This is a genomic window from Paenibacillus sp. Soil787, assembly GCF_001429545.1.
In the GTDB taxonomy this organism is placed as follows: Bacteria; Bacillota; Bacilli; order Paenibacillales; family NBRC-103111; genus Paenibacillus_E.
On the sequence record NZ_LMSP01000012.1, the window covers coordinates 1 to 115343 of the forward strand.

115 protein-coding genes and 6 pseudogenes (1 of these 121 running past the window's edge) are annotated in these 115343 nt (G+C 40.1%); 74 read left to right on the forward strand and 47 right to left on the reverse strand.

Going from position 1 to position 115343, the window contains the following annotated elements:
* The first annotated feature begins 458 nt into the window (after positions 1-458).
* From ASG93_RS12435 to ASG93_RS12485, 10 genes are all read left to right on the forward strand, one after another.
* Positions 459-1055, forward strand: a complete 597-nt coding sequence (locus tag ASG93_RS12435) for a hypothetical protein (protein WP_056832343.1) — start codon at positions 459-461, stop codon at positions 1053-1055.
* A 621-nt stretch (positions 1056-1676) separates the two neighbouring features.
* Positions 1677-3176, forward strand: a complete 1500-nt coding sequence (locus tag ASG93_RS12440; RefSeq protein ID WP_056832345.1) for a spore germination protein — start codon at positions 1677-1679, stop codon at positions 3174-3176.
* Position 3177: 1 nt separating this feature from the next.
* Positions 3178-4344: a Ger(x)C family spore germination protein gene (locus ASG93_RS12445; RefSeq protein WP_056832347.1), complete on the forward strand. Its 1167-nt coding sequence runs from the start codon at positions 3178-3180 to the stop codon at positions 4342-4344.
* A 242-nt stretch (positions 4345-4586) separates the two neighbouring features.
* Positions 4587-5681, forward strand: coding sequence for a GerAB/ArcD/ProY family transporter (locus tag ASG93_RS12455; RefSeq protein ID WP_056832352.1), 1095 nt, complete (start codon positions 4587-4589; stop codon positions 5679-5681).
* 184 nt (positions 5682-5865) lie between these two features.
* Complete coding sequence (locus ASG93_RS12460; RefSeq protein WP_056832354.1) at positions 5866-6612, forward strand: SDR family NAD(P)-dependent oxidoreductase; 747 nt, start codon at positions 5866-5868, stop codon at positions 6610-6612.
* A gap of 53 nt (positions 6613-6665) precedes the next feature.
* Positions 6666-7007 (forward strand): putative quinol monooxygenase, encoded by a 342-nt coding sequence (locus ASG93_RS12465; RefSeq protein ID WP_056832355.1) that lies wholly within the window; start codon positions 6666-6668, stop codon positions 7005-7007.
* A gap of 132 nt (positions 7008-7139) precedes the next feature.
* Positions 7140-7781, forward strand: a complete 642-nt coding sequence (locus tag ASG93_RS12470; RefSeq protein ID WP_056832356.1) for a nitroreductase family protein — start codon at positions 7140-7142, stop codon at positions 7779-7781.
* Between the two features lie 25 nt (positions 7782-7806).
* Positions 7807-8406, forward strand: a complete 600-nt coding sequence (locus tag ASG93_RS12475; protein WP_056832357.1) for an NADPH-dependent F420 reductase — start codon at positions 7807-7809, stop codon at positions 8404-8406.
* A gap of 156 nt (positions 8407-8562) precedes the next feature.
* Positions 8563-8784, forward strand: a complete 222-nt coding sequence (locus ASG93_RS35730) for a hypothetical protein (RefSeq protein WP_056832358.1) — start codon at positions 8563-8565, stop codon at positions 8782-8784.
* A 51-nt stretch (positions 8785-8835) separates the two neighbouring features.
* Positions 8836-9204, forward strand: coding sequence for a nuclear transport factor 2 family protein (locus tag ASG93_RS12485; RefSeq protein WP_056832359.1), 369 nt, complete (start codon positions 8836-8838; stop codon positions 9202-9204).
* Between the two features lie 67 nt (positions 9205-9271).
* Here ASG93_RS12485 and ASG93_RS12490 read toward each other — a convergent pair whose 3' ends face one another.
* Complete coding sequence (locus ASG93_RS12490; protein WP_056832360.1) at positions 9272-9970, reverse strand: pirin family protein; 699 nt, start codon at positions 9968-9970, stop codon at positions 9272-9274.
* A gap of 151 nt (positions 9971-10121) precedes the next feature.
* On the opposite strand from ASG93_RS12490, the gene ASG93_RS12495 reads away from it, so the two are divergent.
* Together ASG93_RS12495 and ASG93_RS12500 are read left to right on the forward strand one after the other, a co-directional pair.
* A complete protein-coding gene (locus ASG93_RS12495; RefSeq protein WP_056832361.1) occupies positions 10122-10469 on the forward strand; it encodes a winged helix-turn-helix transcriptional regulator in 348 nt (115 codons plus the stop codon).
* 248 nt (positions 10470-10717) lie between these two features.
* Positions 10718-11086 (forward strand): putative quinol monooxygenase, encoded by a 369-nt coding sequence (locus ASG93_RS12500; RefSeq protein WP_414858861.1) that lies wholly within the window; start codon positions 10718-10720, stop codon positions 11084-11086.
* Between the two features lie 601 nt (positions 11087-11687).
* Here ASG93_RS12500 and ASG93_RS12505 read toward each other — a convergent pair.
* Positions 11688-12086 carry an FMN-dependent NADH-azoreductase gene (locus tag ASG93_RS12505; protein WP_414858867.1) on the reverse strand — a complete coding sequence of 133 codons (399 nt, stop codon included), beginning with the start codon at positions 12084-12086 and terminating at the stop codon, positions 11688-11690.
* Positions 12087-12178: 92 nt separating this feature from the next.
* Here ASG93_RS12505 and ASG93_RS36320 point away from each other — a divergent pair, with 92 nt between their 5' ends.
* From ASG93_RS36320 to ASG93_RS12555, 11 genes and pseudogenes are all read left to right on the forward strand, one after another.
* Positions 12179-12334, forward strand: coding sequence for a hypothetical protein (locus ASG93_RS36320; RefSeq protein WP_235550836.1), 156 nt, complete (start codon positions 12179-12181; stop codon positions 12332-12334).
* A gap of 33 nt (positions 12335-12367) precedes the next feature.
* Positions 12368-12733, forward strand: a complete 366-nt coding sequence (locus tag ASG93_RS12510; RefSeq protein WP_056832363.1) for a DsrE family protein — start codon at positions 12368-12370, stop codon at positions 12731-12733.
* Positions 12734-13253: 520 nt separating this feature from the next.
* Positions 13254-13820 carry a beta-class carbonic anhydrase gene (locus ASG93_RS12515; RefSeq protein ID WP_200984484.1) on the forward strand — a complete coding sequence of 189 codons (567 nt, stop codon included), beginning with the start codon at positions 13254-13256 and terminating at the stop codon, positions 13818-13820.
* Between the two features lie 510 nt (positions 13821-14330).
* Positions 14331-15245, forward strand: coding sequence for a phosphotransferase (locus tag ASG93_RS12520; protein WP_056832366.1), 915 nt, complete (start codon positions 14331-14333; stop codon positions 15243-15245).
* Between the two features lie 876 nt (positions 15246-16121).
* Entirely contained in the window at positions 16122-16394 is a 273-nt protein-coding gene (locus ASG93_RS12530; protein ID WP_056832368.1) for a hypothetical protein, read from the forward strand.
* A 207-nt stretch (positions 16395-16601) separates the two neighbouring features.
* A complete protein-coding gene (locus tag ASG93_RS12535) occupies positions 16602-16931 on the forward strand; it encodes a hypothetical protein (protein WP_056832370.1) in 330 nt (109 codons plus the stop codon).
* A 214-nt stretch (positions 16932-17145) separates the two neighbouring features.
* Positions 17146-17304 carry a hypothetical protein gene (locus tag ASG93_RS35040; RefSeq protein WP_156410882.1) on the forward strand — a complete coding sequence of 53 codons (159 nt, stop codon included), beginning with the start codon at positions 17146-17148 and terminating at the stop codon, positions 17302-17304.
* Positions 17305-18367: 1063 nt separating this feature from the next.
* Complete coding sequence (locus ASG93_RS12540; protein WP_056832372.1) at positions 18368-18931, forward strand: hypothetical protein; 564 nt, start codon at positions 18368-18370, stop codon at positions 18929-18931.
* A gap of 624 nt (positions 18932-19555) precedes the next feature.
* On the forward strand, positions 19556-19777 hold the full coding sequence (locus ASG93_RS12545) for a hypothetical protein (RefSeq protein ID WP_056832374.1): 222 nt from the start codon (positions 19556-19558) through the stop codon (positions 19775-19777).
* Between the two features lie 113 nt (positions 19778-19890).
* Positions 19891-23645, forward strand: a pseudogene (locus tag ASG93_RS12550) (hypothetical protein).
* 303 nt (positions 23646-23948) lie between these two features.
* Positions 23949-24557: a hypothetical protein gene (locus tag ASG93_RS12555; RefSeq protein ID WP_056832377.1), complete on the forward strand. Its 609-nt coding sequence runs from the start codon at positions 23949-23951 to the stop codon at positions 24555-24557.
* Positions 24558-24698: 141 nt separating this feature from the next.
* Here the strand turns inward: ASG93_RS12555 and ASG93_RS12560 are convergent, their stop codons facing one another.
* Positions 24699-25781, reverse strand: coding sequence for a phosphotransferase family protein (locus ASG93_RS12560; protein ID WP_056832379.1), 1083 nt, complete (start codon positions 25779-25781; stop codon positions 24699-24701).
* A gap of 393 nt (positions 25782-26174) precedes the next feature.
* Between ASG93_RS12560 and ASG93_RS12565 the strand changes: the two genes are divergently transcribed.
* Complete coding sequence (locus tag ASG93_RS12565; RefSeq protein WP_056832381.1) at positions 26175-27200, forward strand: NAD-dependent epimerase/dehydratase family protein; 1026 nt, start codon at positions 26175-26177, stop codon at positions 27198-27200.
* A gap of 103 nt (positions 27201-27303) precedes the next feature.
* On the opposite strand, the gene ASG93_RS12570 is transcribed toward ASG93_RS12565, so the two are convergent.
* The gene (locus tag ASG93_RS12570; protein WP_056832383.1) at positions 27304-27810 is read right to left on the reverse strand and encodes a DUF3997 domain-containing protein; all 507 of its coding nucleotides are present in this window, start codon (positions 27808-27810) and stop codon (positions 27304-27306) included.
* Between the two features lie 260 nt (positions 27811-28070).
* Here ASG93_RS12570 and ASG93_RS12575 point away from each other — a divergent pair, with 260 nt between their 5' ends.
* The 12 genes from ASG93_RS12575 to ASG93_RS12625 all read left to right on the forward strand — a co-directional run bounded on the left by ASG93_RS12575 (position 28071) and on the right by ASG93_RS12625 (position 36381).
* A complete protein-coding gene (locus tag ASG93_RS12575) occupies positions 28071-28637 on the forward strand; it encodes a hypothetical protein (protein ID WP_056832384.1) in 567 nt (188 codons plus the stop codon).
* A gap of 147 nt (positions 28638-28784) precedes the next feature.
* A complete protein-coding gene (locus tag ASG93_RS12580) occupies positions 28785-29039 on the forward strand; it encodes a cold-shock protein (RefSeq protein WP_056832387.1) in 255 nt (84 codons plus the stop codon).
* Between the two features lie 590 nt (positions 29040-29629).
* On the forward strand, positions 29630-30031 hold the full coding sequence (locus tag ASG93_RS12585) for an NUDIX hydrolase (RefSeq protein WP_082614885.1): 402 nt from the start codon (positions 29630-29632) through the stop codon (positions 30029-30031).
* Positions 30032-30088: 57 nt separating this feature from the next.
* Positions 30089-30649, forward strand: coding sequence for a YdcF family protein (locus ASG93_RS12590; RefSeq protein WP_056832389.1), 561 nt, complete (start codon positions 30089-30091; stop codon positions 30647-30649).
* Between the two features lie 67 nt (positions 30650-30716).
* On the forward strand, positions 30717-31040 hold the full coding sequence (locus ASG93_RS12595) for a hypothetical protein (RefSeq protein ID WP_056832391.1): 324 nt from the start codon (positions 30717-30719) through the stop codon (positions 31038-31040).
* A gap of 217 nt (positions 31041-31257) precedes the next feature.
* Entirely contained in the window at positions 31258-31806 is a 549-nt protein-coding gene (locus ASG93_RS34135) for a VanZ family protein (RefSeq protein ID WP_268796008.1), read from the forward strand.
* Between the two features lie 148 nt (positions 31807-31954).
* On the forward strand, positions 31955-32406 hold a 452-nt coding region (locus ASG93_RS12605; RefSeq protein ID WP_156410906.1), incomplete at its 3' end, for a DinB family protein.
* A 276-nt stretch (positions 32407-32682) separates the two neighbouring features.
* Positions 32683-33336: a dienelactone hydrolase family protein gene (locus ASG93_RS12610; protein ID WP_056832393.1), complete on the forward strand. Its 654-nt coding sequence runs from the start codon at positions 32683-32685 to the stop codon at positions 33334-33336.
* A gap of 248 nt (positions 33337-33584) precedes the next feature.
* On the forward strand, positions 33585-34574 hold the full coding sequence (locus ASG93_RS12615) for a phosphotransferase enzyme family protein (protein WP_056832395.1): 990 nt from the start codon (positions 33585-33587) through the stop codon (positions 34572-34574).
* 179 nt (positions 34575-34753) lie between these two features.
* Positions 34754-34921: a hypothetical protein gene (locus ASG93_RS35050; protein WP_156410883.1), complete on the forward strand. Its 168-nt coding sequence runs from the start codon at positions 34754-34756 to the stop codon at positions 34919-34921.
* Positions 34922-35131: 210 nt separating this feature from the next.
* Positions 35132-35545 (forward strand): Imm7 family immunity protein, encoded by a 414-nt coding sequence (locus tag ASG93_RS34140; RefSeq protein WP_082614888.1) that lies wholly within the window; start codon positions 35132-35134, stop codon positions 35543-35545.
* Positions 35546-35781: 236 nt separating this feature from the next.
* Positions 35782-36381 carry a hypothetical protein gene (locus ASG93_RS12625; RefSeq protein WP_056832397.1) on the forward strand — a complete coding sequence of 200 codons (600 nt, stop codon included), beginning with the start codon at positions 35782-35784 and terminating at the stop codon, positions 36379-36381.
* 159 nt (positions 36382-36540) lie between these two features.
* Here the strand turns inward: ASG93_RS12625 and ASG93_RS12630 are convergent, their stop codons facing one another.
* Complete coding sequence (locus ASG93_RS12630; RefSeq protein WP_056832399.1) at positions 36541-37545, reverse strand: aminoglycoside phosphotransferase family protein; 1005 nt, start codon at positions 37543-37545, stop codon at positions 36541-36543.
* Between the two features lie 304 nt (positions 37546-37849).
* On the opposite strand from ASG93_RS12630, the gene ASG93_RS12635 reads away from it, so the two are divergent.
* The 3 genes from ASG93_RS12635 (at position 37850) to ASG93_RS12645 (ending at position 39553) form a co-directional block, all read left to right on the forward strand.
* Positions 37850-38686, forward strand: a complete 837-nt coding sequence (locus ASG93_RS12635; protein ID WP_056832401.1) for a class I SAM-dependent methyltransferase — start codon at positions 37850-37852, stop codon at positions 38684-38686.
* 268 nt (positions 38687-38954) lie between these two features.
* On the forward strand, positions 38955-39329 hold the full coding sequence (locus ASG93_RS12640) for a hypothetical protein (RefSeq protein ID WP_056832403.1): 375 nt from the start codon (positions 38955-38957) through the stop codon (positions 39327-39329).
* A 5-nt stretch (positions 39330-39334) separates the two neighbouring features.
* Positions 39335-39553, forward strand: a complete 219-nt coding sequence (locus tag ASG93_RS12645) for a hypothetical protein (protein ID WP_056832406.1) — start codon at positions 39335-39337, stop codon at positions 39551-39553.
* Between the two features lie 145 nt (positions 39554-39698).
* Here the strand turns inward: ASG93_RS12645 and ASG93_RS12650 are convergent, their stop codons facing one another.
* From ASG93_RS12650 to ASG93_RS35055, 3 genes are all read right to left on the reverse strand, one after another.
* Complete coding sequence (locus ASG93_RS12650) at positions 39699-40559, reverse strand: hypothetical protein (protein WP_056832408.1); 861 nt, start codon at positions 40557-40559, stop codon at positions 39699-39701.
* A 58-nt stretch (positions 40560-40617) separates the two neighbouring features.
* Positions 40618-40896, reverse strand: a complete 279-nt coding sequence (locus ASG93_RS12655) for a hypothetical protein (protein ID WP_056832410.1) — start codon at positions 40894-40896, stop codon at positions 40618-40620.
* Between the two features lie 235 nt (positions 40897-41131).
* Complete coding sequence (locus ASG93_RS35055; protein WP_156410884.1) at positions 41132-41305, reverse strand: hypothetical protein; 174 nt, start codon at positions 41303-41305, stop codon at positions 41132-41134.
* Between the two features lie 109 nt (positions 41306-41414).
* On the opposite strand from ASG93_RS35055, the gene ASG93_RS12660 reads away from it, so the two are divergent.
* On the forward strand, positions 41415-42335 hold the full coding sequence (locus ASG93_RS12660; RefSeq protein WP_056832412.1) for a hypothetical protein: 921 nt from the start codon (positions 41415-41417) through the stop codon (positions 42333-42335).
* 567 nt (positions 42336-42902) lie between these two features.
* Here the strand turns inward: ASG93_RS12660 and ASG93_RS12670 are convergent.
* Entirely contained in the window at positions 42903-43964 is a 1062-nt protein-coding gene (locus ASG93_RS12670) for a restriction endonuclease (protein ID WP_056832418.1), read from the reverse strand.
* Between the two features lie 97 nt (positions 43965-44061).
* Positions 44062-44328: a 3'-5' exonuclease gene (locus tag ASG93_RS12675; RefSeq protein WP_268796019.1), complete on the reverse strand. Its 267-nt coding sequence runs from the start codon at positions 44326-44328 to the stop codon at positions 44062-44064.
* Positions 44329-44741: 413 nt separating this feature from the next.
* Here ASG93_RS12675 and ASG93_RS12685 point away from each other — a divergent pair.
* From ASG93_RS12685 to ASG93_RS37165, 17 genes and pseudogenes are all read left to right on the forward strand, one after another.
* Positions 44742-45700: pseudogene (locus tag ASG93_RS12685) on the forward strand (DUF6094 domain-containing protein).
* A 44-nt stretch (positions 45701-45744) separates the two neighbouring features.
* Complete coding sequence (locus ASG93_RS12690; RefSeq protein WP_056832426.1) at positions 45745-46389, forward strand: hypothetical protein; 645 nt, start codon at positions 45745-45747, stop codon at positions 46387-46389.
* Positions 46390-49323 (forward strand): DEAD/DEAH box helicase, encoded by a 2934-nt coding sequence (locus tag ASG93_RS12695; protein ID WP_056832428.1) that lies wholly within the window; start codon positions 46390-46392, stop codon positions 49321-49323.
* Positions 49324-49658: 335 nt separating this feature from the next.
* Positions 49659-50067: pseudogene (locus tag ASG93_RS12700) on the forward strand (NUDIX hydrolase).
* Between the two features lie 22 nt (positions 50068-50089).
* On the forward strand, positions 50090-50469 hold a 380-nt coding region (locus tag ASG93_RS35060), incomplete at its 3' end, for an NUDIX hydrolase (protein WP_156410908.1).
* Positions 50470-50784: 315 nt separating this feature from the next.
* A complete protein-coding gene (locus tag ASG93_RS12710; protein ID WP_056832438.1) occupies positions 50785-51627 on the forward strand; it encodes a tyrosine-type recombinase/integrase in 843 nt (280 codons plus the stop codon).
* A 145-nt stretch (positions 51628-51772) separates the two neighbouring features.
* The gene (locus ASG93_RS12715; protein ID WP_056832440.1) at positions 51773-52255 is read left to right on the forward strand and encodes a 2'-5' RNA ligase family protein; all 483 of its coding nucleotides are present in this window, start codon (positions 51773-51775) and stop codon (positions 52253-52255) included.
* Between the two features lie 195 nt (positions 52256-52450).
* Entirely contained in the window at positions 52451-52774 is a 324-nt protein-coding gene (locus tag ASG93_RS12720; RefSeq protein ID WP_082614890.1) for a hypothetical protein, read from the forward strand.
* 181 nt (positions 52775-52955) lie between these two features.
* A complete protein-coding gene (locus tag ASG93_RS12725; RefSeq protein WP_056832442.1) occupies positions 52956-53360 on the forward strand; it encodes a hypothetical protein in 405 nt (134 codons plus the stop codon).
* A gap of 72 nt (positions 53361-53432) precedes the next feature.
* Positions 53433-53765, forward strand: a pseudogene (locus ASG93_RS12730) (DUF4262 domain-containing protein); the annotation flags it as partial.
* A gap of 197 nt (positions 53766-53962) precedes the next feature.
* Positions 53963-54466, forward strand: a complete 504-nt coding sequence (locus ASG93_RS12735) for a shikimate kinase (RefSeq protein ID WP_056832445.1) — start codon at positions 53963-53965, stop codon at positions 54464-54466.
* Between the two features lie 192 nt (positions 54467-54658).
* The gene (locus tag ASG93_RS12740; protein ID WP_056832447.1) at positions 54659-55234 is read left to right on the forward strand and encodes a GNAT family N-acetyltransferase; all 576 of its coding nucleotides are present in this window, start codon (positions 54659-54661) and stop codon (positions 55232-55234) included.
* 232 nt (positions 55235-55466) lie between these two features.
* Positions 55467-55808: a DUF3139 domain-containing protein gene (locus ASG93_RS12745; RefSeq protein WP_056832449.1), complete on the forward strand. Its 342-nt coding sequence runs from the start codon at positions 55467-55469 to the stop codon at positions 55806-55808.
* A gap of 179 nt (positions 55809-55987) precedes the next feature.
* Entirely contained in the window at positions 55988-56458 is a 471-nt protein-coding gene (locus ASG93_RS12750) for a hypothetical protein (protein WP_056832450.1), read from the forward strand.
* Between the two features lie 638 nt (positions 56459-57096).
* On the forward strand, positions 57097-57657 hold the full coding sequence (locus ASG93_RS12755; protein ID WP_056832453.1) for a hypothetical protein: 561 nt from the start codon (positions 57097-57099) through the stop codon (positions 57655-57657).
* Positions 57658-58632: 975 nt separating this feature from the next.
* Positions 58633-58902 (forward strand): hypothetical protein, encoded by a 270-nt coding sequence (locus tag ASG93_RS12760; RefSeq protein WP_056832455.1) that lies wholly within the window; start codon positions 58633-58635, stop codon positions 58900-58902.
* A gap of 373 nt (positions 58903-59275) precedes the next feature.
* On the forward strand, positions 59276-59743 hold the full coding sequence (locus ASG93_RS37165) for a GNAT family N-acetyltransferase (RefSeq protein ID WP_414858868.1): 468 nt from the start codon (positions 59276-59278) through the stop codon (positions 59741-59743).
* A gap of 318 nt (positions 59744-60061) precedes the next feature.
* Here the strand turns inward: ASG93_RS37165 and ASG93_RS12770 are convergent, their stop codons facing one another.
* Together ASG93_RS12770 and ASG93_RS12775 are read right to left on the reverse strand one after the other, a co-directional pair.
* The gene (locus ASG93_RS12770) at positions 60062-60292 is read right to left on the reverse strand and encodes a hypothetical protein (protein ID WP_056832457.1); all 231 of its coding nucleotides are present in this window, start codon (positions 60290-60292) and stop codon (positions 60062-60064) included.
* 258 nt (positions 60293-60550) lie between these two features.
* Complete coding sequence (locus ASG93_RS12775; RefSeq protein ID WP_056832459.1) at positions 60551-61354, reverse strand: hypothetical protein; 804 nt, start codon at positions 61352-61354, stop codon at positions 60551-60553.
* A 597-nt stretch (positions 61355-61951) separates the two neighbouring features.
* Between ASG93_RS12775 and ASG93_RS12780 the strand changes: the two genes are divergently transcribed.
* Positions 61952-62440 (forward strand): GyrI-like domain-containing protein, encoded by a 489-nt coding sequence (locus ASG93_RS12780; protein ID WP_056832461.1) that lies wholly within the window; start codon positions 61952-61954, stop codon positions 62438-62440.
* A 212-nt stretch (positions 62441-62652) separates the two neighbouring features.
* Here the strand turns inward: ASG93_RS12780 and ASG93_RS12785 are convergent, their stop codons facing one another.
* Positions 62653-63477, reverse strand: coding sequence for an alpha/beta fold hydrolase (locus ASG93_RS12785; RefSeq protein ID WP_056832463.1), 825 nt, complete (start codon positions 63475-63477; stop codon positions 62653-62655).
* A 181-nt stretch (positions 63478-63658) separates the two neighbouring features.
* Between ASG93_RS12785 and ASG93_RS12790 the strand changes: the two genes are divergently transcribed.
* The 5 genes and pseudogenes from ASG93_RS12790 to ASG93_RS35065 all read left to right on the forward strand — a co-directional run.
* A complete protein-coding gene (locus tag ASG93_RS12790) occupies positions 63659-64255 on the forward strand; it encodes a TetR/AcrR family transcriptional regulator (protein WP_056832465.1) in 597 nt (198 codons plus the stop codon).
* Between the two features lie 1548 nt (positions 64256-65803).
* A complete protein-coding gene (locus tag ASG93_RS12800) occupies positions 65804-66538 on the forward strand; it encodes an SDR family oxidoreductase (RefSeq protein WP_056832469.1) in 735 nt (244 codons plus the stop codon).
* A 21-nt stretch (positions 66539-66559) separates the two neighbouring features.
* The gene (locus tag ASG93_RS12805) at positions 66560-66979 is read left to right on the forward strand and encodes a MerR family transcriptional regulator (protein ID WP_056832471.1); all 420 of its coding nucleotides are present in this window, start codon (positions 66560-66562) and stop codon (positions 66977-66979) included.
* A gap of 89 nt (positions 66980-67068) precedes the next feature.
* Positions 67069-67968, forward strand: coding sequence for an alpha/beta hydrolase family protein (locus tag ASG93_RS12810; protein WP_056832473.1), 900 nt, complete (start codon positions 67069-67071; stop codon positions 67966-67968).
* 76 nt (positions 67969-68044) lie between these two features.
* Positions 68045-68161: pseudogene (locus ASG93_RS35065) on the forward strand (tripartite tricarboxylate transporter permease); the annotation flags it as partial.
* An 818-nt stretch (positions 68162-68979) separates the two neighbouring features.
* Here the strand turns inward: ASG93_RS35065 and ASG93_RS12820 are convergent.
* The gene (locus tag ASG93_RS12820; protein ID WP_056832477.1) at positions 68980-69177 is read right to left on the reverse strand and encodes a hypothetical protein; all 198 of its coding nucleotides are present in this window, start codon (positions 69175-69177) and stop codon (positions 68980-68982) included.
* Between the two features lie 231 nt (positions 69178-69408).
* On the opposite strand from ASG93_RS12820, the gene ASG93_RS12825 reads away from it, so the two are divergent.
* Together ASG93_RS12825 and ASG93_RS12830 are read left to right on the forward strand one after the other, a co-directional pair.
* A complete protein-coding gene (locus ASG93_RS12825) occupies positions 69409-70251 on the forward strand; it encodes a tyrosine-type recombinase/integrase (RefSeq protein ID WP_056832479.1) in 843 nt (280 codons plus the stop codon).
* An 845-nt stretch (positions 70252-71096) separates the two neighbouring features.
* Positions 71097-71675: a hypothetical protein gene (locus ASG93_RS12830; RefSeq protein WP_056832482.1), complete on the forward strand. Its 579-nt coding sequence runs from the start codon at positions 71097-71099 to the stop codon at positions 71673-71675.
* Positions 71676-71736: 61 nt separating this feature from the next.
* Here ASG93_RS12830 and ASG93_RS12835 read toward each other — a convergent pair whose 3' ends face one another.
* Positions 71737-72090 carry a helix-turn-helix domain-containing protein gene (locus ASG93_RS12835; RefSeq protein WP_056832484.1) on the reverse strand — a complete coding sequence of 118 codons (354 nt, stop codon included), beginning with the start codon at positions 72088-72090 and terminating at the stop codon, positions 71737-71739.
* A gap of 144 nt (positions 72091-72234) precedes the next feature.
* Here ASG93_RS12835 and ASG93_RS12840 point away from each other — a divergent pair, with 144 nt between their 5' ends.
* Both ASG93_RS12840 and ASG93_RS12845 read left to right on the forward strand, forming a co-directional pair.
* Complete coding sequence (locus ASG93_RS12840; protein ID WP_056832486.1) at positions 72235-72717, forward strand: DUF6042 family protein; 483 nt, start codon at positions 72235-72237, stop codon at positions 72715-72717.
* Positions 72718-72754: 37 nt separating this feature from the next.
* Entirely contained in the window at positions 72755-73750 is a 996-nt protein-coding gene (locus ASG93_RS12845; RefSeq protein ID WP_056832488.1) for a DGQHR domain-containing protein, read from the forward strand.
* Positions 73751-73814: 64 nt separating this feature from the next.
* Here the strand turns inward: ASG93_RS12845 and ASG93_RS12850 are convergent, their stop codons facing one another.
* A complete protein-coding gene (locus ASG93_RS12850; protein ID WP_056832490.1) occupies positions 73815-74042 on the reverse strand; it encodes a helix-turn-helix domain-containing protein in 228 nt (75 codons plus the stop codon).
* Positions 74043-74190: 148 nt separating this feature from the next.
* Here ASG93_RS12850 and ASG93_RS12855 point away from each other — a divergent pair, with 148 nt between their 5' ends.
* From ASG93_RS12855 to ASG93_RS12865, 3 genes are all read left to right on the forward strand, one after another.
* Positions 74191-74862 carry a hypothetical protein gene (locus tag ASG93_RS12855; RefSeq protein ID WP_056832492.1) on the forward strand — a complete coding sequence of 224 codons (672 nt, stop codon included), beginning with the start codon at positions 74191-74193 and terminating at the stop codon, positions 74860-74862.
* On the forward strand, positions 74855-75634 hold the full coding sequence (locus tag ASG93_RS12860) for a hypothetical protein (protein ID WP_056832494.1): 780 nt from the start codon (positions 74855-74857) through the stop codon (positions 75632-75634). Before ASG93_RS12855 ends, ASG93_RS12860 begins: the two co-directional genes overlap by 8 nt.
* 317 nt (positions 75635-75951) lie before the next feature.
* A complete protein-coding gene (locus ASG93_RS12865; protein ID WP_056832496.1) occupies positions 75952-77244 on the forward strand; it encodes a hypothetical protein in 1293 nt (430 codons plus the stop codon).
* A gap of 419 nt (positions 77245-77663) precedes the next feature.
* Here ASG93_RS12865 and ASG93_RS34145 read toward each other — a convergent pair.
* The 5 genes and pseudogenes from ASG93_RS34145 to ASG93_RS12880 form a co-directional block, all read right to left on the reverse strand.
* Positions 77664-77981: pseudogene (locus ASG93_RS34145) on the reverse strand (tyrosine-type recombinase/integrase); the annotation flags it as partial.
* A 499-nt stretch (positions 77982-78480) separates the two neighbouring features.
* A complete protein-coding gene (locus tag ASG93_RS35070) occupies positions 78481-78651 on the reverse strand; it encodes a hypothetical protein (RefSeq protein WP_156410886.1) in 171 nt (56 codons plus the stop codon).
* A gap of 487 nt (positions 78652-79138) precedes the next feature.
* Complete coding sequence (locus ASG93_RS37170) at positions 79139-79333, reverse strand: DUF3973 domain-containing protein (protein WP_162262851.1); 195 nt, start codon at positions 79331-79333, stop codon at positions 79139-79141.
* Between the two features lie 281 nt (positions 79334-79614).
* Entirely contained in the window at positions 79615-80802 is a 1188-nt protein-coding gene (locus ASG93_RS12875; protein ID WP_056832500.1) for a cation:proton antiporter, read from the reverse strand.
* A 372-nt stretch (positions 80803-81174) separates the two neighbouring features.
* A complete protein-coding gene (locus ASG93_RS12880; protein WP_156410887.1) occupies positions 81175-81600 on the reverse strand; it encodes a hypothetical protein in 426 nt (141 codons plus the stop codon).
* Positions 81601-81865: 265 nt separating this feature from the next.
* On the opposite strand from ASG93_RS12880, the gene ASG93_RS12885 reads away from it, so the two are divergent.
* Positions 81866-82204 carry a hypothetical protein gene (locus tag ASG93_RS12885; protein WP_056832503.1) on the forward strand — a complete coding sequence of 113 codons (339 nt, stop codon included), beginning with the start codon at positions 81866-81868 and terminating at the stop codon, positions 82202-82204.
* Between the two features lie 444 nt (positions 82205-82648).
* On the opposite strand, the gene ASG93_RS36335 is transcribed toward ASG93_RS12885, so the two are convergent.
* From ASG93_RS36335 to ASG93_RS12925, 8 genes are all read right to left on the reverse strand, one after another.
* Positions 82649-82819, reverse strand: a complete 171-nt coding sequence (locus tag ASG93_RS36335; RefSeq protein ID WP_235550839.1) for a reverse transcriptase domain-containing protein — start codon at positions 82817-82819, stop codon at positions 82649-82651.
* A gap of 83 nt (positions 82820-82902) precedes the next feature.
* Positions 82903-83256 carry a hypothetical protein gene (locus ASG93_RS12895; protein ID WP_056832507.1) on the reverse strand — a complete coding sequence of 118 codons (354 nt, stop codon included), beginning with the start codon at positions 83254-83256 and terminating at the stop codon, positions 82903-82905.
* A gap of 34 nt (positions 83257-83290) precedes the next feature.
* Positions 83291-84493 carry an enolase C-terminal domain-like protein gene (locus ASG93_RS12900; protein ID WP_056832509.1) on the reverse strand — a complete coding sequence of 401 codons (1203 nt, stop codon included), beginning with the start codon at positions 84491-84493 and terminating at the stop codon, positions 83291-83293.
* Positions 84494-84555: 62 nt separating this feature from the next.
* Positions 84556-85329, reverse strand: a complete 774-nt coding sequence (locus tag ASG93_RS12905; protein ID WP_056832510.1) for an SDR family NAD(P)-dependent oxidoreductase — start codon at positions 85327-85329, stop codon at positions 84556-84558.
* On the reverse strand, positions 85326-86264 hold the full coding sequence (locus ASG93_RS12910; protein WP_156410888.1) for a hypothetical protein: 939 nt from the start codon (positions 86262-86264) through the stop codon (positions 85326-85328). Before ASG93_RS12910 ends, ASG93_RS12905 begins: the two co-directional genes overlap by 4 nt.
* Complete coding sequence (locus ASG93_RS12915; RefSeq protein ID WP_056832514.1) at positions 86213-87700, reverse strand: glycoside hydrolase family 32 protein; 1488 nt, start codon at positions 87698-87700, stop codon at positions 86213-86215. The genes ASG93_RS12910 and ASG93_RS12915 overlap by 52 nt, the downstream gene beginning before the upstream one ends.
* A gap of 227 nt (positions 87701-87927) precedes the next feature.
* Positions 87928-88896, reverse strand: coding sequence for a hypothetical protein (locus ASG93_RS12920; RefSeq protein ID WP_056832515.1), 969 nt, complete (start codon positions 88894-88896; stop codon positions 87928-87930).
* 104 nt (positions 88897-89000) lie between these two features.
* Positions 89001-90269 carry a hypothetical protein gene (locus ASG93_RS12925; protein ID WP_056832517.1) on the reverse strand — a complete coding sequence of 423 codons (1269 nt, stop codon included), beginning with the start codon at positions 90267-90269 and terminating at the stop codon, positions 89001-89003.
* Positions 90270-90387: 118 nt separating this feature from the next.
* On the opposite strand from ASG93_RS12925, the gene ASG93_RS12930 reads away from it, so the two are divergent.
* Positions 90388-91299 carry a helix-turn-helix domain-containing protein gene (locus ASG93_RS12930; RefSeq protein ID WP_162262852.1) on the forward strand — a complete coding sequence of 304 codons (912 nt, stop codon included), beginning with the start codon at positions 90388-90390 and terminating at the stop codon, positions 91297-91299.
* Here the strand turns inward: ASG93_RS12930 and ASG93_RS12935 are convergent.
* The 3 genes from ASG93_RS12935 to ASG93_RS12945 form a co-directional block, all read right to left on the reverse strand.
* Positions 91289-92173 (reverse strand): carbohydrate ABC transporter permease, encoded by an 885-nt coding sequence (locus tag ASG93_RS12935; RefSeq protein ID WP_082614912.1) that lies wholly within the window; start codon positions 92171-92173, stop codon positions 91289-91291. The genes ASG93_RS12930 and ASG93_RS12935 overlap by 11 nt on opposite strands.
* A gap of 18 nt (positions 92174-92191) precedes the next feature.
* The gene (locus tag ASG93_RS12940; RefSeq protein WP_047687703.1) at positions 92192-93070 is read right to left on the reverse strand and encodes a carbohydrate ABC transporter permease; all 879 of its coding nucleotides are present in this window, start codon (positions 93068-93070) and stop codon (positions 92192-92194) included.
* Positions 93071-93168: 98 nt separating this feature from the next.
* The gene (locus ASG93_RS12945; RefSeq protein ID WP_056832521.1) at positions 93169-94527 is read right to left on the reverse strand and encodes an ABC transporter substrate-binding protein; all 1359 of its coding nucleotides are present in this window, start codon (positions 94525-94527) and stop codon (positions 93169-93171) included.
* Positions 94528-95032: 505 nt separating this feature from the next.
* On the opposite strand from ASG93_RS12945, the gene ASG93_RS12950 reads away from it, so the two are divergent.
* Complete coding sequence (locus ASG93_RS12950) at positions 95033-96127, forward strand: hypothetical protein (protein ID WP_321166683.1); 1095 nt, start codon at positions 95033-95035, stop codon at positions 96125-96127.
* Between the two features lie 422 nt (positions 96128-96549).
* On the opposite strand, the gene ASG93_RS12955 is transcribed toward ASG93_RS12950, so the two are convergent.
* The 5 genes from ASG93_RS12955 to ASG93_RS12975 form a co-directional block, all read right to left on the reverse strand.
* Complete coding sequence (locus ASG93_RS12955; protein WP_056832523.1) at positions 96550-97116, reverse strand: hypothetical protein; 567 nt, start codon at positions 97114-97116, stop codon at positions 96550-96552.
* Positions 97117-97217: 101 nt separating this feature from the next.
* Positions 97218-98045, reverse strand: coding sequence for an energy-coupling factor transporter transmembrane component T family protein (locus ASG93_RS12960; protein WP_063891864.1), 828 nt, complete (start codon positions 98043-98045; stop codon positions 97218-97220).
* Positions 98024-98884, reverse strand: coding sequence for an ATP-binding cassette domain-containing protein (locus ASG93_RS12965; protein WP_056832526.1), 861 nt, complete (start codon positions 98882-98884; stop codon positions 98024-98026). The genes ASG93_RS12960 and ASG93_RS12965 overlap by 22 nt, the downstream gene beginning before the upstream one ends.
* Positions 98860-99714, reverse strand: coding sequence for an energy-coupling factor transporter ATPase (locus ASG93_RS12970; protein ID WP_200984481.1), 855 nt, complete (start codon positions 99712-99714; stop codon positions 98860-98862). The genes ASG93_RS12965 and ASG93_RS12970 overlap by 25 nt, the downstream gene beginning before the upstream one ends.
* A 22-nt stretch (positions 99715-99736) precedes the next feature.
* Positions 99737-101161, reverse strand: a complete 1425-nt coding sequence (locus tag ASG93_RS12975) for a PQQ-dependent sugar dehydrogenase (protein ID WP_056832528.1) — start codon at positions 101159-101161, stop codon at positions 99737-99739.
* A gap of 228 nt (positions 101162-101389) precedes the next feature.
* Between ASG93_RS12975 and ASG93_RS12980 the strand changes: the two genes are divergently transcribed.
* The gene (locus tag ASG93_RS12980) at positions 101390-102601 is read left to right on the forward strand and encodes a cytochrome P450 family protein (RefSeq protein ID WP_056832530.1); all 1212 of its coding nucleotides are present in this window, start codon (positions 101390-101392) and stop codon (positions 102599-102601) included.
* 285 nt (positions 102602-102886) lie between these two features.
* Here the strand turns inward: ASG93_RS12980 and ASG93_RS12985 are convergent, their stop codons facing one another.
* From ASG93_RS12985 to ASG93_RS13030, 10 genes are all read right to left on the reverse strand, one after another.
* Entirely contained in the window at positions 102887-103618 is a 732-nt protein-coding gene (locus ASG93_RS12985) for a polysaccharide deacetylase family protein (RefSeq protein WP_056832532.1), read from the reverse strand.
* Positions 103619-103808: 190 nt separating this feature from the next.
* Positions 103809-104369 (reverse strand): DUF1003 domain-containing protein, encoded by a 561-nt coding sequence (locus ASG93_RS12990; RefSeq protein WP_056832534.1) that lies wholly within the window; start codon positions 104367-104369, stop codon positions 103809-103811.
* A 46-nt stretch (positions 104370-104415) separates the two neighbouring features.
* Positions 104416-104748, reverse strand: coding sequence for a hypothetical protein (locus ASG93_RS12995; RefSeq protein WP_056832535.1), 333 nt, complete (start codon positions 104746-104748; stop codon positions 104416-104418).
* Between the two features lie 135 nt (positions 104749-104883).
* Positions 104884-106032 carry an FtsW/RodA/SpoVE family cell cycle protein gene (locus tag ASG93_RS13000; RefSeq protein ID WP_235550840.1) on the reverse strand — a complete coding sequence of 383 codons (1149 nt, stop codon included), beginning with the start codon at positions 106030-106032 and terminating at the stop codon, positions 104884-104886.
* 44 nt (positions 106033-106076) lie between these two features.
* Positions 106077-107321 (reverse strand): D-alanyl-D-alanine carboxypeptidase family protein, encoded by a 1245-nt coding sequence (locus tag ASG93_RS13005; RefSeq protein ID WP_056832537.1) that lies wholly within the window; start codon positions 107319-107321, stop codon positions 106077-106079.
* Between the two features lie 150 nt (positions 107322-107471).
* Complete coding sequence (locus ASG93_RS13010) at positions 107472-108188, reverse strand: type 1 glutamine amidotransferase (protein ID WP_056832540.1); 717 nt, start codon at positions 108186-108188, stop codon at positions 107472-107474.
* Positions 108169-109512, reverse strand: coding sequence for a Mur ligase family protein (locus tag ASG93_RS13015; protein ID WP_235550841.1), 1344 nt, complete (start codon positions 109510-109512; stop codon positions 108169-108171). The genes ASG93_RS13010 and ASG93_RS13015 overlap by 20 nt, the downstream gene beginning before the upstream one ends.
* Positions 109513-109740: 228 nt before the next feature.
* Positions 109741-111216, reverse strand: coding sequence for a protein adenylyltransferase SelO (locus ASG93_RS13020; RefSeq protein ID WP_056832544.1), 1476 nt, complete (start codon positions 111214-111216; stop codon positions 109741-109743).
* 230 nt (positions 111217-111446) lie between these two features.
* Complete coding sequence (locus tag ASG93_RS13025; protein WP_056832546.1) at positions 111447-113813, reverse strand: hypothetical protein; 2367 nt, start codon at positions 113811-113813, stop codon at positions 111447-111449.
* Positions 113814-113915: 102 nt separating this feature from the next.
* A protein-coding gene (locus tag ASG93_RS13030) for an extracellular solute-binding protein (RefSeq protein ID WP_056832548.1) crosses the window boundary here: on the reverse strand, positions 113916-115343 show its 3' portion. 189 nt of this gene lie beyond the right edge of the window; 1428 of the gene's 1617 nt are visible here — the last part of the coding sequence; the start codon falls outside the window, past its right edge — the gene reads right to left on this strand; it ends in the stop codon at positions 113916-113918.

The following is a 115343-nucleotide window of genomic DNA, read 5'->3' on the forward strand; positions in this document are numbered from 1 at the left end:
TTCAAAATAGATGAAAACATAGGACATGAAATAACACAAATATACTTAGTTGATTTCAAAGATAACAACCTATATCAGAAAGAATGTTTTACTGTAGTAAGAAATAATATCAGGGGATAAGATACTGTATCCTAACGGATTAACAGAATTAATGAAAGAAGAGGTATTCCGCTAACGGATATGTCGGATGACAAGAACTTAGTCCGAATCAAGTCCGCGTAAATCGCGGGCTTTTTAATTAATCGGATCAAGTTCTTGTCAATTGGCAATGTCATGAACTTGATCCGATTGCCGATTTGTGACAAGAACATTGTCCGATTGCCGACAAGATTAAAAGGGCGCGCTCAGCTAACTGGCAGGATAGTTCAAACACTTCTCGAATACTTCGAGTATGAACTTGAACTTTGCGAAGTTCGTAAATTAGAGTTAGATGAAATCACTGTAAAGGCGTACAAACCATGGATCTTTTGTCTTTTTCAACTGGATACAAGATAAACAATCGAAATCTGATACTGTTTGATTGGAACGGAAAACATGCAAATGAGTTTGTAGATTCAAATCAACAATATAGAAGAAGTATCATTAAGTTTGTAATTGAGAATGAACAAATATTTTTTCCGGTTGAACTTATTAGAGATTTATTTTTGGAAGAAGCGAAATGGTCAGTTCAAGCCTGGTCAGTAGAATTTGATTTTCATAAATTAGGTGAGAAGTTAATCAGATATGGGAAAGACAAGTTTCTTAATGACTTTTTAGTTGGTGCATTTTCAAGTTTTGATACATATTGTTCGAGTAGAATGATGAATCTTCAACGTTTTGAAATTGAATCAGTAATTGAAGAATTAAAGAAGAGAATTAAAGATCCAGAAAGTAAGGACTATAAAGATAAATACGAATCTGGAATAGAATTATTTGAAAGTTACCTAAAGGGAAATCAAAGGGAAGGTCTTATTCAATTAACAGGAGACGTCAGAGTATCAAATATTAAAGTCATAAAACCAAGTAAAATAAAAACGATATTCAGAACAATATATAAGAAATTAAAGAGATTGTAAGTAAAACTGAGGGACTGTGACTTCATATAACACACTTCGGGCCGAGATAGAGACAAGTAACGAATTTCGTTCAAGTAACGGGAAACGATAGCTCCATAATATTGTATTGTCTTGGCTGCCGGCGATTCACTGGGCAGCTTATTCCGTTAACGGGCGGCATTCTTAAAGAAGGTAGAATGTAAATTTCTCCTAAATCAGTCCTAGGACGAGGATAAAATTTTCTTCTTTTGTGCCTACCGAAACACGAATATGGTGAGGGAGGCTCCAGATTCCTCTGGAACGAACAAATAAAATGATTTCGAGTATAAATGGTCAAATGGAAGAAGAAGATGCAAAGGTCATATTTGAAAGCATTGCAGGTGCTGGAGTAGATTATATACACGTAACTGATTTATAATTCAATAGATCTTTAACGGAGTTAAATTCACGATTTTGCATAGAAACTAAAGCAAGTAGGGGGCAGGCTCGTAGATAAAGCGGGTCTATTTTTTTATGAGCTTTTGAAGGTTTTCGAACTAACGTAAGTCATGCATACTCCTGACCATCAAGGTAAATATTACTTCTATCATAAAAACTTGGGTCTTTATCCATTGAGCAAAAGTACGCAGGGGAATGGGGGAAATGGAATTGGCGCAGGAACCAATAAGTACTTCTGCGGTTTTGAACCTGGAAAGAATTAAAGAACGTTATACCGAGAATGAACTGCTCATTATCAGAGACCTGTGCCATACGGATTCGAACTGTGGTGCCTTCATCGTCTATTTAACGATACTCGTGGATGAAAAAAGATTAAATCAACAAATCATCCGAAAAATTAACGTGGATTTATTGCAGTACAGCGGGCCGGTAGAAAAAACGATATTAACATCGCTGTACTCTCTAGGCGACGTAAAAGTACTGTTGGATATGGACGAAGTCGTAAGCCATATTGCCGATGCAAATTTTGTTATTTTCATAGAAGGAAATGCTGAAGTATATGCAATGAATTTGCCAGGCTACGAGACGAGGGCAGTAGAAGAACCGCAGCTTGAACTTAACGTGCGCGGACCACGCGAAGGGTTCACTGAAGACTTGCAAAAAAACTTGGGCATGGTTTTTCGGCGGATGAAATCATCGAATTTAAAAGCGAAAATGTACAATCTTGGACAAGAAAGTCAAACGAAAGTGATGATTCTATATCTTGCGAACCGTGCTGACACTGAAGTGTTAAAAGAGATCAGTAGAAGAATAGAGTCTATCCATTTAAATGCTCTTGTAGATAGCACACAAATCGAAGAATTGATCCAGGATAGCAATTTTTCGCCATTCCCTCAGATCCTGAATACAGAAAGACCTGATCGTGTTATTACAGCGGTGAATAGAGGGAAAATCGTCATTATGACAGACGGGACGCCAAACGCCTTAATTGCCCCTAGCACATTCTTTGAAATGCTTCATCCCAGTGAAGATCTGTATGAACGGTTTTATTTCGCTAATTTTATGCGTTTTATACGAATAATCACATTGTTTATTTCTTTGTTTGGTCCTTCGTTATATATCGCGTTGACTACGTTTCATCTGGAAATGATTCCCACACCTTTGATGATGACCTTTCTCTCTGCGAAAGCGGGGATACCATTTCCGACCTTCATTGAAGCGCTGATCATGGAGGTGTCTTTCGAGGTGCTGCGAGAAGCGAGCTTGCGTCTACCACGCGTTGTGGGACAATCGGTCAGCATCGTTGGAGCTCTCATCATAGGAGAAGCGGCCGTACAATCAGGTATTGTGTCACGTCCGATGGTCATTGTTGTAGCGATGACAGGAATAGCTTCTTTTACGGTTCCGTCTTTTAGCACAGCTATATCTCTACGCATATTACGATTCCCGTTAATGTTTCTGGCGGCCCTTAGCGGCATGTTTGGACTATCAGTGGGCATGTTTCTGATCATTTTTCACTTGTGTTCCCTAAGATCATGTGGGGTTCTGTTTCTTGATCCACTTGGATCAAAAGAATGGAAGTATATTTTGAAAAAAGTTTTCCTGCTTCCGGTTAAGTACAGAAACGCCTCGCAGCATGCGGTAGTACTGGTGGACTCATCTAAGAGCCAGTCTGATTATTTTCCTAGGAAAGAATGGGATTAGCATGAACAAGGCTGCTCGGTTTCTACTATTGTGTATATTTGCGGCTATGATGGAAGGCTGCTCGCCGGACGTTAATGAAATCAGTGATATTGCTTTAGTCACGGCCGCTGCGATCGATTACGATATGAAAACAAAAAAATATACATTTACTTCCTACTGCGTCATGCCATCAAACACAAGTAAGGAACAATCCGGATCTCTTACTCAATGGGTGTCAAGTGCATCAGGGAATACCCTATTTGAAGCAGGCAGAAAAATGCGATCCCATGCCGGTAAAAATTTAATATTTCAGCATAACAAATTTTTCATTGTTAGCGAAAACGCAGCGCGTCACTCATTGTACGAGGTGGTGGATTTCTTATCCAGGAAACGTGAAATCCGCGTTACTGCCTACCCGATTATTACGAAAGGTCAAGCTTCGGATAAACTAAAACTCGGTGCTGAGTCCGGGGATCTGGTCTCGAATGACTTATTGGGTCAAATCCGAAATAATAAGCTTTTGGGTCAGAGTGCTACTTTAACAATAAAAGATTTTGCAAACTTATATGCGAATCCTGACCGCGGCTTTGTGTCCGGCCAATTGATATTAAAATCATCATTAAAAAACGCCGATAAAGTTCTTCTAATGAACGGAGGCGCTGTGGTATACAAGGAGAAATTTGTGGGTTGGTTGAAGGGAAATGATGTTTTGGTTGTTAACTTATTATCTAACAGAAAAAGTTGGGGAAATCTCCAATTTCCTGAAAGTATTAAATCAAAATCTGACCTAAGATTTTCTGCTATATTTCATGTAACGGGCTCAGAGATCCACAGCGGCTTTAATAACGGAAGTCCCAAGTTAAACATTAACCTAACATTAACTGCCTCCGTGGAAGATGTGAACCATGCAACGGAAGTTACCAATTCGGGAACCATTGTGAAGATGGAGTATGCAGCTGCTAAGCAAATAGAGAAAAAGATAAGGGCTAGCTTAGATCATTTTCAAAAAGTACTGAAAGTAGATATTATTGGGTTTTCGGATTATTTTTTTCAGCATCATCCGAAAGAATGGAAAACCATTCAAAGGGATTGGGAGAATATTTACCCTTCAATTCCAATACAAGTCCATGTCTCAGTCAAAATTGAAAAATCGGGTATGATTACGTCCGTAAAGGAGAAAATCGAATGATAAGTATAGCTATACTGATCAGTTCTCTATGTTATGGAGTCTTGTTTTTTTGTCGCTTACGCAAACAATCCTCGGTATCTGATGCCATTTTGATGTTGTTATTATGCGGATTTATTGCGGGTTATTTCGTGCCTCGTGTCGGAGAGAAGTGGCCCACAGTTGAATCTCTGAACAACTATTTATATACACCGGTATCCGATTACATCTTTCACCTATTGGAATTGAGAACGGGGGAAGGTTAAATGGCAGGGCTAGAAAAAATATCTCATATTCAGCTCGGCTGTTTATTATTTGGATTTATCTCTGGATTCGAAGGTTTATTTTTGACGGAAGCCAAAATATTAAAACAGGATGTTTGGATCGCATATCTCATTAATATCTTATTAGGCCTTGGAATTTTGTGGATCATTTACTACGTTCAACGCCAGTACCCTCAACTAAATATGGCTGATATCTGTGAAAAACTGCTTGGGAAGTGGGTGGGCAAAGCCATGCTCATCGTTTATCTTCTTAATAATCTTGAGTCGACGGCAGGAGGTTTCCGGGCGTTAACTATGTTCTACACGACAATTATTTTGCCAAATACACAATCGGATGTACTGATGTTAATTTGTGCAATTTGTTCTACTTATGCCGTATATGTCGGCTTGGGTGCTTTAGTGCGAACTACGGTAGTTGTTATTCCGTTTTTTTTATTCGCTTTTCTTTTTACTAGTCTTTATATTTTTCCTGAAATTCAAACCAACCCCTTCCTTCCTCAACTTCAAAGTAAATTTCCCGATGTGGTTCTCGCAGTCGCACACTTATTTACCTTTACTTTTAAGCAAATGATTACATTTGGATTTCTAATGTCACGGGTAGAACATACAAAGAAAATATACTCAAGCTGCTCGATAGCTGTAATAATGGCTGGGATTTATATCACCATAAGTTCTTATTTGACTCTTGGCTCACTAGGGCTGAATTATATTGAGACGTCAACATATCCTTTTTTTGCAACGATTCAATTGGTAAAGTTCGGAGAATATTTGGAAAGAATCGAGACCATCCTTATCGGGATATGGACGGTTTTTACCTTGATCTATATCATTGTCATGCAATATGTGTTTACGCTAGTGGTCGGACATGTCTTTAAAATAACAAAGATGAGACCCTTTGTCTTTGCTATCGGTCTTCTATTTTTTGCGCATTCATGTAGAAGCTTTATCCGAACTGCGGATCACTTCACATATGGAACTAGAATTTATCCCATTTCCTCGCTGCTCCCATGCATCGGCTTGCCTATCCTTTTAGCGGTTGTGACAATGATCAAGAAGCGGCGTAAGGCATCCTTATGAAGATTCATAACTTTAACACAATTATTACTTTTTGGTTACTATATAACAAAAAAGTGTGTACTTTTCTTTTTGTTACTTTTGATCCATACTATCATTTATACGATGTTCTTAAATTTATTTGATGATTAATGACAGTTAGAACATCTATACCAAACTAAAATTTACCTTAAGGGGGAATCATAATATGGGGAAGTTTGATGGTAAAGTAGCGGTTGTAACAGGAGGTACTAGCGGTATTGGTCTTGCAACAGCGCAACAGTTTGCAAAAGAAGGCGCGCATGTTTTTATTACAGGACGCAGACAAAGTGAACTGGATGCAGCGGTGAAGCTGATTGGGAAGAATGTAACTGGTATCCAAGGCGATATTTCAAAGTTAGAAGATTTGGACAAACTGTACGAAGCAGTGAAGCAAGAGAAGGGAAAATTGGACATCCTCTACGCAAATGCTGGGCTTGGTACCCTGCTTCCACTAGGTGAAATTACAGAAGAGCATTATTACAAGACATTCGATGTTAACGTAAAGGGAACGATATTCACAGTTCAAAAGGCATTACCCTTGTTTCCGAACAAAGTAGGTTCAATAATACTGACTGGGTCTACGGCCGGTTCGATTGGGGATCCAGCGTTCAGTATCTATGGCGCATCAAAAGCAGCAATAAGGCAGCTAGTTCGCAACTGGATACTTGATCTAAAAGGTACTGAAATTCGTGTAAACGTCGTTAGTCCTGGATTCGTTCATACACCGGCTTATGATGACTTATTTGGAGCTGAGGTCGAAAATGTCCTTGAGCACGCCAAGTCCGTAACTCCACTGGGCAGAGTAGGAACCGTTGAAGAAATCGCAAATGCTGTCATGTTCCTTGCTTCTAATGAAAGCAGCTATGTAAATGGAATTGAATTGTTCGTGGATGGCGGAGTTGCACAAATTTAGTTCGGAAATTTACCACTAGGATTTCATAAAATAAAACTAAGGGGTGTACGACAATGTCGACAAATTCAAATCAAGTTATTCTAAACATCCGTTTCAAAATAAAACCAGGAAAGAAAGAGACTTTCCGCGATAGTCTCTTTGCAATGATTAACAATTTCAGAGACGAGCCTACCTTCGTAACTGCCATTGTCTCTGATGATATCGATAGTCCGAATGATCTTGTCATTTATGAAATCTGGCAAGGTACTAGAGATAGCTGGGTACAGGAAGAGTTTCCAAAGCCTTATCGCAAAGAATATGAGGAGACACTTACAAGCTTAATTGATGACAGAATTGTAAGCTGGCTTGAACCAATCGGAGAATGGGGAAGCCAACTGACGAATGTGCCTCGCTAATTAAATGATGTAGGTAAAAAGCTCGTTAAAAAGTAAAGCCAGCATGATACACCCTCGTATCATGTTGGCTTTATTAATACCGTTCGAGGGGCTCAAAGTTAATTAAAACCGCTTGAAAGAGGTTGATGAAAGATGAGCACGAAAACATTAAAGGAAGCTAATTTTTTCGAAATTGTAAAAGGAAGGCGTTCTGTCCGTGAGTATGATCCCTCCTTTCAATTGACAAAAGAAGAAGTAGAGGAACTCATTCAAGAAGCTGCGTTGGCACCATCTGCGGGAAATCTCCAACCCACACGTTATTTCGTCATACATGACAAAGAATCAAAAAATCAATTATATCCGATTGCAAATAACCAAGCACAAGTCACAACAGCTTCAGTTGTGATTGCTATTCTTGGCGATCTCGAAGGACATAAGAAGGCTGAAGAAATTTATGGTAAAGCCGCAGAGTTAGGGTACATGACACATGCAATTAAAGAGCAGTTTGTTAAAAACTTTGCAGCTCTTTTTCCTCGATTCAGTAATCAGGATATGAGGGAACTTGTAACATTTGATGCGGGGCTCGCCGCAATGCAGTTGATGTTAGCAGCCAAAGCAAAAGGGTATGAGACTAATCCAATGAGCGGGTTTGACAAGGCTAGATTCAGTAAGGAGTTTGGAATCGAAGATCGTTATGTAGTGATGGCGTTAGTCACCATTGGCAAAGGCGTTAAAGAAGGACATCCTACAACTCGTTTACCGGTTGAAAAGGTTACTTTTTGGCACAATAAATAAAGCTAATAAGAAAGGAAGAAGTACATTGACAATCGGAATTATTGGAGCGGGAAGAGTTGGACGTGCATTTGCAACTAAGCTTGTACAAGCAGGCTATGATGTTGTAATTAGTAATAAAAGCGGGCCAGAAGCGTTAGAACCCTTTGTGAATAAATTAGGTAAAGGAATTAAAGCGGGAGCTATTGAAGAGGCTGCAAGGGCCAAAATTGTAATGGTTGCCATTCCGTGGATTAAACTTGAAGAATTGTTATCTAAACTTCCCAACTGGGAAGGACGGATTGTTATAGACGCCAATAATGCCTTTTTAACGTATGAACCAGATTACCAGGTTGCTGATCTTGGAGGAAGAACATCAAGTGAGATCTTCGCGGAGTGGGCACCGGGTGCACGTATCGTAAAAGCGTTTAATACTCTTTTTGCTGACTATATCGAGGAAAATCCAATGGTGGGCCCTGGAAGACGTGTACTCTTTTACTCAGGCAACGATAAAGATGCCAAGCAGGAACTTGGACAACTATTTGAAGAACTAGGTTTTGCTCCAATCGATCTAGGAGATCTTGCAACAGGTGGGAGAATGCAGCAGCTCGGTTCTCCTCTAGCAGGACTTAATTTGCTAAGACTATAATAGGTGTTTGCACCAAAACTAAAGGAGACCAATATGACAACAACTACGGATCAAATTGTAATTTTAGTACGATTTAAATGAAAACCAAATTCAAAAGAAGCTTTTTTTGGAATTTTAAAACCCCTATTTGATACAATGTCTCAAGAGCCTACTTTTGTGAATTCAATTGTGCATGAGGATCTGGACAACCCTGATGATGTTGTGTTTTATGAAATTTGGAACTGCTCAAGAGAGACTTGGTTGGCAGAAGAAGCAACAAAGCCCTACCGCAATGCGCCATTTGAACAAGCGGGGCCGATGGTAATTGAAAGAACGTTGAACTGGCTAGTCTCTGCTGGTGAATGGGGAAGCCGTCTGACCTCAGGCAAGCATCATTAAACTTTATAGATCAGAAAGACTAGTAAGATTTGATATTCGGAGGATTAAAGAATGGGCACAGCTAATGAGCTAATGCAAAAACATTTCAAGATTTGGAGTGAAACTGATTTCGAAAGTAGAAGAAAGGCAATCGATGAGGCTTACTCGGAAAACTGCCGTGTGTATGATCCTTTCTATGCAGATGTATTTGTTGGTCGCGATGCGCTCATGACTTTGATCGATGAAGTACAAGGTAAGTTTCCAGGGTTTGTTTTCACTATTATTCCTGGATCTTTAGATGAGCACCATGGCCATGTAAGGGTTAGTTGGTATTACGGACCGTCTGACAAACTTCAAACGATAACCGGGCAGGATTTCATGCTCATTGAAAATGGTTTGATCCATTCCGTGTCCGTCTTTATTGACACACCTGCAGAATAAAATCGTTCTTTAATAGAAAAAGAAAAAAATTTGGCGCCTGTTTTCACAGAGCGCCAGATTTCAGTTATTAAGGAAGATCAATTAGGATAAATCTTGTATGATCTACTGCGGTAAGTTGAAGCGATGAGATATTTGTTATTCGAGCTGTGTCTCTTTTATTAAGAAGCTCCGCTTCATTAAATTTTAACGAACCTTCTACGATGAATACAAAGATGCGACGGCCTTCCGGTTGTTCAAACTTCAAAGATCTTCCTGCTTCCAGATCGGATAAATAAATCGTGAGATCCTGATGGATATGTGAAACATTAACCGATGAATTTTTTGAAACAACAGGCAATAATGCGTTTTTCATGAGTAGAGGATCATATTGAGTGGTCTGATATGAAGGTTCTAAGTCTTGTTCCTCTGGATCAAACCATAGTTGAAGGAAATTTACTGTATCTTCGCCTGGATTCATCTCAGAATGTACAATTCCAGTTCCAGCTGTCATGCGCTGCACGCCGCCAAATGTGGTCTCCGCAGTATGTCCGGTACTGTCTTTGTGCTGTAATTGACCCTCCAGAACAATAGACACGATTTCCATATTCCGGTGAGGGTGCATACCAAAACCACGTTGACCTAATACAAAGTCATCATTTAAAACCCGCATGGGTCCGAAACTCGTCGTTTTCGGATCATAGTAATCTGCAAAAGAGAAACTCAGGTTACTGACTAACCAGCCAAAATCTGCATGGTGCCGAGATGATGCCGGAAATATTTGAATCATTGTCACACCCACTTCAGTTTATTATTAATGCTTTTACTGTCTGCCATTAAATGATATTATGAATCAAAAGTAACAATAATAAAAGTACACACTTTTTTGTTACATAGTGACCAAAAAGTAACAATTGTAATCGGGAGATGTTATAAACAATATGAAAACTTACTACTGCGACCTAGAAGTTACTATGGAGGTTATCGGAGGGAAATGGAAGGGGCTTATCTTGTACTATTTGATTAAAGGCCCGAAACGGACGAGCGAGTTAAAGCGACTTGTGCATAGTATTACTCAAAAAATGCTTATTCAAACGCTCAGAGAATTGGAAACTGACGGACTAATTAGTAGGAAAATGTACAATCAAGTACCTCCAAAAGTCGAATATTCAACAACAGAACTTGGTCAATCGCTTGAACCTATTTTGAGAGCACTTTGCGGTTGGGGTGTAAATTATGCAGAGAAATCATTCGCTGAGGGTGAAGTTCAAATTTTGCATTTAAATTAAAAATATCATAAAACGATGTACTGATGTCTCCAGCTCTGTCATTCAATGATGACATGCTTGGGGACATTCTTTTTTATTAGAATCAGGAGCAATTTATGAACTCATTCAAAGCTCAATAGGGGATACTTTGTTAGAAACGAGTATGATCTAAAGCTAACAATTATATTCAGAGAAATTGGAGCGGCATTCAATTATCACTTTTGGTTACTATATAACAAAAAAGTGGGTACTTTTTTAATTCAATACATTTGACCCATAATAGCTCTTTTGGGATCTACGGAAGAAAGACAAATCAAGTTATTCTCAACATCCGTTTCAAAATAAAACCAGGTAAGAAAGAGAATTTCCGCGACAGTCTCTTTGCAATGATTAACAATTTCAGAGACGATCCTACCTTCGTAACTGCCATTGTCTCTGATCATATCGATAGTCTGAATGATCTTGTCATTTATGAAATCTGGCAAGGTACTAGAGATAGCTGGGTACAGGAGGAGTTTCCAAAGCCTTATCGCAAAGAATATGAGGAGACACTTACAAACTTAATTGATGACAGAATTGTAAGTTGGCTTGAACCAATCGGAGAATGGGGAAGCCAATTAACGAATGTGCCTCGCTAAAATGTTCTAGCCGATTTTTCTTTTTCCTTGAAGAGAGAATGGAAAATGAACGCACGATAACATCACACAACCCGCCATATTTGTTGGCGGGTATTATTTGTCCCTTGTCGGAGACAAGGACATTGTCCACCGACAAGATAATGTATGTTTGCCCAAATCGGTTTCCTTAATGTAGTTAAATATTATGATTAATTGGGGTCGAACCTACTAAAAATCGGTTTCCTTTCCGAAATATTAACTGTGATGGCGGGTGACAAGAACACAGTAACATTACAACCCATAAAATGCGGTTTTTTTGTGTTATGCTATCAAGTTCTTGTCAAAATGAAATGACAAGAACTGACAAGAACTTTGTAACATTCCCGACAAAGTGCCGAAGTGCGGGAGCTTTGAGATCATGCCACATGAAACAGATGGTTGTCGACAGAAATCGAGAATAGATCTCATTAACGGTAGTAGGCAAAATGATCAGTGGGAGTATTTATTGAACTGTCCGAATACTTGGACGATGACAAACCCTGCATATTTCGATCAATCTATTACTTTGCAACACAAAGACTGCCGAGATTTATATTCGGCAGTCTTCTCTTCGATGCCAACTTTAGAAGTTTTTGGCTAGTTCGAGCGCTTGTTGAATGGCTTTTTCTTTAATAGTAGGTGCTTGATCTGGTGAAGCTCCCATGCCCTCGATATAAATAACTTCAATTGAAGGTATACCTATGAATTTCGATACAACTGTCAAGTACCGGTGGCTGAATTCGAAGCCTGCCGCTGGTCCCTTGGAGAGCACGCTTCCGGAAGCCTGAATATGGAGCAGTTTTTTGTCAGAAGCTAAGCCAATAATGCCTTCTGGAGTATATTTAAATGTTTTTCCGGCTACACATATGGCGTCAATGTAAGCTTTCAATACGGGTGGAAATAAGAAATTCCAAACTGGATTGACGATGACAATTTTATCTGCAGCCACAAATTGATCAACCAGTTCACTCAAACGTACCACTTTGGCCTGGGAACTCAAGCTCAATTGATCGAAAGAACTTCCGCTTCGCAATTGGCCCCAGCCACTTTGGTCATTCGCTGCAGCTGACTGGTTTGGCTGAAATCATTTGGGATGAGGCGGCGATTGCGTCCTTTCCTGGTGCGGGACGAGTAGTGAGATTTGAAATTAGGGACGTCGTTCAATTGAATAATGCCACTGAACTATGGTGGGAAGATTCAGAGATGTCGCCATTTAATCCGAAAGGCTGATTGTATTACTATTATATTTAGGAGGGATTAAACATGAGTATTAATAAATATTTGATCATTGTTCAAGCCAATCAGCAAGATATGGGGAGAGCGATGCACGGACTGCTCTATGGAAAAGAACTGCACGAGGCTGGGATGGAGGTTGAACTCTATTTTGACGGTGCGGGAACGCAGTGGCCAAATGAATTCAGCAAACCAGATCACATGCTTAATCCATTATACAAGCGAGTGATGAAGACTGGTATTATTAAAGGCGGCTGTGGAGCGTGCGCTGGATTCTTTGAAGTCGCTGAAGAAGTGCAACAAGCAGGAGTTAAACTGGTCGGAAACGACTCCAGCGGCGGCCATTTAGCGTTTGCTCAATTTATGAAGGATGGATTTGTGCCTATCGTTTTGTAAATAAATTGCTTCATTTAACCCCGCTTTTAAGGGAGGCCACAGAAAAAGTTCCTTAACTACATCAAAGGGTACAGCCACTCAAAAAAATTGAGGATGCTGTACCTTTTTTTCGGTATGATTATGAGAATTTTTGATAATCCAACAGATGACAATAAAGCACTTAGTAAATAAGTTGATCAATATGTAAGCAGGTTGACTATATAAATTCTAGTTTCTAATAAAAGGCGGTGTGTGTTTTTGATGCTGCGCCTCGGGAATGAGATAAAGTTCTTGTAAGAGCATTATTGTTACGCTAACTGGCAGATTGGACAGGGCTTCAAAACCCTACATTACCAATCATTACGACAGTATCATCAGTTGCGTACTGGTAGCGCTTCTGATGGCTCTTTTGCTTTGCATGGATGTTGTGCAAGACTAGATTCATTTATCGAAACCATCTAATAAGATTTGGCATGTTGAGGGTACTTCGTAGGTTATGATAAGATTATTAGATATCAAGAGAGAAATTGAGGTGAGAAGCTTGGACCGACTTTATGATATGTTACACTTTAACTCGGAGTTTGTAGAGAAGAAGGAATTTGAAAAATATAAAGCATCTAGATTCAAAGATAGAAAGATGGTTGTTGTAACTTGTATGGACTCAAGGCTAACCGACCTTCTTCCCCGAGCGTTAAATATTAAGGATGGAAATTCCAAAATCATTAAAGATGCTGGAGCGATTGTTTTGCATCCATTTGGCAGCGTTATGCGTAGCGTTATTGTTGCTGTATATGAATTAAATGCCGATGAAGTGTTTGTGGTCGGACATCATGATTGCGGGATGAGCTGTATTGACCCTAGCGAAACCATTAATAAAATGAAGGAGAACGGCATATCTTCCGAAACTATCGACACCCTCGAAAGCTCCGGAATTAATTTGCAACAGTGGCTACACGGTTTCGATAGTGTTGAAGATTCCGTCAAAGGAAGCGTGCAAACGGTCAAGAACCATCCCCTCCTGCCAAAACACATTCCAGTTCATGGCCTTGTAATCGACCCGGAAACAGGAAAGTTGGATTTAATAGTTGACGGTTATAAACATAAGTAATCGTAGGGAAATCCGAATTGAATGAAGCCGTCCTAGATCACGAAACGCTATTCTGGGGAATACTGAGCTATCGAGAAACGTTAGTTACATACACTATCAAGATAAGGCTGCCGGCAAAATCGGCAGCCTTTGCTCAACTAACGGGCAGAATAGTTACATAAAAAGGAAAACAATATTTGTTGCCGAAATTGTTACTGGTTATGTATTAATCCCCTTTTGCCATTATAGAACCTATTTTGTGAACAGGAAAAATGGGATGATTGAAGATTGGATTTTTTGGAATAGGCGGATTAACTGTTCTTCACCAAGCATTAAGTTTACTACCTCACGAAGATTACATCTATTATGCTGATGTTTTAATTCAATCAATCGGGGCAGTTACAGTGGGGATGATCATTTACCAAACGGGAAAGTGGCGGAGCTCGGATTACAAATCAACCGGGACACGAAGGAAGGACCGGCCAATCCGAACGTTTCGCCGTTATAACCGTTGAAGGAGGCAGACAATTCATGGGAGGAACGAATGTATGGGATGCGGAGTGGGAGGTTAGCGAAGAGCAGGCGCGGACGCTGATCGGTATCCAATTCCCGCAGCTGTCATCGAAGCAAGTGAAGCGGTTGGGCTGGGGCTGGGACAATACGGTTTTTCTCATCGGTGACGAGTACGTGTTCCGGTTTCCAAGAAGAACGATTGCGGTCGGATCGATTCGTATGGAAGGGAAGCTGCTGCCAAAGCTGGAGGCATATATGACCGTCCCCTACCCGAAACCTTTGTTTTATGGTGAAGCAAGTGACGTATACCCGGCACCATTTCTTGGCTATACTTACGTGCCAGGAGATTTCCCCATCAGCTTGACGGAAGAACGCCGGGCTTTATCGGCTGAGACGCTGGCGAAATTTTTGCGGAGATTGCATGAGTTTCCGGTGCAGGCGGCACTGGAGTGCGGAGTTCAGATAGATCATCGAAACTTGACGGACATCACATCGCGCAAAATGAAATTGGAGAGTTCTCTATCGAAAGTATTTGCACACTTGTCATCGAGAGAGTCCGCTGCGATCGAAGCGTACATAAGCGGGCTGCACACAGACCGTGTCGAGGGTGTGAATGCGCTGCTACATGGCGATCTTCATTTCAAAAATATGCTGGTGAATGAGAACGGGATCGTTTCCGGCATCATTGATTGGGGCGATCTGAACGTCGGCCATCCGGCTTGCGATTTGAGCGTTGCTTACAGCTTTTTGCCTAAGTACGCTCGCGGCGTATTTTTTGAAACGTACGGAGGGACGGACGAGGAAACGAAGCTGCTGGCGCGACTGATCGCGGTGTACATCCCAGTTGGGATCTTGATACAGGCGGTCGATGACGGGAATGAAGCGATTGTGGCAGAGGCGAAATCGAATATCATGCGGGCACTGTCGGAGTAGGCTTATTATTTCGTTGCGGCAATGGGGCTGATGGCTATCGGCTCCATTTTGTCGTTAAAGGCTTCGGTACGATTCGCTCCTGAATAAGTCATTTACGCTAACGGAAACTATAGCTAAATAAAGGACTATATACAAAGGAAGGCAGCCGATTCAGTTTGGACGGCTGCCTTTTCCTGCTCAGGCAGGAGGTCATACTGTAACTAACTAATAATCATCTTCAGTAAAGGGTAGGAATTGGGGGGCACGCGACGACATCAATAATTCTTGGATCAATGCCATAAAACATCCAAAACGCTCCATTCCACCTATAACCTGAAACTTCACCGTACTCTACACGAGTCGGATAAAACCAGAAATTGTCTCCATTCAGAAGCCAAACATATGTGTATTCATATAAACAGTCAACTACATAGGATACCTCAGGTTTTGGCGGGATGAATGCAGGTGGAGGAGATTGCGGTTGTCTCATGTACAACTGCGGTTGTTGGATAAAAAACATTGAAAATTCCACTTCCTTTTAATAGGTTGTAATTTATCGTATTTCATGCTATGTGGGTTAATAACTAATTGACTGTACAGGTGCCTAAGACGATGAAGAAGTCAGTCGATCACATATATGTTGATGGGCAGGATAGTTTAATCACTTCTCGAATACCTTAGGACATGGTAAATTTATGAAGATTTGATGACTTTAATTTTCAAGAAATAAGTTAACATCGTATCAACTCTGCGAGGCATTCGCCCCTCGTCCATTAAACTAACGGAAACGAGAGCTCAATAGCAGTAGGAGAAAGCAGCCGACAAGAGGATCGGCTGCCTTATCCGCGTTATGAGGTATTTTTTTATATACCCTATTTCACAGAAGGAAGCTGAGTTATGAATGGAATTGAAGCATTCATTGTTGGAAGTGTAAAATACTTAGGGAAAGAACGTTGGACTATAAGAGGACGTGCTTGTGAAGATATCAGCTTAGGAGATATTTTAGAGCATGATTTGGAAAGCACTAATGGTAATACTAAATTGGAAGTTTTATCAGTATCATCTTATGGCAGGGAAGTTACTACCTTGTACAAAATGATGACAGGATTAATTGTTGTAAGTGTAAAACAAGAATGTGAATTAGATAATGTTAAGATGTTATTTAAATAGTTTTTTTTTAAATGATTTTGGGAAAGGATTGAACTAACGGAAACGAGAGTTCAATCACAATACAACGGCAGCCGGATACACGATCGGCTGCCGTTGTCCGTTCAAGTAACGGGCAGGATACTTGAATGAGAATGTCGATACAAAGTAGTTTGGTAAATGTTAAAATAAGAAAAAATAACCAATTTATTATTAAAGGTGGGATCTTAGATGAAGTATTTAATTCTCATTTTGTTCTCAATCGCCTTTTTAACAGGTTGCTCGCAAAATGATGGAAAATCATCCAGTAGCTATCCAAGTGCCGTTGTTTGGAATAATATCCTTTATGGACTTTCCGCAGAGGAGGTTCCCATCCAAGACATTGGTAAGGAGATTGGCAAGATTGAACGAAGAACAACTCCGATGCCAAAGAAGAACGGAGAATCTAATGCTAAACCAGTTGGAAGCCAATTATTTGAAATTAAAGGGATAGATTCTAAACAAGCTATAGCGGTTAAAGTAAATGAGAAGTATCAAAGAGCGTCAATACTTACCAACTAAGCCATTTAATTGACAGGTTTATGAATTGGTCATTGAACTAACGGAAACGTTTGTTGAATACTGATATAGCGGCAGCCGGCCACCCGATCGGCTGCCGTTGTCCGTGGAAGTAAAGGGCAGTTTAACGGAGCAATTTAGCACACTTAAATGAAAAAAATGATTTTTTTGGAAACATTTTCATATGAAGAGGCGTAATACTTAAGGAAATAATGTTTTGAAAAATCATATCTATGTAAATTTAATTGGTGAAAAAAACAGGGGAACACAATATGGTATAAGAGTGTCTTTAAGTGTAAAGGAGGATAAAGAACAATACGCCTTGATGGAAAAAGATGTCGAACAGATAAAAGCCAGTTTTGAGATTAAGAAATAATCCTTCAAATTCTTCTTCTGGATGTATTCAATATGTAGGCTGATTCGGCTATCGATGGTAGCACCGTTAAGATAACGGCGAACGATAGTTGGGGGACTTGTTTCAAGTAGGGGGTATAATATGGTTTCAATCATTCAAATGAAACTCGAAGATTCTTTTAAAATACGAGATATCGATCGTTCAGAAACAATAAATATCATCTATAAATGTTTGACACTCGATACATATATAAAAATAGTGTATAGCGACATTAAAATGGGATCATTGCTTTCCTAGATATATCAAGGGTTTTTCAACATTAAGGGAGTAGTTTAATGTCACGATTGAATGACATTAAACTACTCCCTTTCTCCGTATTTGACATTAAAATAGTACCATCAACCGCGGCGGAGTTTTTTTGCTAAGAAGTGAATGATTATTTCACGCTGAAAGCAACACCTAGTTACACTTATTGGCGTCATCGATTCGCAGTTAGAGCATCAGTTATATTCTGCTAGGGCATCGCTATGGTACAATCCGGTGTACTGCCAGGTGGCAGTACGCCAGAATCATTAGTGTTCAAGGGAAATAAAATATTAGACTGAATAAAGTTGTAGCTCAGTTTATAAAGTTTTAGACTGAGGTTTGGCCATTAAGCTAACGGGCAGTTTAGCCTGGCGGACTTCGACAGTAGGTAGGGGGTTACATCAAAATGAAGTTGTTTGAATGGTGATAGGGTCATAGCACTTCCACCGCTCGGAGCTAAATTTGAAGCGATACGACACAAATAAATTCCAGCATATGGTATAATTGAGTGAAAGTTATACATTGATGAGAGAATGATTTTATTGAGGGGATGGTGTTACATTGTTTTGGATTATTGCAACTGTTATTGCATCCATTTTGTTTTTTATAAACTTTGTACCAATTGCAAAGAATCAGGGGACAACATTAAACACAATATTCGGTTCAATTTTGATTGGATTTATTCTTTACAGTATTTTTATGATTTGTGGAATGATAAAGACTAATTTTTAACGGGAAAATAAATGCCAATTCTGTATTTCAAAGGGGAGATTTAAATTTGAAAAAAATTAAGCTTTTATTGTTGGTTTGTATTGTTCTCGTTTCACTATCCGCGTGCACTAAAGATAACGTACTATCCCAATCTTCAAATAACACCCAACAACAGACGCTGAAAACAAATACTCCTGCAACTGAACCTGTCGTTGTCGGTACTTCTACAACACCACCACCAGCAATAACTCAACAACCGACGAAAGATACCGAGAGCATAGTTTATGAAAACACTAAATACAATTTCGTTCTCAAAATCCCCAAAAGTTGGGACGGGAAATACGATGTTGTTGAAAATGCAGATGGTCTTAGATTTGTCTACAAAGCAAATAAAAATGGGACACTATTTTCTATAACATTATGGTCTAAAGAGAAATGGAGTACAGACGGGGCAGAACTTGCGAAAAATATTCATATATCAAAGATAGGTGAAATGGAAGACAAGATTTATACGTTGAGTACCCCAACTGACGTGCAGGTCGACCCAAGTGATAAGAAGATGACGGCTGATTACGCATCTATGTGGGAGGACATTGAAGGCATAAAAGGCACTTTCGAGTTTAAAAAATAAAATGTACGAGATGTTACAAAGTTTTCTTCAAAACTTGCCGCTCCGACAGGGCGGTGACCGTATCACGTGTAAGTGTGTTGGTCATTACGCTAACGGAAACGAGAGCTCAATAAACAATTAGATGAGGCTGCCGTGTAAACGAACGGAAGATTCATTACGTTAACGGGCAGGATAGTTCAAAAGTATGTTGGAAACATGAGGGGGAAATGGTATTTTTATAAGTGGATATATCTGCACATCATATAATTTTGTAGGAACAAGGTGAATAAGATTGTATTCAATTTATAATGCTGTCACAATAGGGTCATTATTCTTGATTCTGTATGTTCTTATTGATTTCATTAGAAATAAAACCAAGAGCATTATTAGTAGAGTAGTTTTTTATAGTTTTATTTTTTACTTACTAAATGTAGTTCAAGTGACAACGGGAGGTATTATATTTCCTCCTCAGAATGATTCCGCACCAGTTTTGATGCAACTAATCCCATTTTATTTTATCGGTGACTGGATAAATATTTATCGAGGGGGATCTTAGTGGAAAATAAAGTGTGTTAGTGGAAAATAAAGTTCGTTAGTGAATGTTTACTTTTGTGAACATTCACTTTTTTATTTCTTGGGAGTTCTTTGATTAGTTTTCTTGAAATCTCAACAGATGAATTTACAGATGATACTTATGAAATTGTTTTGGAGTTGGACGAAGACATCTTACAAATAGTTAGCCAAGATCAACTTCTTGGTTGGTATCCGTCATTCAATCCTAACGGACAGTATAAGGTTAAGTTAGTTGAGTTAGTTGTTGAAGAGAAACAGCCCGAAAAGTGGGACTCATCACTAGTTACAATATAGAGTATAGATATTGAGATCGCATGTTCGTAGAATATGCTATAATAGGATTAATTTGTAATGAGCATGTGTCCAGTTTATGTAATATATAACTGTTTTTCAGAGAGGACATCTAAATGAGTTCAAACAATTATAATTTTCAAAAGCTTACACCAGTAAATAATGCCGAGTTAAAAATTTATAAAGATGCTTTTAATTTTGTATTTCAAGAAGTTGATATAAAGAATGTTGCAATAACTGGGCCATATAGTGCAGGTAAAAGTAGTGTTTTGGAGTCATATAAAGCTACACAATCTGATAAGAAATTCTTAAATATTTCGCTAGCGCAATTTGATACATCAAGTTCGGAATTGAGAGCAAATGATGAGTTAAGTAGAAATAATGCTGGTGCTTCTGGAGGAGACATCAACGATACAATATTAGAGGGGAAAATATTAAATCAACTAATACATCAAGTAAATCCACGAAATATTCCACAAACCCATTTCAAGGTTAAAAAAAAGGTGTCAAAATCTAATTCGCTAGTGCTTTTTTGGCTACAATGGCTATCACACTTGTGTCATATATTCTGGGATTTGCCGGTTGGCGTAAATTTGTAATGAGTTTAACTGACACATGGTTGAAAAAAATATTAATATTTACAACTGAAGATGCTGCTGTAGTAGTTGGCGGAATAATTTGTACTCTAATAATGTCGTATATTCTATACATTATGATCCAGATGATTACTTATAACAAAATATTATTCAAAAAATTAAAGATTCAAGGGAATGAGATTGAGATATTTGAAGAAGCAAATGAGTCTTATTTTGATAAATATCTTAATGAGGTTCTTTATCTCTTTGAAAATGCAAATGCAGAAGTAATTGTGTTTGAGGACATGGATAGATTCAACAGTAATCAAATATTTCAAAAGCTGAGAGAGATTAATTGGCTAATCAATAAAAAGTCGAGAAAGAATATCCGGTTTTTTTACTTACTTCGTGATGATACATTTACCTCCAAAGATAGAACGAAATTCTTCGATTTTATTATCCCTGTTGTTCCAGTTGTTGATGGTTCAAATTCTTATGATCAGTTTATTGGTCACTTTGAGATTGGTGGTATTCTTGAGGAATTTGATAAACAATTTTTACAAGGACTTTCACTATATATCGATGACATGCGTATTTTAAAGAATATTTACAATGAATATGTCATTTATCATAATCGTATACAATTGACAGAATTAGAAAGCAATAAATTGCTTGCAATAATTTCATATAAAAATATCTTCCCAAGAGATTTTAGTGAGTTGCAATTGGGACAGGGATTTATTTGCAATTTATTTTCAAATAAATCAAATTTCATTACATCAGAAATACAAAAGCTTGAGATTGAAATACTGGAGAAGCAGAAACTAATTGAAGCTGCTGAGAATGAATTATGTAATGAAGTTGAAGAATTAGATGCTATTTACTTTACTTCCGCACAGGCAATAGAGGTAAACGGAAAAAGAGAGAATCAATTTACCTCTAGAGCCTCCTTCATTGTTGCGATGAAAAGTGATCCGAGCAATGTATGGTTTTTAAACTATAATGGTTCTAGGATTAATTTTGATTTTCAAAGTGAATACAACAAGCTGTCACAGAATACTGAATACACAACTAGAAAATTGAATATCGAAACCAAATCTTCAGTGAAGATTGAAAAGATTAAAGATGATATCATTAAAATATATGAAAATAAAATTAGAGTTGAAGGCAAAAAACTCCATGAGATAATAACTAAAGAGAACATTAATGAGATATTTAGTTTCAATTACACTAATGAAATAGGAGAAGTCATTACCTATAATGACATTAAATCCAGTACGTATTTTCCATTAATTAAATTCTTAATTAGGAACGGATATATTGATGAAACATATTCAGACTATATGACTTATTTTTACGAGCATAGTTTGAGCAGAATAGATAAAATATTTTTGCGTAGCGTAACTGATGAGGTAGCAAAAGAATTTTCTTACAACTTGAAAGATCCTGCTTTAGTAGTTTCTCGATTGAGGGATATTGATTTTGATCGAGAAGAAACACTTAATTTTGATCTGTTAATTCATCTGCTAGAATCAAAAAGTCAAAATATAATTAGAATTATTAATCAAATTAAGGATAAGGGGAAATTTGAATTTGTATCGCAATTCTTGAAGAGTACTGATGATCGAGAGAAAGCGGAATTCATTAAGTCACTTAATAGTGCTTGGCCGTTAGTATTTCAAGGAATATTAAGCAGCGATTATTTTACTGAGAGTCAGAAGCAACAATATTCTCTTGATACTTTATACTGCTCCCCAAACGAGATAGTAAGTGGACTAAATGTTGGAAATTGTTTGGCCCTATATATTTCATCAAATAGGGAGTTTCTGAATGTAGAAGAGCCAGAAATACCTAAAATAATCTCAAAACTACGATTATTAAATGTGAAATTTATAATGATAGACCATGATAAAGCAAACCCCCAGTTATTCTCGGCTGTTTATGAAGCAAATTGCTACGAAATGAATATGAATATGATTTCACTTATCCTTAGTAAGATTTATATGATCCCTATAAATGAAGAATACAAACACAAGAATTATTCCCTCATTGTATCTAAACCACAAGAGTATCTTGTTAGTTACGTAAGGAGTAATATTAATCAATATTTAGATAATGTATTTGAAAATAGTAACTTCGTAATAACGGATGAGCTTGATGCAGCGCTAGAAATTATTAACAATCCTGATGTTATTGAAGGTCGCAAATTGACTTATATAAAATATCTACAAACATTCATAGATAAAATTGACAGCATTACCGAGAAAGAAATATGGGCAGATATTCTTAAACTCAGGAAAATAATATATTCAGAATATAATGTTACCCAATATTACTTTTTTTCAGGACGGAAATTGGATGAAATGCTAGTAGAATTTATTAATTCAAACAGTCTTAGTTTAAGATTTGAAAAAGAGGAAGTAGCTACTGAGTTTGGGAGAACTGAAGCTGATGAGTTCTTCAAAGATATTATACAATGTAACTCACTAACGGATGAAAAGTATGAGTCACTAGTTAAATTGTTTGATGTTAAATATGAGATTTTTAATTTTGAAGGAATTTCAGATAGTAAGCTTAACAACTTAATTAAATACAATATTATTTTAATGAATGAATCAAATTTACTCTTCCTAAGAGAAAACTACCCAGATCAATTAGAATTCTTCATATCCTCTAACATTGAGGTTTATACGAACGATGTTATCAATGAGGATAACTTCATGTTTAGTGAAATTGTTAGTTTGTTAGAGGATGAAGTAAATGACTTATGCATGATTAAGCTGCTCGCATACACGTCAGATTCGATCTCTATTGTTGGAAAGAGATACTCAGAAGCAGTCAAGTTGCACATTACAAGGTACAATTTAGATATTAATGACCTTTCGTATTTGATTAGTAATTATGATCGTAGTAGTCAGAACTTGAAAACAATAATAATTACTATCTGTATTGAGCATAGTGATCAGATTATTGTAAATGGATATGAGGTTTCATTTAATCTTTTACTAATGCTCCTTGAATCAGAAAATCTGGAGATTGAAAAGAAAAGGGCTTTATTTATTTTGTATCTTCCTAACTTAATTGCTGGGCAAGTACAGAAATGTTTACAGCTATTAATGATGACAGATATTCTAAGCTTGCTTTCTGGTAAAAGACCTAAGCTTAAAAAAACTAATGAGAATCGAAAGATACTAGAAGTGTTCGAGGAGAAAGGGTGGATCTTCGGTTTTGATACAGATAGAAATGAACCCGAATACTTTCGAGCTAGAGGAAGAAGAATTTTAACTGAAAACTAATTTTAAACAGGTGACGAAAATGAAACTACCGCCTGGGTATACAGCGCGTCTGAATAAAGACCCGTAACGATGCACCATCGTGCTGGGGGCTTGTTTTTTACAAAGCTGAAATTTATCCATCTACAGGAATCTAACGGGAAACGATAGCACAATAAACAGGGAGCGGATTACCGCGGCAGCTGCTCCCTGTTTTCATTAAAGTAACGGGCAGGTTAGCTCCAATGACCGGGGGAAAGTACCATTATTTAGTACAATCTTGGGAATTAGATATAATGATAACTAAAGGTATTAAGGAGGCCCACCATGGCTTGGAGTGAGTTGAAATTTGTTCCTAACGAATACAATGATGTGATTAAGGCCATTGATGAAAAGATCATAAGATTACTTATTGAGCGTAAAGGCATCTCGAATGGCAAAAGATTCTTTCCACCAAATGAAATTGTGAGTGCATGGGCAGTTGAGTTTGATATGGATATTCCCCATATTAATGGACTCATTCACAGTCTTGCAGAGAGTAACCCACCCACTTTACCCAACGGACCTGGCAAATTACTTAATGTCCTGCCCATCATGAAAAAGTCCGATATTGATGGTTTTGAATATGAAGTAACACATTCAATGCAGCATGAGAACGGTAGCATTGTGTTTATTGAAATTAACAAATCAAATGATAATGAGAATGTCGGCCACATTCGCCCGAAATTACTTTTAGATGTAAATGGAGAACGAGAATACATCGTACGTAAAAATGGTGCTCATGGTGGCGGTGGACATACGCAACTGAGTTTTATGGTTATGCCGCGTCTGCCCGATAGTATCGAGAAGTTAAAATTCAGATTGATTCCACATGCTCATCCAATGGAGTCTCCGCCTAAAGAGATAATTTTGGATAAAGAGATATCATTTGAATGATTACGCTAACGAGAAACGATAGTTGAATCCAATAAAAGACTGCCAGCATACACGGAACCATTCGTTGTCCTTATAAACTGATTCAACGTGCTACCTGGATCGTGAATTCATCGCCGTGCCTCACTGTACTCGTGATGCGCTTTACAACAGCTCACTGACCTTTAGATCGAAGAAGGCGGTCATCGCTTTTTGAAGCTGAGGGTACCATACCCATCTCATCGGTTCTATCTGCGATGGGTCGGCACACCATTCTACAGCAACATAGAGGCTCTGCACTACGCACAGCCTGTAATCTAGACAAAGCTGCTCCCATGAATAGTTGTTCACTCCATTGCTGCGTAGCACATCAAGATACTGCTGTAAAATCTGAAACTCAAGCGCCCGTCGGCTCTCAGTGTCCCACCAATGAATCATAGCGTAAGCCAGATCGCTTACGCCCAGCCAGCAGGTCAGCGACCAGACAAACGGCTGTCGGTCAATCAAAAACATGGGTACGAGGCCGTTCTGACAAATCAGGATATTGCCAGGATTCAAATCTCCGTGAATGAGCGTGAAACCTTCGTGTGATCGGGTTCTCTCTATCATCCGCTCCGGATGCTTCTCCATAATCAGCGGCAACGCTTCAGTCCAAAGGTCGGGAATATCCTGTCTGCATGCCTTAAGCAAAGGGGCAAGCCCAGGGCGGATCGCTGAAAGATAGCGCTCAATTTCCTCCATCTCCGGAACAGGCCGTCTTCCCGGTCTTTCTGCCCCTTGTTCGTTCGTTACCCAGTGATGGGCATGCAGTTTGGCAACTGCTTCCGCGAGGGCTCTACCGTACTGCGGGGTTGGGGGAGCTTCCCAGCTCGGTTTGTGGGTATCTGTGACATCCTCCAGCAGCAGGTGGTAGCTTTTTTTTGCCGTGTCATGCCCTGCATCGAAGCATCTGAGCAGGGGCGCATTCTGCAGGGTGATGTAGTCACGGGAATAGTAAGCCGGTTCGGAAGCGGCGGCGAATTGTGCTGAATCGCACAATTTGAGGAAAAGGCTCTGCGGAAGCACGCCTTCTGCCTCTTCTGAATAAGAGATCCGTATCCGGTAAACCCTTGAGTTGTCGCTCCGCGCCGGAAAAACTTCAAGACCGGCCACTTCCCCTGCAGTCAGCGCGCCTGTCCTTCGGAGAATCTCCGTCAACCGTGCTCGCGACAGTTCGTATGGATGCCTAATCATTTTACTTCTATTCATAAGAAGACCTCCCATAAATTAAAACCTCAATCATTCAAGTCACATGGCGAGCACGCGCAAAGGCGCAGCAGTAATTTACTCCTGATCGTTCATTTACGATACGGTTTTCTGTATTTCTCGAATGGCTAATTTTATGTTTTCCCTCACATGATATATTCCTGATGAACTCCAGATATAGTTAACTATACCGCTGAGTAGCAAAACTTAAGTCGTATATAGATTTCACTTGTTGATATTGAAATTAACGAAAAACAATAAAAACAGGCTGCCAGTATACTTAGTATAATCGGCAGCCTGTTGAAGTAACGGGCAGATTTGTTTAATTTAATACGTTGTCTCACACATATGAGTTATAATAAGTTTGTAAAAAATGGGAAGGATGGTGAGCAAAATATGAAGATTTTAATTATTGGTGGAACAACATTTATAGGTCCAAACGTAATCAAACAGCTTAATGAATTGGGTCACCATAATATTACCTTATTCCATCGCGGTCAGACAAAATGTAATTTACCACCAAATGTACAACACATCTATGGAGAAAAAATGCAATTGGAACAGTTTAAGCATGACTTCAAGAAATTATCGCCAGATATTGTTGTTGACATGATTGCGTCTACTGAAGATGATACTCAAATCGTTGTAAACACTTTTAAGGGAATAACTGATAGATTAATCACAATTAGTAGTCAAGATGTTTATAGGGCATACGGAATAGTGAGAAAAGCAGATAACGGGTCATTAGAACCTACACCAATTACAGAGAATTCAGCTTTACGATTAAACCGATATCCTTATCAAGACCCTTATAAAGACCCGAATGATTGGTGTAATAAATACGACAAAATACTAGTTGAAAATATTGTAATGAATAACCAAAACTTAAAGGGTACCATTCTACGTCTACCAGCGGTTTACGGACCTAATGACCCACAACATAGACTATTTAAATACCTCAATCTGAAACATATCAGGGATAATCGACCATTCATCTTGATGGATGAAGATTTTTCTAGATGGTGTTGGACTCATGGTTATGTAGAAAATGTAGCCAATGCCATCGCATTAGCTATCACAAATGAACGGTCAACGGGACGTATTTATAATATTGGTGGATCACAACCCTGTTCAATGCTAGACTACGTTACACATATTGGAAGGACCTTAAAATGGGACGGACAAATAATCCTTACTCCAAAAGGAAGTCTCCCTGAAGAAATGACTGTCCCGTTCAATATGGAACAACAATTAGTTGTTAGTTCCAACCTCATTCGCGAGGAACTAGGCTTCGTAGAACCGATTTCATTTACCGATGGATTAGAGATGACCATTGAATGGGAACTTGATAATCAACCACAAGAGGCTTTTAATTATACAAAAGAAGATGAGATTTTACGTGAATTAGGATGGGCGATTTAACTAACGGAAACTGATAGTTCAACATTTGAAGGGCTACCACGCATGGTAGCCCTTCGCTTCACTAACGGGCAGTGAAGTTGGATAAACTGTCTCTATTCAATGACTAATAAGTAACCACTCGAGTTCCTGGGTCTTTCGGATAGGAATTGACATCTTTCAGTACCATGGAATCCGGGATCTGGAATGCTTTCTTCTTCAGTTCAAAAGTTGCTTCATCAAAGGGTCCATAGGCTTTCTTTTGTGGGGCATCCAAGATCCAATAATAAAAAACGTTATCCAGTACTTGATGGTTGTCATTGGGATCGTTCGGAAATTGTCGCTTAAATCCTTGTTGTTCTGCGATAATGTACGTATCGTTCCATGCAATTTTAACGACCTTAGATGGAATCATGTAACCTGGAACGTTAGAATCCGTTTTCACCATGACTTTGATATCATTCGCAGATAAACGGTTCAATTCATAATCTCCCGAAAGATGATACGAATAATCAGCCAAACCGGGTCCAAACCCAAATGGAGCACATCCTGTCATTAACAATAAGGATAACGCGAGTAAAAGAAGTGTATGTATCACTTTACGAAATCGGATGGTAAGTACCCCCTTGAGCATGGATTTACTATCCAAAATATCTTAGGATTGAAAATTAAGATACAGGTAAATTCAGGGACTGTATGAGATGCAGTTAATGGCTGAGGTGATTGTGCTAACGGAAACGATAGCTTAATAACAATGTGAAAAGGCAGCCAGTCCAGTGGATTGGTTGCCTTTTCTCATGTCACGGGCAGGTTAACGCAAACCCTTATTTGGAAGAAAGAGGATAAAATTTACACTCCTCGAATATATATGCATATCGAAGGAGTGGTAAATCAATGAAATTTAAGTTAATCGCTGTTTTGTTTTTTATTATAATCATTTTTTCATCTATATTTTATTTTGCTAAACAATATAATTCTGATCCTTACGATGTATTTAGAAATAAAGAATATTTGGTTAAGGAAATAAGAAATCCAGTACCAATTGAAATTTTTATTAAACCACAATGGATTCCTTTTGATACAACGAAGCCAAAAAATATAAATCTAAATATGATAACCATGAATAATACAACAATCGAATTGCAACAAATATGGAACAGAGGAGAGTTCGCAAAAGACATTTATTTAAGTTTTCATGTGAAATATCGCCCGTTTCTAAAACAAGGGGATTTTCTTAGTAATAAAATTTTTACTTCAGATGGAGCTTTTAGAGATAATATATCATTTGATCATTTTACTATTAATGATATAGATCACAAGGTTATTAATATTGGTCAAATCGGAGAAGGTCCAAATTCAGATTTTTCTTTCGGAATTAATTCAGATCAATTTAAGGAAATTAGAAACGGATTTTATTTAACGTATTCAGGAATGGTTTTGTACGAATATGAAAAGAAGTAAGTCCTTCGTATAACACCATAAGTTTGTTATTCTACCTTCGGTACTCAGAGCATTTTTGGGGGACATGAATTCGGACTTTTATTAAGCTATCGGAAACGATAGCTCAACCTCTGTGATACTTTATAATGTGAAAGAGGAGGTGCCTAAATGGGAGAAAGACGATGGGGTATTGTCAAATGGTTCAAAGAAGAGAAAGGTTACGGGCGGATAATGTTAGACGGTCAGGACGGTAATCATGTATTTGTTCACTTTAGCGAAATTCTACCAGACCCTATTAGGTTACCGAACGGCTTTCGGTTTCTTAAAGAGGGTCAAAAAGTTGCATTCGACCTATTCGAATTCCCGAGCATAGCGGATTCACAGCGAATGACAGCTAAGAATGTGCAAATTTTAGAGGATTAAGGTATCGTGACGTACTTCATTAATGTATGGGCTTTCGGAATTCATCATTAACGGAAACGATAGTTCAATTACGATATGAAGGCAGCCGGCACACGATCGGCTGCCTTTGTCTATTGAAGTAACGGGCAGGATACTTACAATAATTCCCACACGGAAAAGTGCAAGAAAATAGGAAAATAGTAAATTGTAAATCTAAGCTGCTGTCCAATGACACAAAAGTGCCTACATAAACCAATTTGAAAAAGCTTGAGAAATCAAGCTTTTATTTTTTTATGTAGGGAGATTTGTGTCAGCAAAAAATGCACAAAAGTGCCTACATTGTAGTATTGTGACACAAAACTACCTACATTGTAGGATTCCGAATCTTGGCAAGAAACCACAGATGGATCAGAGTCTTGATTAAGTGTGCTGCAGCACCTATTATCATTATCTCATTCACTTCAGCCAACCTTCAAACATGTTGTAAAAAAATCGGAGTTACAAAACAGCAGCGTTAAACTAACGGGCAGGATACTTACAATATGTGGTATTAAAAAACACTGAAACTGAAGTTGACGATGGCTCTGAGATTTGAAATGGAGAGGATATTAGTGGGTTTTGTTACGTTTGGATTTGGTGTTCATGCTATAATAACAAATTCCGAAGGTCAAATACTTCTGTTAAAGCGAACTTATGGAAATAAGGGATGGAGTTTACCAGGTGGTGGTGTAGACGCTGGTGAAACTATTCATCAAGCGGTATTTCGAGAATGTTGTGAAGAACTTGGGATAGAAGTTAAGAATGCTGTATTAACGGGATTTTATTATCATAGTAGTATTAATGCACAAGTTGGAATATTTCGCTGTTCCATACCAGAGGCTGCGGAAATAAAACTTAGTTCCGAACATTCTGAATTTAAATGGGCGGATATTTCTTCATTAAGCGAGGTTCAACGAATAAGGGCTTTAGAAGCATTGGAGTATCATGGTCAAGTAATAAGTCGTGCTTTTTGAAAACTTCAGACAAAAATGAATTAATCTGTCCCGTATGGTTAGAAGGGAGATTTTTATATGTCTTTTCCATTTGACTGTATTAGCGATTTTATGTTTTTCGAAACCGAGTTGGGTCATTCAGATGTAATTTTAATTCCAGGTGCAAGCCATCCTCAGTTAATGGAAAGAGCCGCAATGTTATATCAACAAGGTAATGCTCCGTTGATCCTGCCTTCTGGTGGTGTCACCCCACATGTTGAAACAACTGAATGGGAGTTTTTGCGAAATGTAGGGGTGTCGTTAGGCGTTCCTCCACAAGCAATACTTCAAGAAGATAAAGCAACTAATACCTTTGAAAATGCACGATTCTCTTTAAAAGTATTACAAGATAAAGGGTTAAACCCTAAAAAAGTAGTGCTGGTTTGTAAAAACTACCACGCACGTAGAGCACTTTTAACATATCAAATTATTTTTCCAAGAGAGACAATTTTTTATGTAAGTCCAGTGATTGACAAGACTGGTACTTCCAAGGATAACTGGTTTCTAGATGAAGATAGAATAAGATACGTAATGAATGAGCTTGAGAAGGTAGGGAAATATTTCAGGCCCGCTATATTCCAAATCGGATCAAATGGCTAGTTACGCTAACGCCGCTGAACGAAAGTTGCACAGTACATAGGATGTATTTAAGTGAGGTGAGTCATTTTTGAGGATCGGTGAGGTAACATCAGAGGGTTTTACCTTCTTTAATTTAGATAAGGAAACTTTCGTCGATTTTAGAGAGTGTAATGAAAATTGGGTTATGTATAATAAGAGGAAAAATAATTGGACGGATGATGAAGTTCAAGCTTATCGTACAAAGAGTAAATGTGTCGGAGAACGGGATATCTGTGCAAAACCATGTTGTTTTATATTCTTTACAAAGCCTTTTACTAAGATCGAATTTACTAATTTTAATGCAAAAAAAGAATTCAGGGATCTTCAAATGAAAATACTTGAAGTTGGATGGACCACATTTGACTTGAGCTGATTAAACTAACGGAAACGATAGTTAAACATTTGAAGGGCTGCCGCGTGGCGGCCCTTCAATCCGCTAACTGGCAGGATAGTTCAAAAGTATGTTGGAATCATGAGGGGGAAATGGTATTTTTATAAGTGGATATATCTGCACATCATATAATTTTGTGGGAACAAGGTGAATAAGATTGTATTCAATTTATAATGCTGTCACAATAGGGTCATTATTCTTGATTCTGTATGTTCTTATTGATTTCATAAGAAATAAAACCAACAACATTATTAGGAGAGTAATTTTTTATAGTTTTATTTTTTACTTACTAATTGTAGTTCAAGTGACAACGGGGGGTATTATATTTCCTCCTCAGTATGATTCCGCATCAGTTTTGATGCAACTAATCCCATTTTATTTTATTAGTGACTGGATAAATATTTATAGTAACAATGGATTTGATTGGTTTTTTTGGAATTCCGTAAAGTTATCGTTTTATAATTTTATTATGTTAACACCGCTTGGAGTATATCTACCGTTATTATTCAAACTTAAACGAATTTCGAAGTCTATTCTAGCAGTCTTTATCGTAAGCCTCATCATAGAAAGCTCCCAGCTTATACTCGGATACATAGGCTTTATAAGAGGTCGCGAGTTTGATATTGACGACCTCATCTTAAATACTTTAGGTGGTACTATTGGTTATTTATTCATTGCGTTATCAAGTAGATTTATCCAATCCTTACAAAACAGACACAACGGAAAAGAAATGAACTCGTTGAACTAACTGGATACGTTAGCTCCGCCGCATATCATTAAGAAGGAGTGTGGAAAGTATGTTTCATGTAAAAGATATTTTATCCGATCAGTTATTAGCAAATGCTAATGACCNACGTTAGCTCCGCCGCATATCATTAAGAAGGAGTGTGGAAAGTATGTTTCATGTAAAAGATATTTTATCCGATCAGTTATTAGCAAATGCTAATGACCCTAGTTGGTACCTACCATTTTCAGATGCAGTTGAAAATTTGTCAGAGGAAGTTGCGTTTTGGAAACCTAGTGAAGATAGTAATAGTATCGCTGAAATTGTGCAGCATTTACTTTATTGGAATGAAACTTGGCAAACCAGGTACCAAAAATCTCATGTCAATGCTGTGCCTTCCATAGGAAATAATAATAAAAGTTTTATAATCCCGAAAGATCAAAAATTCACTGACTTAAAAGAACGATTATTAGAGGTGCTTTTACAATGGCAAGATCTACTTACTGAAGAAAAAGTCGAAAGTGATGTAAATGGTTTCCCAGAGACTGCCAAGTGGTGGGAGATACTCGGAAATGTGTCAACTCATAATGCATATCACATTGGTCAAATCTGTTATATTCGGAANGTAAATGGTTTCCCAGAGACTGCCAAGTGGTGGGAGATACTCGGAAATGTGTCAACTCATAATGCATATCACATTGGTCAAATCTGTTATATTCGGAAACTACAAAAGAGCTGGAAAGTAGATACAAACTAAGAAAAATTACCTAGCATAAATAGTGAAGGGGCTTGCAACGCGGCAGTTCCTCTTTTGTTCATTCAAGTAACGGGCAGTAAAAGGAAATGAAACGTTCGTAGAATCATTTTGGTAAAAGGAAAACCGCTGAGAGGAATTTTGAAATGACAATCCAGGCAACTACCTTAAGTGTGGAAATAACAAAAAAAGTCCAGATGGACTATCTTCTTTCATTTCCTGAAGAATACTACGAAGACCAAACACGTGAGTGGGGATTTATTGTTTTTTTACATGGAATGGATATGAGGGGAGAAGAGGTAACCCAATTATCGAATTATGGATTGCTTGAAATTGCTAAAGAAGGACAATTATCATTACCATTCATTGTAGCGGTTCCCCAATGTCCAAGCGAATCATTTTGGAATATGGAACGTGACAGTCTTGCCGCTCTGGTAGCTGAAATTACTTCTAATCATCGAGTAGATTCAAATCGTATTTATGCGATTGGATATAGTATGGGGGGATATGGGGTTTGGGATTTAGCTATCTATAATCCAAATACATTTGCAGCAATTGTACCACTGAGTTCTGGCGGACAAATATCAAAGGCAGCCCTTCTGAATAACACCGCAATATGGGCATTTCATGGAGCGAAAGATAATATTGTCCCATTAGAGCAAATGACGAACATGATAAACGCAGTGAAGACACATCAAAGAGATGTTAAGCTGACTGTTTACCCAGATATGGGGCATGACATCATGAGGAAAACGCTTGGCAACCAAGAACTTTATACTTGGTTATTGGAACAAAAATAGCGGAACTGCGGATGCCAATGCATCCGTTTTTTGTTCGCTGAGGGACGGGCAGGTTAACGTAATGGTTCAATCAATTTTCGTTGACTGTAAAAATATGGATTAGTATGATTGTTATGGAATAAATATTTCCCGAAAGTGAGGCTTTCACATGTCACCAGGCATTTATTTTATTAAATTGAGGTAACAACCGGAGTTTTAGAAAAGTTCATTCGATTGTTCAATCACGACTCAAATACCAAGGAGAACTCATGGACCCAAAAATAAAATCAATGTTCCTGGACGAACATGCCGTAGAAGGCGCTATGAGGTTTGGCGTCAGCCCAAAGGAGTTGACTTTCATTGGAGGCTTTCAAAACTTTATTTATTCCTATAATCGCGATGACTTGAAATATATTCTCCGTTTTACCCCGAGCACTCTTCGCACGTGGGACGGACTTGCAGCTGAAATAGAATGGATTCGTTATCTTTCTGAGAATGGTTTGTCGGTCTCGGATTCGGTATATTCGGTTGATGGAAAGGACTTCGAACGAATCCAAGGAAATATGATTGATTTCTACGTGACCTCCTTCAGACACGCACCCGGTCGTAAAATTGGATACCCAGAATGCCTGGGTAATTCCATACTTTATGAACAATGCGGACGCATGACCGGCCGTCTCCATGATCTTGCTAAGGAGTACAAACCTACGGCCAAAAGACATACGTGGGAGAATAATGAATACCTCTTACGAGCCAAAAAATATATACCGTCAGAGCAGCAATCAATTCTTCTTGCTCTTGATGAACTTAAAACACATTTGGCTAGCCTGCCTGTAACTGCTGATAATTTCGGTTTAATTCACGGGGATATCAATGTAGGAAATTTCACAGTTGATGAATCAGGGGGAATAACGCTCTTCGACTTCGACGAATGCCAGTACAGTTGGTATACCGAAGACATTGCCATCCAGCTCTATTACTTGCTGTATGTATTCGGGGAAGATTCGAAGTCCGAACGGAAGTTGCAGTACGAACTTTTCATTAAACATTTCGAACAAGGTTATACAGAGGATGGCCGTCAAATGCCTGACGGCTGGAAGGAACAGCTTGGGCTCTTCCTTAGATTACGAGAAATTATCGTATTCGTCGGTATGCACCGGAGCTGGGATTTAAGTCAACCAGACGATTGGACACGCGATTTTTTGCAAGATAGTCGCATGCGGATTACAAAAAGAATTTCGTTGATCGACGAGTTTTGAACACCTAAAATGGCAGACAACGGGAAACGCTGCTGCCGGCATGAATCGGAAGCAGCGTTGCGCTAACGGGCAGGTTAACGTGGAAACACGGCAGGAAAAGGAAAAAACCAAACGAATGAATATAATGTATGAGGGATACGAGACTTTATTCGGGGATTAACACTGAAAGGTGGAATGTAATGCAGCACAGAATGCGTAAAGCCGTAAAATTAGGATTGGCTGGTGGGGTTAGTTGGGCATTAGTTAGCTATTATTTAAATAAAAACATAGGTGCTAGTATTGTTGGGGCATCGTCATGGTTAATTGTAACTATTGTTATTACATGGATTTTTCCTAAAAGAAACTAAAAATGATCTCTTCTGGGTTTGAATCCATTAATTTAACTAACAGATACGATAGCACAATCACGACATGACGGCAGTCGACCACACGATCGGCTGCCGTTGTCCGTTGAAGTAACTGGCAGATTTCATTAATGCAGAAGAATCTTCAATTTGATAAGATCGTGATATTACCAAGTGATTTATCATATACAAGTGAAAATAAGGAGTGGTAATATGTATGAGTTTCATGGATGGATTGTTTTAAGATATCACACCCATGATACAAATGAATTACTGGAAGATGAGGCTTATAATAATTTCTTGAAATATTTAGAAGAAGTAGATGGTGAAAAAATCTCTACTTTACGGAGAAGAAACGGGTTGCACTCATGGACCATTTCGGGATTACATAACCATTATTCAAAATATGTTCTTGATATATATAAATGGGTGTCGGAAAATTTACCTGGTTCGTACGGATTGCTATATGTTCATAATGACGAGGATTTCAAAGGAGAAGATGATAACAGTAACAATTTTATAGTCTGGAAATTAGCAAGGGGTAAATTAACTCAAGAGAAAGACAACTACCTTTCACCATATATACCAGTCGTTGAGGATGAATATGATCCAAGCAGGAATGACTAAATAAAATACTTTCACATAAGGTTATTCCTTCAACTGCAGAACGATAGATCAAACAACCACGACGGCAGACATATAAATGATATGCTGCCATTTTCATTGAAGTAACGGGCAGATTAGTTACCAATAAAGGAAATGTACATATGATGGTGAATGTTATGGAAGGACACGCATTGGTATTAGCAAAGTGCATGAATAATACTGTTAGATATATTGTAACAAGTTAGGGGGTCGATGATTTGGCTTATACCAAAGCTGTGATAAGAGAACCGTATTATGACTGTCCAGTTTGGATTGACAATGATATTATTCGTAAAGATCACGTTATTTTGACTGAAAGTAGTTCAACTACAGAAGTTGAATTGTTCTTAGTGCATTTATTTGGATATAACAATATAGATGTTAAGGAATCATTCGAGAAATCATTTAAGCAACTATTTAATGAGGATGAGGTTGTAATTCTAGGTGGAATTGCTTTTTTTGAAGATGAAGATAAATTCATTTATCCAAGTTGCTGCTGCGGCTTAGAAGACTTAGTACTCGTTAATGAATCAATTATCAATAGAGTTAGTCCTTGGTTGGGGCATGATCCTAACCCAGGGATTGAGTATAGTAATAACGGTATTGTTAAGGTATGGTCAGATGATCCGAGCACGACAAAAAAAGAGAACGCTTTTTTTATTGAATTTAAGTATGATGAGTTAATCCAAGCTTTAGAAGATACTAAAAAGGAACTATTAGGCTTCATTGAAAAACCGCTGTATCGGTGGCTAGATCATCGTGACAAATCTATCGCAAACGAAATGGTAACAAAGATGAAGCAGTGGTTTTTAAAGTAAGCAAATTGCCAATAAGGGATTTATTTTTGATGTCGAGGCACATATTGAATCATTGCCCGATCTTTAAGCTAACGCGAAACGTTAGCACCATGCACAAGGCTACCGGCATCGGTAGCCTTTACTTAAGTAACAGGCAAGTGAAATCGCTGTACGGTTACTCTATTTAACACCATATTTGGCTACATATTGCGGATAAGAGTGAAGATGAACGGCCCTTGCCTTACGCTGGGCCTCCTCCCGGTGCTCCGGCACCTGCTCTGCTTCAACATAATCGGCCAGCACGTCAATAACATCGTCGAGCAACTTCGCCCGAAAATATAGTTCCATCCGCTGGGTGGTTAGAGTCCCAGCTACTGCCAGCACCTTCTCCCTCCATACCGGCCATGTTGGATCATGAGTAAATGGCCAAAGCAGTACCGAGTAGTCCATTGCCGAATCGCCCTGGTTGGACATGTCATCCCAGTCGATAATTCGAAAGTCGTCCCAGCCGTACGTTAGTACGTTGTTACCGTTCAGGTCATTATGAACAACATCACATGCGGGGAGAAGAAATGCAGGTGTCTGCCGGACTGTAACCTTCAGCCTCTCGATCTCTTCCCCGAACCACGAAAACGTCTCATCCGATACGAAATCTCTGAGCAGATCGCGCGAGCAGAGGATTCCGTTGAGATCATCCGTAAACCGCGTAATATATTTGTCCTGAAATGCATCTGCATAAGTGAGTGTCTCCGACTTAGGTAGCATTTCCCGAAGTCGATTATCGCGATGGAGCTTCGCGATAGTCTCCAAGACACCCGTCAACACGGCCTCTGTATTTCGCGCATCTACAAGTGGGGTCGCATCTTCGATATATTCGAAAACTAGACCGTACGGATACCCGGGCACGATCTCGCGATCAATTACATGGACCAGCCTGGGCGCGGTGTAGTGCTCGGTAAGATAAACGCTGAGTCCCGCCCACTGCTGCAGCCGCGTGGCTTTGTTTGGTGGAGCCAGCTTAACGTGAAATCGCTTGCGACCGTCGGACAAACGGATAGACAAGTTTCCGAAACCCCCGGGGTTATAAATATATGACGCACGGACCTTATTGAGATCTATGCCGATCGTATCGGCGTTCGCTGATGCCCACTCCTCAATCATTCGTTCTGCCAGTCGTATCTCCATCTCTACACCTTGCCTCCTCGCCATATTTCTATCAATAACGGTATTTTAGCATGGAACCGATCGTTAATGCAGGTAAAGGACAATTATAAATCGAACTGAACTGAAATATTGATTGAATTCTAATGGTGACAAGATTGTAGCAATAGAACTGATCCATCAAATTTTACTGCGTCGCGTGGCTGCTCAACTATCGGGCGGGATAGTTAAACTCTAAAATTATGATTACGTAAAATCTTATTATTGAAATTATCATTACCATTGGATACAATATCCAAATATTATTATCAAAAGGTGGCGGATGTTAATGAGTAATGTAACCAATTATTACGAGATGATTAATGAAGATTCCCGCTTTTCCAGGAGCTCAAGAAGAATCGAGTTTCTAACCACAACTCAAGTCCTCAACTCGGTAATGCCAGAACAGGTAAAAATATTAGACTTAGGTGCTGGGACTGGCGTTTATTCTTTCTACTATGCGGAGCGTCAACATGACGTAGTAGCCGTGGACATCACACCGAAACATATTGAAACGGTAAAACAAAAGTGTGACGAACGCAGCATCAAGATGGAAGCGTATGTCGACAACGCGACCGATTTGAGCCGATTCGAGTCCGAAAGCTTTGATTTTGTCATGTGCCTTGGTCCCATGTACCATCTTACCAATGTGGAGGACAGGTTGAACTGCATTCGAGAATCTTTGAGGGTTCTCAAAAAAGGCGGTCATTTGTCCGTCGCATATATCAATAAATATTCCATCATTCCGATGCTTTCGACGCGGGACAAAAAGTTTATCCGCAGAAGTGTGATTGATAAGGTCATTAATGAAGGTGTTATTTTCGAAGGCGATGAGGATTGCTTTTGGACGGATGCCTATTTTACAAGTCCAGAAGAATTAGAGGCATTCATGAATCAATTCGACGTGTCCTATGTTGACCATGTGGGCACCGACGGTATCAGCCATACCATCCATGAATATGTCGACAAACTCGATGAAACCGAGTTTGAATCGTGGAAAAGCTATCACTTCCAAACATGCAGGGAAAGAAGCATTTTGGGAATGAGTTCCCACGGTTTATACATCTGCAAGAAAAATGAACTCTTATTTTGCGAGACTCGTTCCGCTAACGGATACGATAGTTGAATGAGCATATGTTTTTATTAATTTGTCAGAAGTACTTCAAAACTAATTTGTAATTCAGACAATTTGCCCCTAATCCATTTCAAAACTTTATTTGTCATTGTAATTTTCACGAAAAAGCCAGCAAACCCTTGTGTTTGCTGGCTTTCTTCATTTCAAAACCAATTTGTCTCCCAACACTTTTCTTTTTTTTTTTTTTTTTTTAAAGGGGTCAAACGGGGGGAAGGGCGTCGTCCACGCTCTTTATTCAAGAATGTTGGGGGAATGTAACATGACAAATGCGGCTAACGCAAAAGCGGGTACAAACGAGGTTTTGGAATTTGGTCTATCTTACTCCAAAGAGGAGCTCCAGCAGCTGATTCAATCATTGCCTGGCAGCCACCCGCTTGTAACTGACTTGAGGAAGAAATTAACGAAGGTCTACGAGGATAAGAAGATTGAAGGGTGCCCACAGGCCCTTCCGAATCTCGATAGATTTACATACCTAATCGAGAAGGTCAATGTTTCCGGCATGACTCAACTCTTTTCGAAAGCACTCACGTTAATGAATATTTGCGTGGAACTTGAAGATATGGGTTATGAAATTCAAGCTGTAAGAAACAAATTTTTCTCGAGGGAGGTAAAAAATATTCAATTAAGGGGGTAATACGAATGAAAGAAAAAAGAGAAATACGTATTGATTTAGAGGAGGTTGAGATTGGTTCCGTAAGCGATATTACTCTTACGGAGAAGCCGTCTAAACCTGGGAGAAAGAGTTCACCTGCGAATGGAAGAACGCCATCAATGGTTGCTCCAAAAGGGAAAGGCTCAAACGGAGTTGGTTCAGAGAATGAGCTTGTCAAACATATGCCACATATTCTACGCCGATAGTGACGCTCGTGTTAGGTTACTTTTTCGGTTCAAAAGCTAAGAAATAAAAAACAAGGTCAAACCTCAATGATGGGTTTTGACCTTGTTTTTTTGCTTGAATACTTTGGTATGCGACTACACCCTAACTGCTACAAGAAGGGAGTGGTTAATCCAAAAATGGATCTCTCAATCCCTCAATACAAGGATAAACATAATTCATAATTAACTGAAAATGGCTGAATTCGGTATTCAAGTCTTCCTGTGAAATCACCTTACCTGTCGGATGTCCGGAATCGTTTCGAATCAATCGAATGGGATCAAAGTACATATCAATCTTACGTTCAGGATTCTCCAATCCAAGCGATACAAGTGCATTTTTATGCTGAGGGATGTACTTTAAAAATTCAGTCAACCGGTTAGAGATTTTGGATGCGCCTAGAACTTTAGATTTAAAAGTGCTCAACTCCGTAGCTGAAGCTTGGTGATTCCCCATGTAGACATAAAACGCTTCCGTGAAGCGAATCAATACATGTTCGGCAGCACAACCAAGCATGGTAGCCGCTGCGAGTCGGAGATCACGCTTGGCACACTCACACGCTTCAATGACATACATTTTCTCAATGGGATTAATTGAAGTGAGCTTGTGAATTTTATCAAGAAGATTCTCATACACTTGGCCTTTAGCATAGTGTTGAACATCTTTAGGTTCATCCTCATCAGATTGGAGAGAGGGAATCGCTTTAATTCTAAATTTGACCCCGTAGAGATCATAATCATCCGTCTCATCATAAATTCGAACTGCCATACGATGGAGAAAATCTTTATAAGGTTCCAGGTCTGCAGTTAAGCGAAGGGGATGTCTGATGATAATATATTCCTTCCGTTGGCCCGTTTTTTTTGTGAAATCTCTAGTTTGTTCAAATTCGAGGTCACAAGCAATTAGAAAATCTGCAATATTATCTTGATTTTCGTTCCGGAGAAGTGCAATTAAAGTTAATAAAAACCCCTTTGGATCAATATTCGACACAAAATCATTCCTTTCAAGCAGTTAGCTTGGATGAGAAGCATTAAATGATGTTATGATTTTATGGATTTTTCGGTAATATACCTAATTCAATAACATGACGCCCTTCAACGAGTTCAGTCATAAAATCAGGTTTTGTATATGCAGCCACGGTATATCCTTGATCCTCTAGTTCGATTGACATGTGAAGAAGTGTGAGGGCTTTTGATATTAATTGTTCGTTAGTCTCTAGACCGAGCCTGGTTTTCATCCATTCTATCTTTTTTACGGAGTCTGGAATGCTCTGATCCATGATATCCTGTTCAACTTCGTCTAAACTGCGTACCTCTTTTTTACTCATACTGCCCCCCGCCTTCCAAAAATTTCTTTATATTCACATTATAAAACTCAAAGTCATTTTCTCCAAATCGTTTTTTAAAAAGGCTATGTTATACCTTGATGTTGATATGTGACCATAAATAAACCGCCTTGGTAAAAAGGCGGTTTATTTCTTCGTTTGCGTTTATACCCTGTGGGCATGCTTGTACAAAAGATATGTAAACAGTAAGCCGCTTTTCAGCGACCCCCTGTTTGTTTCAAATATCGCTTTGAGGCACTTCAATGTTTTGCCTTGTTCTTTGTTCGCTTTGAGGCACTTCAATGTTTTGCCATGATCTTTGTTCTTTCCATTCCAACCTGCGTCTGATTCTTTCGCGAATGGGATTCATATCGAGTTCGAACTTCTTTGTAACCGGGCTCTGTTGTGTCAACGAAGGGCTCCTTTCATGTTGCCCTATTCTATTCGCCGAGCCCCTTACATATGACTATATGTTTAAGATTTTTCATTCTGCCGATAATGGGATTCAAGGAGGTGGAACAGTGCCAAATCAAACATACAATTACGATGAACTTTCAACGACGCTATATAAGCGTTTGAAAGATTTTTTTCAACACCCAAATGCAGAAAAAAATAAAAAAAATAAATCGGATTTTGAAATTCATTTGCTAGCACCCTTCCAAACCGGAGAACGCAGCCAAAAACAAACCGAATTTTACAACTCCATCGAGAATGACAATAAATATTTATTTTTAGCCACGCCTACAGGCGTTCGTGCGCCTCACTTTGCCGTGAAGGACGAATACGGATATAGAGACACATTGGAGAGAATTCCGAACTTAGGCGACGTCTGGCTGCCGTTTGATTCGCGCTTGGATAATCCGTCTTTTGAAGCATTTACAGAAGCGATTAAAAATGACGCTTCTAGATGGAACTACATCACGAGAGAGGAATTTAACAAAGACGAAGCCAAATACTTCACGCGATACTTCGAAAAACAGCAGTGTGAAAAAGGAATTGACGTCCTAATCCAATACTTCAACGGCAAATATTCAGGAAGTGACATTTTGGCTAACGATACCCTCCTTCACGAAGCTGTAATGAATGTGCTTTTGGCGCGTATTAAAATGGCGTACGAAGGTTTAAAAAAGGAGCAATACGTGAAGTTGATGCTTCTGACGCATGATAAAGTTTGCAGTGGTGAATGGCACGTATACGAAACAAATTCTGCGGGAGATAAAATCGGGATTGATTTTTTCGTTGTCGACGATACCCAACCAAACCCGTGGAAATCAATTGCGGTTACAAATCCTACGAAAACGAATACGTTATGCGACATCCGCTTAAACGAAAGCAGGGATTGGCGAAAATACAAAGAGAGCTGGATTTACCTGCCCGAAGATTTTGATAGGCAGGTCGCAGATGTAATCGAATCTGCATTTCAAAAAGATGATGCTGCATAAAAAGAACAAGAGTTCTTAGCTGGATTGGCGAACACTCTCCGCACGTCCAATTCTGCCATTCATTAATCCGCAAACAACTAAGCCAGCGTCCCGATTGAGGACGCTGGCTTAGTTGTTTTAATATTCCCTAGTCTGAATAACCCTTCCACTTCTTTTTCCAATAAGGAACAGGGCTCCTCATTGCAAAGTTAAATACGACCATCGCTCCAGCATAAACCCCTTCAGCAATTAGTAACCCATCGTCTGACAATTTTCCGATGAGCATGCCTAGTACAAACGCACCCAAAATGCATTGGCCTAGCAACACTCCAAAAGCATGTCTTCGACTCCCATAGCGCTTAGTCAAAAATATGAAACTGAGAATAATTGGAGAAAAGAACATTAGTGCTATTCCTAATACTCCAGTCAGTGCAATAGCTCCTCCGAGACCCAAGAAAATTACCTATTGCAAATAACGATAATCCGCCCTTCATGTACACCACACCTTGCTAATATTTAATCAATTCACCTACACACATTGAATCTACTTCTAAAAACTGGATTAAATTGCTGTTTCTCATACCGGAATTATTTTGATCGAGAAATTACATCGTTTACCAAACCAGTATAGTGTGACTTATCAGAGGGGTAGAGAGCTTTTCTGTTATGGAGGTTTTTGTTAAAATCCTGAATACTGACATGATTCACATTGCTCATATCATAATACTGTTTTAAGAAATCATCAAAAGAATCCTTCTCTTGAACCTGCGAAAGTTTATCGACAAGTTCATTTCGGTCCCACAATACTACTCCCAATTTTTCAGCCAGTTTTTTTGCCGGGTTTGTAAAATAAGAGTTTGTAACTACCCAAGCCAAGTCACAATTATAAAAACCTTTGCCTGCGAATACCTCTTGAACGGCGGTGACCCCTACATTGACCGAATAACGTTTACATTGAACAGCTATTATAGAGCTGCTGCGAAAGATGAACAAATCAACACCATTGTCTCCCGATGCTTTGGTAAGTTTAACTTTATAACCCATTCTTTCGAAAAAATCTTTCAGGAACGTTTCAAACTCAATACCTGTCATTTGGTCAAGGTCATTTATTTGTGATGAGTGCACCTTATAAAGTTGATATAGTTCCTCTTTAAAAGACTTAACATATTCTTGGTCTCGCAAAGCTTGTCTTTCAACATGTGCTTCCTGCTCTTCTAAAGTTGGCATTGGATAAGAATATAGTGGTACTTGTGTGTCTATTTTGGACCACTCATCACTTAAAATAGCATATACGACTAGAGCCATGAAACAGATGATAAGACCAACTGTTACTAGATAACTTACATGAAACCAAGAATTCAAAATATGGTGAATAACGAATCCCCAAAAACAAGATGCAATTAAACTACCAGCAAATGCAAATAAGTGCCGCCAACAAGCTAAAAGTATGTTAGGTATTAGTCTTAAAATACGACGCATTTTATACGATAGATTCCTGCATTCAACTAGGTATTTTTCGTTTCTTAGATATAGTTCGGTAGCTTCCGTTAACTTACGCTCGGATTTGCATGATAAGCAATAAAATGCCAATTTATTATTAACCACTTTTTCAGTCATCTTTGAATTATGCTTTTTACATTCTACATACAAATAGACCACCCCCATATTGGGGTAATTATAACATTATAATTTTTATCCTGTCCCCATAAGATTGGTGCCAGTTTTAAACCTTCTAAATAACTTCAAATCACTTCAGAGGTATAAAACGTAGGAAAGGGGTAACCGTTGATCGCTTTCCGCGGATCGTTGAAGGTGAGCTGATAAGCAATTCTTTTTTGGCTCTGGTCACCGCAACGTACATAAGCCGGCATTCCTCTGCAATCTCTTCTGTGCTTTTAGCCGTATAATACGGCACGATGTTCTCCGATGCTCCAATGATGTAAACTGTTTGGACTTCCAGTCCTTTCGATTTAAGCATCGACATGAGACTGACGCCTGGCGATTTCTCTAAAATAACGTCACGCCGGTTCGCTTAGCGCGAACCAACAACGAGTTTTAACAGAGCTTTTAAAAAAGTAGGGTTTCGTGTATCGAAGCCGACGTATTCCGTGGTATAATGTACCTATTCCGATTCACAACAAATTTTTCTTTGCTGATCATTCGATTCGGCAGAGAGCGGGTCCCTCGTATGAGGGAATTATGTATAGCTTAAACATTGGAGCCAGGACTATCTTCTATAGGTCTGTCTTTTTTTCGTTTAGGCACAAATAATCAGGGTAATAGGGAGCTGCGCACATTGCGCCGGACTCCCTTTTTTTTATACCCAAATAGGAGGATATACGGATGACGTTCAACATGAAGGGCATGTTTGACAGGGTGATGAGAAATAAAATTAGGATGGGGAATTTCGAGACAACGGACCAGGATATGCTTTGTATCCGAAGTCTGCTGCAGTTCCCAACGACTCCGTTTTCTGTTGTAGATTTTTGCGCGGGAAGCGGGCGGGCGTTAGAGGTGCTGACCATGGAATCCTCTGCGGTGACTTTCGGGATCGAGCCAAATGAAGAAAAGTATTTAGAGCTTCGCGATCGGGTGCCGAATGCGTTATATGGGGGATATGAGGAAGCCCGTATCAGTCGAGATTTTTTAGACTATGTTACCTAAATCCACCTTACGACTCGGATTCTGAAACAGTGGACTCTAAAGTGGAGAGAAAGGAAAAGCGGTTTTTGCGTCATCTCCTGCAGTATGTTTCTGTAGATGGTATTTTAGTCTACAACATACCGCGACGCCGAATGACCAAAGACATTGTGAACATGCTCGTGGCTAACCTCGATGACGTTCAGGTATTTCAATCTCATGATGATACTTTTCATCAAGTTTTTACCATCGGACGGAAACGGGCAGCCAAGTTCATCGATCGGAACGAAGTCGGGCGAATTTTATCGCTCATGGAAGAAGGTAGTACGTTAGAAAGGCTTCCCTTACTGGAAACGCCGATCTATAAAGTGCCCTCTGGCAATGTGTCGCCTAAATTCTTTCGGTCTAGTCGAATGGATGTTGATCAGGTTCGTGAAGTATCCCGCTTATCTGGACTGACCCTTAAAGGAATGGAATGGTCTACTCCCAAACAGCCTTCTGAAAAGTTACAACCACTGCTCCCAGACAAATCGATGCATAAAGTGCTTAGAATGGCTTCAGGCAGGCTAAATGGTAAGGTTGGCAGGGGTGACTTACTTCATGTTTTAAAGGGTATCGTCAAGAAGTCAATAGTGGAGGATGTACAGAAGAATGGAAATGAGACGGTAATCACGGAGCGAGAGGTATTTAAAATTACGTTCAAGACTGTGAACTCCGTAGGAGACATACGAACGATCCAAAGCTAGGAAAACAAAAAAACAAAATAAGCTCGACGCTGGAGGTAATAGGGATGAAATTCATGGATTTTAAACATAAGGATGTATATGTAAAGGTGCACACTCCTCTGATTGTAACAAAGCGTGATGAGGAGAAAAAAGAAACTCAGCTAGTATACGCGAATATCATCGATATTGATTCTCGTGTCCAGGCAATGTTTGCTCAATTCCACCATGCTAAAAAAGCAAATGATGTGGTCCTCTGGATCCGTCATGCTCCACGCATCGGTGAAAAAGAATATGATAAATCCTCCTTCGCAATAAGGCCAAGTGGGAAGTATCGCCATTTATCTCAACGTGAGGATGACACCTTTGTTACCGGCATTGTCGCTAATGAAATGGTGCTGTCTCGGCAAAATGATGTTTATATGATTTTTGCATGGGACGGTGACATCCTCCAGAAGCTCTTTTTTGCCATTGATGCATATTATGAATCACCAATGCTCGAAGAGTGGACGCCCTATCTGTTTAATCAATTACTCAAGGATAAGTACTTAATCCCGCTTACGGTTCATGATTTCGTCGGGGATTATGCTGATTTAGTTGCCTATGAGTTGACTGCAGGAGAGGACGTGTTGGACGGCTATATTTCCTATGGACTTAGAACTGGTGCAATCCAACTAACGGAAGATTGCGACATCACGAAGGAGGCTATATAAATGAGTGTGAATTTGAAGGTTGATACGGTCGATGAGGCTATTGCTGTCGCAATAAGGGAAGCTGCGAATCGTGGTGGGAGTCTTGAGGACACCCTTCCTGCACTAGGCGATACATCGGGAGAAATAGAGACAGTAGTGAATGGACCTCAGACCTTAGCAGATATCGAGAACATTGGAGATTATCTCAATTTGTTTGGTGAGGATCTGATTCGTCGTTTAAATGATGAGTATGTGCCTGTACATCACCCGGGAACGGACGAGCCTCTTGAGGTTTTAAATAATTTTAAGCGGCCGTTGTTTTCTTCTCAAGCGCATGTAGTTACTGCCTTGATCAAAGGTTTCCGTAAGCATCGTAATCTGTTTCTTATTGGAGAGCCAGGAACGGGTAAAACGGCAATGAGCATCGCGACATTCTTTTCTTTGCTTACTGAGAAGCTTGGAGGGAAGGGTAGGGTTGTTTATATGGTACCCAACCATCTCATCAAGAAAACGAAGCGGGAAGTTGGACTTCTTATCGACAAGTCATTGTTTGAAGTCCAGTTTCTTGAGGATTACGTAGATGTCATTCGTTTACGTGATAGCGGTAAGTTTGAATCGAAGCCGACTAAGATTGAGGTCTATATCATCGCACGTGATACCGCAAAGCTTGGTTATATTTATGAGCCAGCAGCGAAGTGGGTATCCCGCTCCTATACAAAACAGAAGCTTCAGCCAGATGGAGAAGTACTGTCGATCAATAAGACAGCTTTCGAAGGTTGGGTTTGCCCTGAATGTGGTGGGCAACTGATGACTGAAGGAGAAGACGGTATGGTGCCGATGGAGCGCAAAGAGTTCTATGATAAACATGGAAAATTCAAGCGTCGCAAAAGCAACCTGTTCTGTACGAACAATGTCCGTCTATATACGAATGCCGATCCTGAGAAAGATGATTACCGTTCGTGCGGTGCTCGTTTGTGGCAAGCTAAAAACCGAGATAAGAGCAGTTTGTCGGGTGCGCCTTCAATTCGGAAGCAACCTGGTGTAGCGCCGAGAAAAGTTTCACCTGCTGACTTGTTCAAGCGTTGGTTCAAGCATAAATTTGACCTCGCTATCGGAGATGAATGTCATGAATTAACGGGCGGGAGTGCGCAAGCACATGCATTTCATGTCATTTCACAATGTGCGAAGAATTCCATCGCAATGACTGGAACATTGATGAATGGTTACGCCTCCAATTTATTTGAGCTCATTTTTCGACTTTTTCCGACAAGGATGAAGAATGCTGGATTCAAATGGGGTGACGTTGGCCGATGGATCGATTTATATGGAGTCAGGGAGAAAGTAACAAAAATACGTGAGAACGACAGTCTGAATAGTTCTAGCAATGGTTCTTCGAAGAAGACTTCCGTTAAGGAAATGCCCGCTGCTGCACCGCAATTGTTTACGGATATGCTAAGTGATGTTTCTTGCTTTATCCAGATGTCGGATATGTTCGAGGTTATGCCTACCTTGCAAGAAGGCCCATTGAATGTACGCATGGAAGGAAATCGATCGTTCATCTCTTGCGTGACAAGGGTCGAACGAAGACCTGGACGAACCAAGAGAAAGCTTACCAAAGCAACAAGGCTTTTGGCTCCTGAATGGTATTTGAAGCGTAACTTGCATGATGTAGAAGATTTGCTTCGTGAAGCGGTGAAACAAGAACTACTTGCAGGTGGACAGTCTGTGCTGCTAGGCAGCCTGCTTAATACATTGCTGTCCTACCCAGACGTTCCCTTCAATTTCAAGGGTGTTTATCATCCGGATACGAATGAAGAGATTGTCTCTCCTGATTATCGGCTTAGTGATAACCTTTTATACCCGAAGGAATTAGAACTTATTAAGTTCGTTAGATCTCAACTGAAACTGAATAGGAAGGTTGGCGTCTATGCCGTTTATACCGGGAAAATGGGAACTCTTCAACGATTGGAGATGTTACTCGAGGAGCGGGGCATCAAGACGGCTGTTCTAGAATCCAGTGTCGAAGGTCCTCAAAGAGAAGAGTGGATCGCTCAGCGAGAGAAAGAAGGGGTACAGGTACTCCTTTGTAATCCAGTATTAGTCTCAACTGGATTGGATCTCCTAAATTTTCCATCACTCTATTTTTATCAAACGGGATACCGGTTATCGATCATTAGGCAGGCTTCACGTAGACACTGGCGTATCGGTCAGAAGAATGTCTGCGTGACCACTTATAGCGCCTATAAAGGTACGATGCAGGAGCTCGCGCTGAATCTCATGGCTATGAAAATGAATGCTGCGCTTGCACTCGAAGGACAGTTCAGCCAGGAAGGTCTTTCTGCACTAACAGAGGGATCAGGAGGAAGTCTTGCAACAGAACTTGCGAAAAGGTTTGTCGGTAACAATATTGAAGGCGTCGAGAGCGCAGAGTCCATTTGGGGCAAAATGTCCATCGATGCTTCACAATTTATCCCTGCAGAGCCTATGGATACTCAGCTTGCTGATTTCGAGGAAGAAGAGCGTCAGAATGTGCTGGATGTGTGGAAGGACCTACAACCAACCGTGGTTGAACCTTCACCGATCCGTACGTTCTATGCGGAATCGTTACGCGATTCTATTTTGGCTTGGGCGTCTGAAGCTGTGCCAGCCGATCTATACTCACGTTTTGAACAACAGATTGCTTATGTTGAACAGAACTTGATGAAGGGGGTTAACGGTCTTGCTGTAAACCAGGTATCCTTATTAGGTGTTGAATTAGTATGGGATACCACCGTTTTGCAGTCAGATCATGCTGATTTCCGTAGGTGGGCATACAGTGTGACGGACATGCCGCAAGTTATCGATCGTGCAGTGGCGAAAGTGAAATTGGAGCTTGTAGCCGAAAGTAAGGTTCCGAAGACGAAAACCAAGAAGGTTTACAATGTATCGGAAGGTCAAGTGGCGTTCAATTTCTAGAAAATAACCTTGGGGATATACATCTCCAAGGTTATTTTTTTGCAAATATTTCGCTGTAATGACAACTGTCATAATTCGTAGTTCACTGCAGTTGGGGTTTCTCTAATGTATCATTTTAGCGACAAAACAACATACGGAATTAAAGCTAAGCGACAAATTATCATACAGAAATAATGCTAAGCGTCAAAACATCATACAGAAGAAATTATTCGGTGAAAATAAAGTGCTTAGACTGAAAAATATAGTTGTAGCAAAATAAACAATTCGGGCAGGATACTTCCAATATGTGTTAAAATGTAGTGTGAAGGTTAGTCTTGTGGCAGGAGGGAATTCTGATGAATCGGTGGGTCGGTGCGGCAGCTATATGTGTCAATTCTGATAGACAATTACTTATGGTCYTACAAGGTAAACCAGAAGAAGAGAAACGATGGTCGGTGCCGTCTGGGGGCAAAGAAGAAGAAGATGAAACACTAGAAGATTGCTGCATTARAGAAGTTTATGAGGAGACAGGTTACCGCTGTAAAGTTAACAGAGAGATAAAGGGTAAGGCAGGGGCATTTGGTCCAGTTGAATTCCATGTTACATATTTTGAGGTTGAAATTTTAGGTGGCCAACCAACAATCCATGACCCTGATGGACTTATATATGAAATTGCTTGGAAGACCACTGAGCAGCTGAATGATTACCTTTCCTGAAGATAAAGAGTTCTTGTTACAGTACATCGAACAAAGAGCATTACGCTAACGAGGAAGCTCATAGAAATATAATGTCAGTAGAGGGGGCATTTTTGAWGTATCCGCGAGCTAATACATTAGGACTAATTATAAAAGATAACCATATTCTTTTAGAGGAGCAAGAAGGTAAACATTCAAAGGGAATAGGTCATTACTACCGCCCAATTGGTGGAACTATTGAACTTGGAGAAAGGTCAAATGAGACATTACTAAGAGAGTTTAACGAGGAATTAGGCGTTGAAGTAGTTATAAAAAAATATATTACCTGTTTAGAAAATATTTTCAAAATAGATGAAAACATAGGACATGAAATAACACAAATATACTTAGTTGATTTCAAAGATAACAACCTATATCAGAAAGAATGTTTTACTGTAGTAAGAAATAATATTAACAACAAGGAATCCGAAATNTTCAAAATAGATGAAAACATAGGACATGAAATAACACAAATATACTTAGTTGATTTCAAAGATAACAACCTATATCAGAAAGAATGTTTTACTGTAGTTGAGGGATATAAAACTACATATGCTAAATGGGTATTAAAAGAAGAAATAATATCAGGGGATAAGATACTGTATCCTAACGGATTAACAGAATTACTGAAAGAAGAGGTATTTCACTAACGGATAACACTAGCACAACTCACAACTTAAGCGTTAAGATTAAACCCTCCCAATTCTAGCAAAGCTAGAGATAACTTATATTTGGGAGGGTCTTTATTATGACATTGAAGGAGTTATGGATGCTGTATGAAGCTGACAAACGTATCCTGGGGTTCAGCTCGCATACAATGAAAGCATACTATCTACAACTCAACATGTTGATTCGCGAACTGGGTAATTTGGAGATTGAAGAAATATCCTTAAATATGCTAAAAGATTATTTTGCAAGGGCATCAGATCGATTAAAACCGAGTAGCTTAGGTCATCGAATTCGATTTGTACGCTCCCTTTTTCGCTTTGCATTTGAAGAAGGTCATATGACAAGGAATCCTTCTCTCAAGCTGAGAGAACCTAAGATGGACAAACGTATTCCGAAATTCCTAGTTGAGGAGGATGTTATTCATCTTAAGATTACCTGTCATTCTCATCGGGAGCATGCTCTGTTGGAGTTTCTGTACTGTACAGGCTGCCGTGTTGGTGAGGTTCAGAAAATAAACGTTGAAGATGTTAATTGGGAGAACTGTTCAGCAATTGTGAATGGCAAGGGTTCTAAACAAAGAGAGGTATATTTCACAACCGAGTGTAAGGTTTGGTTAAAAAGATATTTAGAGAGCCGTGGGGATACTTGTAAAGCATTGTTTGTTACTGAAACGAATCCGACACGACGATTGTCGATTCCAACAATACGTTGGGCATTAAAAAGGCTGGCAAAACGAGGGGGAATTAATTCTAATGTATATCCTCATCGATTTCGTCACACATATGCCTGTCAATTGCTAGATAACGGTGCACCTCTAGAATTTATTCAGGGTATGCTTGGGCATGAAAAAGCATCTACTACACAGATTTATGCTCAGCTGCGCGGCGAGCGTAGGAGAGAATTATATCGTCGATACTTTTAAGGCCATCATTGGTTACTTCTCAGCTAAAGGGCAGTTTAACACTAAAGCAGGATTTGGAAAATATTTGAGGAATACTTTCTAAAAATATAAATGTTCGGAAAGTTAATCCGAGAAAAATACATATTATTTATAAAGGGGTGTAAAAATGCCTTTTTTCATAGGAATCGTTCCACCTGAAGATTATAAAGAACATATTTTGGTGTTTCGTAATAAATGGGCTAAGACATTTCGAAATCGATGGGATAATAACGGATTTAGGGCTCCTGTGGAGCCTCATATTACTGTTAAACTCCCAAATGGACTTACGGAGGATATGAATTGGCTTGAAAAGGTAAGAGAAACTTGTTCTTCATTTCCAATCTTCCAGTTAACTTTGTCTGAACCAGGAACATTTGGAACAGCGGTTACATTCCTTAGTGTTGAATCGAAAGAGATATATAATCTACACAAGAATTTGGTAGATGCGGTTTCCCCACCGCCCGAACTTATTGACAGTAATATAGAGTTGGATAACTTCATTCCACATTTGACTTTGGGTCAAACAAAATGGGGCATGAATGAAGCAGAAATTATAGAAATGAAATTGGCTGCGAGAGAGCATTACCTCTTTTTCCAAGCTTCGATGTAACATTCGTGCGGGTATTTGATATTGAAACAAACGTACCTTTAGAAGATATCAAACTTGCCAAGTTGTTCTAATCAGATCATTGAACTAACGGAAACGATAGTTGAAAAGTTGACTTTTGCCGCGAAGTAGCCGTTGTTACGTTCGTTAACGGGCAGTTTTGCGACAAAAGAAATTACGCCTAAAGGAGGCGTGGAATTGGAAACAAAGACGAAACTCATAGATATCCTCTTGGATGCAATGGCTAGGGAAGATGAACGTGATGATGCTGCAATCAATTTGGGTAATTTCGAGGGAGACGAAGTCATTCAAGCTTTATTCACCATCGCTATGGATGAGTTGTTTCGAAGCGAAATGACTAAAGGTAGTTGTGGTGAGTCCCTTGCTTCGATTTGGATTCGGACAGGGAAAATTGATTTTGAATTACTTTCCCAACTTGAAGGAACGGCATTGAACGAAGCCATAGGGTTAATCAAGGAAAGTCGGATGGATTGGTACCTTGAATTTTTAGAGTTAAGCTAACTGCGTAACGATAGTGCAATAAAACCAGGAGAAGGCTGCCGACAGCAATGGAACGGCAGCCTTCTCAGCTATTGGGCAGGATAGTTAGGCAGTGTGATGAGATTTATCGTATAGGATGATATGTATAGAGCACGGATTACGCTAATGCGGTAGTTAAATATGCTCAAATGGAGGGTTCTTCTTGTTGAATAAAGATTCTGTAATCGTTCCAGACATAAGTAATTTAGAAGAGATTCTTAGCAGTAGAAGCGGATATATTTTGAATAACAATCTAGACCCTAATCTTCGCTTTGAAATATATAATGAGAAAAATAATAGTAGGGTTATATGTTCGATGACAGCAGATCATGCACTCTTCAGTATAGATATTAGAAATGCTGAGGATAAGGAACTTCTCGAAATATTAGAGTTTGTATTAACTAAATATAATCTAGAGACAGATCAACTGGTAGAGGATATTTATAAGTGTTATAAAAGGCGAATTAATGAGTTTCAGACTGATTACGAGCGATTCTGGGTTATTTACAGATATCATAAAGAAATAAATGGAGTTCTTGTCCGGTATAGGGCATTTGTAAATGATTAATTTGGCTAAGCCAATAAAGGGTTACTTGTTAAGCTAATGCAGAACGATAGTGAAAATGAGGTGCAGTAAGTAATGATTGAATCCCAACAAATAATTTGTGTTAAATATGGTGCTGCTTTTCTTGAAAGTGATCTTAATGAAAAGCTGGGAATTGCTCTTAATATGAGAGATAATTTATTCCCGATTAATGGACTAAGGCATAAGCCTGAAAATGGAACATGTGGTTGGTACATCTGGGCTGGCGATGGATTTTCAGAAGATCCTGATTACTTTGTCCCCATACATGTAAGGCATATAGATGAGTGGGATCCAAAATTGAAAAAATATCTTGGATTGGGACCAGGTTGGAGATTTCTTATTGCCGACGATTATGAAGATGTATGGTTTGATCAGTCATTATTGGATTAACGGTGCTACAGCTTTGAGTTATTACGCTAACGGAAACGATAGTTGAACGAATCAAGGGAGTAGATCACCGCGATCTGCTCCTTGTTTTATTGAACTAAATGCCAGTTTAATGATATCTTGTGGAGGATATTTATGGAAAACACCGAATGGTTTAACGAACGGACCAATAACAATCAACAAAAGTGAGGAAGAAGATGAATATTGTTCTTATAGGTATGTCTGGAGCTGGCAAAAGCACTTTAGGTGTGTTGCTTGCAAAAGCTCTAGGAATGGACTACGTGGATACAGATATTGTTATACAACAACATGAAGGTAGGCTGCTACAAGATATAATTAATATTGATGGTATCGAAAAATTTATGGAAATCGAAGAAAAAACTGTGTCTGCATTGCATCTAAAAAATTGCATTATATCTACTGGTGGAAGCGTTATATATTCAGAAAAGGCTATGAATGCACTTAAACAGAGTGGTCAGATTATTTATTTACATGTCCCATATGAAGAAATTAAGAGGAGATTAGTAAACGTAACAACCAGAGGCATTGTTATAAAAGAAGGAAATAGTCTTGAGGACGTTTACGAGGAAAGAGTTCCTATGTACATTAAGTACAGTGATAAAACCCTTGATTGCTCAAATAAGGATATAGAACAATGTGTTAGTGAAATTATAGAGAAAATCCATGAACCAAGAAAGTGATTGTGATCATTCAGCTAACGGAAACGAGAGCTCAATAAACAATTAGATGAGGCTGCCGTGTAAACGAACGGAAGATTCATTACGTTAACGGGCAGAATTGCTCAATAAACTCGAAAATAAATAATTGTATTGATTTAATAGTTCAGGGGGTGTAAAATTTTGTAAACTCAAATATTGTTAGGAGGATTTCACATGAAAGGTAACCCTATTTTGCTATCTTTTCCAGAAACATTTGAGACAGAACGATTAATAATTCGTGCTCCTCAATTCGGGGATGGAACATTAATAAACGAGGCAATATCTGAGAGTGTAAATGAAATGCGTCCATGGTTACCGTTTGTAAAGAATCTTCCTACATTTGATGAGTCAGAAGCGTATGTCCGTAAAGCCAGGCTTAACTTTCTGGAACGGACAGATTTAGTTTTACACTTAATTGATAAGAACACGGGTCAATTTGTTGGAAGCAGTGGGCTCCATCGCTTTGATTGGAATATTCGCAAGTTTGAAATTGGATATTGGATGAGAACCTCACGAACAAGACAGGGGTTAATGACGGAGGCACTTAACGGAATTACGTCTTTTGCAATTAATCATTTAGAGGCGAAACGAATTGAGATTCGTTGTAGTTCTGGTAATGTGGCGAGCATTCGAGTAGCAGAGAGAGCTGGTTTTACCCTTGAGGGAACACTACGAAATGTAAGCCAAGATGACTCAGGAGCTATTACTGATATTAAGGTATTCGCAAAGGCTAAGGGATACGAATACTAAACGCACTTGTCTTGTGATACTACGCTAATGCAGAACAACACTCCAATACTAAAGGCTGCCAAAGGAATGGCAGCCTTCGTTGTGCTAACGGGCAGCATTATTCAATAAATATAGGAAAGCAAAGGTACTATTAAAAAATAGAACTATCTTAGCGAAATTTTATGTATTAGATTAAACTAATAACCAATAAATTAACAGCAGTAAAACAGAGAAATAACGGAGGTGTTAATCAGTGGTTAGAAAAGGAATCAAAATCTTGTTCATTGTTCTTTTTTTATTTTTACTGTACTCATCTGGTTACCTAACTTTCGAAAAATATCGTACTGGGGATATTATAAGTAGGCAAAACATGATTTCAGATACCATTTGGAAATTACAACAAGATGGTTATAAAAAAGAAGATATTTTATCTATTGGAATAAATTACTCATGGATGAAATCCCAAACTTATGAGACAGCTGTTATGTTTAAAGACGAACCTGACGTTACGTATTACTACTTTTGGAATAAAAAGAGTTCATCAATTGAACAAGGTGGCTATTCTGGAAAGGCGACTAAACATAAAACCTTTTGAATAAATCTAGTTGGGTAGTAATCCAGCTTTTTTGACTTTTATCATTGTGCTAACGAAAAACGATAGCACAATTGCAAATAGGCTGCCAGCATCCACGGCAGCCTATTGAAGTAACGTGTAATTCCTAATTATGGTAAAATAAGAGCAAGTAAATATTCTGTCGTTCTGGGGGAGTTGAGATGAGATATTCAAAAAGTAGGTGGTCTTTTGTTCTAGGCAGTATAATAGTTGCCTCTATTGCTTTAGCGATTTTTGCACCTAACTACTTTACAAACAATCCTCCAGAAAATCCTGTTATAAGAACAATCGCATCCAGCAACGCTTTTGATGCAACCGATACACGTAGACTTGTCGGATGGGCAGATAATGTATTTGTCGGGAAAGTGATAAAACAGGATGGAACTAAATCATTAGATAGCACGCCTGAAACTCAGTTTAAGGTGGAAGTGTCTGATAATGTAAAGGGTAAATTTAACGGAACAGTAATCGTAAATCAACAAGGTGGATTCAAAAGAAATGAATTAATTCTATTTGAAAATGACCAATTACTTCACAAAGGACAATTCATATTTATTTGTAACCAAACATTTGAAGGAAGAGAATTGGAATACCTTAGTACCTGTTTACGGCGACATTCTAATTTCCAATGAAGAAGCAAAAATAGAACTAATTGAGAAATACACTATAGCTTATAAAAATGAAATCCCATTTAATATGAGCAAGACATTAAACTAAACTGGGAACGTTTTTTCAATATGAAATCTAGACGAGGCTGCCTGTATTAATCGGCAGCCTCGCTCAACTAACGGGTAGATTTGCTTGGTAGAGGTTGATGATAATTATACATATTTAGGAAAAAAATAACATTAAACGAATATACTTAAGAAGGTTCTTAGGGAACTGGTGTGGTTGGAAAGCATTTGTTTGAATTTAGAGGAGTCAAGATGGTTAGTTTTGGCTTAGTGTGTTTAATCGTTCTAATTCTAATACTTACTGTAGCCTTTCATGCAAGGGTATTATTGGTTTGAAGGTTCTTCTGGATATGGATTTACTATTGGGTTAATTGGGCTTTTTACAGGCATGTTCGGTTCATTTAGAGAACCCCAAAGGGCTCAAAAAGAGAAAGTTGATTGAGCTAACGGATAACGTTAGCTGCATAAAGACAGACAAACAAAGCAGGCGCCGCGGCGACCTGCTTTGTTTGTTGAGGTATCGGGCAGGATTGTGCAACAATTGTCTCCCATTTTCGTCTATATATTTACTTGGAAATAATTGGGGGGTGTTTAAAATGAAACAACTATGCTCATTGTTATTTGTATTACTATTTATAATTACTGCTTGTACTACGGAAACAGATTTGGCGGCAAGCTCTAATATCGAGAATCAGAAAAAGGAAGCTGTTGAGCAACAGAAAAAAATGCCAAAAGTAATGCCCACCGATTTCGATTTCACGGTTCGTTTCGGATATGGTGAGATTACTAAAAATGAAATTAATACTTATCAAGATACGGTTACAAAAGATTTGATAATGAACGGGGATATAACGGCAAAAATCACTTTTACCATAGAAGAGATGCGCAGCATTTATAAGAATATGAGAGAGATAAATATCATGGGAACGAAAGAGTTGGTACCAACTAACAAGAATTGTTCTAGCATCCCCTATAATGAAGATAGTTGGAAAATTAGTGTAGATGGAGAAACAAAAACATTTACTTGGTCAGATAAAAATTGTGACGTAACGAGCGATGCAAAGCAACTACTAGAATTACGTACATTCATCCAACATATAGTTGCGGGTAAGGATTCTTATAAAGAATTACCCAAAGCTAAGGGTGGTTATGAATAAAAAATAGAAATCCAATTGGAAAATGCTATTCAACTAACGGAAACGATAGTTCAATAAAACAGCGGCAGTCCAGGACTTTATTTTCAGTCCATGGTTGCCGCTGTTTTATTTTTTTGTCATTCTAATACTTATTTCACAAAAGGGAACAGATCTGGCTGCTAAGTAGGGTTCGATATCGGCATCAATAGGAAGCCTGCTTAAGCTTGGGGAATTGCTCTACTAGCGTTTCGATCGCCGATTCCGGAATCTTTGAGCACCTAAACATTCCATGCAATCTGACAAACATATTTCTTTTTCTCTTTGTGGAAATTGATTACACATACGAATGCAAAATCGGTTACAGGCTATTGGAGCACGTATTGTTCTACCTTGATCGCGAGTTCTCGCTGAGGTTTTCTTTTTCATTTCCCGCCTCATCTTGTTACACTTTCCTCCACAACCACATGAACATGCCATATCCATATACCCCTTTCAATTATTCGTAATTTATTTATCGAGTTTGAACTCTATTACATTTCTATTCCGAGAGTGAGAGATTTGATAGAGTCAATCAGCGGAGGCTATTCGTCCAATTTTATAGCGGGAAGCGGCTCGGAAGGTTGCAAAAGGGCATTTAAGACAACCAGATTCAATTAACATAGACGATAGTTCAAAAGCCGGCCATCGCAGCCGGCTTAGAATTCGCATAAACGCATATATTTGTGTCGAGAAAGAGTATATATTTTTGTCGTCCGACAACAGAAGTGTAGGAGGACAAGAACATATATTCTTTGCCATAGTGGAGTTCAACGGATAATATTTAACATGGCAGGTCGATAGTCAGTTGAGCTAACGGGCAGATTTGCTTGGTAGAGGTTGATGATAATTGAAAAATACATATTTAGGAAAAAAAATAACATTAAACGAATATACTTAAGAAAGTTCTTAGGAACTAGTGTAGTTGAAAGCAATTGTTTGAATTTAGAGGAGGTCAAGATGGTTAGTTTTGGCTTAGTGTGCTTAATCGTTCTAATTCTAATAGTTACTGTAGCCTTTCATGCAGGGGTATTATTGGACTTTTTCAATCCAAGTGCTCTTCAAGTTCAACTTTTAGGTGTTCATATTACACTGTTCGGAGTAATTCTTTTATTAGCTTTTGAAGGTTCTTCTGGATATGGATTTACTATTGGGTTAATTGGGCTTTTTACAGGCATGTTCGGTTCATTTAGAGAACCCCAAAGGGCTCAAAAAGATAAAGTTGATTGAGCTAACGGAAACTTTAGTTCAATAACATCAAGATAAGGCTGTCGACATCAAATGATCGGCAGCCTTCTCAGCTAAAGGGCAGTTTTGTATGGAAAATGAAGGTAACCATCAATGATCAACGAATTAAATAACAGTGGCATCTACTGGGGGGGAAATTACATGTTAGATAAATCGATTCCATATTTTAATGTTATTATGAAAAGAGCAGCAGGAACCCCATTATCTCATTATGGGTTACCAATTGGCTTTTCATNATTACATGTTAGATAAATCGATTCCATATTTTAATGTTATTATGAAAAGAGCAGCAGGAACCCCATTATCTCATTATGGGTTACCAATTGGCTTTTCATTTGGCATGTATAAATCTGGTATGGAAGTGGATTGGGCAGTAATCGAAGCATCAGTAGGTGAATTTGATAATGCAGAAGAAAGCCTCAACTACTTTAAAAATGAATACTTACCACACACTGAAGAACTAAAGCAACGGCTGTTATTTGTGTTAAATCAAGAAGGGAAACCAATCGGGACAATTACTGGTTGGTGGAACCATACTAGTGATAGACGAGACTCATCGATTCATTGGTTTGCAGTAAAGAGGGAATATCAGGGTCTTGGAATCGGGAAAGCTTTAGTGGCTGAATGTATACGAGTTCTACAGATTCTTGAAGGTGATGAGGATGTTTATTTACATACTCAAACTTGGAGCTACAAGGCGATTGCACTGTATTTGAAAACTGGGTTTAATATTAAAGTAAGTGAGACATTTTCTCTTTATCAAAATGATTATGAACACGCACTTCCAATACTACAAAATCTGTTGAACAACAAGCTACGCTAACGAGAGAACGATTGCTCAATAACTGTCATTAAACTAAAGTAAAATGTTAGTTGCATAACAAAGATCAAACAGGCTGCCGGAGATAAACTCGGTGGCCTATTGAGCTAACGGGCAGATTAGTTGAATAAAAAAATTGAAGCTGGCTAGTAAAGTATAATCAATGTTAATTACTGGATAGGATTATATGTCTGAAATGATGGAGATTTATAAGTTTCTGCACTAGCGAGACCGTCAGGCGGTGTCTTGTGTTGGCTCTCCGATCTTGGTCGGTGGGCGAAAATCATCGCGCATTTCCTCAAACCAGGCGGCGTCTTGTACCTACAAGATGAGCATCCGTTTCTCAATGTCTTTGATGATACTGCCGATGTGACGGATTTGCACACACGCTACCTTTACTTTCACACGGAGCAACCACTTCGGATCGAGGGTCTCCTGCCATATTCTGATCCAGCGGCCAATCAGCGGAGCGTCGAGTATGCCTGGAGCTACAGTTTCAGCGATATCCTGAACGCCTTGGTTGCTGTTGGCCTGCGCTTGGACTATCTCCATGAGTTCTCCCACGGGGGCAACCGACGTTTCCCGTTCATGGCGCAGGGCGAGGACGGACGGTGGCGATGGAACGACTCCGCAAACGATATTTCACTCACGTTCTCGCTGCAGGCCACTAAGGAATGACGAGGGTTTCAAAGCGCGTCCTCCTATCCTCAGCTGTGCGATCAAGCAGCAGCCATTCCTCTTCACATTGCGGTGGTCTGAATTGGCATCACGTGGGAAGGCCCTTAACGTGCAATACGTCGGCTGCGGCCGTTAGTAGCCGGCTTTTGGTTTTCTCCAGTACCAAAGGGTGCTAAAGATGAGATAGAGTCCCATGACTCCCGCAAGCAGTATAAGGGTGAAGTCCGACATGTTCTCCATGGAATCAAGCCAACCGATTCTTTTCATGCCGAACAGACTGATGTTAAACACGATCCCAATCAGCATAACGGACGATATGGATGAAAGGCGAACATAGATGGATCCATAAATGAATCCTAACGCTACACCCAGAAGCTGCATCGTAATTCCTCCCGGCTGCAACGCCGCAATAATCAAAGCGATGACTAGAATTGGCCAAAATACGGGAACATGTTTTCGGGCTTCGTTAAACATGATACCAAAGAACAGGATTAGCTCAAGTGCAGTGGTGAGCACGGAGGAAAGTATAATGTAAACGAAAGGAACAGAGGCGAAATATTCTTCTGTAAAATCATTGAACGTTGTAATGTTGTAGTAAAGAAGTAGTTTCATGGAGGCAGCGTTTAATAAAGTGAACGCCAGCCCGATTGTTATCATGTGAACCGAAAAGCTCGGACTGATCGGCGAGAAGCTACTAAGTCTCCAGAAGCTTACCGGTGTCTGTTTCAAAAGCCGATATTTAATGGCGTAAACAATTGCGGAAAGAGCGATTGTAATTACAAGTACCATGAATACCTGGATTGGGATGTTCTTTCCTTTTCCGAACTGCCCCCATCCTAATACAGGATCAATGACGATATTATAGAGGAAGATCACTAAAATGATGACCGTCAAATAGAGTAAGTAATTTCCCAGCATCGATAAATATCTCTTCATGAGAATCGCCGCCTTTCATTTTCGAAAAATAAACTAACTCACCCCTTTTTAGAATATTCCTTACCCGTGAATAATATAATAACTCGTATTTTATTTAGCGAAATATAGTGCATTCCTGCAGGATGGTTTGAATATTTCGATGAAATAAAGAGTGATTTATTATGAATCTCCCCCTTCTGTCGAATAGATGCTTAATAGGTGGAAACAAATTTTTATGACTCAAAGCGTAGAAGGACTTCTTGAAGATCGGCGAGGTAAGGGTAGTACCAGAGGAGTGTATTAAGATCCCCCTAAAATGGGGATTTTTTAGTTTAAATCGCCAATGTTTGTGTCGCAGCACCACGACACAAACATTGGCGCATAATTTTGGTCGTTTAAGATGTAGGGAAGTGGTACTTCATTGTGCTAACGGGCAGCATTCTTCAATTGATTGCAGGTGAAATAGTAGTTTTGGCCAAATAATGAGATTTTTTTCGAAAGCCTATTCCGCTAAAGGGCAGGATTGTTTAACCAATTCGACGAATAATTGATTAATGGAAAAATATGCTAGGTGCTATTTCTACAAAGTTCAATGAAATTTTCTTAAGGAGGAAGTATATGAAAGCAACCATCATCGAAAAGCCTTCCATGACATTAATCGGTTTAGCGGCTAACGTAACTCTCTATGATGTGCAACAAAATCGGACAACGCTTAATCTATCGGCGAATTTCATGGAAAGAAGAGCGGAAGTCAAAAGTTGCAATAATGAAAGAGAAGTATTTGGTCTTTGTACAGACCCTGAAGATTATAATCCTGAAACGGACCCTTTTGAATTTTTTATTGGAGTTGAAGTTTCTTCGACCGAGTCCATTCCGAATCAAATGGTCGTTAGAGAGATACCAGCCAATACTTATGTTTTATTTACATTCAATGGTCCTTTTGAGAACGCAGGTGCTGTACATGCTTATTTATATTCTACGTGGTTGAAAGAAAGCGGATACGAACTTGCTGGACTATATAATTTCGAAATCTACGATGAAAGAAGTCAAGGTCCCGAGTCTGCTGAGTCCGTTACGGATATTTGCTTTCCCGTTCGCAAGAAGTAATGATATTTCGCAAATGTGGATTAAGCTAACGGGTAACGTTAGTTGAATGGGACCTATAATCACTCTTATAAGAAAAACCAGCAGACCCTTGAGTTTGCTGGTCGATAAGCACATGATATCTTAATTCATCAGCTGCGTTCACTCACATTGGGTGAACGTTTATTTTATTTTAGAAGGTGACGGAAAAATATAGTCCACCACCCAAGATCCCCTTATTTTTGATTTAAATGTTGGGCAAGTATTAAAATGAATTCTGTTTGAGCTTCCAAGGGGGTGAAATGACCGATGCCAGGAATGATATGATAAGAAGCATGCGGTAGCTCTTCATTTTTTAACTTTAGTCCAAGATGCGGATGTATGTAAGAATCGTTCTCCCCGAAAATGATGGTTACCGGCATAGAAAGAAATTCAGCCAATCGACCACGATAAATTTCAAGCTTTTCCATATCTCCTGAGCGGTATAGCTCTAAAGTAATTTTATCCTTGATTGGATCTGTGAACAACTCATAGAAATCATTTACGATTGCTTGAGATACATGGGGGACGGATTTCTTCATAAACCCTTCAAAAACGGGCTTGTTTTGAAGATAGGCAACCCATTGTTCTCCTCCGCCAAGAGAACGAATTATTAATGCGTCTTTATGCCAAATAAAATCAGGACTAAAAGTAGCATCTGAAATAACTAAACTTTGCACACGCCCAGGATTCATACAGCCCCACCTTGATCCTATAAGAACCCCCCAGTCATGGGTGACGAGATGAAAATGCTCAATGGCAATCTCGGCTGAAAAATCGCTAATAAATTCCATATAACGCTCCCACGTAGACGGCTCATCGAAGGCTTCACTTTGTCCAAAACCAGGAAGATCCGGAGCGATAGCTCTATATCCGGCATTCTGGACGGCCAGGGCAGCTTCTGCCCAGAGCAATGAGGATTCAGGGAATCCGTGCAAAAAAAGTACGGCTGGAGCATCCGGCTTGCCGCAATCTAAATAGTAAGTCTCTTTTCCTCGAACTGTTATGGTTTTCTTTTGCATGATAAACAAATCCTCTCTATTTAATACCGACCGGTCTGTTTTAAATTAACATAACACCAGCTTTACTGCAAGATTTTTCTTCCAGCTGAAATGATGATGTTTAGGTATTCTTGATTGTTTTTCAGGAAGTAGTATAATATTTAAGACCAAACGGTACTTTTTTGAGAGGGAAGGTTTTATCATGCGCAAAGGCCAAATAACCAAAGAACATATCATTCGCGAATCGGCTGGTTTATTTAATACGAAGGGATATACAGGCGCTTCCTTATCTGAAATTATAGATCGTTGCGGTATACGCAAGGGTGGAATTTACAATCATTTTGAAAATAAAGATGAAATTGCTTTTGCGGCCTTTGATTATTCTTTTTCTCAAATTCTAGTTCTTCTTTCCAAAGCACTAGGGAATGCATCCAACTCTAAGGAGAAACTGTTGGCCATATGTGAGGTTTATATCGATATCATTGAAAGTGATACGTTGGAGGGAGGATGTCCGATATTAAATACAGCGATTGAAAGCGACGATGGACACCCTCTTCTCAAAGAACGGGCTCAACAGGCGATGACAATTTTTATCGAAAAGTTAACCATGCTTATTGCCGAAGGCATTAAGAATAAAGAATTTAAAAAAGATATAGATCCTGAAGAAGTGTGCAGCTATATCATTGCTGTGGTTGAAGGAGGCGTTATGCTAAGTAAATTATTTGATGATAGCAAGTATATTCGTCATTGCGCGAGTAATGTAGTTCAATATATCGATAATATGATGCTGATCAAATAAAATAAGAAGATGACCCATTTACTTTGCGGACGGTGTCAGTTTCGCTGGTAGCTGTAAAAAGTACTTCAAAACTTATTTGTCACCCAACAGCAGCTGTCACCCGATAAATAAGTTATTAGATGAATGAACACTTTGGTAGTAAGTACGTGGAAGCAAGACTACCGGGGGTGATTAAGCTTAACGGATACAATAGCACAATATCAACAGGCTGCCAGCTTACTCGGCAGCCTGTTGAAGTAACGGGCAGATTAGTGCAAACAATCTTTACTTTTAATGTGTTATCATTTTGACAGGGGTGACGGCTGTGAAGACGTAAGTTTGATTTGTTTTCCAATAGATTTTTCCATTAAAATCCAATAAATTAAAAAGCCGATCTCATAAGAGAATATATCTAAAATATCAGCTGTAGACCGCATAAAATAAGGTGATCCATACTCCCAAAACAAACCAACTACTGAAATAAAAATGAACTGGATAGTAAAACTACGTATTCTCCTATTTTTCAAAACTAAAATCAGACAATTTGAGTAAGACAGTAAAATCAGTGAAGCAAGAACATCATTAAAATGATTTTTGAATAGCCAAGAAAATTGCATTTCTATCTTTTTAAAATAAAATTGATTTATAAAATATAAAAGAAAACATGATGCTAAAATCATTAACTCCTGCTTTATATTATATCTGATACCCCTAGGAAGAAGATGATATTTTTTCAACATAGCATCATAATAATTACAGCCAAAATTATTCCACCTGCAATAATAAACACTGACTTCAAAGTTATTCACTACCTTCCTTATACAATGAGTGTTTATATATTACCACAATTCGACAAATAGGTATATATAACTACATAACATAATAGAAATGCATTTGGTAAGCAGGAAGCTGAAAAACATCATACATACGAGGAACTCGCACATAAAATAATACCTGCGGTTTTTGTTACCGTTGTTAAGCTATCGGAAACCGATAGCTCAACAACCAACGAAGGCAGCCGGCCACAAGGATCGGTTGCCTTCGTTGCGCTAACGGGCATGATAGTTTATGATCAAACGCGGTGAACCGTACCACAAGTAACAACGAAAAATAATTGTTGTAGTTCTTAAGTTGCAATACAATTAAAATATGTAAAGAGCTGAGGACTGCATGGAAGAGCATAAGAAATCAATAAGGTGCAACTGAATATTACAAAAATACAATTCTAAATAAATTGCTTCTTGGTGTGCACAAGCCTACAACGACAGCTTTTACAGAGGTTTCTTGAGTTGAATAATGGACATGCTGTCGTTTACGAAATTAAGACAGTGTTTGATAATCTTGATCGCCTTGAGTCACAAATTACGAATTATTATAAAGCTTTTACCCGTGTGTCAATTCTTGCTTCTGAGAACCATATTGATACAATACAAAATACAAAAGCGACTTGAGGATCCAATAGTCCAATAACAGGACATTCTACTTGAATGTTGCTCTTGACTTGGAGTGTACTCCAAGTTGTATAGTGATCGTTAGTCAAGTAAATATCACTTTTGGGGGGGCGTAATCATGAGCACATCAAAAATAGTTTTGATCACTGGCGGAAACAAAGGTATTGGTCTTGAGACTGCTAGGCAATTGGGCAAACTAGGATTCACAATATTGCTCGGTTCAAGAGATGAAGCAAGAGGACAGGAAGCGACGGCGACCCTGACGGCTGAGAACATAAATGCAAAGGCAATTACCCTGGACATAACAGACTTGGATACAATACAATCCGCAGTAAAACAAATTGATGATCAGTATGGAGCGCTTGATGTTCTGATTAATAACGCTGGCGTGTGCTTAGAAAGTGGTCTTCCTCCGAGTCAACACGAATTAACTGTTCTAAGGAATACTTATGAGACAAATGTTTTCGGCAGTTTTTCTGTCACTAAGGCAATGCTCCCTTTGATTAAAAAATCGCCTGCTGGCAGAATTGTAAACCTTTCAAGTGGCTTGGCTTCCTTGACCGAGTATAATACCCCGGAATCGGATGCCGAAAAATACGGAATAAATTTACTCGCCTACATGAGTTCGAAAACGGCTGTCAATGCACTAACAGTCTTGTTTGCCAAAGAATTAAAAGATACGCCGATCAAGATAAATTCAGCTGATCCAGGGTACACAGCTACGGATTTGAATGGGCATACGGGTTATCGTACCGTTGAACAGGGCGCTTCCATTGTCGTGAAACTCGCCACCCTTCTGGGCGATGGTCCGAACGGCGGTTTCTTTGATGAGAACGGAGTGATACCGTGGTAATACGTCAGGAGGTGCGGCAAAGTGATCGACATTCCCGAAACCGTAAGCACAATAAAACAGGCGGCTGAATTCACGGGTCTGTCAGAAGATACGATCCGCTATTACGAGAAGATCGGGTTACTTCCGTATGCCGACCGCAAAGCAAGCGGACACAGAACGTACAGTAAACATCAATTGGAAGGCATGGTCTTTTTAACGAGACTCAAAGCAACCGGAATGACACTGGAAGAAATGAAGCATTTCCGTAAGCTTTACGAAATGGGTGAAGCCTCACTCCCTGAGAGAGTCTCCATTCTAATCGAACACAAGAATAGAATTCAGAACGAGATTGACAGATTACTGGAGACACAAAGGATGATTGATTTCAAAATTGACAAGTTCAAAGAGGCCTTTGTAAATCCAGATTTAAACAAAAAATGGAAATCCCCATTTGCCGATTGAGAGCTTTCTTATTGAACGCTTCTGCCCTTTAATCAACGGGTGCCAGTCAAATACATTATTTTCCTAACACTTTGGAAGGGGACAAACAGATGGAACAGAACACGATGGTTGAGCAAGGTTATGCAGGATACTGCGAAACTGAAATATTCGATGCTTCGCTAGGTCGTTCATTCCCGATGCTGGTGATGTATCCCTCAAATACCCCTGAATCGGAGGATCGATTGGGACCTTATCCGTTGGAGCTCGCGAGAGACGCGGAGCCGGCGGAAGGAACGTTCCCTTTGGTCTTGGTCTCTCACGGCTCCGGCGGTACGCCGCTTGCGTACCGAACGCTGGCTAGGCATTTGGCGCGAAATGGGTTTATCGTCGGCATGCCGGAGCATCCGTTCAATAACCGGAACGATAATAGCCTGGAAGGTACGGCAAAGAACCTCTCGTACAGGCCGAGACATCTTAAGATGGCCGTTGACTGGTTTTTCGAGAATAAGAGGTTCGATGGGAAAATGAAACCGGATGCCGTCACGATCATCGGGCATTCGATGGGAGGTTACACGGCTTTGGCGGCGGCGGGCGGCGTACCGACTTCTTTTCCGCACGAGTCCCCGGACTATCAACCTCAGCTCATCGAAGTCGAGCCGGACCGCCGAATCCGCTCTCTGGTATTACTGGCTCCGGCATCGGTCTGGTACCAAGCCGAGGGGGCGCTAAACTCGGTTACCGTTCCGATCCTGATGCTGGACGCGGAGAAGGATTCGCATACGCCGTTATTTCACGCCCAGATTATACTGGGAGGAGTTGCAGACCGAAACATGATTCTGTATCGTACGGTCGAGAATGCCGGGCACTTCTCCTTCCTAAGCCCGTTTCCGGAGTCGATGATCAACTCGTCGTTTCCACCGTCCCAAGATCCTCCAGGCTTCGATCGGGTACAATTCCAGAAGACCCTGCAAGATGAAATATTGAGTTTCCTTCGAAATCAGCACTCATAAAAAACCGCCCAACCGTCGTACGGTTGGGCGGTTCGTCTCCTGTTCAGCGGAAGTCCCGCGGCAGCCTGCGGTTCACGGCAACTTGATGCTGCTCGTCCTGAACATGCCACTCGTCAAGATTTTCGCCAAGATCATCGAGGCGCCCGCGAAGTACCTGCTGCCGATCATTGTCGCGATCTCGATCTTCGGCATCGCCGGGTACTTCCTAAAAGTACTTTAGGGCCATCAAGGCTGCCACGTGACACACTTTGAGGGTTTTTCGCCGATAGGCCCGTTACGGAGAACCGTATCATAAATAACGGCAAGTTTTGCAATATGTCCTTGAGTGGACTGTCCTTCTTCGCCATGCCGATGACTGGTGCTGCGACAGCGTTCGCTCAGGGTCGTGGACAAGGGTTAACAGCTTTTTCTTCCACCTTTAAGCAACAAAGGCCGTCCGCGGTCATCAACCGTTCCTTACATATGTTTCCTAGCCTCTTCCATCACCAAACGACATTTGGCAAGAAAGTCCAGCGAAAACCTGATGTCCGTTTCGGAATAGTCATGAAAATGAGTGTGAAGCGCTGTACCTAGCGATTGAAATAACGGATAAATGTCTCTCTCAGCCTTGTCCTTCCGAACATAGATAATGACTTTTCGGCGGTCGCTCGGATCGATCCATGATCGCTTCGAAGCCATTTCTCGTCAAAAGTGCATCCATTGGATAATCCGCTCTACTTGCAGAACCGCCAAATGCTGTTTGTCGGTCTTGCTATAAGCTTCGCGATGATGTTGTTTATTGTGGTCATTTCCTATTTCAAGCCTTGGGGGAAGAGAAGAGGAGTATAGTCGCATCTTATAACTTGCCGTTACAGACAGCGCGGGGGACCGTATTATAGATAACCGTTACGCTAACGGAAACGATAGTTGAATAACAAAAGGTCAGTTTGCATCAGCAGACTGACCTTTTATTATTAGGTTTATTCTTATTAATGATAACTATATTCTATGATTATGAGTATAGTATTGGAATTATCTTTTACTAAGAAATTGACAATTTGCCTTAACGTACCATTCTCCAATGGTGCTTAATACAAGTTCTTCATCATGAGATTGAATTATTACATTCTCACCTATAAGTTCACCTTGTAAAAAGATTGAGATTGGCTGTTGAAATACACGCATTCGTTCAAAGTCTGAAGGTTCTATTAGTTGACGTTGTTTTGGCATTGTTATCTCCCTTTATGAAATAAAATAATTTACAGTAAAACTCGAGAAGTTATGAAATAATTTTAACAGTCAGTTTCGAATATGTTTCTAAGATTTTGTTATTAAGCTCATGGGCACTTAGATTTAAACTGCGTGATATCTTAATTATTTTGAAAAAGATGATTTAGACAGATTAAATCCTCCTGATTCTAGTAAAACTAATATTATTAGATGATTTGGGAGGGTTTTGCTATGAAATTAGACGAGCTATGGATACTGTATGAAACCGATAAACGAATATTGGGGTTCAGTCCTCACACATTAAAAGCTTACTCTCTTCAGTTAAAGATGTTGATTCGCGAAATGGGTAATCTCGAACTCCAGGAGGTATCTTTAAATCAGCTAAAAGACTATTTGGCCAAACAAACAGAGCGATTAAAACCAAGCAGTTTAGGACATCGGATCCGATTTGTACGTTCTCTTTTTCGTTTTGCTTTTGAAGAAGGCCATATTCCTAAAAATCCATCCCTTAAGTTGAGAGAACCAAAGATGGATAAACGAATTCCCAAATTTCTGATTGAAGAAGATGTTATCCATCTAAAGATTTCATGTCATTCACCACGTGAGCATGCTCTTCTAGAATTTCTGTATTGTACGGGTTGCCGTGTCGGCGAAGTACAGAAATTAAATATTGAAGACATCAACTGGGAAAACTGCTCGGCTATTGTAAATGGTAAAGGTTCCAAACAGAGGGAAGTATATTTTACGACAGAGTGCAAGGTGTGGTTAAAACGATACCTTGAGAGTCGTGAGGATTCCAGTAAAGCGTTGTTTGTCACCGAAAGCCATCCTATCCGCCGTTTGAGTATCCCAACGATCCGTCACTCATTAAAACTGTTGGCAGCGCGAGGTGAAGTAGCTGCAAATGTATACCCACATCGTTTTCGGCATACCTATGCTTGTCAACTGTTAGATAACGGTGCACCATTGGAGTTTATACAAGGGATGCTTGGGCATGAGAAAGCATCAACCACTCAAATTTATGCTCAGTTGCGGGGTGAACGAAGGAGAGAATTGTATCGACGTTATTTTTAGGATCCATGTGAAACTAACGGTAAAGTAGCTATGATGCGTATCAATTGTCTGTGTGATTGAAAACAGGTATGTTAGTAAATCTGTTTATGATTTGTATCAATATCAGCATTTTTTCGATCGCTGTTGTACGATGTTCCTTTGTAGCATGTAATTTGAACTCGAAGAATGCTAGCGGCTATCATCGTTAATCTCATTCATTCCTATGCTTTGAATAGGTCATGTACTATTACTACTGATGCGGAGCTTATTTTAATTGTCCCAAAGACATAGAAAATAAGGTTAACACAAATTGAATTTTGCTTAATCAAAGGTCCTTGATTTTCAAGGGCTTTTTGTATTAAGAAGCATAAGTTTGCCATGGTAATTTGGAAGCATAAGCTTTCCAAAGCGGCAAACTTATGGGTTAAGTCACAATGATTCATTTTAAATAATGAATTCATCAAGGTTACCCATCTGGTAACAAATCATTAAGCCTATGCGATGTATTCGATAAAACGGCAAGCTATACGACAAAGGCGTCTAAAATTGATAAAACACGGTAATCGATCATGCGTCTATTTTGACCCGTGTGCCCCTAACGGAAAGTATTGTAGTTGACGCTCCACTAGAGCCTATACATTTTTATTTCGAGGATTAGAAGTAAAAAGTCAAAAAGTGGTTAATACTGCATAAAGAGCTTGGTTTATTCATGATGAAAGAAGAAATTCTCAAATCTTTTAAACGAGAACCTTTCATCAATGATGATTATCGGGTAAAGAGGTTAATAGTTTTCGCAAAAATAAAGAAGTATGAAACTGCATAATTAATCTCACTCAGAAAATAAACTAATAGAAAGCGGAAATTTAATGATAACTTGGAATAGAAAGTGGGTGAAACCTTACGAATCTATTTGGTCAGTATTTGAAAAATGTAAATTAGTTAACTTAGTAACTGGTAACGAACTTCTAAAAGAAATAAACCCAGAATATGTTCCGGGTCAACGGAAATTTAGAAACCTATATACTTTATTAGGTTTCGACTTAGAACATATTAATAATATTTTAGGTATGGATTTGTCGGATGTTATTAGGGATATGGAGAGTCTACGTAAACTAATTAAATTAGATAATATCCGCCCGATGAGTGTATTCCACACACATTTGGTATTCTGCAGTTCATGTATCAATACCCAATTCCATAGTTATTTACATCAATTTAAATTAATTACTCATTGTCCATTTCACTTAGAAAATTTAAATGAGAAATGTCCCGAATGCAAAAAACAAATCAATGTCCATCAGTTATCAAATAATATACCGTATACTTGTTTGTGCGGGTGTTACTTATCAGGAAAAGTGATTACAGATAGGTGGAATGAAGCATTTGAAATAAAGGATCAAATAGTAATTGAGTGGCTTAAAACACTAAATAAAATTAATGTGTAGAAGTAAGTGGGACTAAAAAATGGTTAATTATTGCCTCAATTTAGCAATAATTAACCATTTTTTATTTGTTTTCTAAATTTCTAAATATTTCTTTAGATATAGTATGTATCATCTTTACATCCTCGACACGCTTATGTTTCAAATAATTGTGATGGACCTCTAAAACCGCGTCGAGTTCAATTTCATTTGAGTTCAACCTAAGCTCTCGATAATCGAATAGATCACCTGGTCTTATTTCTAAAGCATTCATTATTTTTTCCAAAGATTCAAGTGAAATATTTCGTACTCCTCGTTCAACATCACCTAAGTATGTATATTTTATCTGTGCCTTTTCACTTAATTCTTCCTGTGTGAGGCCTTTATTTTTTCTAATTTCTCTAATTTTTTCGCCAACTAATTTCTTTAAATATGTCATTGAATCACCTCATATTCAGAGTAGGTGAGTATTAACCAGAAATAAACCCCCTTATAAGTAATGAACATTGATAATATAACTTATAAGTGGTAATATTAAACTGCAAAACTTATTTATATTCTTAGTAAGGGGAGATGTCCAAAAATGTATACTGGGAAAATAACTGTCAGTCAACTTTCCCAATTAAAAATGATCCCAGATGGCCAATGTATTATTCCCCAAAGTATCTATGATTATGGCTGGCTAGCCTGTCTTCCTATTGTTAACATAATTACGCTGCCTCAAATCAGTAATTGCATAGCTTTGGATTTTTCGAAAGATAGTATTATCGATTACTTAATACGAAACAATGACAAAGATTTATTTTGGAAATTTCAAAATAAAAATTCTCATTTCATTTCAAAAAGTGAGATGAGCGAGTACAATCTTTATTCTGCCCGCGAACAAAATATTGCAAATAGGTTAGAAAAGAACGGCTTTGTCTATCCTTGCAATATGCAAGAAGTTATTGGATTGTTTATTAAACTGGGCATCATGATCGAATGTCCAGATAATCAGAGTGAAATAAAAATGGATTTAATCATCCTTCCATTTCCCAAGCCAGATACATTATTAGGAATCATTTAATTATTAATTATTCTTAAATCACAGGAGAAAACAACATATGAATAATTTACTTCCTAGTCCGATTGTGATTGAAAATGTTTTACAAAGTAAAATGCGTGGAAAAATCGCGTACCAAAGTAACTTATCTGCAACGATTGCTTTAAATCTTACTTTTGTGAAGCCATATGATGATCCTACTGTAAAGGGATATCAAAGGCCAGTAGATCCAAAAAGATGCAATGATTTCGCAGTTTACTTGTCGAAAGGACAGGATGCACTTTTTACTCCTATTTTATTAAACGCAGGCTCGCTTTGGGAGTTTTCGTCCTATGATAAGCACAGGCCGCAGTACGGCAGGCTCATTTGTAATGGAAAAGCTTCTCTAATGGATGGTCAACATCGTCTTGGAGGGATAAAAAGATATATTCAAGAAACTAACGCTGACATCAATGTCCCATTTTTGGCTTTCCATTGCTTAGATGAAGATGAAGAGATAAAACTCTTTGATACAATTAATACAAAAGCAAGAGGTATAGGATCTTCACTAAGTAAATTCCTTCGCAGGGATTCAGATGATATCAGCTGGATTGCTACAGAATTATTAGTAAGACATGAGAGTCCTTTTTACAATATTGGTAGCATAATTGGTAAAAGAAATAAGGGACGACATATAACACTTCAAAATATTTATAGAACTTTACATTTGTTACTAAAAGATCATGAAATCATGACTTATTCCAAAGAAGAAAAATTGAACATGGCATTAACCTATTATAATGCACTAAAAGAAACTTTTCCCCAACAATGGCTTGATTATAATGGCTATCGAATAACTCATATTGTATGCTTGGACGCACTTTCAATAGCTGGCTCAAAAATTTTAAGAAAATGTACTACAGATAACAAGAAACAATTCGATTACTTAGGCATTAAAAAAGAAGTTATCAAGTTTAAAATAATTGATTGGTCAACCAATGGACCATTAAAATACATTAAAGGAATTCATGGTTCAAAATCTTTAGCAAAAGATTTTAATGAACTCTTTGTTACGTAATGGAAAGACTTTAAATAAAAAAAACAATCCCAATTTGGAGATTGTTTTTTTATTTAGTTTAACTTTATTCGGAATAATTTCCATCGAGCAAAGTATAAAGATTAACATCCAAAACATTAGTAATTTCGATAAGTGTATGTAATTGAATACGATGGACACCATTTTCAATATTAATAATCGAGGGACGCGATAAGTTTATTCTGTTTGCTAAATATGTTGGTGTCATTCCCTGAGCTAATCTAAGCTGTTTTATTTTATTACCAACTACTTTATATATTTCATACTGTTGCATAATGTTCACCTCTATTAATCTATGATTACTCTTAAATTCTAGTATTACCATTTTATTAATTTACTATAATCCTTAAATGAAAATCTTTTGTTTATAAATCTTACATAAAGGGAAAAATAACCAAAAGCAAATGAAAAGAGGACCAAATATGTTTACACATCCGGTTATAGTTAAACGACGAAATGGCCGTTATGGTAACAATTTATGGTATAGCTATAGCCCCAAACTTAGACGAAATGTGTATTTAAATAGTGATCTTGAATATGATCATTGGATTCTTGTTGAATTTGATTCGAATGTTAAATTATTCTGCGAACAACCGAAACATGTCAAAGAGTTCGTTGATGAAGAATGGATTGATACAATATTCGATATGTGGATCCTAAATAAGGATAACAATGAAATTTTTATTGAGGTTAAGTATGCTAAGGAACTTGATAAAGATCATAATGATTTCTCCTTACGGTCATCCTTACAAGTGCAAAAGCAAACTAAATGGTGCGAATTTAACAATTTTCTATATGAAATCCATACAGACACTTACATTTATCAAAATAAACTTTTGCTTAATAATTACAAAAGAATTCTTCCGTATATTGACAATAGAATTGAAAAAAATTTAATCGATCGTAAATCAATATTAAATTTTTTACAATCAAATTCCAAAGTTACAATTGCTCAAATTGAATCACACTTTACTACTTTGTCTAAACATAGGGTACGAGATGCAATTTTCAATTTAATTTATGAAGGACTACTGAATGCGAATTTAAATACTATTGAGGTCGGAGCTAAAACGGAGGTATGGATCTTTGAGTAGAAGTCGATTTGTAGAAAATGTGGAATATTCAATTCAAGAGTTAGACTATTCAAAATGGCCAACCGTTTACTTAGAAAAACATAATAAGACTTTTGAAAATAGAAAAAAAGCAGTTGAACTATATTTAGATAACGAAGTCACTCTCGAAGAAATAAAAAACTTAACTGGAGTCTCTAGAAAAGAACTACGAAAATTCGTTAAAAAGTGTCTAGAACGTGATAATGAAGGTTCATTATGGGGATTTCGAGCACTGTTAGGTTACAAAAGAACAGGGGAAACATACCTCAGAATTAGTGAAACGGATGGATTTGGGAAAAGCAAGCTTACAGGTGCTTTTAAAAAGTTATTGGAACAATATCCAAACATTGAAGTTATGATTAAAAATTACATTCTAAATCGTCGTAAACGTGCTGCAGTTGATAAATTCATTAGAGTCAAGGATTTACGCGATGATAAGTTTCTAAAACTCTGCCGAGCAGAAGGCATTCAACTTAATGAATACCCCTTTAACACTAAGGATAAAGGCCTCCGTTCGTTATATCGGTATGTGGAACAACTTATTAATGAAAACATAACTGAAGCAAGTAGTCGCTTCGGAGATGAAGTACAAAGAAGACTACAGGATTTGGATGGCGAGACGTCACCTAAATGGGACGTTAGAAATCTGGGAATCCCATATTACATAACACGTGTAGATTACAATATTTCTTTTACAAAAATAAGCGAAAATTTTAGGCATTTAGTCAAAAAATACGTTAAGCGCAGCGTTTGATTGATACGGATAGTATTCGCTGGAGACTGCAATTCAAGACGTGTGTCGATTAACGTTTTTTTGCATATCTGAATGTGAAAGATCCAGACTGGGATGACCTTATTAATTTGTCAAGAATAGATATGGAAGGCTATTTTAAGTACATTAATGACACTCCAATGGGTGGAGATAGTCCATCCAAATATAGAAATCAGGAACCATCAGATTATTACATTTGGAGTATGGTGGCTAATATAGAGAATTGAAGCCCCAAGCAAACCAGTAACTTGATAAATTATCGTAATAGACTCAATTAAAGTAGGGGGCCGTATGGAGGAGTGTCAATAACCTGGAACGAAAAATGGATCAAACCTTTCGAATCGACATGGTCGATTCTCGAAAAAATAAAATACATTAATCAAGTAAGTACCAAGCAGCTAATATTTGATGATTGTCTTGTTTACTGTGCTCAGTGCATTGATGTGGGCTATCATAGTTTTCTCCATCAATTAAACATCATTGATCTTTGCCCATTTCATCAAATCAAATTAGAACGAATTTGTTTAAAGTGTAAACTAGAATTGCCCTATCGCCTTGCTCCACATGAATTTGAACAAGGTTTCTTATGTAGTTGTGGTGAGAGCTTATTAAGTGAACAAAAGGGTGCTTCTTTATTCATAGACTCTTGGACAATTGAACTATGCATTACAGATATAAGAATCTCTAATTGGCTAAACCTCAGTATGCCAAAAAGGATACGTATTGACAAATCTATAGTCCTTAAACAGTTATTAAAAAATAACACAAAGGTAATTGATCACTTGCTTTCGACAACTGTAGAATCAAATAGAAAATCATATATTAATCAAAAGAAAATTCTACAAAAGGCTGACATCAATCTTTATGACGAGGTTTATAATACATGTCGAAACATACTGATCTCATATGAAAAAAATATATTAAAAACTTTTCTTGCCGAACATAGTCATTGTATTAAACGACTTGCAGGGCTATATAAAAGAAAGGGGGAGGTACATTTTCCTGATATATGTCCATTAGCCTATGCTTATATATTTTGGAGAGAATCCCTCTATAATATTAATCCTTTCTATAATGAAACTGCACCACTACGGAAAAAGAACTTGAAGTCACTAGAACTCCCATTTTACATAAATAAAGAATCAATTAAAGATACAATATTAAATATTATAGCCTCGAACGAAGTTAGTGATAGAGTGCTGAATTGGATGATCAGCCACATGGTTTGGAATGTAGCGGATTCCCATTTTTATGAATGGTTAAGAATTGCAAAAAAGTATGCACCACAAAGTATCCGTCCAGTAACCAAATATGATGACTTTACAGCAAACATAAAATTATTTTCGTTTTTAAAAAATGAAAAAGATTCTATATTGGAATATCATGTTATGGAAGATCCAAAAACGATTAAAAGATCAAATATAGAAATATTTTGTCCTTATCAAGAAAGTAAATTAAAATACATTCATGAGGATGAAATTTCGCATTTACCTATGAGACTTGCGATACAATTAGGATTAGACAGTGAAAAGAAAAAGAAAACTGCAGAAAAATATTTGGCAGGTTTAAAAGTATTCTCAATTGTGAAATAAGCGGGAAAAGCAGCTGCGCCCTATAAAATGGAGGCACATTTGTGTCATTTATGGAGGCACATTTGTGTCATTAGACAGCTGCGTATTAATAATAAGATTGAGAAATGGCACGACAAACATATACATATGTATAAAATACGGGTTTTATGAATATGTATTAATCCCCAAAAGCGCTGACCACTTCCCTAAGCCAACGCTTCACTCCTCATCTGTCCGTTGAAGCAAATGTGGTTGCATTGAGGAAGCAAAACCAGTTGCATTCCCCATCCGCGAAGAATTTGTGAAGCAAAAGTGGTTGCAATCAATTGTTAATATTAACAGTATGCAACCACTTTTGCTTCAATATTGCCATTGAAATTAACAGTTACTCCTAATAAAATGAACTGAAACTGGTTGCAAAACATACAGCGTTGCTTCCTTCAATAGTTAACGTCCATGTTATCGACTGCTTTTTTTAATTCATCGTTTGTTAAATGTGTATATATCATTGTTGTTTGTATTGCAGAATGCCCGAGTTGATTTCTAAGTTTGGGCACATCGTTGTTCTCTTGATGATATCTAGTTGCAAATGAATGCCGAAGTGTGTGAACTGTTAGTGCTGGTCTACCGTGTGCAACAGCATATTTCTCGACCATTTTTTCAACTGAACGCGGGGTCAATCTCCTGGTTGTTCCTACATTGTAGAAAAGACCGGAGCTGCTGCATACAGTTATTTTAATGACATTTTCTTTTTCAAGATATGGAAACGATTGTTGCTTATAACATCGAATCCGCTATGCCGCCTTCATTACATCTGTAAAATGAATTCGAGTCCAAAACAGTATTCCGTATCATTTTCGTTTTGTATCTTAAGATCGCCAAATGCTCAAAATCGAGTACACAGTGATTGCCTTAGTAGATTCCGCTGCCAAGCGCACCAAAGACAGCTGATCGTTTCCTTCCGACTGCCTTAGTGTGTTTATTGAACTCTCATGCCCTTATCTCAACGAAAATCGAAGCGTTTGAACATGTAGAGAAAACCAAATACTAGGACATTAAGTCGTATTGTATAATGAAAAAGTGACAGTCAACTTGTATCCTTTAGCAACAACGGGAAAGGTATCATCTTTTCGTCCATTTTCGGCGAACAATACAACTTCTTGTCTTTTGCAAAGGACAAGAAGTTATATCCATAAATTAAAAAATCCGCTCTAATCGCGGATTCTAATCGATATATGTTCTTGTCCTCTTACATTGTCATATCATCACATTCTTTTTCTTGTAAACGCTGGGATTACTGATAAGCTTGGCGAACTCCAGTTTGTTGTTCAAATCTTTACTTCCGTCGATACGCGCTTGTTCAGAATCAAATAAATAAATATACACGTTTGCTTCGAATGGACCATTAGCTGTAGCGGTTTTATCCATCGTGTACCTATCGATGGCGTATGAATTAGCTCCAACATTGTTTAACTCGTCAAAGAGGCCCTATCCCTTGTTTAGAATCACCGCTTTTACCCTTTGGATCTATACCCAATAATTTAAGACCTTCGTTTTCCATTTCATGCGTCACAATCTCTAGCGTCAGCTCTTTTTCTACGATACCTCCGCCCGAACACGCTGATAGCACAATGAGAAAAGCAAAAATACATGACTGCGAATATAATAACCTTCATGTTATAACCCTCCTCAGTTGTTACTGGTTGTCTCTCCTTTGACGAATATGTATATGAACTAATTGCAATGTACGTAGCAAAGTGAAGGGCTGCCATGCGGCGGCCCTTTCGGAATTGAACTATCGTTCTCCATCCCTTCATCATTCAATTTTATTCCAAACTCCCTCACATACACACGTTCAATAACTACTGTGAAGGGTAACTACTAGGTTCATCATACGACGAGCAAAAATAAAAACTCACTCGCATAATACGAATGAGTTAATTATCGTTTGATCTTCTATTTGTATTGACAAGTTTATGTGCTTATTACATACACCAACACTGTACAAAGTTGAATTTAGATAATGAAAGCCAGATTTGAAAATTGTTTCCTTTGTTGAATTAGATCTAGAATGTACCAAATTACACTGAACACAAAAATAACTATTCATAATCGCGCCCCCCTTTTTCTAATTATAGACAAGTATATAGGATCGTTATAAATATTAAGAATATTTAATCAATTCTTAATCAAAATTTGATTTAGCCATTGTTTAATTATTAATCATACTATTATATTTATTGAATAATCATCTAGTTTTTGACTAAACACTAAAAGAGTTGCACTATTTTAATCTCTTCTACCCGTTCAATGACGGACTGAGCGATCTCCATCATTTTACTTAAAAAATAGCTCCTTCGGGAATGAGATAAGTTCTTGTCACCCGACAACTTATGACGGCTCCGTAATACTCATGGAGAAGATCATTGGAGATAACAAAGAAGTAATGATCGCGACCACAATGACAGCATCTTGAATTTCCTTGTTAATGACTCCCAATCTCATGCCGATCGATGCCGCAACAACGATTAATGTCATACGTGACGAGAGCAAAAATCCGCCAGCCAGAGCTCTCCTCATGCCTAGAATCGGTCCGAGACACATCATCGGGAGAACTTTAACGATATAGGCTGTAGATAGAAGAAGGGGAACCCAACCTAACGCCTCGGGGGATCTCACAAACTCCGATATATTAAAACGGAATCCAACCATGACGAAGAAAATAGGAATAATCAAGCCGTAGCCTATTCCTTCTAACTGCTCCTTAAACGGATGATGATCATGAAGATGAAAACTCGCTAAAAGAAACCCCGCCAAAAAACTACCTAGAATAGCCTCTGACCCTGTCATATCAGTAATGATTCCATATAGGCCGAGAACAGCCAGTAACCCCTGCAATCGGACCACGGAATTCTTGTGGAATTCCTTATGCCAAAATGAGGTTTTCCTCAGTCTGAATATGGCTTGATAGATAATTACGGATAAAGGCAGAAGCAAACCTACGGAAGCCTGACGCCACGTAAATCCAATATGGTAGGATCCTCCAATGATGGAGAGGATGATCATTGTGATGAGATCGGCGAGAATTGCGGACGTTAGAAGCAGTTGGCCATACTGGCTTTTGATGACTCCCGTTTCCTTGAGGACCGGCATCACAATCCCGAGTGAGGTTGTCAAAAGAATAAGCATAATCATCCAGGACTTTATTGAGGGGTCTATTTGGTGAATTCTTGTACCTAACAGAAAAGCCAACAAAGCGCTCCCCACAAAGACTAACAATCCGATAATAAGAGGGTTTTGCCGGATCTTCGCTCCTTTTTGATAACGAAGGATTTTAAAATCTATCTCCATTCCTGACAAAAACATTAAATAATAAAGTCCAAACTCACTAAGACCGTCCAGCCATTTCATTTGCTCCTGATGAAACACCCCTCTACCGTAGTAGGAAAGTAGTATTCCTAAAATCAAATAGGCCAAGACGGAAGGAATCCGGATAACTTTCATTCTGCTAAGCAGCATTTGCACGACAAATATACTTAGATACAACCAAAAAAGAGGTATTAAAGCACCATGTCCCATAATAATCAGTCCCCCATCCCTTATTAGGGTATGCTAGTCCGATTCGTAATTATAACTATCTGCATCCACTTTTGGTCTAGGATATTTGGACTCATTGTTCAGACCGTTGGCTTAACGCCCAGATATACATCTATACAAAAATAATTATTTTGTGAACATGTTAAAAGGAGCTGCAGCAGCTCCTTCATAGTTTGTATATAGTTAATTATTCAACTAACGTTTCCCTTAGCTCATCGACTTGACTTTTTATATGCAACGGTTCACCATACTGTATCTAAACACAAAGTACAATTTGACCATAAGATTTACATCAGTATATAAAGACAAAGCCACTCCTAACAAGGGAGTGGCTTCTTTGTATAGAGGTACCGTTTATCCGTATCGACATTCAGTCAGCCTTTCAGTCACACGTTCACGCTGTTGCTGGCGTGGATCAGGTAGCGTTACGGCTGCTGGGATTAGCTGAGCACATGCTTTAAGCATGATTTCCTGACCGTCCATGCGTTCATTCAGTCCTGACAAGGCTTCAACCATGTTCACGGTCACGCGGTCACCATCGTCATTCACGGTTATAATCGTGGGGGTATTGCCTGCCAATAAGTCTTCCACCTGATCAGCGTTCATGCCGTCCGAATAGCATTCGCGGATCTGAACAAACATAGCCTTGGATTCCTTGTCAATTGAATACCTTTTGTGCTGCCGTTTCTCTTGAAGATGAAGGGCATGCCGGTTTATGTATCGCCTAATAGTTTCTTCAGGGATGCCCGTTCCTTGGACATTTCCGCTACAGTCAGCCATTCATTCATCAAATTCACGTTCGTTCCATAGAATTCATGCACACATGCGTCACGCATTCATCATGAATGAACCTTTTTTATCTATAAGGCATTTCAGCGTTCTTGGCGTGAACGTATCCACTACATGTTCATTCACGTTCACATTCGCCACGGGTACCACCTATTAAATTTATGCTCATTACGCACGTCGTTTGTCCAATCTATTCGACTAGTCTATGAATATATTACTTAGGTAGCGCGCTATCGAAAAAATAGGAGGAATGAGTATGGAAAAGAGAACAATCAATATTTCTGGCAAAAAAATGGTAGTCAAAAAGGGACAGAAGATTATGAGTGTTGCGGTCACACGGAAAGCACGGGCAACAGTAGTTTTAGGCAATGGATTTTTCCGTGATGAATTTACTCGGATTGTTCCAGCCAATACAATTTTCAGGTTTACTTTTAATGCACTGAGCTTTAAAACCATAAGTGCAGGCTGGAGCAACGATAGGGCCATTCCGTATACAGTGTTGAGTTTCCCCCAAGGAAATAACTGGGTAGTTATAGTCAATAACGGATTAGCTACTTCGTTGTCAACAACATTTGCATTCATTTACAAATCATAAATAAAGTGTAAATTTCTGAATCAAACAAAACTGCTCATAAATACTCGAGGTAACTGAAAAAGTCCCTCTAGAAATTAAAAAGGTACAGCTCCCTAAAATTTAAGAGAGGACTGTGCTTTTTTCTGTGGTACCACCACTGGGCGGAGTCGCGACAAATGATTTTGAGGTAAGCAGCCCAAGGGAATCGCACCCTCAGGCCCTTTCTGAGTTGCTCAAGCAGGCGTTCAGCTTCCTCTTTCGTACGACAGTGGATCACTGCATCATCCGCGTATCTTGCCCACGGATTATGAGGATGTTTGATTCCCATCCATTTATCGTGACTGATCACCCCTCCTTGGGGTGTGCCGGAAGTTCGTTCTACTTTCTCTCCGTTCTTCATTTGAAACGGAGCCTTTAACCATCTTTCGATGTAGAGAATGACCCAAGGACAGTCCGTGTGTTTCCTTACTGCCTCATAAGCAACCCATGATCGATGTTGTCGAATAGACCCTTAATGTCAAATTCCAACACCCAGTCATGTCGCCAACATCTGGTTCTTGTTACTCGAACCGCATCTATCGCGGATTTTCCCGGTCTGTACCCATAGGAGTCGGAGTGAAATATAGGTTCCACCATCGGCTCAAAAGTACAACTTAACTGTCATGCGCGATACGATCTGAGACAGTTGGAATCCCGAGTATCCTTACCCCGCCATTCTTCTAGAATACGGCAAAAAGAATACAATATTCGGCTACATGCTCCTTCGCCAGCAGGATACAAAGGTAAAACAAAGCAATGAGTGTGATTCCGATTCGGTTCACGATCATACGGTCTAACACCTTTGCCAATTTACCCCCGATAACGAAGCATACGGCAATGAAAGCATTGGAAACAATGTTGTAAATCCCGTTAATCCATAAACTTTCCGTCAACCGCCACAGATACAGGTTCAGAAAAATGCTGGACAGTGATGAACCGAAGGTGAATAGCGATTGAAGAACTAAGGTGATCGATGCCTCTCTGTCCAGACGTTTATCTGGTGGTATGCGATTGAACAAAATGGGAATACCCATGTCGGTTTAAACTCCTACTCGAAGGACTTGAGTGTTATGGTCGCACTGGAGAACCGTCGGGAATGCGAGAAAGCGTCCACTCTGGCAGACGATTATGGCAGGGATAAAGCGATGCTTTGCTCTCGTCCAGATCAACGCCCAAACCAGGCTTCTCATTCAGATATACATAGCCGTTTCGGACCACTGGACAGCCCGGAAATACTTCACGCATTTTGTCGGAAAATTCACTCCACTCCTGAACGCCAAAATTCGGGCTGCTCAAGTCAAGATGAATATTAGCGGCCTGACCCACCGGAGAGATATCAGTCGGTCCATGCCAAGCTGTTCGTATACCAAACGCCTCACATAGCGTCGCCAGCTTCTTGGCGGGCGTCAGCCCGCCGATGGCACTGATGTGGCAGCGAATGAAATCGATCAATCTTTCTGTAACAAGCGGCATCCATTCCGCTGAATGGACGAACAGTTCGCCCATAGCGAGCGGTGTGCCGCACTGACTGCGGATTTGCCGGAACCAATCCAGCTGCTCGGGCGGAAGAGCATCTTCTAAGAAAAATAATCGATATGGCTCAAGCTGTTTGGCCAACCTTACCGCTTCGATAGGTACAAGACGCTCATGAATGTCGTGCAGCAGCTCAATTTCATTACCGAGCTTGCTGCGCAAATGCTCAAACAACCTCGGCACACTTCGTGTGTATGCATCTGGATCGAAATAGGACCCTAGCTGCGCGTTCTCCGGTGAATGAAACTTATGGCCTTTCCCGCCGTACCCACCCATTTGACAGCGTAGGATGCGGTAGCCCTGCTCGATATACTTGCGTACATTCTCTTCTACTTCTTGTTCATCCCGACCGTCAGTATGCCGGTAAACGACCGCCGCTTCCCGGAGCTTTCCGCCAAGCATGTCATACACGGGCATGTTCGCGAGCTTCCCCTTAATATCCCACAGCGCCATGTCCATACCTGAAACAGCATTATTCAACACCGGTCCGTTGCGCCAATAGGCACTGACCATTGAGGTTTGCCAAATGTCCTCGATTCGGAGAGGATCCTTTCCGATGAGGAATGGTTTCAAGTATTGATCTACAGCGGTTGCCACGGCCAAATGACGCTGTGTGAAGGTTGCACAGCCCAAACCGTACAGGCCGGGCTCATTCGTTTCTATTTTAACGACAACAAGGTTAACACCATCTGGAGCAGTCAAAATCGTCCGTACATCTCGGATTTGTAATTGTGACATGTTTGGCGCATCTCCCATTTCTGAAAATTTATACGAGCTGATTGCTGTGGTTTAAATCACCTTTAGCTCCACCCGAGACCTTCCTCTGTTTCTGGCATCCCTGGCAGAATGAGTCCGCCATCGACGCGAATGGTCGTTCCCGTTATATAGGACGCCTCTTCTGAGGTAAGCCATACAGCGGCCTTTCCTATATCTTCTGGTGTACCAGGACGTTCGAGAGGAATTCGCTGACCGAACTTGCGATAATAGTCACTTCGATTGTCATTTGTTTGAATCGCCCCTGGAGCAATGCAGTTCACGCGTATCCCATATGGCGCCAAATCCAGTGCAATCGAAGCTGTTACTCGAGTCAGCGCCGCCTTGACACCGCCGTATACAGCATCTCCCGGATAAGCCCTCTCTCCCCGAGTTGAGGTGATATTGAGTATGCTTCCACGGACTCCCTGTTCGATCATGTGACTGGACACCGCCTGCATAAGAAGTAATGGAGCACGTAAATCGAGGTGGAGTAATCGATTTATTTTTTCTAGCTCCATATTGGCCGCATTTTGAAAAATCGTAACACCGGCATTATTAACGAGAACGTCGAGATGACCCAGCGTTCGAATGGCTTCCTTAGCTAATTTAAGAGGCTCCTCCTCCTCCTCTAAGTTCCCTTCAAATACAACGCATTGGCGGTTTAGTTGATTTTCAATCTCCCTTGCTGTGAGATGAGCGTTATCTGCATCCTTCCAATGACTGATCGCGAGATCATAACCCCTGGCTGCCATGGCCAGCGCAATGCCGCGACCAATTCCACGACTTCCCCCTGTAACGAGTGCTGTTTTCCCGCTCATCTGCCCGTCCTTCCTTCCATATGGTGCTCGAAAAAATCAAACTGCCTTATCCAACGAATCGTTTGACCCGAGAGCGCGGCAATCTCCATAAATACCTCCGGCGAGATCACATGAGCGTTCCCCCAAAGCGCGATGAATCCAGGGGAAAAATCAACGGATTCACGCATCCCCACACCGGACTTATGCGTCAATTCCCATTGCAAGCCTGGAGGAAAAGGTCCACTTAAGCCTGAGTAAAACGGTTGTTCCGGCGTATAAGCCCAGGTCATATCCCCATCTTTGAAATCTAAAGGAGAACTAGGCTCGCTGGTAGGTGTCATAGGCAACTTCAGCCGATAGTCTGGTCCGAGAGGATTTCCGTCTATTGCTACGAAATTATGGCAGTATTCATGCGTCACAATTGTTTTTTCACCCAAATTGATTAACTCGTACGCAATGGAAAGCAAGTTATCTTTCACAGATAAGGTTTTAACGAGTTTCGCCGCATATCCATTACATGGGTGTGCGTGAACGGTGAACGTCACTTTCGATTCGTCTGCCTTTGTTTCTATGAAGAAAGGTTCAACCATGTACGGACGGGAGAATTTGTAGCTCGCTTCATCCGGACGGGTCAAGAGACCTACACCCAGCTTCGGGAACTGCCCTCCTGGAAGCGCTTCCTCGTAACCAATTGGCTGAAAAATGCCAAATTCATTGCAGAGTCCAGACCCCCCCGTTCCCTCACCTGGCGTCAACGATTCATCCGTACAAAAAGTGTGGCGGTTGTGCAACGTAATGCTAGAGACCCAACCGGTCCAATCAAATCTCGTACCGTTGTAGTTAGTACCTGGCTTTCGAACTATGACCTCCAGACTATGGGAGCGCAGCACGATCGGTGCAACTTCTACCATATCGCGTTTAACTTCCAGATCGCCAAGGATTCGAACTGGATGCATCCTTCCTCGGCAAAAATGCTGATTCCTAAGCTTTGCGGATCTGGGTAAATACGGAAGGAAGCCGTCGTTTGACCGTCATTCGCGAATAGCTCCAAAGAGGAACGATCCAGGAATATTTGCAGCTTCAGTTTTCCATTCGCCGCCGGCATCAACTGAATAACTCTTATGCCTCCGTCTACAATACCCGATCTCGTTCGATCCACGATCAGTTCGCCGTTCGTCAGACAGCAGGTAACAACTGTTTCTTGTGAGCTGTCTGCAGAACGACGCAACCGAAATCCGAAGCGATTGGCATCGCTTTCATTTATATGTATGATGGCTTCTATTTCAAGACAATCTCCCTTGACCTCATCGAGAAGATCCGTTTGCTCCGACGACAAGCGGAAGGCACCAAATTGTTGCTCGTTGCATCGAAGCTGCTGAAGCTCTGGCGCTGGCGTGAATGCAAGCTTTCCATTCCCGTCAAGTGTAACGACACGCGGAATGGTCATAGCCCCCGTCCATCCGTAGGCTTGTGTCGGCATCGGATTCCACCACATATCCATCCAACCGAACAAGATAACTCTACCGTGGCCATCGATCAAAGTCTGAGGTGCATAAAAGTCAGGACCGAGATCTATATCCCCATCTGAAACTTGTTTAAATCTTCCCGTCTCATAATCCATTTGGCCAATCATGTAAATATTGGTGCGGATATCCCGCTCTGTTGGCGACACTGCTGGGGAAGCAAGAAGTACATCCACTCCGTCCAACTGGAAGAAATCTGGGCAGTTCCAAATTCTCCCTTGTCCATCAAGGCCAATAGCCATTACGCCGACATAAGTCCAAGCCGTCAGATCGGCTGACTTGTATAAGAGTGCATTCGCACGCCCTTCCTTTCCTGAACCGACAGCCATATACCAGACACCCTCATGCATCCATACCTTTGGATCTCTGAAATCCTTTGAACCCTCCTCGGGAAACTTATCAATGACTGGATTGCCAACATATTTCCGAAAATAAATACCGTCTTCACTTGAGGCGACGCATTGCACTTGTACTTTATCCGGGCCATTCACATTACCGGTATAAATAATCGTCATCGTTCCATTGTTATCAACCGCACTGCCTGAGAAACATCCGTTTCGTTCGAATTCTTCGGTGGGTGCAAGAGCTATAGGCAAATGCTCCCAATAAACAAGATCTCGGCTTTTTGCGTGCCCCCAATGCTTCAACCCGTTTTGAGCACTAAACGGATGAATTTGATAGAACAAGTGGTATTCCTCACGAAAATAAATCATTCCGTTGGGGTCGTTTATCCAGCAGGATGGCGAAATAAAGTGATAGGCCAGACGGTGAGGATCATGGGATACCCCTACTGCTAGCAAATCGATCGATTCCTGCGCTTTTCGGATCGCTTCCAAGTGACGGGTTTCCAAGTGTTCGGATGTAAGCATTATCAATCTCCTTCCTTTTTTAGAGGGTTTTCGAAAGATTATGAAGGATCTTGGTTGTTTATTTCATTATAACCTACATAAACCCAAAATTAATAGTTGTATTTTGTTGTTTGTTAATTAAAAATTTGTGGGAATTTGAACGTTTCGTAGAACTTGTCGTACTTCCTCGTTAGCTTAATAAGAAAGCCAACAAGTCTTTTCCAACGTGGTGTTATTGGTGTCTTGTTTTATTGGTTTATTATAATCTTACTTGCATTTAATAAAAATTCTTTAATATAGTTAATTGATATTCCACTATGAAACCTTCTAATTTCAAATAATGTCCATTCTTCAATATGTTTTATTTTTGCTAAATAAGTTCGGTTCCCTTTGTGTTGTTCTTTTAAAAAAAGATTATACGTATCAACTTTCTCTTGAGCATCGCCTTCCATTATTTGTTTAATACTTTTTTCATAGAAGATACTTGTCCTATCCGCCCATGATATTAGTTCGCTTCGGGGTGTTGTTGAACACCGGATTTCATCTTTACCTTTATAATAAAAGGTACTGTCATTTATATCATATTTAGACAAAAACAGAAGGTCTAATAAGTTCCAAAAGTATTCTGCCTCATGTTTAATGTCCCATCTTGAACAATATTTAGGATGTAGTGTAACATGAGTAGAAATAAACCCCGCATAAAGTAAATTTAAATCATTAATTTTCTTGAAGGATTTGGGAATTAGATTTTTACTTCCTACAAAAGTAACAACTTCATCCGTAAGTATAATTTGTTTAATATCAGTGATTTTTTCTTTATTAAAGTTAATGAATGTGTCTGTCGAGGAACTAAACTTATCTGTAAATAAAATCTCTCCTTTTAGATTTGTGTTTTTTTCTTTGAAGTCTATTAACAAATTACCTACAACTTCCTCAAAAACTTGAAAACCATCTATTATTTCATCAAAACTATCCATGCTATAAGGAGGAGATACGACTTCTATTAAAGCATTGGAATATTCAGGATGAATCTCCCAGCCTTCGCTAAACAAATAACCCACTTTTTTTACTAGATTTTCATGAATATCCGACATAGACTTTATTTTATTTATAATCTGTTGTGATGCTAATAAGTAACTTATGAAGTCACGTTCTTTATAAACGATTGCATATTCTTTTTCGATTCCAAACTCGAACCTGTCTGGAACAATTTTCAATGATATTCCCCCTCAATACCTCATTGTAATAACCTGCCCGTACGGAATGAAGGGTTGCCAAGTGACAGCCCTTCAAATGTTTGCTTATTGTTGTGCTAGCGTTCCTATATTTCATCTTCGGCAGCTGCTATCTCTTCTGCCTTTCGAACTTCACTGAAAAAATGATTTAACTCATGCTTAGCAACTTCACGTATAAATGCTAGTTCTTCACCAAATAGCTCCGGAGTCCATGTACGGCCGAAGGAAGCATGGACCACCTCATCTGCCCAATCGTAATCCTGGAACTGAGTCATTAATGGATGCTTCATTTGATCTCTGCAGAATTCAAATTCCCCTACTTTCCCCGGTCGCTTCATCGCCCCTTCTTCGATTCCAATACTTAGCCACGCGTATTGCGCACTTGGGATTTTTTCTATATTGATATCATAATCAGATGTATATTGCGGGCGTGAACGCCAATTCAACCCTTCAGCCTCCAGTGCTGCTTGACCAAACAACGCATGGCGAACCTCATCCCACAAATGCCTTGCTAAATCCCGATAGAATGCCCACGGCATTCCTTTTTGTGACCATAACACAGCCGCAATAAGTTCCGCCGCCGTCATCTCTTCCTGACGTACTCTCATCATACCGACCAGTCTGTCCTCATTCGGCTTCTCGAATTTCATTCCCATGCTTGTACGGTAAAGGGTTGTTTCACCCATATGTGCTTCTCTTTGCGATTTTTTGGGCAATTGATAGACCTGGAATGATCTTATACGTTCTGGTATTTCAGAAGACCTTTTCATTTCGTTGCTCATTCCACCTGCTGCAAGGATGCATCGCTTTAACAACGTACACAGTTCTTCAGAACCAGCCTCTTCCCACTCCCCAGCGTTCTTCAGGTGAGCAATTGCCGCCTCCCCCCAATTTACTTGTTCCTCCAGATCGAGAAGGATTGAGCGTAATATTCGAATAGTCGGTTGATCTACAATTTGTTGTGTACGTTGTATATGGCTCCTATAGGCTTCAATAAGTGCTGGTTTAATCACTGTATAAATGCCAGCTAACCATTCGGAATCTGTACGAGCATGAAGAATTTCGTCCATAAGCAGCACTAAAGTTGGATCTGGTTCCTGCCCAACGTTAGCAAGAGGCGTACGCAGATGACTCACACGTGTACGAAGCTGATCTGCTGCTTCTGCATCCTCATAGATGTGTCGTCCCATTGCTGTTTTGACATCCCAGTTATGTCGTGCAGGCAGCTGAGCTGCACCTATAAACATAAGACGCTCATGAATGAACCTATATCTCTGCAGTATCTTAGCGTTTGCATCAACACCGAAAGCGCCAATTGCATGTGGATTAGCAATTCCTGTAAATGTAATTTCCAACTTTATTCCCTCCTATGACGAGCGCTGAATAATTTCATTTTCTCTTAATGTGAATTCGTTTACAATAGATAAAGAAAGGATTTCAATGGATTTATTTGATCAGAAAGGGTGTCTCCAATTGAATGAAAAATTACCTACTTTACACTACTGCGGTGACTTTATTGTTCGACGTAACTGGAAGCTGGGACCACGTATTTTAGACGATAACGAGTTGGTGTTTTTCCCTCAGGGAAATGGAACCATTTACCGAAATGGAGATCAAGTTTATACATTGAATCAACCCAGTTGGGTTCTTACAAAGGCAGGGGAAACTCACAGCTATCATTTCGGAGAGACTGCCGCTACTCGTCATCTTTTTCTGCATTTCAATGGTGGTGATTGGTTCGCGCCTACGTTATTTAGTACAAAATATTGTGATGTAATACCGGTTAGGGAAGGTAGACTACCTTCGGCTATAATCAGCGAGATCCTCCACATCGCTCATGAAGAGAAAGATACCAATCGGTGCAATATCTTAATGTCAGCTCTGCTTAGCGAACTTGAATACTTGGGCAATAAAAGCAAAAACACTTCAATGCCCTCTATGAAATATTTAAAAAATAAAAAAGAGGTCGTAACCGACCCCGCCTATCCGCTTGTGGTGAGCAAAGCATTAACCTATATTCGTAATAGGCTCCTTGAGCCTATCACCGTAGCCGAAATTGCAGCCCATTGCCAGTTATCTCATGAACACCTGACCAGAGTCTTCGTACGTGTCATCGGAATTCCTTTGCGTCAAATGATTATTCAACTGCGGCTAGAACGCGCTTCTCATATGCTTCGTCATAGTACACTTAGCATTAAAGAAATCGCCTCGCACTGTGGATATGCTGAGAATCATTACTTTTCACGAGCTTTTACCGCCTATTACGGTATGACAGCGACAGAATACCGCAAAGAATACACTGACCCACGTGTCCAACACATTGTTCCTGACGAACGATTGGAAGAAAATTATCCGATTAATGTTTATTTTCACCTTAACCCTTAATGCCTGTCATAGATATGCCCTCGATAATATTACGTTGGAGAACAAGATAAACGAGCAATACGGGCATGACGGCAATAGCAGAACCAGACATCATTAAAGTCCAGTCAGTCACATAGAGTCCCTTAAACGTACTAAGCATCAAAGGTACGGTGAAGTTGTCGGTTGAGCTAAGGAAAATGACCGGCTTAAAAAAACTGTTCCAATTTCCCAAGAATGAAACTATCGCTAACGAAGCGAGTGCCGGACGAATGAGAGGAACCATGATACGCCAGTAAATCTTCCACATGTTCGCACCATCAACGTAGGCTGCTTCTGATAAGTCACGTGGGATACCCATAAAAAATTGCCTCAATAAAAATACACCAAAAGCACTGAACAATGCATCCGGAACAATGAGTGATAAGTGCGTATCGAGCCAGCCGAGTTTTTTTAAAATGATGTATAGTGGAACGATCGTAACCTGTTCGGGAACCATCAACATGGAAAGAAACAGGATAAAGAGAACATTACGAAAGGGAAAATCAATTTTAGCAAATGAAAAAGCGGCCATAGAGCAAGTTAACAATTGACTTAGTACCACGATCACAGAAATATAAGCACTGTTTATGTAAGCCTTATCAAATGGCATAGCTGTTAGAGATCGGCTAATATTCTCCCATCTCCATGGATTCGGAAATAAGGTCGGCGGCACTTGAAAGATTTGGGCTAAGTCTTTTAAACCGCTGAATGCCATCCATAAAAACGGGCCAAACATGACTACAGAGGCTAAAATTAACAGAACATGCAGAATGATGGTTGATATTTTACTGCCTATATGGTTGCTCTTTTGTTTACTGGGTACTGTACCTGCTGGAACTAATTTCTGATTTACCATTTTCATGCGAAATCCTCCTTAATCCGCGTAATGGACCCATTTGCGAGAAATATAGGTCTGTGCAATGGTGAAAGTCAAAATGATAACAAAAAGCATAGTTGCCGCTGCCGCACTGCGTCCGAATTGAAAGTTTTTGAAGGCTAGCTCGTACAAATGATACACAATCGTATAACTAGCTTTTGCTGGACCACCGCTCGTCATAACGAAAGCCGTATCAAAAATTTTAAACGAGTCAATAATGCCAATAATGGTAACAAATAAGGTAGTTGGCGACAAAAGGGGCACAGTAATTTTCCAGAATTGTTGTGACCTTGATGCTCCATCGATCATGGAAGCCTCATAGTAATCTCTGGATATTCCTTGTAAACCAGCCAGAAAAATGATCATATTAAAACCTAATTTTTGCCAAATACTTACAATCGCCAAGGATGGCAGAACGAGGTTCAAGTTGGTCAACCATTGTGGCCCCTTAATGCCGAACAAGCTATGCAGCAGAAAATTGATGATACCGAAGTCACCATTAAGCAGCCACATCCATACAATCGCGACAGCGACAGAGCTTGTAACTACTGGCATGAAGAAAAACAACCGATACATAACACGATATCTCACTTTGTTCAAAGCAACAGCGACCAATATCGCAAGAAAAATACCCATTGGGACCGTTAATAAGGAATAATAAAGGGTATTCACTAGTGCCTTCTGGAAATCAGGATTATGAAAGGCATAACTGAAATTATTAAATCCAATAAAAGTCGCAGGCTGAAATCCATCCCAATCTAATGTACTTAAAACAAAGGTTGTGATCAGAGGGATAAGTGAAAAGGAAAGCAGTCCGATTAATTGCGGGGCAATAAAGAAATACCCCCAGAATGTATTAGAACGTTTACGGTTCATGCAAGTCCTCCCATATAATTGGTTCAAAAAAATAAAAAGGAGGGACGGAATACAAACATCCTTCCCTTCTTCATGTCACACCTTACCGTATATGCATCCTATTTTTTCACTTTTACTTCGTCAATCTTCTTATTAACACCTTCGCTTATTTTCTTTAATGTCGTCTGAGCATCCTGTTTGCCTAATAACAAGAGGTCGTAGTTATCTTTCACTATATCAGAAGCTCCAGGAACACCGGATTCCGAAGGCCATAGGGCATAACCGATCTCACGAGCATCGAGGAAATATTGAGCATGTGCCGGCTGTGCATTCTTATCCAATACGAGATCATCTACACCGCTAATCGAAGGAACTGCATTTCCCCCTTTAAGACGGAAATTTTGACCATCCTTGGAAACAAAGTAAGATAAAAACTCATAAGTCTCTTTAGCATGAGCTGTCTTTTTATTCATAACCATGTACGCTGTTGGAATGCCAGCTGGTTCCATTTTTTTGCCAGTGTTAGTTGGCAGTGGGACAATGTCGTATTTTAAAGAAGTGTTTGCATTAAACTGCGGAACCCACCAACGACCAGCAATTCCAAATCCGACTTGGTTCGACATGAACATGGCATCTGGGCCTTGTCCTTTAGGTAGTGAACCTGAGAATACGAAGTTTTTGTTCTTTGTGTTTTCCGCAAGATATTGGAATGCTTCAACCGTTTTCGGATCCTGATCTCCAATGAATTTGCCATCCTGAGGCTTATCGTATGCTTTACCTCCGTTTAACGTTACCCATGAATAGACCGGGGATGACCAATCTTCAAGTACAAGACCATATTTATTTTTAGACTTTAGCTGTTCCGTCAATTCTTGTAGCTTCTTCCAATTCCACTGCCCTGATTCGTACAATTTCTGTGGATCGTCGGTGATACCTGCTTCAGTCAATACTGTCTTGTTGTAGTACATGACTAACGGATTACAGTCAACTGTGATTCCATATATTTTATCGCCCTTCTTCGAACCGCCCCATAACCCTTCAGCAAAATCTTCGGCTTTGATTGGGCCATTGCCTACTTTCATCAATGGTGTCAATTCTTCGATTGAACCGTTACTAATGAGTTTAACGACGGTTTGATCTCCAGCATAAAATGCGTCTGGCGCAGTACCACCTTGCAGTTGAGTAATAATCTTCTCTTCGTAGCCATCGTTCGGCACGGCTACCAGCTCCCATTTCACATTCGGATGATCTTTGTTATACTGATCTGTCAGTTCGTAAAAGCGTTTTAACTCTCCCGGATTACCCCAAGTACTCCACTTTAATTTGATAACCTCTCCATTTCCAGCCTTAGGCGCTGGTCCCTTAGTTGCATCTGCTGTGTTGCCGCCTGCCGGTGCAGAAGAGCTGCAAGCAGTAAGAATCATTGTTAGCATCAGGGTGGAGCTGGTTGTTAACCCCCACGTTTTTTTCTTTACCATTCTTCCAATCGACTCCTCTCACATAATTTGATATAAAACTACTGGAATAAATTGGACTGCTATGAGTTAAACATATTTTAGAATATGATGATAGCGTTTTCAATGAACTTTGCCGAATAGTAGATGGATTTTTTTGATCTAGTATATATTATTTTCCCTATCCTATAGTCGTCGTATTTTGCTGATTAGTGTGGAATTTCTACTCGTTATTATTCGACAAAATCTGTGAAACGATGTCAAAAAAGTTAACCTTAAGAATATGAACTTTGGCTATACTCCATTTACAATGGAACTTTGACCCTTAAACATCATACCAAGGAGTTCTACCACATATAACTATATTCAGATGCTAAACCTTTATTTTTAAATAGATCAGCTAATGACTTCTTAACTATTGTTTCTCTTTCAACTATTACTGCAGCATTAATATATTCATAGGAGCCCAATCCTCATGTTAAAGTTAGACTTGTATGAAGACTTTCAAAAAATTAGGGGGAGTATTCACTTGACGAAACATAACGAAATTAAGATAAGTCATAAGCTTCAACAAGCTTCTGTGAAAGTCGGTTCTGCACGAACTGCCGCGACTGAATGGGTCATGCACCACGCCAGCTTAGATGCTTGTTTCCATGGGGCGTATTTCAGCGGCTCGACGGTAGGGCTGCCTGATGACGCTGAGTTGTCGGCAGCCTCCGATATTGATGTCGTGATCGTTACCACACAGGCTGAGCCCCCCCTCAAGCTAGGGAAGTTCATCTACGACGGCATCCTTGTGGAGGCCACATATTTGTCTTGGAACGAACTCGCTTCGGTCGATGAGGTTCTGACGTCCTACCACCTTGCAGGCAGTTTCCGTGTGGATTCGATAATTTCTGACCCCACCGGACATCTGCGCAGACTGCAATCACAGGTATCTCGCCACTTTGCTGAGCGGGTGTGGGTACGTCGCCGATGTGAGAACGCTCGACAGAAGATCGAGAATGCGCTGCAGGTCATAGATACTTCTGCACCGTTACACGACCTGGTGACGTCGTGGCTATTCCCGACCGGCGTAACAACGCACGTCCTCCTTGTGGCCGCACTTCGCAACCCTACTGTGCGACTTCGCTACCTCGCCGCTCGCAACGTGCTTACCGAATACGGCCACGCTGACCTCTACACAGATCTGCTGATGCTGCTAGGCTGCACTCATCTGTCCCCCAAGCGCATCGAACATCATCTCGCCAAGCTCGAACTCGTATATGACGCCGCTGCGACCGCGGCCAAGACACCTTTCTTCTTCAGCACTGACATCACCGACACAACACGACCAATTGCAATTGACGGAAGCCGTGAACTCATCCGGGCCGGCTACCACCGTGAGGCGGTCTTCTGGATCGTCGCAACCTTTGCGCGCTGCCACAAAATTTTGGACGCAGACGCCCCACCGGACCTGCAACGTTTATTCGTTCCAGACTTTGAGGCTATCATCGCAGACCTCGGTATCACCTCCACCGACTCCATCATCCGCCGTGCAGAGGACGTCATTCAGTTCCTACCGAAGCTCTGGGAGACCACCGAGGCAATCCTATTCGCCAACTCAGGCATCGTGTCTGAGTAGCTTATTTCAAATGACTGAGATCGCTCTCTTCATGTGACTTTCATGTACTTTAAACGCAATGTAGCATCTTCCGTTTTCGATAGACCTGCCCTTTCCGTATGCTCGACATACTCTCAACCAGGTTCACACCTGCTCTTTTCGGTAGTTGTCGCCCGTGAGAAACAGACTAAGACCGGCATATTCTTATCCCATTTTTCCTTCCCACGTTACAATTGCTCATACATTCAATTACTCAGTAGCTAACCGAATGCACGAGTGTATTGCTTAATGGAAAAATTTCCACCAAGGCTTATTTCCAAGATGCATCGCATCGTAAGTAAATAAGTTGGCTCGTTTCAAAAAAATGGCATAAGATCGCCTGACAGGATTGTCGGCAAACTTATGCCATTACAAACATTATTTCCTTTTCCATTCGAGAACTTCTATTTAATCAATATTGCGTGCATTTTTTTCATGCAACCATTGCTGATCCCAACCCATAGCCAGCTGTACAAGGCTGAGAAAATGTAAATAGAAACAAATGTAACAACATGAAACGTTGAAGATACGGACGGCCCCAAAACCGGGAAACGCAATCCGTACTGCAAGATATTGATCCCGGCAAATAAGAACAAAGAAGCTGCGGCAATGATACTGATCCAATGTTTCAGCATCAAGAAGGCTCCGCCAAGTCCCAGCCCCAATAATCCCGTTGTGAAAGGAAAGACGATGATTTCGCTCGGCTGCAGAATGAGAAGCAAGACAATGGTCAATATATACCCCATGAATCCGGAACGGAAGGAAATAATCGTGCATAGTACGATCGGCGCTGTAGAAAAAGGGCTGATCAAATATCCGACACCCGGCAAAAAACCGCCGGCGGCTTGCAAGACGGCTGCGATGGAGGCAAGAAAAGCCGTGAAAATTAGCTGATTGGTTTTCGACATGTATTGTTGAAAATAGGAATGAAGCTCTTGAGCGCTTGTAAGACCCTTCATTAAAAAGACCATACGATCCCCCCAAGGATAAACGACTCCGTCGTCCTTCAGGACGAGCGCGTTTGTCAAGGTTTATGCGAAGCAAAAGTATACAACTTATACATTCTTATCAACTAAAAAAATCGAATTATGAACGTAGAAGCGAAAAAGAAACAGGCAGCGGTACCAGCAAGCGCCTCCCGCCACCCCATTCTCAGCGTATGGCGGTGTGTCCTGCCCCTCTCTCCTATGTAACAGCGCGATTCCATGGCCACGGATAATTGTTCAGCGCGGCGGAAGGATTGAACAAGCAAGGGGACTATCAACCGCAATGGCTCCTGGATACGACGGATCCAATTCCGGCCTTCGTAATAGGCCCCTCTCGCCTTTCGGGCTTTGATCAGGATATCGATTTCCTCTGCCGCGATCGGGATGTAGCGAAGTGCGATTGCCAGCATGAGAGCAAATTCGCCGGAGGGAAAACGAATGACGGCGAAGGGACGAAGCAGCCGTTCCAGTCCGGCCGTCAAATCCCCAGGGGATGTCGTTAACGTGAGCAAAGAGGTTATGCAAATAAGTAGAATGAGCCGCACATTGATAAAAATAGCTCCCATAAGCCCTTGATCATAAATGATCAGCCGTCCCAAAGACCATACCGGTAATCCTTGACGATCCGTTAACATGTGATATATTCCGAAAAAAACAATGAGTGCCGACAATCCCTGCAGACTTTGCAAAAAATAAAAGAACGATATTCGAGTTAAGCGTATCACAAATAACGCGGCCACTGTATGGATGCTTAATAGCAGAGTTGTATTTGAACTAAAAATTGCAGCTGCAAAAATCATTGCAAAAACGATTTTAAGTCGAGGGTCAAGCTTATGTACAAAAGTTTGCCCGGGTACGTAACGACCCATAGAAAATTTGTCAATAGTACCCACTATTTTTCCTGCCCCATCCATTTGATTAAATGCGATATCAATTCATTCTCTACAACGATATGTCCGGGTATGGATCCCGGAATCCTTCGTTCAATCTCTTGGATCAATCTCAGCAGCGGTGTGGATGCCAGTCCCGCTTCTGTTAACTCAGGCAATCTCTCCCTTACCTCTCCAGGTGTAAGATCCCAAAAGACAGTCCCCTTTTTCATCACGATGATCCGATCCGCATACTCAAGCGCCTCCTCCAGACGATGCGTGATAAGTACCGTTGTCATTCCTTGTTTTAGCTGCAAGGTTTTGATCAACGATAGAACTTCGTACCGTCCAAGAGGGTCAAGTCCCGACGTCGGTTCGTCCAGAATCAACATGTTCGGATCACTCGCCAATATTCCGGCAAGCGCGACCCGGCGCATTTGTCCCCTACTGAGTTGAAACGGAGAACGATCCTTGTATTGTTCAAAAGGCAATCCGACCAGGTTCATCACTATTTCCACTTTGTTGCGAATTTCTTCTTCATCCAAGTTCAATCTGCGAAGCGAGAATGCGATATCGTGATAAACGGTATCAGCCAGCAGTTGATGCTCGGGGTACTGGAAGGCGTAGCCGATCGATACTCTTAAGCGGTTCATGTCCTTTCGTTTGTTTGTTATGCGATCATTTCCAACCCATACTTCTCCTTCAGATGGAACGACAAGTCCGTTGATCATTTGCGTTAACGTCGTCTTTCCGGAGCCCGCATGCCCCATGACGGCGACAAATTGTCCGGCGGGAATATCTAGCGTAATGCGGTTTAAAGCCTGCTTTTCAAAGGGAGTATTCTTTTGATTCCAGAAGTTTACTTGCCGGAAACGTACTTGCATATTTGCTTCGCCATTTCTTCGAGAGTAGCTGCACGTTCCGCCAAATCAAATCCTTCTTTACACAGTGCGTTGCGTATCCGTACGGCAAACGGTAGACAAAGCCCCGCCTCTTCCAGCAATTTTGTATTCCCCATAATTTCCTCCCAACTTCCATCGAAATGGATCCTTCCTTCGTTCAGTATGACGATACGTCCACCGATTTCTATCTCGTCAAGATCATGAGTAATATGAATAATGGTCATCCCTTGTTGATGCAACTGGGCCATCATGTTATAGATAACCTGCGCTCCCTGGGGATCCAGCATGGAGGTCGCCTCATCAAAAATAACGATCTCCGGTTCCATGGCTGTGACCCCGGCAAAGGCAAGTTTCTGTTTTTGTCCCGGTGACAGCGAATGGGGGTCTTGTTCTTTTACCGCCAATAAATCTAATTTCCTCATGATCTCGTCTACGCGCCGTTCGATTTCCGCCGGAGGCAATCCGAGATTTTCTAAGCCGAATGAGACATCATCCTGAACGGTAAGGCAAACGAGCTGTTGATCAGGATTTTGAAACACGAGTCCGACCTTTTGCCGGATTTCCCCCAAATGTTCCGGTTTGCACGTCTCCTTATCAAGAATATATACTTTCCCATTCGTGGGAATAAGCAGCCCTTTCATTAATAGGGCTATCGTTGATTTGCCGGAGCCGTTCCCCCCAATCATCGTTACCCATTCTCCCCGACGTACGGCGAAATTAACTCCTTGCAATGCCCAGTCTACATGTTCTCCATAGCTGTAATAAACGTTTTCAAAAAATATGCAAGTCGTCACATCATCACCTGCCAGCAATAAGATGCCACTTTTCTATGAATTATGGAACAATTTCAAAAATAGTACCTTGGTTAAAATCAGTCACTTTCATAGAGCCATAAACCCCTAAATATAGTTTGGTTTGGTCCATATTCGTTCCCAAATTAACATAATAAGCTGATTGAGAGCCAAAATTATAATCGGTTTCAATAACACTAAAATCATTTGGTTTACAATCTGCTCTTACCTTGGTATAAGCTAAAACCCCTCTAACTGGAGGCCTAGATTCTTCGTGCCGGGCAAGATCGGTAAACACAACGCTTCCCGTTAAATTGGGGATTCCATTCCCCATATATGGCTGGACTCCTGTAAGTGCAGTTCCTCCAAACTTATCGGGTCGGGGATCTTTATGAAAATAGCTAGTCAAAGGCTGAAGACGCCCTGCTAAAGTTTTTACTGCCTCATTATAATAAGCAATTGTTTTCTCATCCAAAGTCGGATTTGCAGAGCAGCTCCTTTTAAACGAAGTAGGAAAAGCACCTTCCCACCCTCGCCAGCCAAAGTTAATAAATCCTTCTTGGTCAGCTTCTGATTCCATTAAAAAAGCTTGAACAAGCTGAGTAACCGGTATTGGTTTATACTGAACGAATGAAAAAATCGACTCCACCAAATCCTGTCCGACATTTCCCACATATTTGATATACTGATTATAAAACTTTTGAAAAGAAATTCCTGATATATTGCGAACCCCTTTGGCAATTACCGTAAGCGTTTCCTGAATAGGTACAGGAAGTTCATTAAAACGTGTGACTACGGGTGGATTATCGATAGATGAATTCCTAACTACATCAATTTCAATTATTTTACCTGCGATTTCCATATCGTCCTGACTTAAATTAAATGGATCATAACCTGACCCGCCATCTCCGGTTGTTAAAACAAGTTTTCCTGTTTCAGGTGAAAAGTTTAAGCTATTGACACCATTATGATTTAAAAATGGTCTTCTTATGTTAAGTAATGTCCGTCGTTTTTGAGGTTGACCATTCGATTGTAAAATCCATTCTTCAACTGTATCAATATGATCATATTGAGTTTCTCTATTTATCCACTTTAGGTTTAGGGTTTTAGAATCGCACGGGTTTGGCTTAAAAGATTCAAAAGAACCTGGAAGAGCACCTGGACCTTGGGTTCCAGCTACTGAATAATGGAGATAAAATAGACCGTTATAATAAAATTCGGGATGAAAGGCTAGCCCTATTAATCCCCGTTCATCATATCCACCACTAGAACCACCTAGTTTTATGATTCGTGGGCGAATATCTAAAAAAGTCCTTATAACCCCGTTTCCTATGTAAAAGATCTCTCCTATCTGGGTAGCAATAAATAGTCTTTCAATTGAGTCACCCGGAAGTATAGTTGTTTTCAAAACAGTGGGTAAATTTATCTTATTGACAATGGGTCGTAAACTAACCTTAACTTTTATCAACTCACTTTACACCCCCTCTTATTTTTTCACTTATAAGAATATGATTAGACCTGTTCTATTAGTACCCCTTCGAATTGAACTATAGATAACTGCCCGCAGCACGGTTGCCCCCTCCTTTGAAATTTCGCCTTTTCCGAATAAAGATTTTTGTTCTACATCGATTTGCTATAAAATACCAATTAGAGGTTCGAAAAACCTCTAAAAAAAAGGGACTGGAGTGATATATTTATGTTTTCGTTTGCAAACCTCGATCTGTCATCGCCTGAGTTCAAAAAAAATGCCCACGAGATTTACAAGCAGCTCAGGCAAAATGATCCGCTTCTCGAAATTGCAATGCCGGATGGGCAGAGGGCATGGCTCTCCACACGCTACGACGATGCCGTACAAATATTGAAAAATGACGATCGCTTTACGAAAAATTTGCAATCTATTTCCCCTGAAGATTATGCGGCGATAATGCCCAAAAAGGAAATGGATCTGATCAGCAAACAGATGCTCTCCAGCGACCCGCCCGATCATACCCGACTTCGTTCCATCGTATCCAAAGCTTTTTCACCCCAGATGATTGAAGACATGCAGGATGAAATTCAGCGGATTACCAATGATCTAATCGACCAAATTCAGGAAAAAGGGAGCATGGAGGTTATCGCAGACTTTGCCTTTCCGCTTCCAATCATCGTGATCAGCCAGATGCTGGGCATTCCCGAAAATGATCATTATCTGTTTAAGAAATGGTCCAGTGACTTTATTGAGTCTGCCAATAATCGTAATAAGATGAAAGAAGCATTCCCTTCCATCCAGGCTTTTGGCCGTTATATCGAAGAGCTCATCACCGAGAGAAGGAAGTACCCCGGTTCCGATTTGATCAGCATGCTAATCCAAGCTCACGATAGCAGAGATAAGCTGACTGCTGAAGAGTTGTCCTCCACGATTTGGCTGCTCATTGTCGCCGGGCATGAAACGACTGTCAATCTGATCGGCAACGGATTACTTGCATTATTGGAAAACCCGGATCAATTACGCTTGTGGCGCAGCGATCCGGCCTTAACCCAATCGGGCATCGAAGAATTGCTTAGGTATTACAGTCCTGTCGAAATTGGCACTTCCCGTTGGGCCAGACTCGACTTTACTTGGCATGGCAAAAATGTCAGCAAAGGCGATTTGATTTTCGCAGGTTTGGCAGCTGCCAATCGTGATCCTGAACAATTCGAGAATCCTGACCGGCTGGATATTACGAGAAAGAAAAATAAGCATATTGCTTTCGGAAACGGCATTCATTTCTGCCTCGGAGCCCCGCTTGCCCGATTGGAAGCTAAGATCGCTTTATCGACATTGGTTCAGCGTTTACCTAACCTGAGTATTGACCTAACTTCTGAGGAATTTAAATGGCGCTCGGGCATCTTGATGCGAGGTTTGGAACGGTTTCCGGTCACATTTTGATGCATTAAAATCGGATTTATTAATTTTCATTTGAACTTTGCTTAAAAAAATGCGACGCAGAACTGCTTGAATAACAGTTTTGTGTCGCGTTTTAACATCTTCGAATTTGTCTGGATCCTCATGTCTATCCCCTCTTTAACATATTTCCGTTAGCGACAGCGCCGGGTCGAAGACTTAGCCTCGCAGTGGTTGTCTGCCTGATACGACTTCCTTGAAATCCCTTTTATCTGCCCACGCGGCTCCTTATTGTTCAATAATTGCTCATTTTCATCAAAAACCGTTCTTTCAAAAACCGAAGGGATCCTGTTTCCTTAGACCATCAAGTTTCATTTTGTTATCAATTCGCAGAAAGAGATATTCTCGCCGCTTACACTCTTCTAGAAATTCACCCAAAGCCTCAAGCATATAAATGGGAGCGTTTTGATGGGCACCAAAAGTCTGACCGCTATCGTGAAGCAAAATGATGTCTTTGTTGCTAATTTTAGAAAACAGTTTTTTTCGAATTCGTTCCTTTCCACCGCTGCTTCTCCAATCTCCGACCATCAGAGACCATAAAATCAAATGGAAATTTTTTAACAGGAATAGATCGAAGACATTGATAATCCCCCAGGGTGGTCGATAATGAATCGGTTTTACACCAATTATGTTTTCAATGGCCTTTACTGAATCCCGTAACTGCTTCCTGACCTTTTTGGGTGTCATTAACGCGTTTGCCCAATGTACATAATTGTGAATCCCTATCAGATGCCCTTCTAGATGCATACGCAAAATTAACTCTGGGTATTTCTCAGCCATGGAACCAAGTACAAAAAAAGTAGCTTTTATCTGGTATGTCCCCAAGAGATCAAGTAATTGTGGTGTATGCTCTGGGTCGGGACCATCATCAAAGGTTAGAGCAATCCCATTCGCTCTCTTCCCTTTTGTATAGACGCCGAATCCACCTAGACGAACTATAAGCGTAGGTAAAACGGTATATATGAACAAAACAAGCAGAATGATTATAAAAAATTTACTCATATCTCAACACTCTCTTCCTAAAGAAATACTTTCGCAAATTCCCTTAAGAGTTAGTGGCTGTCTGCCTATTAAAATAAGGAAAATGTTTATACTATTAAGTTTATTCTCTGAAGCCGCATCTTATTAATTATATAACACAAAAAAAGAAACCCCAACCCGCTTGCTTGAGGATCGGAGGTTCGTATTTTTTTTATTCCAAAACATCTTTGTTATTGTTCTGTGAAAGTTCTAAAAGAAGTTTTTTGACTTCTAATAGTTCATTTTCAATCCGGTGAAGATGACTTTGCATGTCATCAATTTCCTGTTCTGCTTTATAATTTATAGCAAAGTCAATGATAGATTCATGTTTGTCTCTTGAAGCCTGTCTATTCTGGCTCATCATAATGACGGGTGCTTGAAAAGCGGCAACAAATGATAGGCATAAATTTAATAGGATGAACGGGGCATTGTCAAAATGAAAGGGAGTTGCAGTTAATGTATTCCAAGCAATCCAAACTGCCAGAAATATAGCAAAGCAGATAATGAATCTCCAACTGCCTCCAAAGAAGGCAATTCGATCAGCAATCCGGTCCGACCAACTCGTCTTCCTTATATATTCTTCATCTAAATGAGAAAGAATACTTTTCTCATAATGATCAACTAACCGATCAATTCGTTTCGTACTCTCATGGTTAAGCTCAATATCAAATCCTTGAATATTTGAAGCATCTGCAAAGTCTTTTTTCCATTGAAAATAAGCTTTTTTTGACATTGTTATTAACCTCCTTTGTGAGGAGTTTTATCTTTGCATGTGCTTCCTATTTTAGTGCTTTTAACTTTGCTTGAATTTTCTTTTCAGTTGCTTCTAATGATTTAAGTTTATTTTCATACTTTTTAATTTTCGCCTGAACTTTTGAAGTCTTTGCTTGTTCCAATAGCTTCTTTGTGCTAGTAATCGATTTTTGGATATTAGCTAGCTGACTTTCTAGATTTTTTTTCTGGGATTGCACGTTATGTGTTGGTTTGGTAAAGTGTACAGCTGTGTGATGGGTCACCGATTTCGTTGCCGCAAATGCTGACATAGGGAATGCAGCCACAAGTCCGGTAATTGTAGTAATGGCCACTATTTTTCTGATTTTATGTATTAACATATTTTAGCCTCCTAAATTTGATTATGTTCACTTCGATTATACGGATATTACATTAAAACTTGATGAGTTTTATTTGTTCATTTGATAAAAAAAGATTTTTTTATTAAATTTAATTGAATTAACAACCTATTATAGCTATTCATCCCCAAATTTAAATGGCTTCGATTGATGAATCATCACACTCAGAACCAAACCCATAGAAAGCATATTAGTCATGAGAGAACTTCCACCATAGCTGACAAATGGGAGTGCAATTCCTGTAAGCGGCATAAGTCCTGTATGCATCGCTATATTCTCGAAAATTTGCAAAGTAAACATCGATATCACACCGATGATCAAATAAGAACCAGCTAAATCTTCGCTTGCCATAGCAATTCGAATCATTCGATATATCAAAAAAAAGTAAAGCAACAAAAGTACGGCCGAACCAACAAATCCAAATTCTTCACCAATAACGACATAAATCGAATCTGCATAATCATAAGGAATGTATCCGCTTTGTACCATTTTACCGTGAAGGAATCCTTCACCCATTAACTCACCCGAACTCACTGCCTTAATGGAATTGACAACATGATAGCTCTGATTTGGATCGCTGGTCGGGTTTAGAAAGGTTTGTATTCTATGAAGTTGATGCGGTTTTACAATTTTATTGAATAGGGGGAGATCCACAAAATATAGTGTTGTAATGCTGCCAATAACCCCAACGATCCCAAATAACCCAATGAGTCCATGCTTGATACGAATCTTCCCGACCCATAACATCCCAATCAAAATACAGACAAAAACAATGGAAGTTCCGAGGTCCGGTTGATTCATAACAATCAGACAAGGTATTCCCATAACCACTATCATTGGGATTATATCTTGAACTAATCGTAGATATTCTCCCTTACGGTTTTCCAGCATTTTGGCTAACAGTAAAATAACGAATACTTTTGCTAGTTCAGAAGGCTGAAACTGCATAAAATATAGATTGATCCATCGCTGAGATCCATTGATGTTCATGCCTTTAAACATGACGAAAATTAGAAGCAGGATTCCGATTACATATAAAATGACGGATAAATGTCTGACAATGTCCCGGTAATCGAGCACGGCCAAGATCAGCATGGGCACAAACATGGCTGCGAACATAATTAAATTATTCTCATGCAGGCCGGCAAATTTCGTATTATTAGTGGCGCTATAGATCACTATCGTGCTTATAGCCATGAAACATAACAATAAAGCGATAATGATAAGATCTATTTTTTTCGCTCTAAGCAACATCTCTTTGAACACTTGCGGCTCCCCCCTTCTACAAATATTTGTGTTAAATCCCATACTCAGGCATCATAATTTTTCTGTGATAATGTTGAAATTAACTTTTGTTGTTTGCGCTTTTGCAGCAGGATGAACGAGCCAAGTGCACAGAGCAATAGGCCAGTAACCACCCAAAATGGCCAATTTGTTGATGATGATTGACTTACCTCTTTGGTTATTGGGGCAGCATCAACATGAATAACCTCTTTGGCGGAAACAATTGGGATTTGCACCAGCATCTCCCCATTTTTCTTAATTTGATAATCGCCGATCACCTCGCCGGCCGCGATCGTTTTTTGCCAACTTTGCCACGGCGTAAAAACAGGCGAATACGTATAAACAGCGCCATCATCTTTTCGTTTGGTCAAAACAAAGTTATTTCCAAGGACACCTTGAACGTTCTCACCATAAAAGGTCGTCTCACCGGCGATATCCCCTTTCTTAAAAATTTGCTGCACATCCAGATGGTCGAGTCCATAATTTCCTATCGTTTGCACGTCTTGATATTCATTTCCTCGCGATGATTTCATGACGACTGCGATGACGGTTTTATTGTCTTTTTTCATATATTCAATTAACGTATTTCGAGCTTGGTTAGTAAAACCTGTTTTCCCTCCCAATGCGATTGGATTCTGAAAAATGAAGCTGCGATCTTTTATAAGTACAGACCGCTGGTCCGTCTTCACCTCTGTCTTTTCAGTTCCCATTGCTTCCATAATAGCGGGATATTTCATAGCTTCTTTGGCAAGCAGAGCCAAATCATAGGTAGTTGTATAATGCCCTGGATCATGCAGACCATTAGGTGTTACGAAATGTGTATGTGTCATGCCGATTGACGCTGCCTTTGTATTCATCATCGCAGCAAAAGAAGCTTCATCGCCTCCAATATGTTCGGCTATCATCATCGCTACATCATTGGCCGAGATCACGAGAAGTGCCCTCAAGGCTTCTTCTTTTTGCATCTTCTCACCGATTTTCAAATTGAATACAAAATTGCTTACTTCTTGCTGAGTAGCTTTTTTACTAGCCGTCATCCATTCACCGTCCACCATATGATCTTCTAGAAGAATAGCCGTCATAAGCTTCGTTAAGCTAGCAGGAAACGCTTGTTCATCTTTGTTTTTTTGAAAGAGTACCTCGCCTGTCGAACTATCGATCACAACACCTGTGCCGCTATATATAGCTGGAGAATTGGTTTCTCCATAAGCAATTCCTACTTGGCTTAGCACAGCTGCGAGCATAACAATGATGAACACCACTTTCTTCATTCCAAATCCTCCCGAATAATAGTAATAACTATATTAAAATACGCCCGTATTTGATTTCTGAACACATACGAGATTTATTATAGGCTCTGTTCCTTAAAAACAAATGAAAACAAAAAAATCCCCATTTCAGGGGAGCTTTGTTCAGCCGCGTTATAGGGTAAGACAAATTTTTTCTGCATGTTGTTTTGCCTCGTATTCCTGAGAATCATCAAGTTCTATAAGTTCTTTTTTTCCATATTTTCTTTCAAGCGAGGCAGCAATGATATGATCCGTTATGGATGGATTTTTAGGCAAAATTGGACCATGAAGATAAGTTCCTATGACATTGTGATAGATAAGACCTTCTGTGCCATCTTCCCCATTATTACCATAACCTTTGATGACTTTGCCTAACGGTTTATAGGAGTGATAGGTTCTCCCAGAGTGATTTTCAAAACCTACTACGCTACCGAATTCCTTTGTTTCAATTAAAATGTTACCGACCTGACGGTCCTTTTGTGCTGTAGAGTGAAAATCACATATTTCCATTCCCCTATGTATAGTTCCTTCTGAAGTCACATAATAACTCCCTAGAAGTTGATATCCGCCACATATGGCGAGACAGCTAATACCATCTTCGACACAAAATTTAAAATCATTTTTAATTTTAAGTAATTCCGTTGTAATCAAACCTTGCTCTCGATCACTGCCTCCACCGATGAAAATAATATCAACGGACGATAAGTTCATGTCATTTGTCGATTTTATATCTGCTATCATTAAATGAATGCCTCTCCATTCACACCGTTTTTGAAGCGCAATCACATTCCCTCTATCCCCATATAGATTTAATCGATCCGGAAATAAGTTATAGAGCAGAAGATTCATTTTCCTTCTTTATACTCCTTTCCGTGTGGTTTTTAACCTCTTGTAAGGCTGTATAGGTCGGTAATAAATAAGTAGGCATCGGGTGGCTAAATGCATACTGTATCGCTTTCTCAATAGATGGAATTTTAATAACTTTATTAGGATCAATCCCTGCATACTTAAGTCGAAGCGTAATATCTAATGTTCGGCTGCCTGAGCAAATGATTCTTTGGATATCTTCCCTTTGCAAGCATTCAAAATCAATGTCCCAGATCCATGAAACATCTTTCCCATCCGCAATAAAGTCATTAATAAAGAAGACAATTTGCTTCTCATAATGAGTGGAGAGGATTTCTGAGATGGAGACATTCATACCTGAAGGATTTTTATTGAGATTAATAATATATGGAAATTCTTTATAAAAAAACAATTCCATTCGTCCATTGGCCATATGAAAATCATGTAAGGAATCTTTTATGTTTTTATCCTGAATACCAAGTTCAGCAGCACAAGTAATAGCAGCTAGTGCATTATAAACATTATATGTACCTGTCATATTCATCTGATAGGTCTCATTTTTCAAAGAAAAAGCTAAGGGGGTACTTTGAACACGATCAATTTCATAATGTGGGGTTGGACGTTTAAATCCACAGGAGCAGGAATAAAATCCAAGCTGGTTGAAATGAATGTGATCATACAGCATCTCTTCACCGCATTTTGGGCAATATTTGGACTCACTCATCCCGTAATCTCCAAAAGTATATGCCTGTTTACCAAGTCCGTAATAGATATTATCTTTGTTAAGAGCGCTCAGCCGAAAAACAAAGGGATCATCCGCATTTAATATCATTTTCGTCGCGATAGGATGTATGGCCTTTTCAATATCTTTGATAAGCATATCTATCTCCCCGTAACGATCTAACTGATCACGAAAAAAATTAGTAATAATGAGCATCTGCGGCGTGATTTGTTTCAAAATGACAGGAAGACTTGCTTCGTCAATTTCCAGTACAGCATAGTCGTAATTTAAATGGCCCAAGATCGTCGTATGATTAATTAAACAAGCGGCTACGCCAGAAATCATATTTGCCCCTTCAAAATTATTCAAAATTTTCATTCCGGTTGACCTTAAGAGGTGTGCCAACAAATTTGAGGTCGTCGTTTTACCGTTTGTACCGGTGATAAAAATAAAATGTTTAATTTGATGAGATAATTTTCTTATAATGTTCGGATCTATTTTGATTGCCACTACGCCCGGAAGAGTAGATCCATGATTACCTAATAATCGGCTTAATTTGCCAGCCGACTTTCCGCTAAGGATAGCGACATTTTTTTTAATCATCATTCCAACTCCCTCAACAATTGTAACAGCCGCCTAAGTGAGAACGAAAATTAATATACCCTAAACCTAAAAAGGCTAACCAGATATTTCTGGTTAACCTGAGATATTGATAATTCTTATAAGATTTCATAATTATTATTATGTAAACAAATATCCGTGAATTTCCTTGAAAACGATTAGTTTCAAAAAAAATAACCTGTTAATCAGGTTATTTTTTAAAGTTTTTCTGCTTTAAGTACCGCAAAAGGTTCGGTAAGGCTGCGTAGATAGCGTAGGCCGTGTAAAATCTGCCTGTTCGGAGGAGTGCGCGAAGGGTCTCGAAAGAACATCAAGAAGACGCTCTATTACACTGTAGTTTCCTTGATTCACCGCAGCTTCTAGTGCTTCCTCTACCCGGTGGTTACGGGGGATTACCGCAGGATTGCTGCTGCGCATCAACTGATGTGAGGAAGCTTTTGTTTCCTCCTGCCTGCTTAGTCTCACCTGCCACAATTCATGCCACTGAGCAAACTCAGCGGAGCTAAAAAGATCCGTGTCTTCCAGCTTATCGAAAGTTAATGCGCGAAAAGTATTGGTATAGTCTGCACTATATTTCTGCATTATATTGAGCAGATCTTTAATAAGAGATTCATCTTCCTGTTCTTCATTAAAAATTCCGAGTTTTGCTCTCATTCCCGCAAACCAATGACGGTGATATAACTCGGAAAAACTTGCAATTGCAGCCTCGGCATGTCTGATAGCCTGCTCCTCGTTCTCATGCAGCAGCGGCAGTAGGGTTTCAGCAAATCTGGCGAGATTCCAAGCGGCAATATAGGGCTGATTACCATAGGCATAGCGCCCCTGATTATCAATGGAACTGAATACCGTTGCCGGATCGTAAGTATCCATGAAGGCGCAAGGACCATAATCAATGGTTTCTCCGCTGATCGCCATGTTATCGGTGTTCATCACCCCGTGAATAAAGCCAACGAGCTGCCATTTGGAAATGAGACTAGCCTGACGCTTAATCACTTCCTGAAGCAGGACAAGATAGCGGTTCTCATCTGCAGTATCAACTTCTGGAAAGTGTCTTTGCAAAGTGTAATCAGCCAGGGCTTGAAGGTCCTCTTTGGTGCCAAATTTCGCAGCATACTGAAAGGTGCCGACGCGCAAATGGCTGGCAGCTATGCGGGTAAGAATTGCACCAGGCTGTTCGGTTTCACGGATAATGGACTCACCGGTTGTAACCACCGCTAGGCTGCGTGTTGTAGGAATACCTAGCGCATACATGGCTTCGCTGATGATGTATTCACGCAGCATCGGGCCAAGTGCTGCCCGGCCATCGCCCCCTCGGGAATATGGCGTCCTGCCTGAACCCTTAAGATGAATATCAACCCGTATACCTTGGGGAGTGATCTGTTCGCCAAGAAGCATAGCACGGCCATCCCCTAACCGGTTAAAATGCCCAAACTGATGCCCAGCATAGGCTTGGGCTAGAGGCAAAGCTCCTTCGGGAATCTCGTTACCAGCAAGCGACGAAGCCCCTTCATTGCTTTGCAGCGATTGGACCGATAATCCCAAAGATGTTGCCAACTGATCATTAAGAATGATTACCTTCGGTGAGCTCACAGGAGCTGGATGAAGTCTGGTGAAAAGTGATTCTGGCAAACGTGCATAACTGTTGTCGAAGTTCCATCCTGTTTCTATTATTGTATTTTTCTCTGTCATCGTATCTCCTTATTTTTGCTTTTTGTTATATTATCGCAGTTATCGGCCATGGACTGCAACGCTTTGTTAACTCTTGTTATTATGTCCAACAGCGATAATCGATCAACATGTTTGACATCAATATCTCTTTAACAAAAAAAGCAGTACGCCGCGGCGCCTGCTTCATTATTCCAGTCTATTAGTTAACGACGTTAATTACTAAATCAATCCGCAGGTACCTCTGAATGTTCTTATTTAGAACTAGCTTCTACCTTCTCCGGCTCGCCCCAAGTGAACACTTTGACGCTGACCGACGGCTTCGGATCTCCTTCGAATTTACAGCTGAACGATAGCGTCTGTCCGCCATTACGAACGATCGTCGCATCCACCGACGTTTCCACTGTTTTCTGCAGATTCCAGTTTTGATCGTAAATTTTGCCAATCCGGTCTCCATCGCAAACGAGATATTGATTCGCGAGAATTTCCGTTTCAAAAGTCATGTAAATGCCGTTCGCAAAAAATGCCGGCCGTTTCACCGAAGCGTCGTCGTTGCCGTACGATGGCGTCACACGCAAGCAAAACTTGAGCGGCTGATCGGCATGGCGGTTATAAAACGTCCAATCCGCACCGCCGGGCTGCCCTGGCTGCAGCTCAGCCGGGTTGCACACGAGCGGCTTGGAGATGTTGACCGGGTACAGATTCCATCGTCCTTCGCCCTCCGGCCGCAAATGCCAGTCGCCTTTCGGCTCGCGCAGCCGTTCCCGCTGTTCCTCTGTAAATGCTATGGCGTGTCGTGCCAATTCCCATTGCCGTACCGACTCAAACAACACGTTAATGTTGCCGTTTCGCCGGAGAACACTCATATCGGCGACGAGCGCGAATCCTGCGTTAAATCCGGCCGCTTTCGACAACACCCATTCAATTTCGTCCAGGACAGTAGCTTCAAATTGATCGTTGGCTGAACGGACAAGAAACCAACCCAGCATTGGGGGAATAAAGTTCCTGGCAAAAAACCGCTGATTACTGAGCCGCCACTCAAGCTGGCCTTCGCGTGTTGCTGCTCCCCACGGCTCTCCCCAATTGAAGCGCGTGAATATGTGCCACAAATAATTCGGAACAACGATGCTCGCGTCATTGATCACTTCATCCCCCCAGCCTTCGTAACACAGCTTCACGAACCGGTTCACACCGTAACCGTCGTGTCCAGATGCGTAGCAGCCTTCGAGACCGTCGAACGATATTTGTTTGAGGCCCGTCTTTCTGAACAACTCGGCAATACGCTGGCTGTATTCGTCTTGAAGTTCAATATCCGGGAAAAAGACGTCGTACCCGTGATCCCACAATCGGCTAATTTCCGCACCTGCTTCATGCGCATAAGCCGCCGTACCGTTCACACCACGACGAACGCCGAGCAACTTCCATGGCGCGCTTCCGGATATCGCGTCGTATTCAATAAGCTCGCTGCCGATTCGCGCCGAACGCCGGAACAAATTCGCCGCTAACGGATGTGGATCATCGACGACAATATTCACGTCATCTGCTATGACCGGCTCGACCAGCCTCGCCACTCCGACTGCTTGCAGCCGCTCGTCCGGCAATGGCGTCACGTAAGGATCGTTCAGTGTCGTAAAGTTAGACAACGTATGAACGCCGACATGAACGCCCATACCCTCCGCCAAGTCTACGCAGCTTTTCAGTCCGTCATCGCCGTTCGGAAAGCTGTGCGGCTTTAAGGAGAAATGGCCCCATTGCCCGAATGGATCAGGATGATAGACATATTTCAGACCGGCCTTCAACGTATATTGAACAGCCTCCGACATCGTTGATTCGGAGAAATCGGTGATCAAATACGACTGGTTCGCCGCAGGCGACGTTTTCCCCCAAACGCCTTCGATCATCGGATGCGGCAGTCCTTCCCCGAGCTCGACCGCTTCGATCGTATCCAGCACCCGGTTCGCCTCGCAACCGAACATAGCGATCGCCGACCCGACAATTTCCGCTTCTATCCCGCTAATCGCAGCTACTTCGATGTCAGGCAAATTCCAAACCGGGCGCCTTGTGGTTTTCGTCCGGTTTCTCGTGAACAATTGCAGTAGGCTGCCTTCACTCGAAGGCCACGCTGCACATGATTCATATTCAAACTTGGCATCCTCAAATGAAGGATCGGCGAAATGCAGCTTTTCTGCCTCCATGGGCCAGCCGCCAATCGTCTTCACATTTAACGCCTGAATGCCGATCGCAAACCGCCCATCGTGCACAACGCCAACCGCATCACCGATCGAACCGGCAATCGTTGTCACATACGGTCCCCAAATGATCGCATCCACATCAGCTCCATCGATGCACGTCACTCTAAATGTCATATACAGTTCCTTTACCTTGATCGCAACGCCTACCTTAGCACCGCTTTCCTCAAATCGTAACGTCAGTTCGCCACTCACTTCGTCGTAATCTGCTGTCAACGGTGCCTCCATGTGTCCGTCAATGAGAACACGAATGAGTGGTGTTGCATGTGCCGCTGATGCGTACGATTTTCCGCTTCCAGCATCGGTCATTGCTTTGATTTGGCCCTTTCCGTCTAGTTCAATTATCAATTTCCCTGCTTGCCATGAATACATCTTTCTCTCATCCCTTTTCGAGTTTAGTTGTCCAACCTATAGCCTTAAATTCGAATGTCCTCCCCAATTCTTGTGAATTTGGAAAGGACATTCTATTCAATCTTATTTTTTCAAGTTTTTGTCGTATACTTTTTGCGCTTCTTCGAGCACTTGATCACCACCCATTTTCTTCCATTCCGTTACAAAGCTATTGAAATCATTCAACGACTTGCGACCGGTAATGAAGTCGATATAAGTTCGCAGCGTAAACTGTTTCAGCTTATCTTGGGTTTCGTTGTAGATCGGTTTGTTAAATGGCGCCAATATATCGATGTTTCTCGTTCCTTTCGCACGAGTGTCCTTTGCCAGCTGGCGCAAGCTTTTTTCCGAAGTATATGACGTTTGGAAATCGTAATCGTTAAACGAACCAGCCATCGAATAGCCGCCTAGACCTGCTTTTTTACGTTCTTTCTCATCCGTATAAGGCGCAATATATTCTACTGTTCCATTGTCGCTTACTTTCCATTGCTTACCTTTTTCACCAAAGTTCATTTTTTCATAAATTTCAGGTTCGAATTGGGTTGCTTCGAAAACTTGCATATATTTGACCAGTTTGTCTTGATTTTTCTCCAATTGCTTGCCGAACATGACGCCCGAGGCATACGCCGGGTTATATTGTGACATGCCGTATTTGCCGTCTGGTCCTTTAATGCCGCCAACAATCGCAAAGTTGAAGCCCGGATGATTTTTGGCCAGCTTGTCATGCCATTGATCTCCCCCAAGGAAGGCATTGCCCGGCAAGAACGTCCACCAATAATATTCGATGGCGCCGATTTTGTCGGTAAGCACTTTATCCTCGACGTTATTGCCCTTGTTGACAACAAACTCAGGGTCAATCAGCTCGTTTTTGTACCAACGATTCAACACTTCAAGCGCTTGCTTCGCCCCAGGCTCGATTTCGCCACGCACGACTTTGCCGTCTTTTTCCCGGAAAATATTCGGATAAGCGTCAAATGCGCCGAACACCGAGCTGAACATGCTTTCGATATTGTCGCCTGAAGATGTAATGCCGTAAGTGTCTTTTTTGCCGTTACCGTCTGGATCGTCGTTGCGGAACTTCATCAAAGCGGCTTCCATTTCTTGAAGCGTTTCCGGTGTTTTTGTGATGCCGACTTTAGTCAACCAATCTTGCCGAAAAGACAGCTGCAAGCCGTCGATGCCAATATCCCAGATAACTGGCAAGCCATAAATTTTACCGTCTCTTCTGACGTATTTAAATGGATCGTCTCCGAGAAACCGTTTTAACCAGTTCATGTATTTCGGCATGTTTTGCTCGATTAGCTTTTGCGGGATTTCTGCCGCTACGTTCTGCCCAAGGAACTTGTCGTATTCCGTGAACGACGGCTCTTTCCACCAATCAGGAATTTCACCAGAAGAAATCATCAGGTTCAGTTTTTCTTTCATCGCTTCTCGTGTGGCTGAAGTAAAATCGATATCGATGCCGAATTTTTCTTTAAGTGCATTTACGCCGACGGAATCCGGATTTTGATT

Coding starts and splice junctions, on each gene's coding strand:
- ASG93_RS12435 (WP_056832343.1), top strand. CDS start 459: ATGGATCTTTTGTCTTTTTCAACTGGATACAAGATAAACAATCGAAAT.
- ASG93_RS12440 (WP_056832345.1), top strand. CDS start 1,677: ATGGAATTGGCGCAGGAACCAATAAGTACTTCTGCGGTTTTGAACCTG.
- ASG93_RS12445 (WP_056832347.1), top strand. CDS start 3,178: ATGAACAAGGCTGCTCGGTTTCTACTATTGTGTATATTTGCGGCTATG.
- ASG93_RS12455 (WP_056832352.1), top strand. CDS start 4,587: ATGGCAGGGCTAGAAAAAATATCTCATATTCAGCTCGGCTGTTTATTA.
- ASG93_RS12460 (WP_056832354.1), top strand. CDS start 5,866: ATGGGGAAGTTTGATGGTAAAGTAGCGGTTGTAACAGGAGGTACTAGC.
- ASG93_RS12465 (WP_056832355.1), top strand. CDS start 6,666: ATGTCGACAAATTCAAATCAAGTTATTCTAAACATCCGTTTCAAAATA.
- ASG93_RS12470 (WP_056832356.1), top strand. CDS start 7,140: ATGAGCACGAAAACATTAAAGGAAGCTAATTTTTTCGAAATTGTAAAA.
- ASG93_RS12485 (WP_056832359.1), top strand. CDS start 8,836: ATGGGCACAGCTAATGAGCTAATGCAAAAACATTTCAAGATTTGGAGT.
- ASG93_RS12490 (WP_056832360.1), bottom strand. CDS start 9,970: ATGATTCAAATATTTCCGGCATCATCTCGGCACCATGCAGATTTTGGC.
- ASG93_RS12495 (WP_056832361.1), top strand. CDS start 10,122: ATGAAAACTTACTACTGCGACCTAGAAGTTACTATGGAGGTTATCGGA.
- ASG93_RS12510 (WP_056832363.1), top strand. CDS start 12,368: ATGAGTATTAATAAATATTTGATCATTGTTCAAGCCAATCAGCAAGAT.
- ASG93_RS12520 (WP_056832366.1), top strand. CDS start 14,331: ATGGGAGGAACGAATGTATGGGATGCGGAGTGGGAGGTTAGCGAAGAG.
- ASG93_RS12530 (WP_056832368.1), top strand. CDS start 16,122: ATGAATGGAATTGAAGCATTCATTGTTGGAAGTGTAAAATACTTAGGG.
- ASG93_RS12535 (WP_056832370.1), top strand. CDS start 16,602: ATGAAGTATTTAATTCTCATTTTGTTCTCAATCGCCTTTTTAACAGGT.
- ASG93_RS12555 (WP_056832377.1), top strand. CDS start 23,949: ATGGCTTGGAGTGAGTTGAAATTTGTTCCTAACGAATACAATGATGTG.
- ASG93_RS12560 (WP_056832379.1), bottom strand. CDS start 25,781: ATGAATAGAAGTAAAATGATTAGGCATCCATACGAACTGTCGCGAGCA.
- ASG93_RS12565 (WP_056832381.1), top strand. CDS start 26,175: ATGAAGATTTTAATTATTGGTGGAACAACATTTATAGGTCCAAACGTA.
- ASG93_RS12570 (WP_056832383.1), bottom strand. CDS start 27,810: ATGCTCAAGGGGGTACTTACCATCCGATTTCGTAAAGTGATACATACA.
- ASG93_RS12575 (WP_056832384.1), top strand. CDS start 28,071: ATGAAATTTAAGTTAATCGCTGTTTTGTTTTTTATTATAATCATTTTT.
- ASG93_RS12580 (WP_056832387.1), top strand. CDS start 28,785: ATGGGAGAAAGACGATGGGGTATTGTCAAATGGTTCAAAGAAGAGAAA.
- ASG93_RS12590 (WP_056832389.1), top strand. CDS start 30,089: ATGTCTTTTCCATTTGACTGTATTAGCGATTTTATGTTTTTCGAAACC.
- ASG93_RS12610 (WP_056832393.1), top strand. CDS start 32,683: ATGACAATCCAGGCAACTACCTTAAGTGTGGAAATAACAAAAAAAGTC.
- ASG93_RS12615 (WP_056832395.1), top strand. CDS start 33,585: ATGGACCCAAAAATAAAATCAATGTTCCTGGACGAACATGCCGTAGAA.
- ASG93_RS35050 (WP_156410883.1), top strand. CDS start 34,754: ATGCAGCACAGAATGCGTAAAGCCGTAAAATTAGGATTGGCTGGTGGG.
- ASG93_RS34140 (WP_082614888.1), top strand. CDS start 35,132: ATGTATGAGTTTCATGGATGGATTGTTTTAAGATATCACACCCATGAT.
- ASG93_RS12630 (WP_056832399.1), bottom strand. CDS start 37,545: ATGGAGATACGACTGGCAGAACGAATGATTGAGGAGTGGGCATCAGCG.
- ASG93_RS12635 (WP_056832401.1), top strand. CDS start 37,850: ATGAGTAATGTAACCAATTATTACGAGATGATTAATGAAGATTCCCGC.
- ASG93_RS12640 (WP_056832403.1), top strand. CDS start 38,955: ATGACAAATGCGGCTAACGCAAAAGCGGGTACAAACGAGGTTTTGGAA.
- ASG93_RS12645 (WP_056832406.1), top strand. CDS start 39,335: ATGAAAGAAAAAAGAGAAATACGTATTGATTTAGAGGAGGTTGAGATT.
- ASG93_RS12655 (WP_056832410.1), bottom strand. CDS start 40,896: ATGAGTAAAAAAGAGGTACGCAGTTTAGACGAAGTTGAACAGGATATC.
- ASG93_RS12690 (WP_056832426.1), top strand. CDS start 45,745: ATGAAATTCATGGATTTTAAACATAAGGATGTATATGTAAAGGTGCAC.
- ASG93_RS12695 (WP_056832428.1), top strand. CDS start 46,390: ATGAGTGTGAATTTGAAGGTTGATACGGTCGATGAGGCTATTGCTGTC.
- ASG93_RS12710 (WP_056832438.1), top strand. CDS start 50,785: ATGACATTGAAGGAGTTATGGATGCTGTATGAAGCTGACAAACGTATC.
- ASG93_RS12715 (WP_056832440.1), top strand. CDS start 51,773: ATGCCTTTTTTCATAGGAATCGTTCCACCTGAAGATTATAAAGAACAT.
- ASG93_RS12735 (WP_056832445.1), top strand. CDS start 53,963: ATGAATATTGTTCTTATAGGTATGTCTGGAGCTGGCAAAAGCACTTTA.
- ASG93_RS12740 (WP_056832447.1), top strand. CDS start 54,659: ATGAAAGGTAACCCTATTTTGCTATCTTTTCCAGAAACATTTGAGACA.
- ASG93_RS12750 (WP_056832450.1), top strand. CDS start 55,988: ATGAGATATTCAAAAAGTAGGTGGTCTTTTGTTCTAGGCAGTATAATA.
- ASG93_RS12755 (WP_056832453.1), top strand. CDS start 57,097: ATGAAACAACTATGCTCATTGTTATTTGTATTACTATTTATAATTACT.
- ASG93_RS12760 (WP_056832455.1), top strand. CDS start 58,633: ATGGTTAGTTTTGGCTTAGTGTGCTTAATCGTTCTAATTCTAATAGTT.
- ASG93_RS37165 (WP_414858868.1), top strand. CDS start 59,276: ATGGAAGTGGATTGGGCAGTAATCGAAGCATCAGTAGGTGAATTTGAT.
- ASG93_RS12770 (WP_056832457.1), bottom strand. CDS start 60,292: ATGGAGATAGTCCAAGCGCAGGCCAACAGCAACCAAGGCGTTCAGGAT.
- ASG93_RS12775 (WP_056832459.1), bottom strand. CDS start 61,354: ATGAAGAGATATTTATCGATGCTGGGAAATTACTTACTCTATTTGACG.
- ASG93_RS12780 (WP_056832461.1), top strand. CDS start 61,952: ATGAAAGCAACCATCATCGAAAAGCCTTCCATGACATTAATCGGTTTA.
- ASG93_RS12785 (WP_056832463.1), bottom strand. CDS start 63,477: ATGCAAAAGAAAACCATAACAGTTCGAGGAAAAGAGACTTACTATTTA.
- ASG93_RS12790 (WP_056832465.1), top strand. CDS start 63,659: ATGCGCAAAGGCCAAATAACCAAAGAACATATCATTCGCGAATCGGCT.
- ASG93_RS12800 (WP_056832469.1), top strand. CDS start 65,804: ATGAGCACATCAAAAATAGTTTTGATCACTGGCGGAAACAAAGGTATT.
- ASG93_RS12810 (WP_056832473.1), top strand. CDS start 67,069: ATGGAACAGAACACGATGGTTGAGCAAGGTTATGCAGGATACTGCGAA.
- ASG93_RS12820 (WP_056832477.1), bottom strand. CDS start 69,177: ATGCCAAAACAACGTCAACTAATAGAACCTTCAGACTTTGAACGAATG.
- ASG93_RS12825 (WP_056832479.1), top strand. CDS start 69,409: ATGAAATTAGACGAGCTATGGATACTGTATGAAACCGATAAACGAATA.
- ASG93_RS12830 (WP_056832482.1), top strand. CDS start 71,097: ATGATAACTTGGAATAGAAAGTGGGTGAAACCTTACGAATCTATTTGG.
- ASG93_RS12835 (WP_056832484.1), bottom strand. CDS start 72,090: ATGACATATTTAAAGAAATTAGTTGGCGAAAAAATTAGAGAAATTAGA.
- ASG93_RS12840 (WP_056832486.1), top strand. CDS start 72,235: ATGTATACTGGGAAAATAACTGTCAGTCAACTTTCCCAATTAAAAATG.
- ASG93_RS12845 (WP_056832488.1), top strand. CDS start 72,755: ATGAATAATTTACTTCCTAGTCCGATTGTGATTGAAAATGTTTTACAA.
- ASG93_RS12850 (WP_056832490.1), bottom strand. CDS start 74,042: ATGCAACAGTATGAAATATATAAAGTAGTTGGTAATAAAATAAAACAG.
- ASG93_RS12855 (WP_056832492.1), top strand. CDS start 74,191: ATGTTTACACATCCGGTTATAGTTAAACGACGAAATGGCCGTTATGGT.
- ASG93_RS35070 (WP_156410886.1), bottom strand. CDS start 78,651: ATGGATAAAACCGCTACAGCTAATGGTCCATTCGAAGCAAACGTGTAT.
- ASG93_RS37170 (WP_162262851.1), bottom strand. CDS start 79,333: ATGAATAGTTATTTTTGTGTTCAGTGTAATTTGGTACATTCTAGATCT.
- ASG93_RS12875 (WP_056832500.1), bottom strand. CDS start 80,802: ATGGGACATGGTGCTTTAATACCTCTTTTTTGGTTGTATCTAAGTATA.
- ASG93_RS12880 (WP_156410887.1), bottom strand. CDS start 81,600: ATGGCTGACTGTAGCGGAAATGTCCAAGGAACGGGCATCCCTGAAGAA.
- ASG93_RS12885 (WP_056832503.1), top strand. CDS start 81,866: ATGGAAAAGAGAACAATCAATATTTCTGGCAAAAAAATGGTAGTCAAA.
- ASG93_RS36335 (WP_235550839.1), bottom strand. CDS start 82,819: ATGGTGGAACCTATATTTCACTCCGACTCCTATGGGTACAGACCGGGA.
- ASG93_RS12895 (WP_056832507.1), bottom strand. CDS start 83,256: ATGGGTATTCCCATTTTGTTCAATCGCATACCACCAGATAAACGTCTG.
- ASG93_RS12900 (WP_056832509.1), bottom strand. CDS start 84,493: ATGTCACAATTACAAATCCGAGATGTACGGACGATTTTGACTGCTCCA.
- ASG93_RS12905 (WP_056832510.1), bottom strand. CDS start 85,329: ATGAGCGGGAAAACAGCACTCGTTACAGGGGGAAGTCGTGGAATTGGT.
- ASG93_RS12910 (WP_156410888.1), bottom strand. CDS start 86,264: ATGCATCCAGTTCGAATCCTTGGCGATCTGGAAGTTAAACGCGATATG.
- ASG93_RS12915 (WP_056832514.1), bottom strand. CDS start 87,700: ATGCTTACATCCGAACACTTGGAAACCCGTCACTTGGAAGCGATCCGA.
- ASG93_RS12935 (WP_082614912.1), bottom strand. CDS start 92,173: ATGGTAAATCAGAAATTAGTTCCAGCAGGTACAGTACCCAGTAAACAA.
- ASG93_RS12940 (WP_047687703.1), bottom strand. CDS start 93,070: ATGAACCGTAAACGTTCTAATACATTCTGGGGGTATTTCTTTATTGCC.
- ASG93_RS12945 (WP_056832521.1), bottom strand. CDS start 94,527: ATGGTAAAGAAAAAAACGTGGGGGTTAACAACCAGCTCCACCCTGATG.
- ASG93_RS12955 (WP_056832523.1), bottom strand. CDS start 97,116: ATGGTCTTTTTAATGAAGGGTCTTACAAGCGCTCAAGAGCTTCATTCC.
- ASG93_RS12960 (WP_063891864.1), bottom strand. CDS start 98,045: ATGGATGGGGCAGGAAAAATAGTGGGTACTATTGACAAATTTTCTATG.
- ASG93_RS12965 (WP_056832526.1), bottom strand. CDS start 98,884: ATGCAAGTACGTTTCCGGCAAGTAAACTTCTGGAATCAAAAGAATACT.
- ASG93_RS12980 (WP_056832530.1), top strand. CDS start 101,390: ATGTTTTCGTTTGCAAACCTCGATCTGTCATCGCCTGAGTTCAAAAAA.
- ASG93_RS12985 (WP_056832532.1), bottom strand. CDS start 103,618: ATGAGTAAATTTTTTATAATCATTCTGCTTGTTTTGTTCATATATACC.
- ASG93_RS12990 (WP_056832534.1), bottom strand. CDS start 104,369: ATGTCAAAAAAAGCTTATTTTCAATGGAAAAAAGACTTTGCAGATGCT.
- ASG93_RS12995 (WP_056832535.1), bottom strand. CDS start 104,748: ATGTTAATACATAAAATCAGAAAAATAGTGGCCATTACTACAATTACC.
- ASG93_RS13005 (WP_056832537.1), bottom strand. CDS start 107,321: ATGAAGAAAGTGGTGTTCATCATTGTTATGCTCGCAGCTGTGCTAAGC.
- ASG93_RS13010 (WP_056832540.1), bottom strand. CDS start 108,188: ATGAATCTTCTGCTCTATAACTTATTTCCGGATCGATTAAATCTATAT.
- ASG93_RS13015 (WP_235550841.1), bottom strand. CDS start 109,512: ATGATGATTAAAAAAAATGTCGCTATCCTTAGCGGAAAGTCGGCTGGC.
- ASG93_RS13020 (WP_056832544.1), bottom strand. CDS start 111,216: ATGACAGAGAAAAATACAATAATAGAAACAGGATGGAACTTCGACAAC.
- ASG93_RS13025 (WP_056832546.1), bottom strand. CDS start 113,813: ATGTATTCATGGCAAGCAGGGAAATTGATAATTGAACTAGACGGAAAG.